The sequence below is a fragment of the Glycomyces lechevalierae genome (genome assembly GCF_027622945.1).
In the GTDB taxonomy this organism is placed as follows: Bacteria; Actinomycetota; Actinomycetes; order Mycobacteriales; family Micromonosporaceae; genus Glycomyces; species Glycomyces rutgersensis.
Map to the genome: position 1 here is coordinate 115,343 of NZ_JAPZVQ010000007.1, position 115,343 is coordinate 230,685.

Sequence of the window (115,343 nt, forward strand, 5' to 3'; positions counted from 1 at the left end):
TGGACGGCGAAGCCGCAGGCGCTGCTGGCGCTCCTGCTGCTGAAGCCGAACACGGTGGTGAACCGGGACTGGCTCGTCGACCAGATGTGGGGGGACGCCCCGCCCGCGACGGCCGTCTCCACCCTCCGCACCTACGCCTACCGGCTCCGGCAGCGGCTCCGAGCCGACGAACGGATCACGCTGCGCAGCAAAGGCGGCGGGTACCTGCTCGAGATCCCTCCCGACGCGGTCGACGCGGCCCGGTTCGAAGCCCTCGTCGCAGTCGGGCGCGCCGCCGTCGCCGCGGGCGACCACGCGGGCGGCGCGGCCGCGCTGCGCGAGGGCCTGCGGATGTGGCGCGGCCCGGCGTTCGAGGGCGTCGACGTCCCTGCCGTCCGCGCCCGCGCCCAGGCGCTCGACGACCTGCGACTCGAGGCGTTCGAGCAGTGCGTGCGCGCCGAACTCGAAGCGGGCCAAGGCATCGGCGAAGTGTCCGAACTGGAGGCCGAGATCGCCGGGCAGCCGCTGCGCGAGAGCCTCTGGCACACGCTCATGCTCGCCCTCTACCGCGCAGGGCGCCAAGGAGAAGCGCTCGAGGCCTACCGGCGCCTCCACCGCGTCCTCGACGATGAGCTGGGCATCCGGCCCTCCGCGCAGGTCGAGGAGTTGCACCGGCAGATCCTCGCGGGCCGGTCCTCCGAGCCCGGCGCGGCCGAGGTCCGCGAGCGGTGGACGGTCCCGCGGCAACTGCCCGCCGCCACGACGCACTTCACCGGCAGGACAAGCGAACTCGCCGAACTCGACACCCTGCTCGCCGACGGCGGGCCCGCAGTCGCGGCCCTCTCCGGGACCGGCGGCATCGGCAAGTCCACGCTCGCCTTCGCCTGGGCGCACCGGGCCGCCGACCACTTCCCGGACGGCCAGCTCTACTGCGACCTGCGCGGCTTCGACCCCGCCGCGGCGCCGGTCGACCCGGGCGAGGCCATCCGCGGCCTCCTCGAATCCCTCGGCACCGCATCCGAATCGATCCCCATCGGCCTCGACGCCCAAGCCGCCCTCTACCGCAGCCGCCTCGCGGGCAAGCGCGTCCTCCTCGTCCTCGACAACGCCCGCGACGCCGCCCAGGTCCGCCCCCTCCTCCCCGGCTCCGCGACCTGCCGGGTCCTCGTCACCAGCCGCGACCGCCTGTCGGGGCTCGTCGTCGACGGCGCCCGGGCCCTCCCGCTCGCCGAACTCAGCGCCGACGACGCCCGCGCGTTCCTGAGGGACCGCCTCCGCGCCGACCGCACCGAGGCCGAACCCGAAGCCGTGCAACACATCATCGACGCCTGCGCGGGCCTTCCCCTCGCGCTGGCCGTCACCGCCGCCCGCGCCGCGCTCAACCCCCGCTTCCCCCTCGCCGAACTCGCCGCCGCCCTCCGCGAGGACGCCCACCGGCTCGACGCCCTCGCCGACCCCGACCCCGCCGTGGACCTCCGCACCGTCCTCCACGGCTCCTACCGGGCCCTCGACGGACCGACCGCCCGCCTGTTCCGCCTTCTCAGCGCCCACCCCGGACCCGCGTTCACGCCCGTCTCGGCCGCGGCCGCCGCCGCGATCCCGCTCCCCCAGGCCGAACGCCTCCTCACGGCGCTGACCCGGCTCAACCTCCTCGCCGAGGCCGCACCGCGCCAGTACGCCTTCCACGACCTCGTCCGCGTCTACGCCGCCGAACTCGCCGCGGACGAGCGCCCCGACGCCGCCCGCCGCGTCCTGGACCACTACCTCCAGACCGCTTACGCCGCAGCCCGACTCGTCAATCCCCTCCGCGACCCGATCGCGGTCGAGCCCCCCGTGCCCGGCATTCCCGTCGCGGACCTCCCCGACGCCGACGCCGCGATGGCCTGGTTCACCGCCGAGCACCCGGCCCTGCTCGCAGCCGTCGAGCTCGCGGCCGCGCAGCGCCTCGACGTCCAATGCTGGCAGCTCGCCTGGTGCCTCCACGACTACCTGCACCGCCGGGGCCGCCGCCACGACCAGGCCGCGGTCTGGCGGACCGCCCTCGACGCGACCCGGCGGCTCGGCGACCGCGCCGCGCAGACCCGCGCGCTGCGCCAGCTCGCCCAAGCGCACGTCCACCTCAAGGAGTTCGATACGGCGCGAACGCATCTCGATGAGGCGCTGGCCCTCGCTGACGACCTCGGCAACGACCGGGCCCACACGCACCAGGTCTACGGCGCCCTCGCGAGCGTCCAAGGCCGGCACGCCGAGTCGATCGAGCACAACCGGCGCGCCATCGACCACTACCGCGCGACCGGCCACCGGGCGGGCGAGGCCGGCGCGCTCAATTCGATCGCCTGGGTCCAGTCACAGGCCGGAGACCACCAGGCGGCCTTGGGCAGCGGCGCTGCCGCACTGTCCATCATGGATGAGATCGGCCACCGCGCGGGGCAGGCCGCCACCCTCGACAGCCTCGGCCTCGCGCACCACCGCCTCGGCGAGCACGGCCGCGCGGTCGAACGCTACGAACAGGCCGTCGCGCTCTACCGCGAACTCGACGCCCGCGCGGGTGAGGCCGCGACGCTGACCCGACTCGGCGACGTCCAGCGCGCCCGGGGCGAGACCGCCGCCGCCCGCGACGCCTTCAAGCGGGCCGCGGACCTCCTCGACGAACTCGGCCACGACGCGTCCAGGGTCCGCGCCCTCCTCAGGGACGCCGGCTGACCCGGATCCACCTTCGCACCGTCTCTTCTCCCCGCGTGTGGGGAACCATGCGCGGAGTCCGCCCCGCCGACGTCCACTGCTCCTGAACGGACGCACACCCCGGGCCGCCGTCTGCATCGACGGCGGCCCGGGTCCGATCTACTTGCGCCGCAAGACGACTAGTACTTCGTCCCGCAGTGGTGGGCTTCGCTGTTCGTGTTCGTCAGACAGGCGCGCACGTACAGGTTCTTGATGTTGCTCCTGGTCCACTCGCCGTCGGCGGTGTCCCAGGCGCTCCAGGCGCGCTGGCTCGCGGGCGGGACGTCGTAGTGGGTGTCCCCGTCGGTGCCGGTCCACTCCATGCGGATCGTGGCGCCGGCGTCGTTGGCCTTGTTGTCCGTGACCGTCCAGGAGACGAACGTGTCGTAGTACCCGTTCCCCCTGGACTTCCAGCACAGGACGGCGCTGACGAACGCGCCTCCGCCGTTGTTCGCGTTGTCGATGTGCACCTCGCGGCCGCTCGGGTAGCCCGCCGCGTTGCACAGGCTCGGAGCGGCGGAGGCGGGCGAGGCGACGGCGGTGGCGCCGATGACCGCCAGCAGGGTGACGAGGGCGCCGATGAGGGCGCGGCGGAACTTCATGTCGAGATCTCCTTTGTGCAGACGATGCAGGTCGCGGGCTTTAGCCCTTGGCGCCGCAGTGGTGCGCTTCGCTGTCGGCATTGGTGAGGCAGGCGCGGACGTAGAGGTTCTTGATGCCGCCCTTGCCCCAGTCGCCCTCGACGGCGTCGAGGTAGTGCCAGGCGCGCTGGCTCGAGGGCGGGACGTCGTAGTGGGTCCTGCCGTCGGTGCCGGTCCACTCCATGCGGATCGTCGCCCCCGAGCCGTCGGCCTCGGTGTCGGAGACCGTCCAGAACACCGCGGTGCTGTAGTAGCCGTCGCCGGTGGGCTTCCAGCAGACGTCGGCGTACACGTATGCCCCGCTGCCGTTGAGGTCGTTGTGCACGATCGTGTTGCGCCCGTTGGTGTAGCCGGCGGCACCGCAGATCGAGGGCGCGGCGGCCGAGGCCGGTGCGGCGAAGGCGACCACGCCGATGGTCGCCGTCAGGGCGACGAGCGCCCCGACGAGCGCGCGGCGGAACTGCATCATTCGTTCTCCTTGTGGGCGTTGCGTTGAACGAGATGATCATTCACGCCCGATGTGGAGCGAACGTGGTGCCGAGATGGAACCGCCTCCAGGAGGCCCGACCGCCCGTCGCCCCGAAGGGCCCCACGGTGCTCCGGGGTGCCGGCAGTGCACCTGCTCCATCTTCGCTCCATCTTTCCGCCACCCCCGGCTGCGACAATGCTCTGCGGCGCATCGTCGTGCACACCTCGCATGCCTTCGGCCGCAAGGTGGCTCGGCGCACCGTCACCGACCGCAAACGACTTGGAGGACCCACCATGAACTCGAACGCCACCGCGCTCATCGACGCCGCGTTCGTCGCCCGCCTGCTCGACTCCGGAGAGGAGCGGGCCCCGTTCGCGGCCAGCGCGGCGAACCACGCGACGGTCCTGCCCGACGGCACGTTCAACGAAGTGACGGCGTACGCGTTCGACGCGCACGACGCCACTGCCGAGACCGCCGCCGACTGCTGAGCCGGACGCCCCGTGTCGCAGTTGACGACCTATCCCGGGACCCGTCGGACCCGTGATCCGGAGGAGACTCTGGAACGCGTCGCGGTGCGGCTCGGGGACTACGGCATCACCCGCCTCGCCGACGTCACCGGCCTGGATGTCATCGGCATCCCGGTCGTGATGTCGGTGCGGCCCCTCGCCACCACGCTGTCGGTCTCGCAGGGGAAGGGCGCCACGCTCACCCTGGCGAAGGTCTCGGCCGCGATGGAGGCGATCGAGTTGTGGCACGCCGAGGAGGCCGTCCCCGCCGCCGTGCTCGAGGGCGTCGGCGCGGCCGAACTCGACCTGCCGTACCGGGTCGCCGACCTCGAGCAGGTCCCCGGGAGCCTGCTCACCGACCGCACCCGCCTCGATTGGCTCGAGGCCGAGGTCCTCACCGGCGGCCGCACCCTGGTCCCCCGTGCGGCGGTGCAGCTCGGCACGACCGCCGCCGACTGGCGCGGGCACCACCTCATGGCCTCGTCGAACGGTCTCGCCTCGGGGAACACGTTGGCCGAAGCCACGGTCCACGCCCTCTACGAGCAGATCGAGCGCGACTGCACGAGCGCCATCGCCGAGGTCCCGGTCCGCGAGCGGACCGTCATCGATCCGGCCTCGGTCACCGACCCGCACTGCGCCGACCTCATCGCGCGCATCCGCGCCGCGGGCGCCTGGCTCGAGATCACCGATGCGAGCGCCGACCGGTGGCGGCCGGTCTCGTGCTTCACGGCCGAGCTGTGGATGCCCGACATGGGGGCGCTGATCGGGGGCGCCGGGGCCCACATCGACCCCGCCATCGCGCTCTCCCGGGCACTGACCGAGGCCGTCCAGTCGCGACTCACCTTCATCACCGGCACGCGCGACGACATCGACCCGCGCGTGTACCGCGACCGCACCGCGCATCCGCCGCGCCCGGCCGAGCGGACCGCGCCGTGGACGTCTCAGGGCCACGTCCCAAGCAGCACAGACGAAGAGGAGCTCCAGCGGCTCACGGCTCTGGTCACCGCCGCCACCGGCACCCCGCCGATGCGCGTCGACCTCACCGCCCCGAGCGCGGCCGGAGACTTCGCGGTCGTCAAGACCCTCGCCCCGGGCCTGGCGTTCCTCGCCCGACACGCACTTCCCCGCCCGGAGTAGCCGATGACCCAGCACGTCTTCTGCGGACCGACGCTCAGCGGCGACGAGGTCCGCGCCGTCGTCCCTGACGCGATCGTCCACCCGCCGATCCGCCACGGCGACGCCTTGCGCCTCGACACCGGACCGGGCGATATCGTCCTCATCGTCGACGGCGTGTTCCACCAGTCGGCCGCCGTGCGCCACAAGGAGATCCTTGCTTTGATCGCCGCCCGGACCGCGGTCGCCGGCTGCTCCAGCATGGGGGCGCTCCGCGCCGCGGAGCTCGACGCGTTCGGCATGATCGGCATCGGCGAGGTCTACCGGCGGTACCGCTCGGGCGAGACCGACGCCGACGCCGACGTGGCGGTCACCCATACGCAAGGGGGACGGATCGAGCAGCTCTCACTGGCGATGGTCGACCTCGAAGCGCACCTTGACGACGCGTGCCGCGACGGTGCCGTCGACCGGGGCGAGCACGCCGCCCTCGCCGCGGCCCTCCGCGGCGTCCACTACACCGAACGCAGCCCGCAGCGCTTCGCCGCACTCCGGGCCCCGGGCATCGACGCATTCCGCGCCTGGCTCGACGCCCGCCCCGACCTGCGCGGCGCCAAGCACCGCGACGCCCTGACCGCGCTGCGCCTCCTCGCCGAGGACGGCATCACCACGGCCGCACCGGGTCCCTGGACGAAGCGGGCATGGCGGACCGAGTACCTGCGGGACTGGACCGCGCGCCATCGAGGCATCATCTACAAGGGACGTCACATCACCCGCACGGCCCACGCCCAGTACCGGCAGATCTTCGACCCTGAGCACCCGCGGCGCCGGCGCCGTCTCGTCCTCTCCTGGATCGGCGGCGCCACCGGACCCGACGACCGGTCCCCGCAGGAGGTTCTCGACGCAGCCCTCGACGCCGCCGCCGCATCGGGACTGCGCCTCGCGGACCTGACGCCCGAGCAGCGCCGCCACTGGCTCACCGCCGACGAGGACGACCTCGAACCGGCCGAGGCCCTGGCCCGGATCCTGGTGCGCAGCACCGCAGCAGGACCGGTCACCCCCGGATCGGACTGGCCGCAGGCGGCACCCGACAGCGCCATCACCGCAGCGATCGCCCACGCCTTCGCCGTCAACGACCGGGCCGCCGCGCACGGCGTCACCATCGACGGCCTCGAGACCGAATCGGTCCGGACGTTCCTGCGCGGCCTCTGGGGACTGGACGGCGCCGACCCCGAAACCCTCACCGCGGCGGCCCGCGACCGCGGGTTCCGCAACTTCGAGGGCGCCGCCGAGATCTGCCGCCAGTTCATCCTCGCCGAACTCGGCGACGCACTGTGGCATCACCTCGACCCTCGCATGTAGATGACGGGTCGTCCGCCGCGCGGCGGGCACGGCGCGGCCTTCAGCGCGGCGGGCCCCATGCGGACGACACGAAGGTCGCGGGGACGCCACGAGTCCCGACTGCGACCCGTCGGCCCGCGGAAGTCGTAGGGTGGCGCTGTGGCGAACGAAACGATGCGGCAGAACTGGGCCGAGGGCGCGCAGGCGTGGGTGGAGAACCAGGCGACGTTCGACGCCGTGTTCGCGCCGGTGACCGCGGCGATCCTGGAGGCGGCGGCGATCGCGGCCGGGCAGCGGGTGCTCGACGTCGGCTGCGGGACCGGGACGCTGCTGGCGGCGGGGGCGGCGGCCGGGGCCGACGTCGTGGGCGTCGACATCGCCGAGGCGATGGCAGCCGCCGCACGCAGGCGCGTGCCCGAGGCCACGGTGATCGTGGCGGACGCGCAGACGACCGACCTGCGGACCGCGGTGCCGGGGGCGCCGTTCGACCGGGTCGTCTCGCGGTTCGGCGTCATGTTCTTCGAGGACCCGGAGGCCGCGTTCGCGAACCTGCGCCGCGCCGCCGCGCCGGGCGCGCGGCTGGCGTTCGCGTGCTGGCGCGACCTCGACGAGAACCCGATGTTCAGCCTCGGCTCCGCGGTCCTGGCCGACCGGCTCGACCCGCAGCCCGAGGCGCCCGCCCCCGGCGAGCCCGGGCCCGCCGCGTTCGCCGACCGCGACCGGGTCCGCTCGCTGCTGGAGGGCGCCGGGTGGGGACGGATCAGGGTCGAGCCGTTCGACTTCACCTGCGACTACGGGTTCAACGGCACCGACGGCGTCGAGGAGCGGATGGCGACGATCAGCGGCGGCGGGGTGGGCCGCCTGGCCCGGGAGCAGCTGCTGCCGCGCCTGGGCGAGGACGGCTGGGCGTCCCTGCTCGACGACGTCCGAGCGGAACTGCGGCGCCACCTGGTGGACGGCGTCCTGCGCTTCCCCGCCGCGATCTGGCTCGTCGAAGCGGTCAACTGACCCCGCACCGCAGTTCGCAGATCCCGGCGCCCGTCGAGCAACCGCCGCGACGCCTCGCGGCGTACATGGTTCGTCGGCTCAAGCCGGGTTGCCCGGCTTGTTCAACTGCGGCACAAGGAGCATCAATGTTCAAGAAGTGGGTCACGAGGTTCGCGCTCACCTGCGCCATCGGCGTCAGCCTCATCGCCGGAACCGGGAGCGCCGCCTTCGCGGCCGATACCTGGCTGATCCTGTCCGACATCGACGGCCACCAGGTCGGCGCCATGCAGCACGTCGACGACGGCGATTCCTTCCGCGTCTACGACTCCCTCAGGGACGGCCACAGCGTCGAGGGCTGCCTCCAGACGTACACCCCGAGGACCGGCTGGGTCACCCTCCGCTGCAAGAACAACGACTCCGGCGCGGGCACGTACGAGAGCTTCAGCTACGACGTGATCACCGGCCTCATCTACCGAATGCGACTGTGCAACGCGCTCGTGCCCTGCGCCACCCAGGGATTCAACGAGTAGCGGTACCTGCAGTCCCGCCAGACCATGCCGGGAGGACAGCGCGCCGCCCTCAACCGGCGCGCTGCCAGCGCTGCCACGCCCTCCGGCTTCGGGACTCAGTTCCATGTCGTGCGGCAGATCGGGCAGCGGAACCGAGGCGATCTGCCCGCCCCGATCGACGTCCCACAGGTCGAGGCGGTAGATAATCACCCGCTTCACTGTCCTATTGCGACAGACCGATCAGCGGCTCCGGCCGATCCGGGTGGAAGCTCAGACCGCCGACGAACCATCCGACCGGAAACCTCACTCGCGCAGGCATGCTCCGGCAAGGAAGGTCACGGGTTCCCCTCTGCGACGATGGGCGCCACATCGATGCGGGCAGGAATGCGGAGATTCTCCAAGGCCTCGTATGCGATCGGCGTGTTCGGAGGCTGGACGCGGAGGAGCGCTTCGCATACGCCGATCGCGATGGCGATGGCCTGTTCGCGGCCCGGGCAGGCGTGCGGGCCCGCGCCGAACGGGTGGGAGCCGTCGAGCCCGATCCGGGCGCGGTCGCCCGGTCGCAGACCGGTGCCCGCGATCCCGGTTGCGGCGATGCGGATCGTGGCCTTGACCGGAGGGTCGTCACGGAGCTGCGCGGCGACATCGGCACAGGCTGAACCGGAAGCGCCGTCGGCCAGAGCGTTGCCGATGAGAGCCGCCGTCGCCTCGCAGGCCTGGACCAGAAGCCCGATGCCGGCTGCAGTGGGCTCGTCGGGGACGCCACCGAAGGCCGCGACGAGCGCCGCGACGGCCGCGTCGGTCTCGGCGGTGGCCTCGCCGGCGAGATAGGCGGCGGCGATCGTGCGCACGGCGGCGACGTCCGGTTCGGGGAGTCCGGCGGATTCGGCGAGGACGCGGACCGGCACGTCGCGGGCGACACGGGTCATGACGTCAAGCGGCCCCTCGTCGAGGACGATGCACGTGAGGATCTCGGCGCGCAGCCGCAGCACGTCAAGATCCATGGCGTCCAACAAGTCCGCGACCTGGGCGCGGCGACGCGCGTGCGCCCCGCCGGTGGCGAAGCGGGCGACGCCGGCGCGCAGCCAGTCGAGACCGCCGGGCGGGCCGGGCGCGACCGGAGGCGGAACGAGGCCCGGGTGGCCGAGCAGTTCGGCGGCGCGCTCGGCACCGAATGAAACGGTCGTCATGCAGCGACCGTAGAGCCGGGACGGTTCGGCGACCGCCGAAATGTCGCAGGGGCACAATCGGCGGATGACCGATCGTGCGCAAGGAACTCGGCTGGCAGCGGTCGCGGCAGTGCTCGCAGACCCGACGCGGGCGACGTTCTGCGTCGCGCTCCTCGACGGACGCGCCTGGACCGCGAACGAACTGGCGACACTCGCGGGAGTGTCGGCGCCGACGGCGACCGGACATCTCCACCGGCTCGTGGACTCCGGCCTGTGCACCGAACGCAGGCAGGGCCGCCACCGGTACGTGCAGCTCGCCGACCCCGAGACCGCGGCGCTCATCGAATCACTCGCCGGTCACTCCCAGGCGCCCGCGGTGGCCCCGTCGGGACTGCGCGCGTCTACCGCGTCGGCCGCGCTGGCCCGCGGCCGGACTTGCTACGACCATCTCGCCGGGAGACTCGGCGTCGCGGTCACCGACGCGATGACCGACCGCGGGATCCTCGACCGGACGGCGGGTTTCGCGTTGAGCGACAAGGGACGCGACTGGATGACGACCGCGCTCGGCGTCGACACGGCGGCATGGTCGCGCGGCCGCCGCCCGGCGGTCAGGGAATGCCTCGACTGGACGGAGCGCCGCAGCCACCTCGCAGGCCTCGCCGGAGCGGCCGTCTGCGCCCGCTTCCTCGAATCGGACTGGGTCCGCCGGATCGGATCCACACGGGCGGTGCGCCTCACCGATACGGGCGCAGAAGCACTCGGCGAACTCCTGGCCCTCGACACGGCGACATTGCGTTAGCGGTAGCTACGTCGCGTCCGGAGGTCACCGTCACGAAGTCCCTGGGCCGAATCTGGGACTGGCAAAACCCCCGCCTCCCCTTCCAAACGGTCCGGTGAAGATCGGAACGGGCACCGTCAGCGCCGGCTGACCGGCCGCGCGAAGCGAACGCAACGCGCGGCCGGCACCCGTGCCCGCACCGTGCGGTATCCGCCGCATCACAGGTGATGCTGTATCGTTCGCACCGGTGTGCCGGGAAGTCTGGTCGGCGAGCAATGTCCGTACCCTGGAGCGGAGCCCGTTCGCATGCCGTCACCGTTGCACTCGCCGCCGAAAGAGCCCTGGAACTCGTCGATCTGGCGCGACCGCCCGACCTTCCTCTACTCCCGCAGGCCGCTCGCCCGCTACGTCGGCCGCCCCGCCGCCGAGTTCCTCAAGATCGAACCGGCCGCCGGGATCGTGCTCCTCGTCTGCGCCGTCGCCGCGATGCTCTGGGGCAACTCCCCCTGGGCCGCCTCGTACGAATCCGTGTGGGGCATGGAGATCACGCTGCACTTCGGCGACTTCGACCTCCACCACTCGGTGCGAGACTGGATCAACGACGGCCTCATGGCCGTCTTCTTCTTCGTCGTGGGCATGGAGATCAAGAGCGAGATCGTCTCCGGCCACCTGCGCAGTGCGCGCAACGCCGTCGCCCCGATCGCGGGCGCCGTCGGCGGCATGGCCGTCCCCGCGCTCATCTACACCGCGTTCAACGCCGGAGGCGACGGCGCGGGCGGCTGGGGCATCCCGATGGCCACCGACATCGCGTTCGCCGTCGGCGTCCTCGCCCTCTTCGGCTCCCGCATCCCTTCGCCCGCAAGGATCTTCCTGCTCACCCTCGCGATCGTCGACGACCTCGGCGCGATCGCCGTCATCGCGGTCTTCTACACCGACCGCCTGTCCATGACCTGGCTCGCCGCCGCCGGCGCCCTCATCGCGCTCGCGATCGTCCTGCGCCTCCTCAACGTCTGGTCCGGACCCGTCTACCTGGTCATCGGCGTGCTCCTGTGGGTCGCCATGCTCGAATCGGGCATCCACGCCACCATCGCGGGCGTCGTCATGGGCCTCATCATCTCCGCCAAGCCACTGCTCGACCCCGAAATCGCGCACGCCGAAGTCCAGGAGATGACCAAGGAAGGGCTCACCGCCGAGGAGACCGAGAAGGTGGTGCGGCTCAGCCGCGACGCCGTGCCGCCGACCGACCGGCTGCAAGAGCGCATCCACCCGTTCTCCTCGTTCGTGGTCCTACCGCTGTTCGCCCTCGCCAACGCCGGCGTCGCCCTCAGCGGCGACCTCGTCGCCACCGCCGCGACCTCCGCGGTCACCCTCGGGATCGTCCTGGGCCTGGTGGTCGGCAAGACGCTCGGCATCACCCTCACCACCTGGATCGTCGTGAAACTCGGCATCGGCAGCCTGCCCAACGGCACCGGATGGCCCCTGCTCACCGGCATCGCCGCCGTGGCCGGGATCGGCTTCACCGTCGCCCTGTTCATCACCGAGCTGGCCTTCCGCGGCAACGGCACCGAACTGCTCACCGCCGAAGCCAAGATCGGCGTCCTCGCCGGATCCCTCCTCGCCGCGCTCCTCGGCGTCGGCATCGTCGCCCTCACCGCCCCTAAAACGAGCAAGTCAGTCGATAATGGATGACTGCTCCCCATTTGAGACGCCCAGAGTGTTGTCGCCTGCGCAACCACCCGCTGATCCGTTCATCAACGGGCGCTTGGACATCGTGAGCCGGTGAGCCACCGCCACCGGGCTGCGTCGCCATGAGGCCGGGATCAGAGGGTGGGACCTCGCTCGCCTCCCGTGCGCCTCGCGCTCAGGCGGGATGAGCTGCCGGCGGTGCTACTGCTTCGCAGGTTCCTGCTGCGCTGCCGCTTCTCGGTGCGGGTGGCGGCGTTCGAGGGCGGCGCCCTCCACGTCGACGTCCGGCAGGATGCGGTCGAGCCACTTCGGGAGCCACCAGGCTCTGTCGCCGACGAGGTGCATGAGCGCCGGGATGATGAGCATCCGCACCAGGAACGCGTCCACGAGCACGCCGAACGCGAGCGCGAACCCGATGGGCCGGATCATCGCCGAGTGCGAGAACACGAACCCGCCGAAGACGGCGATCATGATGATCGCCGCGGCGGTGACGACCGAGCGGCCGGCGCGCAGGCCGTGGACGACCGCGAGGCGCGCGGGGACGCCGTGGGCGTACGCCTCGCGCATGCCGGAGCCGAGGAACAGCATGTAGTCCATGGCGAGTCCGAACAGGATGCCGACCAGGAGCGTCGGCAGGAAGTTCAGGATCGGGCCGGGGCTGTCGACGCCGAAGACGCCTCCGAGCCAGCCCCACTGGTAGATCGCGACGACCCCGCCGAGCGCGGCGAAGTAGCTGAGGATGAACCCGAGCGTGGCGATCACGGGCACGAACAGCGATCGGAACACGACGATCAGGATGATCAGCGAGAGGCCGACGACGACCATCAGGTACGTCGGGAGGGCGTCCGCGAGCTTGTCGGAGATGTCGATGTTGCCCGAGGCGCTGCCGGCGACTCCGAGGTCGTCCACACCGTCGATCGACAGGCCCCGCAGCGCATGCACGAGCGCCTCGGTGGACGCCGTGGTCGGGCCGGCTTCGGGCATGACCTGGAACGCCGCGACGGTTCGGTCCTTTGAGGATCCGATGGGGGCCACGGCGGCCACGTCGTCCTGGCCCGCCAGGGTCTGCGCGATCGTGACCTGCATCGTCTGCAGTTCGGCCTCGTCGGGGCTGCCGGGCAGGTCCGCCACCACGAGCAGCGGCCCGTTCTGGCCCTCGCCGAACTTGTCGGCGATGGTGGCGTAGGCCTGGTACTGGGTGGAGTCGTGCGCCTCTGAAGAGCCGTCGGGCAGGTTGAGTCGCAGGTCCATGGCCGGGATGGCGACCGCCACCAGAACGCCGACGCCGATGAGGACCCGGGCCACGGCCCGTCCGGTCCCCATCGTCTTCGCGGCGGACTGCTTCTCGTCGTGGACCGCCGCGTCGCGGGAAGCGCGCTCGGGCTTGCGGAGAATGCGCAGGCCGACCAGTGCCAGCAGCGCCGGGACGAGCGTGACGGCGATGAGCACCGCGGTCGCGATGCTGAACGCGCCGGCGGAACCCATCAGCCCGAGGAACGGGATCCCGGTGAGATTGAGCGCCACCAGCGCGATGACGACGGTGAAGCCGGCGAACACCACGGCGTTGCCGGAGGTGCCGGTCGCCAAGGCGATCGACTCGTCGAGCTGCTGGCCCTCTTTGAGCTGCCGGCGGTGGCGGTTGACGATGAAGAGCGAGTAGTCGATGCCGACGGCGAGTCCGAGCATCAGGCCGAGGACCGGTGTCACCGAGGTCATGTCGATCACGCCTGACAGCGACAGCACGGCCATGGCGCCCACGCCGACGCCGACGAGCGCGGTGACCAGCGGCAGGGCCGCGCCGATGAGGGTGCCGAGCAGGACGACCAGGACGATCGCGGCCACGACCAGGCCCACGATCTCGCCGGCGCCGAACAGGGCCGGGGTGGATTCGAGCATGTCGGAGGAGTAGTCGGCCTCGACGCCGTCCACAGGGGCGTCGTCGAACACGTCGGTCACGGCTTCCTTGGTCGCGGTGGCGACCGAGAGCTGCGGTTCGGTGAACGCGACGTTGACGACCGCGGCGCTGCCGTCCGCGGAGACGGTGGTGATGCCTTCGGCGAGTTCGAGCAGGGTCGCGCCCTGTTCGAGCGTCATCGCCTGGGCTTCGAGGTCGGCCTCCTGGGTTTCGAGGGCTTGGAGTCCGGCGTCGATTTCGGCCTGCTGGGCGTCGAGTTCGCCGGAGTTCCCGGCCTGCTCACGGGCGGCGTCCAATTGCGCCTGGGAGGCCTCCAGGTCCGCGCGGGCCTGGGCGATCTGGGCCCGGCCGGCTTCGATCTGCGTCCGCCCCTCCTCGATCGACTGCGCCTGGTCGGCGCGGTCGGCCTCGGTGGCGAACGGGTCGATGACCCGTTCGACGCCGTCCGCTTCGGCGGCGTCGGCGACGAGGGCGCTGATCGCGGCTTTCTGGTCGTCGGTGAACGGCTCGCCGTCGGTGGTGCTGAGCACGATGCGCCCGCTGCCGCCGGCCGCTTCGGGGAGCGCCTGCTGCAGCTGCTCGGTGACCCGCTCCGTCTCGGTACCGGGGATCGAGACCGTACTGGTCAGCGTCCCTCCGAAGACGACGAATGCGGCGGCTGCGGCCGCGAGCACCAATACCCAGGCGGCGATGACTGTTCGTGCGCGTCGGGCGCTCCAGCGCCCGAGGCGGTACAGGAATTCAGCCATGACGGCCTCCGGTTCTCATTGGTTGGCGACGCGGAACGGGCGCCGGGTGCGGGCCCGGCGGCGTTTCAGGAGCCGGGCTCGCGCAGCACGTCGATGAGCTTGGCGACGTAGTGGTCCCAGGCGCGGCGGGACTCGGGGGTGTCGTCGGCGCCGGTCTCGGTGCGCCAGCGTTCGACGAAGCCGAGCATGCCGCCCAGGAACGCCGCGACGACCAGATCCAGGCTGAGCGGGTCGAGATCGGGATGGCGCCCGGTCATCGCGGCGGAGATCCGCACAGTGAAGAGCGCCATGGCCCGCTGCATGAGCACGGCGTCCCGGTTGGAAGGCGGGCCGTCGACGCCGCCGAAGATCCGGACCAGGGAGGCGACGGCGGGCACCATGCGATCGGCGTCGGCGATGGCCGCGAGGTCGGCCAGGACGGTCTCGGGCTCACTCGAAGGGCTTGCGGTCTGGGCCTCGATGTCGCCCATGAGGTCGCCGAACATCTCTTCGGCGACCGCGATGACCACGTCTTCCAGGGAGTCGAAGTGGTTGAAGACGGTGCGGCGGGAGACGTCGGCAGCAGCGGCGAGCTCATCTACCGAGAAACTCGTGCCGCCGCTCCGGTGCATCAGGTTCGCGGCGGCGTCCAGGATCGACCTGCGACTGCGGGCCTTCAGCGCCGCGCGGCGGTCGATCGGTGCGGGAGTCGCGGACATGATGATTACACTAGATGCTACGTTGCACTAAGTGCAACGTGACTTCGCTCATGAGATGTCGGCACGGGGCCAGGACCTCACCCGGTCCGTTCCAACTTCCAGGCGGCGGTGGTCAACTTCTACGACTCGACCGACCCGAAGGACCCCGAGGCTGCCGGCGTCTTGGAGGTCGATCCTCGACAGGGGAGCGCTCGCGTGCGCGAGAAAGCGCGTGCGCGCGGATGATCGAGGTTTCGCGGGTCAAGCACGTACTCGTCTATAGCCGGAAACGGGCATGACGTCGATCGAGGCGATCTTCACGATGTCGCCCGGTTTCGTGGCGTGGATCACCTGGTTCCCGCCGATGTAGAGGGAGCTGTGCCCTGACCCGTAGAAGAAGACCAAGTCGCCTGGGGACAGTTCGCTGCGACTGATCGGCACGGTATCGCTCCACTGCCCCTGGGACGTGCGGCTGAGAGACACGCCTGACTGGGAGTAGGCGGCCATCACCAGGCCGGAGCAATCGTAGGCCTCCGGTCCGGATTTGCCGAAGCCGTAGGGCTTCCCCAACTGGTCGTAGGCGAAACGAACCACCGCGTTCGCAGACCCCGGGCGATCGGCGGACCCTGTCGAATCAGGAGCCGTCTCGCTCCGTGCGGCGGCCTCGGCCTGTGCTTGAGCCGCCGCTTGTTCAGCCTCTTCCAGCGCGCGCCTGCTTCTTCCGATCTCGACGCCCAGCCCCTCGATCCTCTCGGTCCCCCGGGAGATCTCCGGCGCAACCGATTCAAGGCGCTCCGACGCTTGTTCGGAGGCCTCGTAGCGGTCGGCTTGCTCGACCCTGAACGCCGCCAGCGCCTCGAACTTGCCCGAAAGGTCGCCGTTCGCCTCGTTGAGGGCCTGAGTGGCCCGCGCGAGCTGGGCCTCAACCGTGCCGAAGTCGCCCTCGGCACCTTCGATCAGGGCCTCCAGGTCCGAGCGCTCGGTCTCGAGCACGTCGATCTTCTCCACTTCGGAACTGCGACGCTGCCTGAGGTCATTCAGATACGAGCTGATCTCAACGGTGTCGGAGTTTTCGAGGTCGATCCCGTTGGCGTGCGCCGGTACCGCCGCGAGGCCGATTCCCGCGGACAGGTTGACCAGCGCCAGCGAGACGAACCCGAGGCTCCTCGCCGAGGGGGCGAGGCCGTGGATCCGGTGCGGGACATGACCGAGCCCGGTCCGGTTCGACACGTTCATCGGTCCAATCGCTGCTGCGGCAAGCGGCCGGCGTGTTCGGTCTCGACGGTTCTTCACGAAATCCCCTTTGCTGTCGGTCTGGCGATTGCCGCACCGCCGCAGGGGCGGAGCGACACTTCCGCCTTCACGATGGCGCGAGTTGCGCACAGCGGGAAGAGTTCTGGGAATGCCGCTACATTGGGCTTCGATGGACGTATTGTGGCCCAGGGCCAGTGCGCCAGATGGCGACTCGATCGCAGTCGGGCGGCCGCAACGCCGTCGAGACCGCCGGCATCGCCGAGGCGGATGTCCTTGCGGCCATGTAGAAGTCCTCCGCTGTGCCGGTACCGGGGGCGGGGAAGACACCGACCGAGTCATCGCGGCCGGGGAACTCCCCTAACGGAGAGGCGACGACGCGCGAAAGTTCGTATTCCCGGATCGGGTTCGTGCCAGAATCGGGCGATATGGAACCGGAATCTGATGCTCAGGCGCAGCGCGATCTCATGTACGGCCAATTCGACCTCGGATCGCTGTCCATCTTCTCGGGATCGTTCATCAATTTCGGGTACTGGGGCGACCTCGAACCCGATCGTGAGATCACCGCGGAGGAGCGCGTCGAGAGCCATGCCGAGCTGTACCGGCAGGTCGCGACGAGTCTCGAACCCGAGCCCGGCGACCGCCTCTTGGAGCTCGGCTGCGGTCTCGGCGTCGGTACCGCACTGGTCGCCTCCGAATACGACGTACTCGTGTCCGGCATGGACCGTTCCGCAACTCAGCTCGAACGGGCCCTGACGATCAACGCCGAGGCGATCGAGGCCTTGGGCGGCGCGCTCTCGTTCGTCCAGGGCTCGGTCACCGACCTCTCCTGGGGCGACGCCTCCGTTGACGGTGTCTACGCCGTCGAGGTGCTTCAGCACGTCGACGACCTCGCCGCCGTGGCACGCGAGGTCTACCGGGTCCTCAGGCCCGGCGGGCGCTTCGCGACCGCGACGTTCTTCGCGCCCGACGGCGCGGAGGCGGCTCCGGTCGCCGAGCTCCTCGAGACCGTCGCCTCCGGTGCCGACGTGATCCGGCCCGTGGGGGAGTTCGCCGCCGACCTGACCGCCGCCGGATTCGCTGACGTCGCCGTCGAGTCGATCGGCGAGCACGTGTGGCGCCAGCTCGACCGGTGGATCGCTCAGACCGAGTTCCGCGTCTCCTGGGCTCGGAACTGGCTGCGCTGCTATGAGAACGGCCTGATCGACTACTACCTCGTCACCGCCCGCCGGTAGGGCGCGCCGATGCCGCGGGGCACGTTTCCGCCCTGAGCTGCGCGCGCCGCCGACACACTGCGCGGAGGTCGACCAGAGGGCCACGTCGCCGCAGACCTCTACTGAGCCGTCGCACGTATCGGCCGGCAACTCGGCGGCTTCTCTGAAGACGTTGTGACGCTTACCCGTCCGTCACCAGAGTTGCGGGTGGGGATGGCTTTGGTGCAGTCGCCGTGCCACGCCCAGCTTCTCGGCGGGCGTGATTTTTCAACTTTTTATCGTAACAATCATGATGCAAATGCCACATAAGGAGTATTCCTCGCTTGTATCAAGTGATACATGTCGCTATGTTGCTGTAAACGTTCACAGTCGCCGCGTACCGGCGGCGGCATCCCTCACTGAGACAAGGACACGCACATGCGACGCAGAGGAGCTCTCGCGCTCGCCGCGGCAGCGGCGCTCGGACTGACCGCCTGCGGCGGCCCCACTGAGGAGGAGCAGTCCTCCGAACTGGAGTGGGACGCCGAATCCCAGCAGTACGTCATCGAGGACGACATCGCCTCCGGCGAAGTGCCGCTCAAGGTCTGGTTCGAGGAGGAGTACCTCGCCGAGGCCGCCATAGCGGCCTTCAAGGAGGAGTTCAAGGACGAGTACCCGGACATCGAGATCGAGTACGAGCTCGTCACCAAGAACGATGCGGTCGAGAAGATGTCCCTCGCCGGCGAGGCCGGGAACGGCGCCGATGTCTACATGAGCCTCTACGACCAGGTGGCCCGCGCCATCGACGACGGCACCGCCGCGCCCCTCGGCGAGTACACCGGCGTCCTCCGAGAGCGGATGAGCGACGCCGCCACCAGCGTCGTCTCCGTCGAGGACCAGATGTACGCCGTGCCGGTCACGACCGAGTCGCTCGCGCTCATCTACAACACGACCCTCCTCGAGGAGCTGACCGGTTCCGCCGAGCCGGCGCGCACGTGGGAGGAGATCAAGGCCCTCGCCGCGACCTACAACGACCCCGCCGCCAACCGCTGGACGCTGCGCATGTCCACCGCCGAGATCTACCGCGCCTACCCGATCCTCTCCTCCATGGGCTGGAAGGTCTACCCCGACGGCAATGTGGACGATCCCGGCTTCGACGACCCGGCGCTGACCGCCGCGCTCGACTACTACGGCGGTCTGCGCGACATCTACGACGTGCCCAGCGCCGACAGCACCTGGGAGACCATCGAGGAGGGCTTCGCCAAAGGCGAGACCCCGTACGTCATCACCGGCCCCTGGAGCTTCTCGCTCTTCGACACCGGCGCTGCCGAGAACGGCTTCGAGTACGGCGTGACCACGCTGCCGGGGGTCGAGGGCGGCGGGACCGCCGGCTCCTTCGCGGGGATGCACGTCGCCGTCGTCTCCGGCTACTCCGAGTACCCTGCGGCCGCCCGTGTCTTCGCGAACTTCCTCGCCTCCGACGCCGGCGCCGCCGCCGTCTACGCCGCCACGGGTCAGATCCCGGCCGTCAACGCCGACCTCCTCGCCGGCATCGAAGGGATCGAGGACGACCCCCACGTGGCCGGCATCGTGGCGCAGTCGGCCAATGCCGAACTGATTCCGCAAGTGCCCCAGTACTTCTGGGAGACCGGCAACACCATGGTCATCGACGTGTGGGACGACCTCTCGGACGCCGCCGCAGCTCAGGAGAAGGCCGTGACCACCTACAACGAACTGCACGGGCTCTAGGGACCGAGCGCCGTGACCACCATCGAGACCACCGAACACCCCGTCCCGGCCCCGCGCCGCGCCCCGCGCGGCCCGGGCCGGACAGGCCCCGGACTTCCCGCACTGGCGCCCGGCCTCGCCTCGGCGCTGGTGTGGGGTGCGGGCCAGCTGCTCAACCGCCAGGCCGGCAAGGCCGCGTTCTTCTTCACGTTCTTCGCCGGCATGGTCGTCGGGGAGATCGCCACCGGCAACTACTACGCGGGCATGGAGTTCACCGCGCGATTGAACGGCGGGTTCTTCATCCGGGGACTATGGGGGCTCATCACACTCGGCACGCAGCCGCGCGAGATGACCATGACCGGCCTCACCGAGGGCGACAACTCGATCGTCCTCATGGCCAACGGCCTCATCGCCCTCCTGACGCTGGCGCTGCTCGCCGTCATCTGGATCTGGAGCATCCGCGACGCGGCCCGCTACCGGGCCGAGCGCAACGCCGGCCGCCGCGCCGAGACCTCGAGCGCCTACTTCAAGCGCCTGTGGGAAAGCGCCTTCGCCTACATCGCACTCTCACCCGGCCTGGTCCTCCTGGTCTTCATGTCGGTGTTGCCCGTGCTCTTCGGCATCCTCGTGGCCTTCACGAACTACAACCGCGACAACCTGCCTCCCAAGAACCTCGTCAGCTGGGTCGGCACCGACAACTTCGCGACGCTCTTCGCCGTCCCCTCCTGGACCGAGACGTTCGCGGGCATCCTCGTCTGGACCGTGGTCTGGGCCGTGGTCGCCACGGTCACCACCTACGCCGCCGGAATGCTCCTGGCCGTGATGCTGGCGAGCAGGAGGGTCAGGTTCCCGCGCGTGTGGCGGTCGGTGTTCCTGCTGCCCTGGGCGGTCCCCGCGATCGTCTCAGCCCTGGTGTTCCGCTCCATGTTCAACGGCCAGTTCGGGCCCGTCAGCCAATGGCTGGTCGACATCGGGCTCACCGACGAGCGCGTCTACTGGTTCACCGACCCGACCAGCCCGAACCTCGCGCGGGCGGTCGCGCTCCTGGTCAACCTGTGGCTCGGCTTCCCGTTCTTCATGGCCCTCGTCGGCGGCGTCCTCGCGAACATCCCCGACAGCTACTACGAGGCCGCCCGCATCGACGGCGCCGGCCCGTTGCAGCAGTTCCGCTACATCACGCTGCCGATCGTCCAGCGGACGGTCACGCCGCTCATCATCCTGTCGTTCGTGCACAACTTCAACAACTTCGGGGTGATCTACTTCCTCACCGAAGGCGGTCCCGACAATGTGGACTACCGGTTCGCGGGGAGCACCGACCTGCTCGTCACCTGGCTGTTCAAGCTCACCCTCGACAACCGCCTCTACAACATCGGCGCGGTGATGAGCCTGGTCATCTTCGTCATCGTCGGCGCCATCTCGGTGCTGAACCTCAACCGCACCAAAGCGATCCGGGAGCTCTGACCCATGTCCGCCACTACAGGGAGCGCCCGGACCCGCCGCAGCGGGAGCGTCGAGGGCCGCCAGCGCGTGCGCGACGGCGCCACCAGCGCCATCATGCACCTCGTCCTCGCCGTCGTCGCGATCATCGTGATCTACCCGCTCGTCTGGGTCGTCGGCTCCTCCTTCGGCCCCGGCGGCGGGCTGGCCAACGCCACTCCCATCCCCGAGAACGCGACGTTCGACAACTACGTGCACCTCTTCACGCAGACGAATTACGGGCGCTGGTACCTCAACTCGCTCTACGTCGCCACGATCAACATGGCCGGATCCGTCGCCCTCTCCGCCCTGTGCGGCTGGGTGTTCGCCCGCATCAGGTTCCGGGGCCGGAAAGCCAGCATGCTCGGGATCCTCATCCTGCAGATGTTCCCCAGCTTCCTGACCGCGATCGCCGTCTACATGCTGTTCCTCAACTTCGGCCTGCTCGACTCCCTCACCGGCCTCGCGCTGGTGAGCATCGCCGCGGCCCTGCCCTACAACACGTGGCTCATGAAGGGCTTCACCGACAACCTGCCCGCGAGCCTCGACGAGGCCGCCGCTCTCGACGGGGCAGGGAGGCTCACGATCTTCCGGAAGATCGTGCTCCCCCTCATGCGCCCCATGCTCACCTTCGTGGCGATCACGTCGTTCACGGCGCCGTGGATGGACTTCATCCTCCCCCGGCTCCTGCTGCAGAGCAGCGGCAAGCAGACCGTGGCCCTGGGCCTGTTCCAGATGATCACCGACCAGTACAGCAACGACTTCACCACCTTCGCCGCCGGCGCGGTGGCCCTCGCCCTGCCCATCACGATCCTCTACATCGTCCTGCAGCGCCACCTGGTCACCGGGGCCATGGCGGGCGCGGAGAAGGGATGAGCGTCCAAGGGCCGCAGCGGCCCGTACAAGCTCGGCGGCGCCTCTGCGCCGCCGCGACGGGCGCCCCGGCGCCCGACCCACGATCGCAAAGGAGCGACACATGAGACGGATGATCGCGGTGGCCCTCACGGCCGCCATGGGCTTCGTCGCGTTCGCCACGGCAGCCTCCCCGGCACAGGCCGTCAGAGACGACTTCTACATGGGCGTCGACGTCGGCACCCTCGCCGAGGTCGAAGCCAGCGGTGAACGCTTCTACGACGGCGGCGTCCAAGGCGACGCCCTCGAGATCATGGCCGAGAGCGGTGCCAACCTGGTGCGGCTGCGGCTGTGGAACAACCCGTACAGCGCTTCGGGCCAGCCCTACGGCGGCGGCACCAACGACCTGGCGAAGACCATCGCACTCGCGCAGCGCGCCAAAGCCCTCGGCATGGACGTGCTCCTGGACCTCCACTACTCCGACTTCTGGGCCGACCCGGGCAAACAGATCAAGCCCAAGGCCTGGCAGAACATGTCCTACAGCCAGCTGACCACCGCGGTGCGCACCTACTCCCGCGACGTCGTCTCCCAGATGGCCGCCGCGGGCGCCAAGCCCGACATCGTCCAGGTGGGCAACGAGATCACCAACGGGATGCTGCAGCCCACCGGCAGCACGTCGAACTGGTCGCAGCTCGGCGGCCTCCTCAAAGCCGGGATCGCGGGGGTCCACGAGGGCGGCTCCGACATCGAGATCGCGCTGCACCTCGACCGCGGCGGCAACAACGCCGCCTACCGCACCTGGTTCGACAACGCCCGCAACCAGGGCGTGCCGTACGACATCATCGCCATGTCGTACTACCCGTACTGGCACGGCACGATGAGCCAGTTGCGCACCAACATGAACGACGTGGCCGCGCGCTACGGCAAGGACGTCATGGTCGTCGAGACCGCCTACGCCTGGACCCTCGCGGACGGCGACGGCCGGGGCAACATCTTCACCAGCAGCCATGCCAGTGAATCGGGCTACCCGGCCACGGTGGCGGGGCAGACGCAGTTCCTGCGCGACCTGCAGGACGCCATCGCGGACGTCCCGAACGACCGCGGCCGCGGCCTGGTCTGGTGGGAGCCGGCCTGGACCGGCGACACCTCCTGGGCCAAGCCGGCGGGCATGTCGTACATCAACGACCAGGCCGGCGAGAGCAACTCCTGGGACAACCAGACCCTGTTCGACCACAACGGGAACAAGCTCTCGACGCTCGACTTCTTCGGCGAGGTCACCGGCGGCGGCGATCCCGGCACCGGCGAGAACGTGCTGACCAACGGCAGCTTCGAGTCCGGCAGCGGCAGGACCGCGACCGGGTGGAGCGTGTGGGCGTCGAGCGACACGAACCTCGACGCGGCCTTCCGTGAGACGCGCGGGACCTTCCACCAGGGCACCGCCAAGTTCACGCACTGGAAGGCCTCGGCCTACACCGTCTCGACCTACCAGTCGCGCAGCGTCCCGAACGGCACGTACACGCTCACCGCCTGGATCATGAACGGCGGCGGCCAGAACGCCGCGCGCATGTACGCCAAGAACCACGGCGGGACCGAGCGTCAGGCCAACCTGCCGGTCGCCTCGCAGTGGACGCAGGTGTCGATCACCGGCATCCAGGTCACCAGCGGCCAGATCGAGGTCGGGTTCTACTCGAACGCGAACGCGGGCAACTGGATCAACTTCGACTCGGTGAGCCTCACTCGCACCGCGTGAGGCGGGAGGGAGGCCGCCCGGGCAGGGCGGCCTCCCTCGACGGCGTCGATCAGACACTCGAATCCACGCGGGGACTGAGGAACTTGGCACGGAAAAGACCCACGATCAACGATGTCGCTGCGGCCTCCGGCGTCTCGCGCGGCACGGTCTCGCGTGTCCTCAACGGCAAGACGAACGTCTCGCTGGCCGCTGAACTGGCAGTGAGGCGGGCGGTCGCCGAGACCGGATTCGTCGTCAACCGTGCCGCCAGGAGTCTCAAGACGAGCCGGACCGGCTCGGTCGTCATGGTGCTCTCGGAGCCGCAGGAGCGCTTGTTCGAGGACCCGAACTTCAGCGTGCTCATGCGTGCGGCGACCAATCAGCTGGCCGCACACGACATGTCGCTGGTGCTCATGATCGCCGGTGACGACGGGGGCCGCGACCGGGTGGCGCGCTACCTGCGCGGCGGCCACGCCGACGGGGCGCTGCTGATCTCGACGCATGCCGACGATCCGCTCTTGGAGGCCATCGAGCGCTCGCACGTCCCCTCTGTGGCGTGCGGAGCGGTGCTCGGGCGCGAGGGCGTGGTCCCCTACGCCGCGGCCGACGACCGGGGCGGGGCCAGGCAGGCCACGACGTACCTGATCGGACAGGGCCGCAGGAAGATCGGCATGATCGCCGGCCCCGTCGACACCCCGGGCGGGTCGCTGCGGATCGAAGGCTTCACGAGCGTGCCGGGCCGCAGGGTCACCAAGCGGATGGTGGTCCACGGCGACTACACCCAGGCCGGCGGCGAGAAGGCGATGCACGAGCTCCTGCGGCAGTTCCCGGCCCTCGACGCGGTCTTCGTCGCCTCCGACCTCATGGCCGCCGGCGCGCTCCAGGCGCTGCATGCAGCCGGGCGCAGCGTGCCCGGGGAGGTAGCGGTCGCCGGATTCGACGACTCGGCGGTCGCCACCGCGACCAACCCGATGCTCACCACGATCCGGCAGCCGCTGGCAGAGGTCGCGAGTGAGGCGGTGCGCCTGCTGCTCGCTCTGCTCGACGAGCAGGAGGTCGAGTCCGTCATCCTGCCGACCGAGCTGATCGTCCGCGACAGTGCCTGAACGGCACCGTCGCGGACGGCGACCGTGTTCGACCGATGCCGATGCGGGGACACCGACCCGAACCATATATCGAAGTTCTTGACTATAGAGAAATGTAACGATATATTGATCCTCGCTGTGCACGTTCACAGTGATTTGCTCCGCATCAGCAACCCTCACGACTCTCCTTGAAGGAGCACTCATGTCAATGCAACGACGGACCTTTCTCGGCCTGGGCATGGCCGGGGCCGTGGGAGTGGGCGCGTCCCTCTTCGGCGCAGGCTCCGCGCTCGCCGATCCGGCTCCGGCCAACCCGTTCGCCGTAGGCGTGCGCCGGTACGACTGGACCCGCGGCAGCCGCCCGTGCACGACGTACGTCTACTACCCCGCCACCGGCACCGCCGGAGGCAACCCGGTCACCGACGCCCCGGTCGCCAACGGGGTCTTCCCCGTCTACAACTTCACCCACGGCTTCGGCAGCAGCCCCCAGAACTCCCTCTTCATCATCCGGCGGCTCGCCGAGGCGGGCTTCATCGTCCCGGCGCCGCACTTCAACCACAGTTTCGACGACGTCAACACCGGCAGGACCTCCCAAGACGTCTCGCAGATCCTCACCAACACCCTCGCCCTCAACGCGAGCGGGCCGCTCGCCGGCCGCATCCGCACCGACATCGGCGTCGGCGTCTCCGGCCACTCCCTGGGCGGCATGATCACCCACGGGCTCCTGACCTCCTGGCCCGACAGCCGCATCATCTCCGCCAACCCCCAGTCGTGCATCGACATGGGCAACCCCGCCGCATCGGTCTCCGCCAAGGTCCTGTTCGTCCACGGCGACAGGGACTCGACCACGTCCTACTCCTCGGCGCGGCAGGCGTACACCGAGATGACCTGGCCCAAGGCGTTCCTCACCTTCGTCGGCGGCAGCCACACCAGCTTCTGGAGCGACCAGCGCTTCCCCACCACCGTCACCGACTGGGCCCGCTGGACCATGTACGGCGACACCGCCGCCCGCGACCGGCTCCCGGCCGACGCGTCCGGATCGGGCACCCGCTGGGAGTCCGCGCTCGGCGACACGCCCACCGAGCCGGGCACGTACCGCCTGGTCGCGCAGCACAGCGGCAAGTACGCCGACATCGACGGGATCTCCACCAGCGCCGGAGCGCTGCTCCACCAGTGGACCCCCACCGGGCGCACCAACCAGCAGTTCCAGTTCATCGACGCGGGTGAAGGCCACTTCAAGATCAAGGCCCGCCATTCCGGACTGGTCCTCCAGGTCGCGAGCAACAGCAACGGAGCGGACATCACCCAGCAGGCCGACACCAACGCTCCCAGCCAGCACTGGCGCCTGACCGACCACGGCGGCGGCGTCGTCAGCATCATCAACCGCCAGTCGGGCCTGGCAATGGACGTGTACGAGCGGTCCACAGCCGACGGCGCCCGCATCTCGCAGTACACCTACAACGGCGGCACCAACCAGCGCTTCGCCCGCCAAGCGGTCTGAACCGCCGAGCGTTGAGAACGATTCAGTCCCACCCGCAGCGACGGCGTCGGCGGCCTTCCCCGGCACGCAGCGCCGACGCCGTCCCGGTCGGGTGCTCCCCCAACGACTTCGGAGTGAACATGCACAAGTCAACCTCTCGACGGGCGAGACGCCTGCGAGCGCCCATGGCGGCGGTGACGGGCCTGGTGGCCGCGGCCGCGGCCACGATGATGGCGATGAACGCCGCCGACGCGGCGACCACCCGGTACGAGGCCGAGACCGCCCCGGCCGTCTGCGACGGCGCGATCGAGTCGAACCACGCCGGCTACTCCGGCAGCGGGTTCTGCAATTCCAGCAACGCGGTCGGGGCGTCGAGCCAGTTCACCGTCAACGCCGCGAGCGCGGGCACCGCCACCCTGGCGATCCGGTACGCCCACGGCGGCACGGACACCCGCTCGGCCGACATCCTCGTGAACGGCACGGCGGTGGAGGCGGCGAGCGCCTTCAGTGCGACCGGCGCCTGGACCACCTGGTCGACCAAGACCCTCACGGTCCCGGTCAACGCCGGAAGCAACACGATCCGGCTCAACGCTTCCACTGCCGCCGGCCTGGCGAACATCGACTACGTCGAGCTCAGCGACGGCACCCCGCCGCAGCAGGGCGACGGCAAGTACGAGGTGGAAGCGCTCACCCGCGGGGTCACCGTGGTGCCCTCGGGCAGCGGCCGCCTCGTGTCCTGGCGGCTGCTCGGCACGGACCCGTCCAATGTGGCCTTCAACGTCTACCGGGACGGCACCAAGCTCAACTCGTCGCCGATCACCGGCGCGTCGAACTACCTCGACACCGGCGGCTCCTCGAGCTCGCAGTACACCGTCCGCAGCGTCGTCGGCGGCACTGAAGGATCGGCGTCCGGCACCGAGGTGACCTTCAACTCCAGCGGCTACTTCGACGTCGCGATCCAGCCCCCGGCCGGAGGCTCGAACCCCTCAGGCTCCTACACCTACGTCGCCAACGACATGAGCACCGCGGACCTCGACGGGGACGGAAAGTACGAGCTGATCGTCAAGTGGGATCCGACCAACGCCAAGGACAACTCGCAGTCCGGATACACCGGCAACGTCTACCTCGACGCGTACAAGCTCGACGGGCAGCGGCTGTGGCGGATCGATCTGGGCCGCAACATCAGGGCCGGGGCGCACTACACCCAGTTCCAGGCGTTCGACTACGACGGGGACGGCAAGGCCGAACTCGCCGTCAAGACCGCCGACGGCACCCGCGACGGCCAGGGGACGGTCATCGGCAACGCGAGCGCCGACCACCGCAACTCCAGCGGTTACATCCTCACCGGACCCGAGTACCTGACGGTCTTCAACGGCCAGACCGGCGCCGCGATGGACACCGTGAACTACCAGCCCGCCCGCGGCAACGTCGGCAGCTGGGGCGACACGTACGGGAACCGGGTCGACCGGTTCCTCGCCGGAACGGCCTATCTGGACGGTGCCACGCCGTCGATGATCTTCTCGCGCGGCTACTACACGCGCTCGGTGATCTGGGCCGTGGACTGGAACGGCACCGACCTGACCACCCGCTGGATCTTCGACTCGAACACGGCCGGGAGCCAGTACGCGGGGCAAGGGGCGCACAGCCTCTCGATCGCGGACTTGAACGGCGACGGCCGCCAGGACGTGGTCTTCGGCGCGATGGCGGTCGGCTCGGACGGCAACGCGCTGTGGAACACCCGGTTCGGCCACGGCGACGCGCTCCATGTGAGCGACTTCGTGCCGAGCCGTGCGGGCCAGGAGGTCTTCATGGTCCACGAAGCGGGCAACCAGCCGTCCTCGCACCTGAACGGCTCGAACGGGCAGGTCATGTTCCAGACCGGCGCGAGCGGCGACAACGGCCGCGGCGTAGCCGCGAACGTGCTCGCGTCGAACCCCGGCGCCGAGTACTGGTCGGCGAACGTCGGCGGCCTGCTCAACGCGAGCGGGTCCAACATCGGGTCGAAGCCCGGCTCGATGAACTTCCTGTCCTGGTGGGACGGCGACGGCGAGCGCGAACTGCTCGACGGCACCCAGATCACCAACTACCCCTCCGGCACGCTCTTGAGCGGGTCGGGCGTGTCCTCCAACAACAGCACCAAATCGACCCCCGGGCTGTCCGCCGACCTGTTCGGCGACTGGCGCGAGGAAGTCGTGTGGCGCACGAGCGACAACCGGGCCCTGCGGATCTATGCGACACCGCACCAGACGAACCTGCGCATCGCCACCCTGATGCACGACGTCCAGTACCGGGTCGCCATCGCCTGGCAGAACACCGGGTACAACCAGCCGCCGCACCCGAGCTTCTACATCGGCTCAGACGTCACCGCCTATCCCTGGCCCGACATCCACACCCCGTAGAAGCCCCGCGGGGCCCGGACGCCGTGCCGGAACGCCCGGGTCCCGCGGTCCACCCACGGTCCCCTTCCCTGTCCACGGGCCCCGGCGGCGACGCCGGGGCCGATGCTTCCTGGAGCACCCATGCGCACTCCCGACACACCACGCCTGCTCGAATCCAAGTTCAGCCGCCGCACCCTGGCGGGCCTCGTCGCCGGCACGGCCGCCGGCAGCCTCTTCGGCGCCGCTCCCGCCCGCGCGGCCTTCGCGACCGACACCTGGTACGTCCTCCAGAGCCGCCACTCCGGCCTCGTTTTCGACGTCGAAGCGCGATCGACCGCCAACGGCGCGATGCTGGTGCAGTGGAACCGCACCGACGCGACGAACCAGCAGTTCCGGTTCGTCGACGTCGGCGGCGGCTACTTCAAGATCCAGGCCCGCCATTCGAACCTCCTGCTCAGCGTCCGCGACAGCAGCCGCGCCGACGGTGCGGACATCGTCCAGTGGAGCGACACGGGCGGCGCGAACCAGCAGTGGCAGATCCTCGACGACGGCACGTACCTGCGGTTCGTGAACCGCAACTCGGGCAAGGCACTCGACGTCTGGGAGAAGTCGACCACCGCAGGGGGCCGCATCTCCCAGTACACCTCGAACGGCGGCACGAACCAGCAGTTCCGGGCACTCGCGGTCGGGGCGCCGCCCGGCGACGGGACGCCGACGATCTACATCGCCTCCGACTCCACCGCACAGACCTACAACTCCGGCTACTACCCCCAGATGGGCTGGGGCCAGAAGCTCGCAGGCTACTTCGACGCGAACACGACGGTGGCGAACCATGCCATCGGCGGACGCTCTTCGCGCTCGTTCATCGAGCAGGGCCGCCTCACCACGATCCTCAACGCCATCCAGCCCGGCGACTACCTGTTCGTCCAATTCGGACACAATGACGCCAGCGTCGGCAACCCCGAGCGCTACACCTCCCCCACGGACTACAAGCGCTATCTGCGTGACAACTACATGGCGGGGGCGACCGCGCGCGGTGCCATTCCGGTGCTGCTCACGCCGGTCTCACGGCGCGACTACGACTCCAGCGGCCAGTTCCGGGTCTCGTTCCCCGACTACGTGAACAAGGTGTACGAGCTCGTCAACGAGACCGGCGTGGCGATGATCGACCTGTCGAAACGCTCGCGCGAGTACCTCAACAGCATCGGGCCCGAAGCCTCGAAGCGGGTGTTCCTGCACCTCGCCTCCGGCCAGTACCCGGCCTTCCCCAACGGCGTCGCCGACAACACCCACTTCCAGGAGTACGGCGCGAACCAGATGGCGCGCATCGTCTCCGAGGGCGCGAAGGCACTGCCGCTCCCGATCGCAGCACACGTCAAGTAGACCGCCGGGAGCGCCGCGCACCGGCCCGGCGCTCCCTCCGGACGCACTGCCCGAACCCATTCGACTCCCAAGAGATCGGAGCGCCCATGCGCTTCTCCCCCGCACGATGGCTGCGGCGGTCGGCGGCCTTCCTGGCCGCCGCTGCAGCAGTCCTCGCCTTCCTCGTCATCTCCCCCGCCGGGGCCTCGGCCGCGCCGGACACCTCCGCCTGGTACGTCGTCAAGTCCCGGTCCTCCGGCCTCGTCTTCGAGATCGAGGGCGGTTCCACCGCGACCGGCGCCGGCCTGGTGCAGAACACCCGCACCGACGCGCAGAGCCAGCAGTTCCGCTTCATCGACGCCGGCGGCGGCTACTACCGGATCCAGGCCCGCCACTCGGGTCAGGTCCTCGACGTCTGGGGGAAGAGCCTCGCGGACGGCGCGACCATCGCCCAGTACACCGACCAGAACTCCACCAACCAGCAGTGGCAGGTCCAGGAGAGCGGCGGCTATGCCACGTTCATCAGTCGGCTCTCGGGCAAGGCCCTCGACGTCTGGGAGCGCTCGACGACCCCGGGTACCCGCATCAGCCAGTACACCGCCAACGGCGGCACCAACCAGCAGTTCCAGCTCATCCCCGTCGACGACGACGGCGGATCGGGCGGCGGCCTCGAAGGCTGCACCGGCACCTCGCCCGTCTCCTGCAGGTACGACGTGGCCCCTGGCACCTACGACGTCACCGTCGTCCTCGGCGGCGCCACCGCAGGTTCCACAACGGTCACCGCCGAGACCCGCCGCACCATGCTCGGCACCACCGTGACCGCCGCCGGGCAGCAGGTCACCAAGAGCTTCACCGTCAACGTGCGCACCCCCGAAGGACAACCGACCGGATCCACCGGCAACCCCGGACTGAACCTGTACTTCGGCGGCTCCGCGCCGCGGGTGAGCAGTGTGACCGTCACGCCCGCAAGGCAGCCGCAGCTGTTCCTCGCCGGGGACTCGACGGTCTGCGACCAGTCCACCCGCCCGTACACAGGCTGGGGCCAGCAGCTCCCGCAGTACTTCGACCAGGGCCTGTCCGTCGCCAACTACGCCGACTCCGGCGACAGCTCCGGGTCGTTCCTGTCCGACTCGCGCCTGTTCCCGACGATGAAGCCGCTCATCCGCCCCGGCGATGTCGTCCTCATCCAGTTCGGGCACAACGACAAGCAGACCAGCGCCTCGACCTTCCGCTCGAACCTGACCCGGCTCATCGACGGCGTGAAGGCACAGGGCGGCGTCCCCGTCCTCGTCACACCGATCGTGCGCCGCTCGTTCAACTCGGACGGCACACTCAACAACGGCACCGCCCTGCACGTCAACGGCGTCGGCGTCGACCTTCCCCGCGAGATGCGGAATCTCGCCGCAGCGCAGGGCGTGGACCTCATCGACCTGACCGCGCTCACCAAGCAGTTGGTCGAACGGCTCGGCCCGGAAGGCTCCAAGGCCCTCTACCTGACCAACGAGGCGAGCGACAACACCCACACCTCCGAGTACGGCGCCGACCAGTTCGCGCAGCTCGTCCGCAACGACATGCGGAACCAGGGGATCGTCCCCGCCGGCCTGTTCCGCTGACCCCCGAGAGGAACCTTCATGAGACCTCCGCAACGCAGTGCCGCCGGTGCATCGGCGGCACTGGTACTCGCCGGGGCGCTGGTAGGCGCCCTCGGACCGGCCGCCCCGGCCGCGGCCCTCTACGGAGAGGCGGACCTCCAGCCCATCGAGAGCAATCTCGCCGCGAAGCCGTGGGTGGAGGCGACCGCCGCCAGCGGCGCCGAGACCGCCGGGATGGCGGTCGACCAGGACGCTGACACCGCTTGGCTGGCAACCGAATCCGGCCCGGGACAGTGGCTGCGGCTCGACCTGGGCGGCGCCTACGACAACCTCCGCAAAGTCCACGTGACCTTTCCCGATCCCGGCGCCGTCTACCAGTACGTCGTCGAGGCCTCCCCGGACGGCGAGTCCTGGACGGTCGTCGCGGACCGGTCGGCCAGCGCCGCACCGGGCTCGGGCGGCGTCGACCTGTTCACGCAGCCCGGAACCCGGTTCGTGCGCGTCGCCCTCACCGCGGCCTCTCCCGGCGCGACCGTGGGCGTCAGCGAGTTGGAGGTCTTCAACTACCTGCGGGACGACGTCGTGCTGGGCGCCGACCTGTCTTGGATGGATGATCCGAGCGGCCGCCAGTACTGGATGCACCCGCAGGCCGAGGACCGCGGCGCGGGTCCGCACCTTCTCGACGTCATGCAGGACCGCGGCCTGGAGTACACGCGCCTCCGCGTGTTCAACGAGCCCCGGAACGAGTCCACCGGCAATCCGAACACCGTGCCCTACCAAGGGCCCCAACGGACCCTGACCTCGGCGCAATGGGTCAAGGAGCGCGGCCTCGGCCTAGGGATCGACCTCCACTACGCCGACTCGTGGGCCGACCCGGGCAAGCAGCCCAAGCCGCGGGCCTGGGCCGAACTGGAGTTCGAGGAACTCACGGAAGCGGTCTACGACTACACGTACGACTACGTGGAGCAGCTCGTCGCGCAAGGGACCGTGCCGGACAAGGTCGCGGTCGGCAACGAGATCGCCAACGGGTTCATGTGGGGCAGCGAAGCGATCGGAGCGCCGAACACCGAGGCGGTCCACGCGGGCGCGAACCCGCCGTACTTCCGCGACCAGGCGTCGGTCTACCAGTCGCAGCCCGGCGGCGGCATCCTGTGGCAGTACCGGTATGCCGAGGACCCGGCCGAACGCCAGCTGTACCTCGACTCCTGGGACCGGTTCACGACACTGCTGGCGGCCGGCATCGCGGCGGTCCGCGACGCCTCGCCGGAGTCCGAAGTAGAGCTGCACTCGGTGGTCGGGCGGATCAGCGGCATGGGCAAAGCCGGCGAGTACTGGAAGCAGCTGACGACCCGGCTCAACGCCAAGGGCCAGGACTTCGACGTACTCGGGCTCTCCTACTATCCCGAGCACCACGGCAGCCTCGAGCAGATGGAATCGAACCTCCACACGCTCGCGACCACCTACCCGCAGTACCGACTGGAGATCGCCGAGACCTCGTACCCGGCCACCGGCGGCGGCACCCAGCCCAACTCGACCTTCCCGCGCACCGTCCAGGGCCAGGCCGACGCGATCCAGCACGTGTTCCAGATGGTCAACGACGTCGTCGACAACCAAGGCGCCGGAGCGCTCCTGTGGGAACCCGCGAGCTGGCAGTCGATGTTCCGGTCGGTGCCCGGCATGGCGAACACCTCCGAGCCGAATGCCTCGATCGACGTCTACAACCGAAGCCGCGCAACGCATGTCGTTGAGGACACGGTCTACACGGCGGTCGAGACCGGCGGCGATCCCGCGCTGCCTGAGACGGTGCAGGTGCTGACCACCGCAGACGGCACCGAGGCGGCGGTCCCGGTGGCCTGGGCCGACCTGCCCTCGAACGCGACCGGCAGCGCCGGTCGGGTCGAGGTCACCGGCACGACCGAGTACGGCGAAGTGACGGCCGTGGTCGACGTCGTGGACGAGTTCGCAGCCGTCGCTTGCGACACGGAGGTGAGCGGCACGCATTACGGGCCGCTCGCGGTCACCTCGGGAACGACCTGCCTAGGCGAAGGGTCGCGCGTGTACGGGCCGGTGAACGTCGCCGGCGGGGCCGCACTGGTCACGGACGGCGCGCGCATCACCGGCCCGCTCTCCGCGAACGATGCGGCGCTGATCGTGCTGTGCGGCACGCAGGTCAGCGGACCGGTGAGCCTCACCGGAAGTGCCTCGGTCACCCTGGGCGATCCCGTCCTGGGCTGCGAGCCGAACCAGGTCTCCGGTCCGGTGAGCGCGGTCGGCACGAACGGGTGGAACGTGATCGCGGGCAACGAGATCGACGGTCCGCTGTCGTGCAGCGAAAGTGAACCGGCCCCCGTGAACAACGGAACGGCCAACGAAGTGAAGGGCCCCAGGAGCGGGCAGTGCGCCGGCCTCTGACCTGACGGACGCTGCGGCCGCCGATCTACGGCGGCCGCAGCACCATGTGGAAGCTCAGGCGGTGGATTCCCGCCGGACGACGGTGAACGGGGCGGTGAACTCGCGAGGAGGCAACTCGGGATCGGCGATCCGCGCGACGACGAGCTCGACGGCCTTGGCCGCCTTCCACCGGTGATCGGGGCTGACCGTGGACAACGAGGGTATGTAGACCGCGGACTCGGGGACGTCGTCGAACCCGATGACGCGCATGTCGTCGGGGACGCCGACACCCCGGTCCCGCAAGCCGCGCATGACCCCCATCGCGATGGTGTCGCTGAAGACCACCACACCGTCGATGCCCAGATCCGCGTCGGCGATCCGGCGGCCGGTGGCCCGGGCGCCTTCCCACGAGAGCGAATCCACCGCGAACCGCAGCCGCGGGTCCGGCTTGATCCCGCGGTCCTCCAGCGCGGCTCGGTAGCCGTTGTAGCGACGCGTGAACATGGTGAGGCGGTTCAGATCGCCCCCGGTGACGACCGCGATGCGCTCGCACCCCTGATCGATCAGATGCTCGGTGGCCGCGGCGGTGCCGCCCTCGTTCGGCACCGTGACGCGGTCGAAGCGGCCCGCCAGATCCTGCTCGCCGAGCAGCACGATCGGGTTGCCGCGGTCGGGCGTCAGCGACTCGATCTCCACTGCGGACAGGATCAGTCCGTCGAACTGAAGCCTCCGGGACTGCGCGATCGCCGCGACCTCGCCGGTGGCGAGGGCACCGGTCTGCTCGATCGCGACGTGGTAGCCGTGCCGCTGCGCCTCCTCGATGACCAATGTGGCGAGCATCCCGAAGTAGGCGTTGCCGATCTGGGGGACGGCGAGCCCGATGACCCCGCTGCGTCCCGACCTGAGATGCCGCGCCGCGGCGTTGACCTGGTAGCCGGATTCACGGATCGCGGCGAGCACCCGCTCGCGAACGCTGTCGCTGACGGGGACTCGATCATTGATGACGTTGGAGACGGTCATCGGCGACACGCCGGCGAGCCGCGCAACGTCGCTCATGGTGACCTTGCCGCGATTCACCGAACCTCCACCGCCCGTTTCCTGCCCGAATGCACCTGGTGCGCGCCACCGCAGCGCACATGGGGTCCCATACCGCGGCGGGCGCCACCCCATCGAATCCTATCGAACACCGCTGAGCGCACCGGAAGCCATCGATTGCCACCGACCGCAAACCGGGCAGCGCGGCGAGAGCAGGAACCAATGCCCGCGAACGCACTTTCCCCGGGATCCGAACGGACGCAGTGCGGTGGCGCCGCTCCCGTGCCGGCGGGATCGCCACCAGCCGGTTGGCAGGGTTGGTACACGCCCGGACGCGGGCTGGCCTATGCGGCGGCTTGGACACTGCCCTTCGGCTCAATGTGCGGCGGCACGATCAGCCGCTTCTGCACCGGGCCGTCGGGAGAAGCGATCCGCTTGGCGAGCATCTCGACCGCGGTCTGGCAGACGGCCGCCGGCTCGGACTCGACCGAGGTGAACGACAGGACGTAGAGCCGCGCGAGCTCGGCCGCGTGCAGTGAGACGACGCTCCGGTCGGCGGGCACTTCGAGTCCGAGGTCATGGAGCGCGAACGGGAGCATCGCGACGGCGGCGTCGTTGTGGATCAGCAGCGCGCGCGGGTTCTCGGGGTCCTGGAGCACCGCGCGCAGGGTCGCGCGCACCTGCTCCGGCCCCACCGGCACGGCGATCGGGACGAGCCGCAGGCCGCGCTGTTCGGCCCGCTCACGGGCCGAGCTGGCGAACCGGTTCGCATAGGTGCTGCCCGCGGCGTACAGCTCTTCGGGCCATTTGACGAACACCGCTTCGCGGTGGCCCGCGTCGGCGAGGTGGTCGACCAGCATCGCGGCCCCGGCGGCGAAATCGAGGTCGACCGCGTCGACGCCGCGGGTGTCCTGGGGCATCCCGAGCAGGACCGCCGGATAGCGCGCCTTGTTGATCGGTTCCAGTCGCGGGTCGTCGTCGACCACGTTGAGCAGGATGAACCCGTCGACCTGACGGCCGGAGATCGCCCGCCGCACCGCCTCGACGCCGTCGGGCTCGGTCAGCAGCACGACCGAGTAGCCCTGCTCGCGCGCCGCGTCGGAGAGAGCGATGAGGTACGCCGCCAGCGCCGGGCTGAACTCGGCCTCGTGGAAGCCGACGACGACTCCCAACGCCATGGTCCGAGAGGTCGCCAGTGCCCTGGCCCCGGCGTTGACGGAGAACTGGAGCTTGGCGACCGCCGCGTCGACCTTGGCCTGCGTCTCGGGGCTGACGTACTTGCGGCCGGTCAGGACCGAGGAGACGGTGCTGCGCGAGACCCCGGCCTCGCGCGCTACATCGCCGATCGTGGCCACGCCGCTCCCTCCGTTCCTCGCTCGAACCCGGTCCAGTGTACCGGTTCGCTGTGGAGCGTCGATCGACTGAGCGGCGGCCGCCGGCTCAGCCGGCGGCCGCCACAAGGGAGGATCAGACGGTGATGCAGAACGTGGCGTCGGCGCGGTCGCCCGCGTCCTCGATGGGATCGAGCTGCAGCTCGAAGCCCGAGTGCCGCAGGTGCTGGGCCGGGAAGTTGTACGACTGGAACGACGTGCACCACTCGTCGGCCAGTCCTTCGGTCATCTTGAACGTGGCGTCCTTGTCGAACAGGGCCGTGCCGTCGTCGGGCGCCAGCACGAGTTCGAAGTACGAGTGCCGCAGGTACTGGCCCGGGTGGTTCACCGACTCGAACGACACGTACTCGGCCGAGCCGTTGGCCAGGCCCGGCACCATCCGAAAACGCGCGTCGTCTTCGGGGGTGGGGTTCTGTTCCAGGCGGACATTCGAGTTCGCGTGCCGCACCAGACGATCCGGGTAGTTGAGCGATTGCAGTTCGCGCCAGGCGACGTCGCCGAACAGCGGCGTGACCGCGATCCGGTCGAGGTTGGGCGCGAACTGCGAGCGCAGCGGCACGCCCGGCCAGGTGTCGGAGGCGTAGCTTGTGCCGTCGAACTGCGGTTTCTCCTCGCCGCGCACGACGATCGAGTTGGCTCCGGCTCGGAGGTCGACCGGCACCGTGAGCTCCCAGAAGTTGTTCTCGTGGAACGAGTGCGGGAAGATCACGCGGACCGGCTGGGCGCCGTTGATCGACACCAGGGCGTACCGTGCCACGGGGTCGGGGTTGTAGTGCGTGGAGGGCGACTGCTCCTCGTTGGAGTACCGGAAGGTCAGCGCGTACTTGCCGGCTTTCGACACCTCGACGTCGTTGAACGTCAGGGTGTTCCCGTTGCCGGGGTCCCCGCCGATGCCGGTGACCGCGGCCCCGCCGGAGGCGAGGGACAGGCTCGTGGCCTCGGCGCTCCCGGCGACCGTGCCGTCCTCCGCTTCGTAGACGGCCCCGGTGGCTTCACCGGAGGGCGTCACGACGAGTCGGTCGACCTCGAGTCCTTGGGCGCCTTTGACGGTGACCTGGTTGATGCCGCCGAGCAGGAAGGCGTCGACGATGCCGCCCTGTCCGGTGGTCACGGCCTGGCCGTTGACCTCGAGCTCGACCTTGCGGTCGCCGCGCGTGGCGACGTCGAGCAGCGCGGACGCGTCGTCCGGGGAGTAGACCCAGAACGTCGCCTCGCCGCCGGCGGGCACGGCCGCCGCGCCCGGACCGGAGCCGTGGTGCGTGCTCGCGTAGGTGGGGGCCGCGCCGCCGTCGAGTTCGGCGAACTCGGCCTCGTACACGTCGCCGGTGAAGCCCGGGTGGGGCAGCGACAGGTCGATCTTGTCGAGGATGACGTCGCCGGTGATGGCTCCGGTCCCGTCGAGGCTGCGGGTGGCCAGGGTGATGACGTGGTCCCCGGCGGTGAGTTCGACCTTGGTGTCGGTGTGGTCCCACACCACCCACTTGTAGCCCAGGCTCAAGAAGAGCTCCTGCTCGGTGGCGGCGTCGCCGTCGACCCGCAGGAACATGTTCGTCGGCCCCTGGGCCTGCACGTCGGGGTCGGTGTTGAGCGAGCTGGCGAAGACGCTCAGGTCGTAGACGCCGTCCTGGGGAACGCTGACGTTGAACTCGATCGCGTTGTTCGCGCCGGTCCGCATCCCGCCGACGTTGTACCCGCCTGAGGTGTAGAACTTCGCCAGGGCAGAGGGGGAGCCCTCAGGGCCGTTGCGCTGCAGGCCCGTGCCGGTCCAGGTGGCGTTCTCGGCCTCGTACGTCGACTCCCACGCCGTCTGCGGGACGGCCGCATCCCCGGGAGCGACGCTCGGGGTCACGATGACCTCGTAGGCGGATTCCGCATCGAGCGCCGGCAGTCCGCCGGAGCCGAAGGCGAGTTCGGCGGTGCCGCCCGTGACGGCCAGGTCGACCTCGGCCACCGTGGAGGGTTGGGCCGAGTCGCCGAGCTGGCCGCTCCAGCCGATCTCGCGCACGACCGCGTGCACGTTCTGGCCGAAGGTCCCGGACGGGACGTTGTCGAGTGCGAGCGTGTACGCCCCGCTCGCGCCGCCGAGCAGGACGCGGGCCTGCCGCTTGTCGGTGTCGAGGGCCGCCACACCCTGCAGCGTGTAGCTCACGCCCGGCCGCGGCGGCGTGACCTTGACGGTCTGTCCACCATGCATCTGGCTGTAGGCGTTGAGGAGCCACCACTGGCCGTTGGCCCGGTTGGCCTGCACGGCCGAGTCCGACAGGTTGCCGTCGATGTTCCAGTAGGCGATGTCGCCGTAGACCTTGGAGTCCTCCAGCGCGGAGATCCACTGGATCATCTGGCCGGGCACCGAGGTGTGGTAGTTGTACGCGTACTCGGTGATGTTGATCGGCAGCTCGGTGCCCTCGTGCTCGGTACCGGCGAAGTGCTCGGCCTCCCAGCCGCGGTACTTGTCGACGTTGCTGCGGATCGTGGCCGGGTTCGACAGCTCGTGCCACACCATCGCGTCCGGCACCGTTCCCGCCTGGACGGTGTGTTCCAAGAAGCCCTCGACCTGGTTGTAGAGGGTGCTGGTGTTCGGACCGCCGATGCGTGCGTCGGGCAGGACCGAGTGGATCACCTCGTAGGCGCGGTCCCAGGCCGCGAAGAAGTACTGCGGATCGGTGTGCCAGCTGATGCCGTTGTAGCTCCAGGGGCCGGTGCCGAACATGTTCCCTTCGGGCTCGTTGTACGGAAGGAAGACGATGTTGTCCTGCTGTTCCACCGGTAGGGTCGCGACCTGCTCGACCTGGACGCGGAGCTTGTCCATGTAGTCGTCGAGCTTCTCCTCGGGGGTGTCACCGGGCCACTGGTAGGGGAAGCCGCGGTAGATGTCCGTCGTGTAGATGTAGACGTCGCCGTTCGACGCCTCCACTACCGAGCCGAGGGCTTCGAGCGCGTCCGCGCCCGGGTGCTGCGGGCCGTCCTGCGCTTTGGTCGCGACCGTGGTCAGATCGATGCCGTCGATGAGGTTCTCAGAAGGGAGCCCCTCGTCGTACAGGCCGTACAGTGTGCCCGACGCTCCTCCGAGGAAGTCGCCGGTGGTCTGGCCGAGATCGGCCCTGATGACACCCGCCTCCTGGCCGGCGGCGGGCACCGCCGCCAAGGGGATGATCGCGGCAACCGCCACCACACTGCATATTCGCGCGGCACGCCGTGCTCGTACGTTCACTTTCGCCTCAATCTCATCTTTGAGAAGTCCGCCTCTCGTCGGCACTTTGGGCAGTGCCGCGTCAGCGAACCGGTTCGCTGATCAACGTACCGGCTCTGATCAGCGAAGGCAAGAGCGTGGCGGACCGGTTCGGATTCGTGGCCCCGGAGACGGACGAGGCGGTTGCGAAGCGTCCAGTCTGACTCGACCGCTTCGCGACACGGCCGCGTCAACCGCTCATGCGGATATCGTGGAGAGGCCGAAGGGAAGGGGCGGGCGATGGAGAACCTCGATGCCTCCGTGCTCTTGTTCGGCTGCGGGAAGGTCGGCATCCGACTCGGCGAAGTGCTCATCGAGGCGGGGCATCGGGTGTTCGCGGTGCGACGCGACGTCGAAGTGCTCCCTCGGTCGTTCACGGGCATCGAGCTGGATTACCGCCGACCCTTCACCGCCGAGCTCCCATCGGTCGGCTCGATGGTCGTCACCCTGACGCCCGGCGCGTCCGAGCGCGAATCGCCCGACCTCGTGAACCCGCTGCGCCGGCTCGCGGCGGCCCTGCCCGCTCGGCCGCGGCGCGTGATCTTGGTGTCCTCGACCCGCGTGTTCGACGGCGACCCGGGCCTGCGGACGCTCACGGAGGACGACATCCCCAGTCCGGCGAGTCCGCGCGCGCAGGCCCTCCTGGACAGTGAAACCGAGGCCCGCCGCCTGTTCGACGCGGTCGTCGTCCGCCCGGCGGGGATCTACGGGCCGGGCCGCGATCATCTGATCCGGCAGGTTGAGCGCGGTGTCCCGATGGACCGGAAGCGGCGCACCAACCGCATCCATGAGACCGACCTGGTGCGCGCGCTGCGCGAACTGCTGCGTGCACCGAAGCCGCCGCAGACACTGCATGCGGTCGACAACTACCCGGCCACCCGCGGCGAGGTGGCCGACTACATCGCGCGGCGACTGCAGATCCCGGCGCCGCCGGCGCTGCCCACCGAGCCGAGCGGGCACCTCATCTCGGGTGAGCGGCTCGCATCGCTCCTTGGAACGCTGCGATACCCCGACTACCGCTCAGGCTACGACGACATCATTGCGGCTCGAGGCCCCATGCGCTGGTGAGCGAGGGCAAGGATCGGTTCCCGAACAGGGCCGTGCCGTCGAGGCAGTCACCCGAGGGGTGCCGAAGCCCGCCTCGGCGAGGGACACGCCGAGGCGGGGTGACGCGGCTCCGATCACGAAGGCGAGCCGTTCGTGTCATGTTGGCAATGGTCAGAGGGTGCGAGCCGCCGGGTCCCATTGGTGCGGAAGGGAATCGGGCCGGGCCACCGTGCTCTGCGGTTCGACGGCGCTTCCTGACGCCGCGGCCTCCGCGATCGCGACCATGATGTCGAGGACGTGGAAGGCGACGGCGGCGGAGGCCCGCTCGCCGGTTCCCGAGCGGATGGCGCGGGCCAGGTCGAGCACGCCGGCGCCCCTGCCGTATTCGGGTCCGACGGCGTCGATCAGGTCCGGTTCGCCGCCGTCCCGCCACAGCCGCGAGGGGCCGTCGAAGCCGTTCGGGTCGGGCAGCGCGAGCGTGCCCGAGGTCCCGGTGATCTCGAGGAGGCCGGCCCGCGACAGGTGGGACTCGAAACTGAACATGGCCACCGCGCTCGCGCCGCCGGTGAACTCCAGCAGCGCGCTGTGCGCCGTCGGCACGTTCACCGGGAACTCGGTTCCGGCGCGCGGACCCGAACCGATGACGCGCGTGGCGCGCGACCGCGACGAGGTCGCGCTGACGCGGCGCACCGGGCCGAAGACGTGGACGAGGGCGGTCAGGTAGTACGGGCCGATGTCGAACAGCGGGCCGCCACCCGTGTCGAAGAGGAACTCCGGGCTCGGGTGCCACGACTCGGGGCCGGGGGACTGCATGATCGCCAGGGCGGTGAGCGGTTCCCCGATCCGGCCGTCCGCGATCGTTCGCAGGCCGGTCTGGATGCCGGAGCCGAGGACGGTGTCCGGGGCGCAAGCGACCCTGAGACCGCGTCGCTCCGCCTCCTCCAACAGCGGCCGGCCGCTCTCGCGGTCCATCGCGACAGGCTTCTCGCTCCACACGTGCTTGCCGGCGCGCAGGATCTCGAGGCCGACCTCCACGTGCACGGCGGGGATCGTCAGGTTCACCACGATCTCGATGTCCTCGCGCGCGAGGAGCTCGGCCACCGTTCCCGATCCCGGGACGGCGAACGCCTCCGCCTGCGCTGCGGCCCGTTCGGTGTCGAGGTCGGCCACGAATCGCACGGCGAGATCGGGGAACGTCGTGAGGTTGCGCAGGTACTCGCTGCTGATGACTCCCGCGCCGATGACGCCGACGCCGACCGGCCCGCCGTTCACGACGCCTGCCCGGAGACGAAGCGCAGACTCTGCGCGATCCCGTCGAAGATGTCCCCGGCATAGGCGTCGAACTCGATCACCCGCACCGCGTCCGGTGCGGCCGCCAGGATCTCCTTGACCGGCATGTCCCCCGCTCCCGCGGGCTGCTGCGCGGCCGCGTCGGTGCTGCGGGGTCCGTCCTTGACGTGGATCAGCCGCACCCGGTCGCCCAGACGGGCGAGAAGCGCGGGTGCGCTGGCGCCGCCGACCTCGGCCCAGTAGGTGTCGATCTCGAGGACCACCGCGGGGTCGAGTCGTTCCGCAAACACGTCGAAGGCGTTGCGTCCGTTGATGTCGGACTCGAATTCCCAGGTGTGGTTGTGGTAGCCGACCTCGAGGCCGAGGGGTTGTGCTTGGGCGGCGATCTGCCCGAGTCGTGCCGCGATGGCGGACACGCCGTGCTCGGTCTCCCATCCGTGGCGGATCATCGGCTCGATGAGCGTCCGCATGCCGAGGGCTGCCGCGGCGTCGAGTGCGCGCTCGGCATCGCCCTCGGCGATCGACGCGTGGCCCGAGAGCGCGGTGAGGCCCGCGTTCGCGAGCGCGGTGCGGTACTCGTCGACTCGGTCGACGAAGCCGAAGAGTTCGACGTTCGAAAAGCCGAGCTCCGCTATACGGTCGAGCGTTCCCGGCAGATCGGCGGCGAGCGCGTCCCTCACGCTGTAGAGCTGCACCGAAAGCTCGGCGGACATGTTGGTCTCCTTCTGGTCGGGGGATCGGTATCGGTCGGAGGCGGATCGTGATAAGACGATCCGCTGGAGTTCGCAGCTTCGGCGCGGCTCGGCCCCAGGCGGGGACCTCGGTGAAGCCTTTCGGGGTGTCACGTCGGCGAGGAGCCGCCCCGCGTCGCGCGGGGCGGCTCTTCGCATCAGGCGGCGATGTCGCCGTAGATGATGCCGCGGCCGTTCGTGGTGAGGTAGACGCGGCCGTAGATCTGCGGGTCGCCGGTGATGGACGATCCCGACCAGGCCCACTGGTGGTCGTCGTCATTGATGCGGGACCAGCGGTTGCCGCCGTCGGTCGAGCGGTAGATCGCGGCCTTGCCGTCCTTCACGGCCGAGGTGAAGATCGCGGGATAGCCGGATCGCTTGGCGGCCTTGCCGAAGCCCACCGACTCGGCCGTCTCGAACACCGTGATCTTCTTCCAGGTGGTGCCGCCGTCCTTGGAGCGCCACATGCCCCCGCCGATGCCCTCCTTCTCGTCGCCGCGCCCGGCGAGCCAGACGTGGTTCTTGTGGCCCGGAACGGCACGGAAGTTCTCCACCGCCCCGGTCGGCAGGCCGGTCGCACCCGTGTCGGCGAAGGTCTTGCCGCCGTCGGTGCTGCGGTAGAACACGCCACCGGAGAAGGCGTACAGGACCGAGGCCTTGCCGCGGTCGGAGCGGACCTTCGCCCCCGCCGGGAGTCCTTCGACCGGGTTCCAGGTCTCGCCCAGGTCGGTGCTGTAGACCGGAGTGACCTCCGTGTCGCTCGGCGACCAGACGATCTTGGACCCGTCGGCGGTGACCGCGACGGTGCCGCCGTGGCCGTCGCCGGGGACGCCTTCAACGGGTGCGGCGTTCTTCCAGGTCTTGCCCCGGTCGGTGGAGACGCCGACGTGGCCCTTCTCGTTGCCGTGCACGTTGCCCGTGCCGACGACGACGTCAGGCTTCGATTGGGCGAAGTCGACGCTGGTGCCCGTGGACCAGTCGGTGTCGATCATCGGCTCGGCGCGGCCGAGGTCGGTATGGACGAAGCCGCCGACGTCGCCGACAGCGGAGACGAGCGTGCCACCGATCGCGGCGAGGTCCAGGACCGCGCACTCCTCGACGCCTTCGGCGCGCACGCCGACAGTGAACTGCTCGATCGGCAGGGCGACGCGTCCGCCGTTCCCGTCCTCACCGATCAACTCGCCTTGGGCGTCCCACTGCGTCAGTTCCTCAGTGCCCCAGATCGTGGCCCCAGTGCCCCACATGAGGCGGTCGGAATTGTGCGGGTCGATCGCGAAGGCCTCGATCATCCACCCGTGCTTGACCGCGTACGCGGGCCCCTGGTCCTCGCCGTTCCACGACAGCCACGGGCTGCCCGAGCTGTCCATGACGAAGCGGTCGTGGCGATCCTGCCCCTCGGCGTAGTCCCAGCTCAGCGACCAGGTAGCGCCGGAATCCGTTGAGCGGTAGAGGATCTCGTCGGGGTACCAGTTGTTGCACGTGGAGGCCATCAGAGTGCCGGGGTTCTGGAGGTCGATGGTGATCCCGCCGAAGCCCGGAATCACGCCGCGCGGGTTGTAGGTCGGGGTGACGTCGGTCCACTCGCCGGTCTGCGTGGACAGGCGCTGGATCTTGCCGCCGTTGCCCGAGGCGGGCGCGCCGTTATAAGGGCCGGGGTCGTAGCCGGTGATGACGTACAGGAACCCGTTCGTATTGTCCACTGCGGACTGCTTGGGAATGGTGCGGTTGCCGTCGACCGAACCCAGCGCCGCGGCTGCGCCGGGGACGGCCTGCCAGGTCGCGCCGCCGTCTTCGGAGACGTACAGCGGATCGGCCGGGTCGGCCACGCCCACATAGATCTTCCCGCCGATCTGGTCGAAGTCGATCCAGATCACGCCCTGGTTGTCCGCGTTGTAAGGATTCGCGGGGTCGATGACGAAGTTGCCGGGGTTCGGGAACTCCTCGACCTTCGCCCAGGTGCGGCCGTAGTCCTTCGAGCGCCACAACCCGTTGCCGCTGGGAGTGCCCAGGTACAGCTCGGCGTTGTCGGCCGGGTTGACGACCAGACGTTCGCCCATGCCGCGCCCGGGCATGTTGCCGCCCTGCTTGAACGGCAGCTCGGCGACACCCCAGGTGTCGCCCTTGTCGTCGGAGTAGAGGATCGCGCCGTTGTTGGTGTCCCAGTCCGTGGTGTAAGTCCCGACGGCGGCGTAGACGCGGTTCGTCTCGACCGGGTCGGTGGCCATCGAGACCACGCCCGAGTAGCCCCACTTGTCGCGGCCGACCCAGTCGAGCAGAGGCTTCCAGGTCCGCGAGTCCTCCTGCCAGCGGTAGCATCCGCCGATGTCGGTGCGGGCGTAAATGAGATTGGCCTCAGTCTCGTTGAAGACGATGCCCGGCACGAACCCGCCGCCGTTGATCGCAGCGTTCTTCCAGGTGTAGGCGTCGCCGCCCTGCCTGTTGCGTTCCTCGGCTCCTGCGAGGAGCGGAACGGACAGGGCACCGGCCCCGACCACGGCCGCTCCTGCGGTCGCGGCGAATGTGCGTCGTCGCACGTGGATCTCCTTTGAATCGGTTGTCGGAACTTGCGTCCCCGCGGTGTGACGGCGTGGGGGAAGCGGGCGTCCGGGCCCGGCACAGATCCGGACGCCCTCCCCCTGCGGAACTTTCAGAGACCGCGGGTCAACCTTTCACAGCGCCGGTGATGCCGGCCTTCGTGAAGTGCTTCTGGGCCAACGGAAAGGGCGCGTTCATGGAGGGAACGGGCATTGGAGGGGTCCTTTCCAGGATGCCGCCGGAAGGGCTGAAGTAGCGAAGGATCTTTAAATTTGGATATGCCTACAAACTAACAATATGCCGAGAGCCCTTCCTCGCACAAGCCTTGTGCGTGAAAAAGATCAGATGAATAACTGCAAACCTTCCCGGCCCTCAGCGTCCGCCACTGGAGTTCTCGTAGGCCTTTGACAGCTGGACTCCGGATCACCGCTGCACTGTGAATATCCTGGCGGCGGGCCCCGCCGGCAACTCGACCACCGGCGTCTCGCCGTCGGTGCGGATCGTCCACTCCGGCAAGGCGACCGGGTACGCCTGCTTCAGGTCCCGCCCGCGCAGCCCGGGCAGCGCGACCTCCGCGGCCTCACCGCGCGACCACAGCGCCAGCAGCGACTCGGACTCGGTGTCGAGCTGCAGCGCGATCACCTCGTCCCCCCAACCCGGCAGCCCCAGCGGCCACACCGGATGCGACCTGGCGATACGGTGCCGCCAGTCCTTATGCAGCGCAATGGCTTCGCGTACCAGCGCGGACTGCTCCGCGCTCAACTCGTCAAGGAACCCGGAGAGGTACAACCGACCCATGGCGCCCGCCGTCATCGCGAACGCCGTCTCCTCCAGGGTCATCGACGCGGCCGGATACGCCCAGTTCCCCGCCTGTTCGGGAAGGACGCTCGCGGGCGCGGCCGCCGCGATCGGCGCGTACTTCCGGAAGTCCTCCTGGTCTGAGGTCGACTGCAGATGCGCCACCGAAAGGAGGTTGTAGTCCATGCGCAGCGCACCCGAACCGCAGTTCTCGAACAGCACTCCCGGATGCCGGGCGTGCACGCCGCGCAGCCAGTCGCGGAAGGCACGGGTGTGACCGAGCAGCCCTGCCGCTGGCGTGTCGGCGTCCACTTCAGTCCCGCCGCCGATGTTCCTGTTGTAGTCGAGCTTGATGAACTCGAGCCCGAACTCGCCCACCAGCCGGTCCACCGTCTCGTCCAAGTGCGCGCGCGCCGCCGGATGCCGCAGGTCGAGCTGGAAGTTCCCCGCCACGATCACCCGCTCGCCGAACCGCTGGAAGAACGCCTCTTCCGGCAACCGCTCCGCTAGCGCCGACTCGACCCCGACCGATTCCGGCTCCAACCACAGCCCGGGCCGCATGCCGTTGGCGCGGATGGCGTCGGTGACCGACGACAAGCCGCCGGTGAACCGCTCGGGAGCCTCGAGCCACTCCCCCGCGCCGACCCACCAGGCGCTGCCGGGCGTGGCGTACCACCCGGCGTCGATGCAGAAGTACTCCGCGCCCGCCTCGGCCGCGGACTCGATGAGCGGCAGTAGCTTCTCCGTCGACGGCTCGCCCATGAGCGTGTTCATGTAGTCGTTGTAGACCACCGGAAGCCGCGCGTCGACCGGGCGCACCTCACGGATCGCGCGCCGGTAACCGGTGAGCGCCGCGAAGGCCGCGTCCCGGCCGCCATCGGCGACGCAGAGTCCTGCCGGCACCGAGGTGAACTCCTCGCCCGGCGCCAGCCGCGCGGCGAACTGGTGGTGCCTGTCGGTCGCGCCGTACACGCCCACGGTCACCGTGGCCCCGGTCTGCGCCACCTCCCAGTGCCAGCTGGCGCTGGTCTCGACCTGCCACGCGATCGAATGGACGGTCTCGCCGGCGAGGACCCCGGTCGGCAGGAACGAACCGGTCGACCAACTCCCATGGCTGGTCAGTGAGAAGAGCCCGCGCGGGTGCTGGCCGCCGTGCATCGGGGGATCGATGTCGGGCAGCAGCTCGCTCAATGGGCGCTGCCGCCAGCGCCCCTCGGCCCGCCATTCGCTCTCGGCCCAGAGGAGGTCGTGCGCACCGTCGGCGGACACGGCCACGAGCGCCGAGCTCACTGAGAGCAGTACGAGACTCCGGTCGGCGTTATTGCGAACGGTGTGACGGATCTGGAGGCCCGGCCCAGCGGCGCGGAAGACGCTGAGCACCTCGACGCCGAACTCCGGTGCCCGCTGGCGGATCCGCAGCTCGGTCTCGTCCGATTCGTGGCCCGCGTAGCGGAGCCGCTGCCCGGCGCTCGAGTAGAGGAGGCCCTGGTCGTCGCTGTCGCGGTGCTCGACGCCGGCGGTGACGACGTCGACGACCGCACACGGCGCGACCGCCGAGGGCGCCTCGGGTGCCGTCGCGAGGCGCACGAGCTGCACGGGGCGGTCGTCGCGGTGGTCGAATCTCAGGTGGAGCCCAGGGAGGGCCCACTCGAATACTGGATCCTCGTCACCATGCGACGGGACTTGCGATGCCATCTACTACTCCGCTCTCGATAGGGGGGTTTCCTTGCCCTGGTTCCTCGTCATTGCTCGGCGAGGATGCGGATGGCCATGTGTTCGCGGCCGGGGAGAGGGACACGGACGGTGCCCTCGGCGTGGTCGGCGACGCGTTCGACGGTCATGTTCCAGGTGTCGATCACGTCGACCGCCCAGCGCCTGCCTTCGGGGAGTTTGAGTTCGCGGAAGCGTGGGCGGCTGAACCCGAGGTAGGTGACCTCGTATTCGCCGGCGACCCCGCCGACTGGTGCGTCCCAGTTGGAGGGGAGCGGATCGAGGACCCCGGTCGGCGACGCGGCGATGACCTCGCGCAGGAAGGCCATGCGGGCCGGGCTGGAACCGATGAGGTCGCCGCCCTTGGACCACCAGAGTTCCTCGGCGTCGTTGAGGTAGGTCTCGCCGTGCGCGACGTAGCCGCCCCGTACCGCGCCCTCCCAGCAGCGCCGGGTCAGCTCCTCACCGGAGATGTTCCCCCAGCCCTGGTCGATGTCGCCTTCGTAGGCGCATTCGTCGATCACGACCGGCTTGCCCCAGCGTTCGCGCCACTCGTCGGTGAACTCGGCGGTCCGGTAGGCGTCCTGGCGCTGGATGCTGGCGTGGGTGATCCACGGTTTGGCGTAGTCGTAGAACGGGCCGCAGTTGTGGATCGAGTTGAGGTGCCCGTGCGGGTCCTCCTCGGTCACGACGGCGGCCAGGCGCTCCCAGTCGTCCTCGGTCTTGGCGCCCATCATGTCGTACTCGTTGGCCATGGACCACCACACGTTCGCGTAGGCCGCGAGGCGCCGGACGGTGTAGCGGATCAGCCGGTCGTCGGCTTCGGGGCCGAGGTCGGCGAATCCCCACCGGTCGTAGGGGTGGAGGAGGATGACGTCCGCTTCGATCCCCATGCCCTGCAAGGCGGCTACTTCCTGCTCGAACCGGCGGAAGAACGCCGGGTCGAACCGGGTCGTGTCCCAGCCGTCCTCGGCCGAGCCGGGGAAGGGGTAAAACTCGGGCTCGACGTGGTTGTACTGGTACCACTTGGGCAGCAGGCACATCCGCACCTTGTTGAACGGCCCCGCGGCCAGCGTCCGGCGGGTCTGGTCCCGCAGACGCCCGACCTGGTGGGTCCACGCGTAGGCCGTGGTGCCGACCGGGAGGTAGCGGGTGCCGTCGCTGTGCGCGAAGTGGAAGCCTTCGGCCCGGACCGGACCATGCGCGCCCGGAGCCGGTGCGGTGCAGGTGAACCCGCCGGTCACGCCGTCGAGAACGGGGACGTTCGAGTCCGTCGTGAAGGTCCACCGTCCCTCAGCGTCGGGCATGAAGCGGATCCGGTAGGTCCCGTCGCCGTCGTAGAACCCCCCGACGCGCATCTCCCGCTCACCGTCGTTGAAGACCGCTGCCAGGTCGACGTCGGTGAACGGGTTGCCGTCGGCGGGGCCGTGGAGCGCGACTTCGTACACGCCCCAGCGGGTGCAGCTCTCAGGTGCAGCGGGCTGGTTCATCGGTTCCTCTCGGAGGGGAATCGCAGCTTTAATTCTTACGGATGCCCCAACTTACTACGCGGAGCGCGGTTGTCCAAGGCCGGATTACGCCAGGGCGGCCGACTACGACTCGGCCGACGTGGTGAGAGCGTGCTGTGGTCGATGGCGGGAGCGCGGCGACCGGGCGGCCCGTGCTCGAAGGGCCGCCCGGATCGAAGGCGCTACTCGCCGTGAACGCTCTTGTACGCCTCCGTGTAGTACTCGCGGGCGGCTTCGCCGCCGTTGTCCAGGAAGGTCTGGACGATGTCCGGGATGGTGGAGAGGTCGGCGCGGCCGTAGGCGATGTCGTTCTGCTGGTCCCACAGCGTCGAGGCGGCGGCCTTGAAGTCGGCGGGGCCTTCGATCCGCATGCCCTCGAACATGTTCTTGCTGCCGTACTGCTGGATCGCGGCGTTGTAGTCGAACCGGGCCTGGACCGTCTCGGGGTCGCCGGTGAGGAAGTTCTGGACCTGGCCGCACAGCGCCTTGTAGTTGACCGGGGCCCCGACGATGGTGCTGCCCGACTCGGTGAGGACGGGGGTGCCGTCCTCGCCGAGGTCGAAGTGCTCGCCTTCGACGCCGTACTGCAAGAGCTCATACTCTTTGGTCCCATAGGGGGACGCGCACCAGTTCGCGACGTCGAGGATCTCCTCGACCTGCTCCTTCTTGAGATCCTTGTTCAAGAACGTCCAGCCTTCGACGGCGGGGTTCATCGAGACGATCGGCGTCCGGCCCTTCGCGGCCAGGGGCGGCAGCGGGGCGATCGCGCCCTCGACCTCACCGGTCTTGACCTGGCGCGCGAACTCGCCCCACCAGATCATGCTGTCCTGAGTGAACAGGACGCTCCCGGCCGCCTGCATCGCGTGGGTGTCGAGGGTCCCGCTCGGGGCGTCGGGGTGGATGAGCTGCTCGTCCCACAGCGTGCGGCGGAACTCCAGCAGCTCGGTGAACTCGGGCAGCTCGCTGGTGTGGTACATCTTCTTCTCGTTCTCGTCCCACTTCCAGCCCTCGGTGTCTCCCGTGGAGAACCATTCGCCGACGAACCAGTCGAGGGTGGCGAAGGCCCACTTGCCGTTCGCGTCGTCGGACCAGGCTCGGCAGACCTCCAGAAGCTCCTCGACCGTGGTCGGCATCGCCAGGTTCGCCGCTTCCAAGTAGTCCGTGCGGACGAACACGGCGTTGCCCTGACCGCCGCTGAGGGTGCCTGGGATGCCGTAGATGCGGGCGGTGGCGGGGTCGGCGACGTCGGTCGACCAGACCGACTGGCCCCACGACGCGGTCGGGAGGCCGGCCAGGAGCGGCCAGCGCCCGGCGATGTCGCCCTTCACGATGTCGGTCAGGTCGTAGAAGCCGTTGACGACCGTCTCCTGGAAGTTGACGTGGGAGCCGAGCATCCAGCTGGACATCATGATGGCGTCGCCGTACTCGTTGGCCTTGAGCCACTGCACCGAGGTGTCGGCGTAGGTGTTGCCGTCGGCGTGGCGGAGGTTGATGACGGTCCCGCCCCAGGCTTCGGAGACGGCCGCGAAGTACGGGTCGTCATTGGACGGGTTGGCGCCCCAGTTCGGCACGGTCATCTCGTAAGTGCCGCTGCCCGAGGGGAGTTCGGTGACGGCTTGGACCGGCTCCGGGTACGAGGTGAAGCCGGAGGGGTGGTTCGGCGGCTCGCCGACGAGGTCGGGCTGGACCGGGAGCGGCCACTCCTGGTACGTGGGCAGGAAGTCGAACCCCTCGGTGGACTGCACGGCGCCTTCGCCGGACTCGATGTCGCTGCAGGCGGCGAGGACGGGCAGCCCGGCGGCTCCGGCGGCGCCGAGGCCGGCGACCTTGAACAGTGAGCGGCGGTTGAAGGGCGCGTTGGAGGAGGGAACCGGCATGGAGAGGTCCTTTCGAGAGTGCTCCCGGGGAGGTATGGGAGCGATCGTCATTAAATTTGGATATGTAAATAAACGAACGAATGAACGGGCCTCCTTTGCGGGAGGCCCGTTCCCTTCGGGCTAAACGGCGAAGCGCCACCAGTCCACATTGAACAGGAAACCGCTGCCGCCGGTGAAATTCAGGTACAGGTCGCGGGTGCCGGTCGCACCGCCGACCGGGCAGGAGACGTCCGCCCAGGTCTGCCAGCCGCCGGTGCCCGAGACGGTGCACCTGCCCACGACCGGGCCGTTCGGGCCGTCGACCCGCAGCTCGATGGTGCCGCCGCTGGTCGCCGAGGCCACCCGTGCGCTGAATGTCCGTGCGCCGGTGCCGAAGGCCACGCCCTTGACCTTGATCGAGTCGCCGTTCTCGATCCAGCTGACGTTCATCCCACCGGCGGCGGTCCACTCGGTCTCGACCCCCGTGGCCCAGGCGATCGTCTCGGCCTCTTGGCGCACATAGGGATTGAGGGTCCCCACTTGCGGCGGCCCGGCTGTGGTCATGTTCATCTGGGGGATCGTGCCGTCGGCGTTGTAGGTGAACTTCTCGACGGCCACGGACCTGGTGAAGCCGCCGCCGCCCGGCAGGGCGCCGTTGTGGTAGAAGAAGTACGACGATCCCTTGAAGTCGATCACCCCTGGGTGGTTGGTGAAGGCGTTGCCCTGTGCCGGCATGACGGTGCCCCGGTAGGTCCACGGCCCGGTCGGGCTCGGGGCCGTGGAGTAGCCGATGAACTCCTGGCAGCACTGCGCCGCGAACACGTTGTAATACAGCGATCCGCGCTTGTAGACCCACGGCCCCTCCTCGTAGAGGGTCGGGCGGTCGGTGCTGCCGGGGCGGGTGCCGAAGCCCTCCGTGGTGAGGGGGATCTTCGTGGGCGAGCCCGAGTAGGAGATCATGTCGGCGTTGAGCTTCACGTACCACAGGTTCGGGTTGCCCCAGTAGAGATAGGCCTGCCCGTCCGTGTCGATGAAGACCGTGGGGTCGATCTCGCCGTTCATGACGAGCGGGTGCCCGAGGGCGTCCCAGAACGGACCGGTGGGACTGTTCGAGACGGCCACGCCGATCGCGAACTGGCCGGTGGTCCGCTCGGATGTGGGGACGTACCAGTAGAACAAGCCGTTTCGTTCGATGGCCTGGCCCGCCCAGGCGTTCGCGCCCGCCCAGCTGAACGTGTCGAGGCTGAGCGGCGAGCCGTGGTCGGTCCAGTTGGCCATGTCGTCGGAGGAGTAGACCCGCCAATCCTTCATATTGAAGGAGGAGGTCGAGCCGTCCTCGTCGTGCCCGGTGTAGAGGTAGACGCGGCCGTTGTGGACCAGCGGCGCGGGGTCGGCGGTGTAGATGGTCTGGACGATCGGGTTGTCGGCCTGCGCAGGGTCGGGAGACGGATCGGCGGCCGTGCTCAGCAGGGCCGCGACGAACGCCGCGACCAGCGCCGCCGCCAGGCGGCGTCTCAAATGGGGTGTCTTCATGGGGAACCTCTCCGGCGCTCGCGCGCCATGGGTGTCATTCAGGATGCATGGAACGGGTAGTGGATCGGGTGTCGCGACTCGTCACGCGGTGACCGAGAAGCGTTTGACGGTGACGGCGCCGCCGAGGGATCGGGTGGCGTGATTGAAGACCGCGAACCGGGGGCCCATGAAGAACGCGGGGCTGGTGCCCAGGGTGTGCGCGGTCCCGAGCGGGATGAAGTTCGATCCGTCTTCGCTGTAAGAGAAATGCGCCTGACGTTCGGCGCCTGGTCGGATGTCAGCGGTGACCCGCAGCCAGACGGTGGACGCGCACAGGTCGGCGCTCGCGCGTTCGATGCCCTTACCGACGGTGTTGAATCCCGAGTCCATGGTGTGGCCGTCGGTCATGGAGATGCGGGTGACGCCGTTCTCGCGGCGCAGGCCGATCCAGGCAGAGTCGTTGCGGAGCATCGCCAGGCCGGCGCGGTCGCCGTCCGCCATCTGGGCCGGGTCGAGTTCGATGGTGGCCGTGGAAGCAGGGCCTTGGACGCGGTGGGTGAGCGTATTGCGGGCCCGGTAGAGGTCGTCCGTGACCGTCGCGGTCTGGAGCCTGAGGCCGTTCCCGGTGGACCACTTGGTGTCGTCGGGGTTGTGGTTCCATTCCCACTTGGCGGCGAGCGTCGCGGTGGTGAACGTGTCGGTGCCGATCATGGACGGCACGGGATGCGGGGTGAGGTTCGGGAACGGGTACGTCTGCCCCCAGGCGCCGTTCACCGTCTGCACCTGCGGCCAGCCGTCCGCGGTCCAGCTGATCGGCGCGAGCGCCGGCACCCGCCCGCCGGGATAGGCGTCGACGAACCCCATGTAGTACCAGGCACCGTCGGGTGTGGAGACGAGACCGCCCTGGTGCGGGATGCCGCCGCCGGGGATCGGTCCGGGCATGTCGAGCAGCACCTCCCGGATTTCGTAAGGGCCCCAAGGCGACGAGGACTTGAGGATGTACTGGCCGTTCGGGGGCTTGGTGAGGAACATGTAGTAGCTGCCGTTGATCTTGTAGAACCTGGCGCCCTCCATGCCGCCGATCTCGGGCGGACTGGAGAAGACGTGCTCGTTGCGAACCTCGGTCTTGCCGTCGGCCGAGAGCTGCGCGACGTAGAGCTCGGTGTTGCCGTAGGCGACGTACATGGTGTCGTCGGTGTCGACGAGCATCCCGGCGTCGTAGTAGGAGCGGGGAAACTCGGTGTGGCGGGTCCAAGGTCCGGCCGGATTGGTGGCGGTGTACATGAACGAGCGGTGGAAGTCGATCTGGCCGAGCCAGTAGAAGCGGTTGTCGCCGGCGCGGTGGGTGAGCGAGGAGGCCCAGATGCCGACGATGTAGCGGTGGCCGCCGTTCAGGTCGTACCAGTCGCTGAAGTCGAGTCTCGGCACGGAGTGGCCGATGAACTCCCAGTTGACGAGGTCCCTGGAGTGCAGGACCGGGGCTCCTGGCGAGTAATGCATCGTGGACGCGGTCATGTAGAAGTCCGAGCCGACGCGGATGATCTCGACGTCGGCGAAGTCCTGCCAGATGACGGGGTTCGTGAAGCTCGTCTGCTGGGCTTCGGCTGCGGTGAACGGGTTGAGCGCGCTTGCGACGGCGGCGCCGGCGAGCACGCCGGCTCCGCCGATGAGGATGCGTCGGCGGCTCTTGGGGGTTTCCATCCAGGCCATGGTGGTCTCCTTGGTCGAGGTTCGCTTTCCCGACGTTGGCGATGCGTCGGGTCATGGAGATGCGGGCTCTTGCCAGGGGCGGGACCGGACCGGGCGGTCGCGGACCGGCGGGTGCGCCGCCTGGTCCGGTCCCGGTCGTCAGTCGACGGAGGCCGCCGCGATGTCGGCGAGGACGGTGTCCGCGCCGCAGGTGGCGCCCACGGGGACGAGCGAGAACTGCTGGTTCGCCGCGCCCGTCGGGGTCCACTGGCGGATCGGATCACCCGCTGTTGTCGACCAGCCGTAGACGTCGAGTGCCTTGCCCGAGTTGCGGTTGATGAAGGAGTAGTAGCCGGCCGAGTCCTTGTTGACCTGCCACTGCTGGTTGGTGCCGTTCAGGTTGGTGTACTGGGCGACGGTGGCGCCGTCGGCGGTGCTGAAGTCCCAGACGTCGAGCACCAGCCCGGAGTGGCGGGCCTGGATCCGGTAGTAGCCGTTGCCGCTGTCGATGAAGCGGAACTGCTGGTTCGGGTTCGCCCAGTTGGTGTACTGGGTGAGGGCCGCCCCGGTCGCGGTCGAGACGCCCTGGATGTCGAAGGCCAGGCCGGAGTGGCGGGAGACGATCGTGTACCAGTCGCTGGTGCTCGGCGGCTGCGCCTCGGCGCGGTCGGTGTGGAAGGCGACCAGTGCGGCGGTCGCGATCACGATCGCCACAGCGAGCGCTGCCATGCCTCGGGTCCAGCGGGACAGGATCGAGATATCGGGTGCGTCCGATGCCATCGGGTGCTCCTCAGCGGATGCGCGGACAGGGAATGAGGGTTTCGCGGGGGTCAGCACGGGGCGCTTCCTCCAAGTGCCGGAGGGAGGTTCAGGACGGTCAGCACGAGGCGCCGCTCTTGAGGGTCAGGAGCCCGAGGCGGTACGGGAGCTGTGAGTACTCCATGCCGTCGGTGCTCGGGTCGCGGCCCTGGTAGAGGAACTGGAGGTTGCCGGTGTCGATCTGCATGGTCTGGTCGTTGCCTTGCCGGATGAGTTCACCGTGGCTGATGTCCGCCGTCCACTTGCCGTCGGGGAACGTCACGTTCGCGATCCCGGCGAACGGAGCGCTCTGGTCTCCTGCCTGCAGCTGCCACTGCCCGGTGAGACCGTCGGCGAGGTACGAGCGGTAGTAGCGGCCGTTGGAGCCCATCGCCTCCCAGATCAGCAGGTACTGGTCGGTGTTGTCGACCTTGTAGACCGCGCCGCCCTCGAAGAGGAGGTCGCGCGTGTCCTGCAGGACGATCTGGGTGTTGCGGAAGCCGTTCGGGAACTCGCCGATCGTGGTCTCGGAGCGGTACACGCGCCCGTCGTCGTCGGCGGCGAACAGGTAGCACATGCTGTCGTCGCAGATGTTCCAGAAGTCCAGCCATCCGCCGCTGTTCTCTTCGACGATGGGAGGCGTTTCGTCGATGAAGTTCTTCGGCGCCGACCAGCTCATCGGGTCGGCGGGGTTCTTGCTGGTGGAGTACGAGGGCGGCCCGGTCTGGTAGACGAGGTACCACTCGTCGTCCGGCGCGAAGTGGAACAGCTGCGGAGCGGCGGCGTACCGGGAGCCGATGTTCGGGTTGGTGTCCAGATAGGTCACTGGCGCGTTCGCGGCCTGGGACCAGTCGGAGAAGTGGGTGAAGGCCAGGCTCCAGTGCCCTTCGGGAGTGTTCGCCACGGTGTTGTAGACGAGCCACTCGTCGTTGTAGCGGACCACGGTGGGGTCCTTGGCGGAGACGACGTCGTGCGTCGCGTCCGGCTTGGGGCCGATGAGCGGCCCAGTGGACTCCCACTGATAGGTGGTCGGCAGGGCCTGCGCCCCGACTTCGTCGGCGCCGCCGTCTCCGGTGGTCCCGCCGTCGGTGGTCTGGGCGTTGGCGATGAGCGCGCTCGAGGCCAGCGTGGTGGCCACGGCGAGCACTGTCGCCGCTCCCAGCACGCGATTTCGCAGTGTTCGTTGCATGAATTTCCCTTCCGTGAGCAGGCAGAGCCGCCTGTTATCGCTCACATGACATGGGTTGGATCCGAAACATCTGATGACTGTTCGGAGATTCGAACTATAGAGAAATCTCGATATACAGTCAACGGGTTGACGAAAAGTTTGTTGGTACACCCAGCGTTAAGCGCTTGCTTTCGAGTCTCGTCTTCACGTTCGCTTCCCCAAGGCCTGCAGGCAATCTCGGAACGCGCCTGCGCTGCGGCAGGCGGCCGACGAGGCCGTATCGAGGATCAACCTATTGACAAAGTTTGATCGTTCAACTTAATGTGGGGGCGCACAAGGAGATCGACCCCCCTCCAGCGGCCAACGCCGCGCCCTCACGGTACCCACCCTCACAAGGAGAACCGTGACAAGTTCAGTCACTGTCCATAGAAGACGACTGCGCCTCGGCGCGATCGCCGCAGCAATCACCGCCCTGACCGCGGGCCTGATCGGCGCCGCCAGCGCTCAAGCAGAAAAGCCGACCGCCCCGCCGGACCATGCGGTCACCGCCATGGAGCAGGTCGCGGCCATGCAGCCGGGCTGGAACGTCGGCAACAGCCTCGACGCCTTCGGCGGCGACACCGGCGGTGAGACCGCCTGGGGCAACCCGCTGATCACCGAGGAACTCCTCCAGACCATCAAGGCCGAGGGCTACAACTCGATCCGCCTCCCGGTGGCCTGGGACTACGAGCACACCGGCCCGGGACCGGACTACACGATCTCCTCCGAGCGCATGGAGCGTGTCGCGCAGGTCGTCGACTGGGCGATCGCGAACGACCTCCAGGTGCTGGTCAACATCCACGACCAGATGTTCACCAAGGCGCTGCCGGACGACCGCGAGAACGTGCTCGCGAAGTTCAACTCGATGTGGCGCCAGATCGCCGAGCGGTTCAAGGACTACCCGTCCGAGCTGTCGTTCGAGAGCATCAACGAACCGCAGTTCCCCACTGACACGGCCAACCAGGACGCCCACACCGCCACGCTCAACGTCAACTTCTACGAGACCGTCCGCGCCACCGGCGGGAAGAACGCGGACCGGCTCCTGGTGCTGCCGACGTGGGTCACCAACTCCGAGCAGCCGCACCTGGACGCGCTCAAGGCCACCATCGACGAGCTCGACGACGACATGATCGCCGCGACCGTCCACTTCTACGGGTTCTATCCCTTCAGCGTCAACGTCGCCGGGGTCACCACCTACGACGAGGCGACCCAGCAGGACCTCGAGAACACCTTCCAGCGCACCAATGACACCTTCGTCGACAACGGCGTGCCGGTCATCGTCGGGGAGTGGGGTGTCCTCGGCTACGACTACACCCGCGGCACCGTGCCCAACTCGCCGCAGTACGGCGAATTGCTGAAGTTCTTCCAGGCCACCGCGCACCAGGCCGTCGAACAGCAGCTGACCTTGATGCTGTGGGACGCCGGTTCGTACCTCAACCGCCACACCCTGGAATGGCGCGACCCGCTCCTGAAGGCGTACATGGACTCAGGTTTTACGACGCTTTCGGGCACCGCCTCGTTCGACTCGATCTACCTCGAGAAGGCCGGGACCATCGCCGACGAGTCGCTCACCCTCAACCGCAACGGCCTTGACTTCGAGGGCCTGTGGCAGGGGGACACCGCACTTACCGAGGGCGCTGACTACACCGTCTCCGGTGACACGCTCACCCTGACCGCCGCCGCGCTCACCCGTCTCGCGGGCGACCGCGCCTACGGCACCAACGCGACCATCGAAGCCCGCTTCTCGGACGGCCTGCCTTGGGCGATCCACATCATCTCCTACGACAAGGCGCAGCTCTCGGATGCGTCCGGGACCCTGGACGGCGAACCCTGGTCCGGGTGGGAGCCCTGCAACTCCTCGTGCTTCGCGATCCCGACCGAGTTCAACGGCGACCAGATCGCCACGATGGAGGCCAAGTACGCCGACGGCACCAACGCCGGGCCCCACACGTGGACCGCGTTCAAGGAGTTGTGGGCGACCTACCGGCCCGACTACGACGCCGGCACGATCAGCCTCACCCCTGACTTCTTCAACGAGGTCAGGGACGACGAGCCCGTCACCCTCACGTTCCACTTCTGGGGCGGCGGCACGATCGACTACACGATCACCAAGACCGGCTCGACCGTGACAGGTACCACCGCTTAAGCGGCGATCTGCAAGGCGGTGTGGGCATCCAAGTGCCCACGCCGCTTTGCTGCCGTGGACCTCCCGCTGACCCGAGGCATGGCCGCGCTCGCGCCGGCCTCCGTCGACTGACCGATCCGGGACCGGACCGTGGCGGCGCACCCCCAGTCCGCGACCGCCTGTCCGGTCCCCCCCTAGCAATGAACCCGCATCTCCATGATCCGACGCATCGGCGACTTCTGGGGAAGCGAACCTCGACTAAGGAGACCAGCATGGCCTGGATGGAAACCCCCAAGAGCCGCAGGCGGATGCTCATCGGCGGAGCCGGCGTGCTCGCCGGGGCCGCCGCCGCGACCGTACTCAACCCGTTCACCGCAGCCCAAGCACAGCAGTCGACCGACCCCACCGCCTGGTACGTGCTGCTGAACCGCAACAGCGGCAAGGCCCTGGACGTCAGCGGCGTGTCCACCGCCGACGGCGCCCAGCTCCACCAATGGACCCGCACGAACGCCCAGAACCAGCAGTTCCAGTTCATCGACGCCGGCAACGGCTACTACAAAATCAAGGCGCGACACTCAGGCAAGCTGCTCGACGTGTCCAGCTGGTCCACGGCCGACGGTGCCCCCATCCACCAGTGGACCGACACCGGCGGCGCCAACCAGCAGTTCCGGCTGGCCGACTCCGGCGGCGGCTATGTCCGGTTGATCAACCGCAACAGCAACAAGGCGGTCGAGGTCCAGAACGCGGCGACCAACGACGGCGCCACCGTCGTGCAGTACAGCGACTGGGGCGGCAGCAACCAGCAGTGGCAGCTCGTCCGCGTCGACAGCGGCAGCGGCGCCTGCGCGCTTCCGTCGACGTACCGCTGGACATCGACCGGCCCCCTGGCGCAACCCAAGGCGGGGTGGGCATCGCTCAAGGACTTCACCGCCGTCGTCCACAACGGCCAGAAGATCGTCTACGCCACGACGCACGGCGCGTTGCCCTATCCCGACGGCAACTGGGGACTGATGTCCTTCAGCCCCTTCACGAACTGGTCCGACATGGCCACCGCCCCCCAGAACACGATTCCCTTCGACGGCATCGCACCGACGCTGTTCTACTTCGCGCCGAAGGGCCTCTGGGTGCTCGCCTACAACGGGGCTTGGCCATATAGCTTCGGCTACCGCACCTCGACCGACCCCACCAACCCCAACGGCTGGTCCGCGCAGCAGGAGCTGTTCACGGGCACCCTCCCGAAGGGAGGCCCCCTCGACGTGACCCTCATCGGCGACGACACGAACATGTACATGTTCTTCGCCGACGATGAGGGCGGCATCTACCGCGCCAGCATGCCCATCGGCAACTTCCCGGGCACCTTCGGTTCGTTCACGGAGATCATGCGCGACACGCCGCTCAACCTGTTCGAGGCGGTCGAGGTCTACAAGGTCCAGGGGCAGAACCAGTACCTCATGATCGTCGAGGCCCAGAACTACACAGGGTTCGGTCGCTACTTCCGCTCGTTCACGGCCCCCACTCTCGACGGCACGTGGACACCCCAACCCGAGGCCGAGACCGCGAACAGCCCGTTCGCCGGGAGTGCCAACAGCGGCGCGACCTGGACCCGGGACATCAGCCACGGCGATCTGGTTCGCACCAACCCCGACCAGACCAAGACCATCGACCCGTGCAACCTGCAGTTCCTCTACCAGGGACGCGACCCCGGCACCGACGGCGGGGAGTACAGCACGCTGCCCTACCGGCCGGGTCTGCTGACCCTGCAGCGCTAACAGCACGACGCAGATCCGGCTCGGGCGTTCCCGAGACAGCGGGCGGGCTCGGCACGAGACCGAGCCCGCCCGAATCCCTGCGGCCATCTGGAACGGAAAAGATCCAATGGATTCAAGGAGTAAGAGATGCGAACAAGAGCAAGACGTATGACAGGCACGGCAAGAAGCTCACCGCCGAGGTCACCTCAGCGTGAAAGCCTTGCGCCTCCGGTGCGTTGCGACAGGTTCGACAGCTTCCTGTACCAGCAGCCCGGCTCGATCTGACTTCGTTGCAGGACAGGCTGATACGCCACGACTGGGGGCAGCTTTTGCTTCGAGCACGTCTCGCTCTTCGTCGCCGCGGTGCTGGAGCCGCTCGGGTTCCGCTTCGCCGCCGCCTCGGGGCGGGTGCAGCTGGGCGCCGACCCGCGGAAGCCTCGTCCGGCGACGCACGCATGCCGCTCGTGGAGCTGGACGGCATGCGCTGGTTGAGCGACGTCGGTTTCGGCGCCAGCCCTTGGAACTCATTGAGCTGGTCAACGGCGCGATAAGCGAGGCGGGTCCCCGTGGCGAGGCTGACTCAGCAGAACCCCATGAGATTGCAGGATGTGCCATAATCAGGTCCAGTCATCCCTCAGTAGGACAAGGACCCCCGGTGCCTCTGAATCTTCGCGCACGCATCGACCGAAGCGGCCGCCTGAATCTCTCGAACCTCTCACTCAAGGAGGTCCCTGAAGAGATCAAGGATCTCCCCGAGATCAATCAAGTGGACCTATCACAGAATAGCATCGAGGTCATCCCTGATTTCTTCAGTGAGTTGAATTTTTCGTACATCAATCTCACAATGAACAGCATTCGAAGAATTCCAAGCAAACTACTGAGCGCCCCCAACAGGAAGATGGTCAACCTGTCATGGAATCATCTTGAGGTTCTACCAAAAATAACCGAGGACGAATCCTCGATCGCCTGGATTGACTTGACGAACAACCATCTGAGATACATTCCAGATTCCATCTCTAAACTGCGCAATCTGCGCACGCTGAGTCTGAAAAAGAACCAGATATCCGACATCCCTCATTCTATCGGTGAACTCACTCGACTCAATGATCTCGATCTTTCATCGAACTGCCTCAAGTCACTGCCCGGATCGATCGGTGCCCTGACGGAACTCCTGTCACTGGATCTCTCAAGAAACAACCTGACTGGGATACCACATGAGGTTGGGAAGCTCGTCTCACTTCACAGCCTCAATCTTGAAGAGAACCCTCTGCCCCCCGAATTGCTGGCTGCCCACTACAACGGCCTACCCACGTTGCGGCAGCTCTTGAACCTGCTGGAAGTGGAAGGCACACCGCTCAGAGAAGCAAAGTTGGTCCTCGTCGGCGAGGGCGAGGTCGGGAAGAGCACTTTGCTGGCCGCCCTGCGAGGCGATCCCTTCAAGATCGGCCGCAACTCGACCCATGGAATCGAGGTCAAACAACTCGTAGTCGAGACGGGCACCAACCCTCGCGACTCCGTCTCGCTCAACGCATGGGACTTCGGCGGGCAGGATGTCTACCGCCCCACACACCAGCTCTTCTTCACCGCCCCGGCCATCTACCTGGTCGTGTGGAAACCCAGGCAAGGGCCGGAACTAGGGTTCGTCGAATACTGGACCAGCTTGATCAGGCGCCGAACCGGAACGGGCATCAAGATCCATATCGTCGCCACCCATGGGGACCGGCAGGGACGATACGCTCACTTCGACGATACGCGCCTCCGCCAGCAGTACCCCGGCATCATAGACGGCGTCCACCATGTCGGCAGTGAGACGGGCAGGGGTATCGATGACCTCAAAGTTGCGATTGCGACCACCGCCGCGCAGTTCCAGCACTTGCACCGCAAGCTTCCGGCGAGTTGGTTGAGATTCCAAGCGGCTCTGAAGGAAAGCGGAGAGCCCTATCTCGAATTCGGAGAGTACGTCGAGCGAGCGGCCGAGTTCTACCTCACTCAGGATTCGGCTGAGTCGCTGGCACGTGTGGCGACTGAACTTGGATACTGGTGCTACTACCCCGAAACCAGCGGTCTGGATGATCTTGTCGTGCTCCAACCCGACTGGCTCAGCACTGCGGTGAGCCTGGTGCTGGACGACGACGAAACCAATCGACGGAACGGGCTCATCGAACACCGTCGACTCCTGGACGTATGGCATAACCCTGAACGCCCACGACACCTGCGGTACAAGCCCAGAGTCCACCGCGTGCTACTGCGACTCATGGAGAAATACGAGATCTCATACCGCATCAGTTCCGAGGACACCAGCCACCAGCCGACCAGCCTCATCACACAGCTGGTCCAGGAACAGCCTGCTTCGCTGGAAGCCTGGACCGAGTACGGATGGAACCTCAAAGAGCAGGTCCGTATCTGCGAGTTCATCGACAGCAGCGGCCTGAAGGTCATTCCTGAGGACTTGATCAACCGGTTGATCGTCCGAATGCACCGGTTCTCCCTTGGGCGGGAACGCCACCACGAAAGCGTGCACTGGCGCACCGGACTGGTCATCGATCGTGGACTCCACGGAAGGGCATTGATCCAGGTCGAGCGCGACCAGCTCATCGTCAAGGTCAAAGCGGCCTACCCTCAGTTCTTCCTCGACCAGATCACGGAAGACATCAGGGATTACGCCAAGAATTATTGGCCGGGACTCGAATTCAAGAACCTCCTCCCTTGCCGCAGCACCTGTAAGGACCCGAACTGCTCGCGCGCGGGGCAATTTGAGATCAAACGACTGTTCGCAAGAGCGGCCCGCGGAAGACTGCACACTGAATGCGGCCATTGCGGCGAAGACGTCCCGATCGACCACCTGGTGACCGGCGTCAGCAATACTTCCGAGGTCGCGCAGGGTCTCGCGAGCGTTGTGGAGTCCGCGTTGCAGCCGAAGTTCCTTGAGCTGATCGAGATGATGAACAGCCAGCGAATCCAGACAGTGGCCGCGCTTTCGGTTTCGATGAAAGATGTGGCGAGCAGGACCGAGGAACGCCTTCAGGATATTCTTCGTGCTCTGGCCGACGAGTCCTCCTCGGGCCCTCGGCTGTTCACGGCGGAGCTCTCGGACGAGTATCCGTGGTACCGCAAGGCCACCCACCAGCGCGTTAAGATCTCGCTGTGGTGCGAGCACTCCCGGCTTCCGGTCCACATGCTCGGCGACAAGCGCCAAGGCGTATACGAGATCGAGATCCCCAAGGGATGGATCGTGAGCGCCGCGCCCTGGATCCGCGCCTGCACAACGCTCCTGCGGAGCGCGCTCCCGATTGGCATGGGTATCGCCAAGCTGGAGATCGCTCCCCAGCGGTGGGCGGAGCTGGAGAGCAGCCTGAAGCTGACCGAAGACACCATGAAATCCGTTGCCGAGCTCGGGGCCCAGTTCGTCGAGGAGATCGACGGCGACCCGCAGAACCTCGTCGTAGACAAGTTCGCTGAACCGAGCCCGGCCCAACTCAGGTTGCTGCAGCAGTTCCTCCGAATAGAAGATCCTACGTTCGGCGGGCTGCATCGCGTACTGGACCGCGGCCGATACCTCTGGGTCCACAGCCAGTTCGTAGGCGAGTACGATCCGGGACTCCCCGAGCTCTAGCCTTGCAGCTGAGCATGTATAGCGCCCTCGTCACGATCGGACCGGAGGCCGGCCGTAGCAGGTGAGAAGCCGGTTCCTATCCAGGAACCGCGTGATCGCGGCACTGACGGCCGGGACGATCGTCGTCGCACTGACCAGGCTGCTTGGCCAGGCGTCCCGCATGGCGACAATGAAGGACAATGCCGGTTTGAAGCGGTGACGATCGGCTGCGAGGACTCGGTGCGGTGACCGCCGCCTTGCCGGCGGCGGTCACCGCCACTGTCAGATCTGGCTGCGTCGCATGCGGGTCAGCCACTGTGCGGCCACCAGGGCTGAGCCCAAAGCTACTGCCAGAAGGCCGATTTGGACCATCGGTGCCGTCGTCGCGCCGGTGACCGCCAGGGACTGGTCCTGGGTCTGGGTCTGGGTCTGGGCCGCGCAGTCGCCGCCGGCCGGCACGCTGGTATCCGCAGCTGCGGTATTGTCCGACGCGGCCATGTCGATGCCGCCCTCGGTCGGCGCCACGAACACTGCGACGGTGCCCGCGTCCGAGTCCGCACGGCAGCCCGATGGCACCCGCACCGGAATAGAGACTGTCGCTGCTGCCACCAACGCCTCGGCCGCGCCCGCTTCTGCGACGACACCGGCTTCCGCCTCGGTGTTCGCGGATTCACTCCTGTCGATCTGGTCTTCGATACTGCAGATGAGCGTGGTGGTGCCGGTGCAGTCGGCGCCCTCGGCGGGCCCAGCGAGCTCCAGGATCCTCGGCAGGTTGAGCATGAACTCGGCCCCGGGAGCGACCATCGGGCCGCTGTTCGAGATCGTGACGGTCACGACGCCCCTGTCGGTGATGTGCAGCGGCAGAGCGATGTCGACGTCCAGGTCGGTGGCGAGCACCGAGACGGGCTCGCTGGTGTTCCCGACCGGGTCGGTCTCGGTCACCATGAGCGGACCGCTGCCCACGATCTCGCCGTGGCAGGACCAGGATCCGTCGGCCGCGACCTGCGCAGTGCAGACCAGAACGCCGGTGGGTCCGTCCACGGTGACCGTGTCACCGATTTCGCCGGAACCCATCACGGTGACGCCACTGCCGTCGAGGTCGCCGACGACCCTGATCAAGCTCGGCGGCGGCGGCGCCTGGGTGTCGACCGTGATCTCGACCGGCGTCCCCGCGATCGTCCCGCCGGTCCCGTCATCGGCGACCGGCGTGTAGGAGTCGGTGCCGTCGGCGAGCGGCGCCGTCGGCGTGCAGGTCCAGGTACCACCCGCTTGCACGGCGCCGGTGCACACCGGCTCGGCGTTCCCGATGACGACGGTCACCGAGTATCCGAGCACGCCGGTGCCTGTGAAGGTCGGCGTGTCGTCGCCGGTGGTGGTCCCGTCGGCCGGATCGGTGATGGTCGGTCGATCGGTGACGCCGCCGTTCGGCGTGACCCCGGGCGCCGGGTTGGCGTCGTTCCCGGGGTTCGGGTCGTCGGTGTCGGCATGGGCCGTGGCGATGTTGCCCAGGTCCGAACCGTCGCCGGTGTATGCCGGGTCGATCTGGACGGTGAACGTCCAGACCACACTGCCGTTGGGAGCGAGCGTGGCCTGCGGACCGCAGGTGACGGTCTGACCCGACGCCGAGCAGCCCGTGCCCTGGCTGAAGAGCAGACCGATCGGCAGGTCGTCCGTGGCGGTCACGTTCGCCGCGTTGGACGGGCCCGCGTTGGTGACGGTGACCCGGTAGTCGAAGAAGCTGCCCGCCGCCACCGGTGCGGTGTTGAGCGCGACCTTCGCCGTCGACAGGTCCGCGCTCGGGTCGCCGGCCGTACCACCGGGAAGGCCCCCGTCGGGGTGGCCGTCGTTGTCGTCATCGGCATTCGGGTCCGACGCGTTGTTGTCCGGATCGGGGTCGATGGTGTCGCTCGAGGCCGTCGCGACGTTGCGGATCTCGGAGCCGTCGCCGGTGTAGGAGGGGACGAGCTTGACCGTGATCGTCCATGAGGCGCTGGCTCCGGCCACCAGTGTGGCCCGCGGGCCGCAGGTGACGGTCTGGCCCGAAGCGGTGCAGCCGGCACCGGAGACGAATGCCAGCGTCGCCGGGAGGACATCGGTGGCCTTGATGTTCGCCGCGTCCGAAGGCCCGTTGTTCGTGACCGTGATCAGGTAGTTGAAATCGTTGCCCGGGACGACCGGCCCCGAGCCCTGCACCTGCTTGGTCGTGGACAGGTCCGACTCGGGATCGGCGACCGTGCCGCCGGGGAGGCCGCCGTCGGGGTGGCCGTCGTTGTCGTCATCCGCGTTGGGGTTGGACGAGTCGTTGTCCGGGTTCGGGTCGTGGACATCGCTGGAGGCGGTCGCGACGTTGCGGATGTCCGAACCGTCGCCGGGATAGGCCGAGCTGAGCTTGACCGTGATCGTCCACGAGTGGGAGTCGTTCGCATCGAGCGTGGCCTGCGGGCCGCAGGTCACGGTCTGGCCGTTCGCTGAACAGTCCTGACCGGACACGAACGTCAGCGCGGCGGGCAGGACGTCGGTGGCGGTCACGTTGGTCGCCTGCGACGGTCCCTCGTTCGCAATAGTGATCACGTAGTCGAATGTCCGCCCGGGCACGACCGGAGTAGAGCCCTGCACCTGCTTCGTTGTCGCCAGATCAGCCGCGGGCTCGATCGCGGTGTCCACCGAGTCGCTCGCGGTGCCGTTGTTGGTGAACCCGCTCGGCATGGAGACGCTCGCGGTGTTGGTGATCGTCGTGCCGGCGGCGGCGTCCGCGACGGTTCCGGTGATGGTGACCGTGATGACCCCGCTGGGCGCGACGCTGCCGGTGAGGCTGACGCCGTTGCCGCTGCCCGAGGCGGTGCCGCAGCTCGAACCCGAAGTGGCCGTGCAGGTCCAGGTGACGCCGGTCAGGCTGCTGGGCACCGTGTCGGTGATGGTCATGCCGTTCACCTTGGCCGTGCCGCTGTTCGTCGCCGTGACCTGGTAGGTGACCGTGTTGCGGATGGTGCCGGTGGTCGGTCCTTGCTTGGCCATCGCGACGTCGACAGTGGCCGACACGTTGACGGCCTCGGTGGTGCTGTTGTTGGCGGTGTTGCTGTCGGTCCATCGGGTGCCGGAGGTGCTCGCCGAAGCCGTGACATTGCCGAGCGTGGTGCCCGCGTCGGATCCGACGGCGATGGTGCCCGAGACGGTGAAGGCCGCAGTGGCTCCGGCGGCGAAGTTACTCGAGTAGGTGCACAGGAGCGCAGCGGTGTTGCACGCCCAGCCCGAAGGTCCGCTGATGCCGGTGATGGTGTAGCCGCTGGGCTCGGTGAAGGAGACGAGCGGGTTCTGGGCGTAGTCGAGGGCGTCGGTGGCGAGGTTGTCGAGGGTGAAGGTGGTGTCCACATTCGAACCGGCGTCGCCGGTCACGCTCGCCGACCCGGCAGTCATCTTCAAGTCCGGGGCGGCCGGGATCACCGTGACCGTCGCGCAGGCGCTGTCGTTCGTGCTCACGGTGTCGACCGTGACGGCGGCGACGCTGGTCCCGCAGACGTTGTAGACCGTGCCGGGCGTCGCGCTCGCGGGGATCGTCCCGGTGACGGCCACCAGACCGGAACCGTCGCCGTTGTGGGCCGAGGTACCGGTGTCGGTGAACCAGACATTGCTCGAAGTGGGGCAGGTGGCGGTGGTCGCCGAATTGATCGTGCAGGCGTTGTAGCCCACGCTGGCCGCATTCGTGCGCGCGGCGCTCGTCATGGCGAAGCCGCTGCTGCCGGTGATGTTGAGGCTCTGGCCGATCGAAGGCTGGGGCCCGAGGTTGCGCACTTTGACCTCGGGCGTCACCGACGCCCCGGGCTTGCCGGTCACATTGGTCTGCGCGGAGGCGGCGAAGTCGGCGGTGCCGACCGAGAAGGTCTGGGACGCTCCGGCGTTGCAGGTGAACGTCTGGAGCACCGCCCCTGCCGTGTACACACCGTTTCGCACGTCCGCACAGAGGTTCACGAACGTGTTGACGAAGGCGCCGGCCCGGTAGGTCCCCGTCGCCGTCTGGTACGGCCAGGTGGCGTTGGTCGCGCCCGAGGTGCAGGTGCTGCCCAATTGCAGCTGCTGGCTCAACGCCGTGCTGTTGCCGGCGTTCTCGACGCATCGAGCGTTGTTCGAGTTCAACAGGATCCGGTCGTCGGTGGTGACGTCCCACTTCTGCATCGACCTCGTCGCGGAGCAAGTCTGCAGTGTCAGCTTCGCGCCGATGCCGTTGCTGGCCGCCTCCCAGCACATGCCCGAGGCGGCTACCGGTCGGATCTGCACGCCGGTCAGCGTTCCGACCGCCGACTCCGGGTCGCTCTCCCGCGCCGCCGGCTCGGCTTCGCCTCGCGATGCGTCTTCATCGGCGTCCGGCTCGGAGGCGTCCGGTTGCGGATCTTCAGTCGACCCGGCGTCGTCCGCCGCGCCGCAGTCAGTGCTCGTCGCGGTGGTCACCACGTCGAATTCCGTGCTTGAGACGGGATCGGACTCGGGGTCGTCGGGCGTGTCTGCTTCGAGGTCGCTGAGGCGGTAGGTCACCTTGGCCTCGTCACCGGCGCTCAGGTCGCCGGACCAAGTGAAGGTCTCGCCGTCCAGGCGCACCCGTCCACCGCCCGGCCCCTGCACCCCTCCCCAGGCGGTGTCGTCGAGCACCCCCGACAAGTCCTGCTCCACAGTGATGCCCGAAAGGACCCGGTCGCCACGGTTGCCGATGGTGAACATCGCCGTTCGGGTTCCAGAATCGGCGTCGGGTTCACTGAAGGCGGTCTCGCCGACCTCGAGGCCGGGGACGCCTTCGGAGCAGTCGAGCACTTCGCCGGCCATCGCCATGCCGAGGCCGGGCCCGTGTGCACCGACGACAAGCCCTGCCACTGCCGCAGCGCACAGCTTCCGCCAATTCCGTATGAACACCGACAACTCCCGACGTCGACCGAATGTCCATTGAGAACAGGACGCTGTCCTGTGTAACACGGTGTGGCGGCGAGGTTGCGATCATTCCCGCAGTGTCGTCGCCGGATACCTGCAACCGCCACCGGGCACCCGCGGCCGCACGTCGGCGCAGCGACCATCCGAAGCCTTCCTCACATTCGAAGGAACCACTTCGATATCCACCAGGTGTAGTTGAATAAGGACTGTCTTTCCTGACAATAGGCCGTTCGGTCTCTACTGCAAAGGAAGTCCTGATGGAGCACAGCTCACACGGCGGGTGTCTCGTCCGGATCCTTCGACGGGTCGCCGCTGCAAGCGCGGGCGTCGTGTGCGCCGCCATCGCCGTCACCCCAGGCACGTCCTCGGCGCAGTCCCCCACCGACGAGGCCACCGGCACCGGCCCAGTGGAACTCGTGGCCGCCGGGAACTACGACTACAACGGCGACGACCTCGACGACGTCCTGGCCCGCCGGAACCCGGGCGGAACCCTGGAGCTCTGGTCGGGCGACGGCTCAGGCGGCTTCATTGACCATGTCACGATCGGTTCGGGCTGGGGCGTCATGAACCTCATCGAGACCGCAGGCGATCTCAACGGTGACGGCAAGGCGGACCTCATCGCCCGCGAAGCGTCCACCGGCGCGCTGTACTTCTATGCGGGGACCGGAAGCGGCTTCAGGCCGGCCGTGCGCATCGGCCGCGGATGGGAAGTCATGAGCGCCATCGTCTCCGGGCACGACTACAACGGCGACGGCAAGACCGACTTCCTCGCCGTCGACGCCACCACCGGATACCTCTGGCTCTACCCCGGCACCGGCACGGGCACGCACGGCGTCCGGGTCAAGATCGGCTCGAGCTTCAACGAGGTGCGGGAGCTGACCGCAGTCGGTGACCTCAATGAGGACGGCCTCGCCGACATCGTCGCCGTGGGCAAGAACGACGAGTGCATGTACTTCTACGCGGGACCGGGCAACCAGGGCTTCGAGCCCCGGGTCCTGTTCGACTGCGGCTGGAGCGTGATGGATTCGGCGGCCTCCGTCGGCGACTTCGACGGCGACGGCCACGCGGACTGGATCGGCCGCGAGACGGCCACCGGTGTGCTCTACCTGTTCAAAGGCAACGGCACGGGCAGCTACGGCGCCTCACCCGCCCTCGACAGCGGCTGGAACACGATGACGATCGCCTTAACAACGCCGCCGCGCTGACGCAGGACGTGGCCGACGAGGCAGGCAACGCCGCCTAGGCCGTGTTTGAGAATTGAGGAAGCCTCCGGTTGACTCTGTTGTGCTGCAACAAGGTTCACCCGGAGGCTTCAATTGTCGAGCGTGACAGCACGCAGGGACCTGACCGACCGCCAGTGGGAACGGCTGCGCCGGTGGCTGCCCGAGCCGAACCGGCTCGGCCGACCGATATCCAGAAGCCGCCGAGTCCTGGTCGACGGCATCGCCTGGCGGGTGCGGACCGGATCGCCCTGGCGCGACCTCCGAACCGCTACGGCCCCTGGACCACGGCCTACTGGCTGTTCTGCGCCTGGCAACGATCGGGAGCATAGACGCCGATCTGGCGCTCGCTGCAGGCCCTCGCCCGCGCCGAACAGCGCCTGAGCTGGACCTTCAGCATCGATTCGACCACCGCCCGGGCACACCTGGCCACAGTCGGCGGGACCGGCAGCACCCCGTCCACGTCATGGCCGACCGGGCCTACTCCAGCCGGGCCAACCGCGCCTGGCTCCGTGAACACCAGATCAGAGCGACCATTCCAGAGCCTGCCGACCAGATCGCCAACCGACGGCTGCGCGGCGCGACAGGCGGTAGGCCACCGGCATTCGACGCTGACCGATACAAGGAACGCTCGACCACCGAGCGCACTATCGCCCGCCTCAAGCAACACCGCGCCCTCGCGACCCGATACGACAAACTCGCCGTCCGCTACCTGGCCACCGTCCAGATCGCCGTCAACCACCAGACCCAAAGCCGTCCCGGCGCTCCGCCAACTGACCCTCGACTACCAACCCACCGGCAAACCCAAAGAACCCACCAGACCTGCATAGCAAAACGGGCCGAACCTTTGCAGGTTCGACCTGTTTCCGATCTCTCGAGAGATCACACGGTCGGCCCAACACTCGCTTATTCAAACCCAACCCCCAGCTAGACGGCCTGCTAGAACGTCTATCCGACCCGTTGCCCGCCCGGGGCCCCGAAACCGGCCTGTTGGCCCCCGACTCGGGTGGCAGCTCATGCACTATGTGGATCGGATGGAATGAGCCGCGCGCCACGCCGAGAGCCAGACGCCCAGTGTCCTTCGTGGTCTTGTCAACGCTGGGTACGGTCCAGGTCCAGCGTCCTCAGAAGGTCCTCATCGTGAACCTCGCTGGCACTGGCGCGCCCATCGCCGCGTAGATCTGCTCCACTTCGCGCCAGTGCCGGCGGGCCGTGACCTCGTCGCCCTCGTCCCGCGCGGCTGATCCCAAGATCCAGAGCGACCAGGACTCTCCCCCGCGATGACCGAAGGAGCGGTGACTGTCGAGGGCCTGCCCCGCGAGTTCGCGGGCGCCGTCAGCGGCGCCGCGGCGTAGACGCACCTCGGCCAGGAGGTTGAGCGCCATGGCCGCGCTGGTCCGGTACTCGCCTTCCCGAGCCAGACTGAAAATCAGATCCGCGTCCACCTCGGCGGCCTCGAGTTCACCGAGCCCGATCCTCCCGACGGCCCGCTCGATCAGGGCATCGATCCTGACTCTGGTCAATTCGCCGTTCACCACCAACAGCGACTGCGCCGCGGCGGCCACCGCTCCCTCGTGGCGCCCGAGTCCATTGAGTGCGACAGCGACCGCAATGAGCCCGATTGCCTTGCTCATTCTGTCGCCCCTCAGATCCGCCTGACGGACGACCACGTCCGCGTATGCCAGTGCGTCGTCGTACCTCCCCTGCGCGGAATAGAATTCCGACCTGAATTCGGCCGTAGACGCGTCGAGTTTCCGTTCTCCCGCATGCACCTCGATATCCATGACCTGACCCAGGTAGTCGGCCGCTCCCACCAAACCCAGGCGGGTCGAAACCGAGGCGAGCCTTCGCAGATGTGATGCCTGAAGGGAGATGTCTCCGATCTCCTCTGCCATTTCGAGCGCCTCTGCGAGCAGTCGCATTTCGACCTGCAATTCACCCATGTCGCCGTGGACGACCGCCAGCGCCCCGAGGTTCACGCTCGCCGCACGCACCTTGCCGAGAGCGCGATTCATCGCGAGCGCCATCTCGCCTTGCTCGAGTGAGGTCCGTAGCCTCCCTAGGTTCCAGCAGGCGAGCGCCAAGTCATGGTGCGCCGCTGCCTGGCCGTCCTCCCATCCGACCCGGCGCGACCGTTCGATCGCGCGTTCGGCGTGGCGGACCACGTCCGTGAAGTCGCGAGCCTTGATGTACGCCGTGGACATGCAGAGTTCGGAGACCGCCTCCCCAGGGAGATTGGCTTCCGCCAGCGCGCCGTTCAACGCCGATTGACCGAGTGCGAGGAAGTCCGAGGCGCTCATCTCCATCCAGGCGTGGCCGCGGAGCGTATCGGCGAGCCTCCAGGCCACCGAACCGAAACCGTGCTCGCCGGCGTACCGCGCGACGGCGACGAGGTTTTCCCGTTCGTCGTCGAGCCACTGCGCGGCCTGTACTTCGTCGAGTCTCGGGACACCGGTGGAGCCGTCGGGAGCCGACAGCCTCGCGTAACGCGGATACCGAGCGCTGCAAGCCGCATCGGCCGTGCCGAGATACCAGTCGAAGAGGCGATTGAGGGCCTCGACTCTCACGGGGCCCTCAGCTTCGACCAGATCGTTTGCGTAGTCCCTGATCAGATCGTGGAGATAGAGTCTGCCGCGCCCGTCACGATTGACCATGTGCGCGTGCACGAGCTGTTCGACCGCACGCTCAGTCGCAGCCGTGGACATGTCCGCCAGCACGGTTGCGGCTTCGACGGCAAGGGACCTGACCGGGACGATGCCGAGGAGCCGGAGCATGCGGCGCGCGTCGTCAGCCAGGGCCTTGTAGGAACCGTCGAATGTGGCCTTGAGCGCGGCATGCGGTCCATCGCCGTGGGGAGGGACCACATGACCGCCGGCCTGGTTCGCCGCCGCGATGCGCAGCGCCAGCGGCAGGTATCCGCTGCTGCGGGCCAGCTCGTCCAGTTCCGGATGATCCGACGAGCGGGGGATCCGCAGCAGGGCCTTCAGAAGCCGGGTCGCCTCGTCCGGTGTCAGCGGTGCCAGACCGAGACGGAAGGCTCCATGGCGCGCGTGGAGGTCGCCGAGTCGATTCCGGCTCGTCACGATCACCAGCGAATGCGGACCGCCCGGAACCAGCGGGACCACCTGCTCGGCTGACTCCGCATTGTCGAGGAGGATGAGCATCCGCTTTCCGGCCGTCTCCGTACGCAGTCGGGCGGCGGCCTGATCGGCCTCGGCGGGCACCTGGTCGCTGGCGAGACCGAGCGACCGCAGCATCGCCGTTAGGGCCTCGATCGGCTGCAGCGCGGGGAACGGCGAATAGCCGCGCAGGTTGAGAAACAGCTGCCCGTCGGGGTAGCCGTCCGCGATGCGGTGGGCCCAATGCACCGCCGACGCGGTCTTGCCGACCCCGGCCACGCCCGAGATGACGACGACGGGCGAAGGCGGAATGCTCTCGTCCCCATCGCCCAGCCGCGCCGACTCAAGGTCGCGCAGCTCCTCCGCGCGACCGGTGAATCCAATGACGTCCGCGGGCAGCTCGCGAGGCACTTCGCCGGTCCGGTCCGGTAGTTCGGTCAGCATCGCCCGGTCGGTCTTGTCCAGATCCAGCGCCTCGACGAGCAGTCGCAACGTCCTCGGTTGTGGTCGCACTCGTCCCAACTCGATGTCGCGAACGGTGCGAATCCCGACGCCCGCCTGGAACGCGAGTTCCTCCTGGGTCAGCATCGCCCGCAACCGAAGCGACCGAAGGTTGTTGCCGGAATCGGCCGAGTTGTCAGGCATGCCTCAATAGTAGGACGACGCAGTGAATGTGAAGGGACGTCGGCTCAGTGGCGCATACCAGCGCACGCCCTCCGCACCGGAGGTGGGACCGCGCCATGCGCTGGCTCCGCGGGCGGCCCGAGCGACCCGGCCGTGCGGCCACATTCCCGGTGGCGGGAGGCGTAGAGCACTTCATCGAGCGCTCAGTTGAGGACTCCGCGAGGTGCGCCGGCTCGTTAGCCTTCAAGACTTTTCCTTCGGCGGCCAGCCCAGTCTTTGCGACGATAACGCGTTGAAAAGCAGGCGCATCGTCCGTGGCTACGGTCGCACCTTGCCCGATTCGATGTCCCGGATCCTCCGGATCCCCACCCTCGCCTTGAACGCGAGCTCCTTCTGCGTCCTCATCGCCATTTTTCGGAATGGTCGGAGGCTATCGCCGACCTCGGATGCGCGATCAGGCATTCGCCAATGGTAGGTCGGCACGGACACGAGAGAGGTACATCGATACGGCCGCGAAAGTCGAAGCGGCGCAGCTGCTTGCCGAGATCGATGGTCGTGTCTCAGTGTTCTGCGGGAAGGCGGGGGCCAGCTTCTCGCTGTGCGGCGAGCCAGTTCTCAACCTCTATCGCCGTTCGGGGCAGGGCCTCGGAGAGGTTTCGACAGCCGTCGGCAGTGACGTGCAGGTCATCCTCGATGCGGATACCGATCCCTCGAAGTTCCTTGGGAACAAGTTCGTCATTGGCCTGGAAATACAGACCGGGCTCCACGGTGAGGACGTGACCTTCCTCGACTGCGCCACTTTGAAACAAGCTTGGCCAGGACGCATCGCAGTCGTGCACGTCGATGCCGAGCATGTGGCCGAAGCCGTGCAGCGTCCAGCGCCGGTATCGCAGTGAATCGGTCGCGGCTACCCCTCCGGTCGTGCGAGGCAGCAGGCCCAAGTCTTGAAGCCCTTCCGCCAGAACTTCCATGCATGCCCGTCGGATCGCGCGTACCTTCACCTCCGGCTTGATCGCTTCCATGCCGGCCTGTTGGGCGGCGAGGACGATGTCGTAGACCTCCCGCTGCACGGGCGTGAAGGACCCGCTGGTCGGCAGCGTGCGGGTGATGTCAGCGGTGTAGAGGTTGCGGCCTTCGACCCCCATGTCCATGAGGATGAGGTCGCCTTGTGCGGTACGCCCGGTATTCGCGGTCCAATGGAGGGTGGTCGCGTTGGCGCCGGCAGCGACGGTCGAGGAATAGCCGACCCCGTTGCCCTCAACACGCGCGCGCGTGCCGAAGACCCCCTCGATGAGCCGCTCGGGAACCGTTCCTGTCGCCGGAAGGATGCGGGCGACGTCCTCGAAGCCTCGGACGGTCGCATCCACCGCCTCTTGAAGCTGCTCGAGTTCCCACGGATCCTTTCTCAAGCGCAGGTGTGCAAGCGTCCAGGCCAGACGGCCGTCGCTGCTCTCCCGCTCGGAGGGCCCGTCGAGGGCGAAGCGGGCGTCGATGCGGGGCTCCCTGCCGCGCAGGACTCGGACCCGCTCGCGAGTGAGCCCGTCGAGAACACGGTCGAGCTCTTCCAGGTCACGGCATTCGACGCCAAGCGCGGTCGAGGTCTCCGCCAACGTCTCCTTGCGACCGATCCACAGTTCGCCGTATCGGGGCGACGCGAAGTACTCCTCGGACTCGACACCCTTACTCGGGCGCCGGTAGAGCACGGCGTCGTGTCCTGTGGCGTTCGGATGGAGCACGAGCACGCCTTCGGGAGCGAGATCACCAGTGAGCCAAGCGAAGTCGGACCCTGCGCGGAAGCGGTGATGCGTGTCGTTGGCACGGACCAGCTCCTGACCTGTCGGTACCACGAGCGTCTCGCCGGGGAAGGATTCCGACACTGCTCGGCGTCGTTCGGCGTGGAACGGCGCCTGTTGCAATCGCTCCGCGGGGCGTTCCACTGGACTCCAGCCTGTGCGCATGAAGTCCTGGAAGTCCTGTTCGGGGTCGGTTTCCTGCCGGCGCTCGCCGGAAAGACGCTCGGTCATTGGTATTCCTTGTCTACCAGCGCGATGGGAATCGCGTACTTCGACTTCAAGGTTCTGACTCGGCCGGGGTCTCAGCCGTTGGCGAGAGCATGCAGCAAATGGTGCCGGGCTCTCGCCTTGCGGAAGAAGTCCATTGATTCCTGGAACGCCAGGCGTTCAATCTCGGAGAGGTCCGGATGCCAGATGTCGAAGAGCAGCACGACGCGTTCGTCGTCCCCCTCGTTCACGGCCTCGTGTTCGAAGGTGTCGTCGAACACGAGCAGCTCATGGTCCTTCCACGCCCGCCACTCGTCGGCGACGCGGAACCGGGCACCTTCGTTGGGTTTGATCACCAGGTGGACTCGGAGATGCGCGTTGGTGTACCCCGTGTGGGGTTCGATCTTGCTCCCCGGTTCCAGGGTAGAGAAGAACACCATGCCGCAGGGCTGCTCGGCGACTCGCTGAAGCGACGCGGCGGCAATCGGGAATGAACTGGCGAGGGCCTGCCTCTGGCCGAGGTGGTAGAGCTGGACGGTGGTCCATCTGCCGGAGGCGCGGAGGCGGCCGCTCTCTTTCGGGCTGCGGAGCGCTTCGGATCGCGTCAGCTGGGACGAGACCGCGAAGTATTCCTCGCGGATCGCCTCGGCCTCGGCGAGCAACGCTGCGGCCCAGGGGAATGACTCGGGAGTCCACCAGGGCCGCGACGTCAGGCCGGGCAGGGGACAGGTCGGGTCTGGGGAGTCGGGCGGGAGTCCGGGGTGGTCGCCTCGTTCGAGCGCCTCCAGGCCGGCGAGCACCCGCTCGACGTCGGTCGACGCGATGTCCTTGCCCGCCGTCCACTCCCGCAGGTGCCGGGCAGCTCCGTCGTGTGCTTCTCGCATGGGGATCATCCTTCCGAAACCAGCGCCTGCAGCAGCCGGCGCGCGCGTCCCTGGTTCGACTGCTGTTTGTTCGTGACGAATCCGGTGAAGGTCAGCCGAGGCTCTGCTTTCCACTGGTCCTCCACCCGCTTGATCGTGTGGGCCGTGCCGGCCTTGAGGAACACGACCCGGTTCGGCAGTGGCGCGATGAGCGTCATCGTGCTGCGGCTCTCGCCGACGAACTCGGCGATCGACAGCCTCCGGTCGGGACCGGTCCGGTCGTCCTGGTCGGCGGCCTTGTCGAGGACCACCAGTTCGCCGCCCCAGTCGGCGCCCCACTCGGTGTGCAGGAAGCACACGAACTCGCCGATCCGTCCGCCGCCCGCGTCGTTGTGCCAACCGAGGGCGGAGCCTCGCGGATAACGCCAAACCGCGCCCGTGACCGTGCTGCTCGCTTCGGCCGCCCAAGGGACCTCCGGCATCGCGAACGCCTGGACCACAGTCCGGAGATGCGCCGGTATATCGGTGGCGTCGGTGGAGAAACCGACTGTGGAGCTACGCCAGGCCTTGCCGTCGGACGCGCCGATCACCGAGTCGCGCATTTCGACGGTAGTGGATGCCGCCCATTCCTGGGCGAGCCGGAATTCGTCGTCGTCGAAGAAGCCGTCGAAGACGACGAACCGGTCGCCGACCGATGTGATCTGCCTTCTCATCGTTGACCTTTCTCGATTCCCTGCGTGCTTCTCGAAACCTGGTCCCACCAGTGCCCCGGGATGTCGATCTGAGGCGAGGCGAGGAACTGGTCGCTGAATTCGTTGCTCCAGCGGGAGTTCACCTTGATCACCAGTTCAGTCAGGGCTAGGGAGTCGACGCCCGCGTCTTGGAGGGAGCAGCGTGCGAATTCGACGACGGACATGTCAGCGAGCTCGGGCTTCTCTGTTGCGAGGCTGTGCTGCATGAACGCTAGAAACTCTTCGTATTCGATACCGTTCAAGCGCTTACCGCCTTTCGAGTGTGCTGGGAAGGTGCGGGTCGTTGTTCGCGGAAAGGAGCTTCGCCAGCTCGACCTTTCCCACTTCGTTGCGCGGGAAGCGGAGCATCGAGCGGATCGCCGTGCCGCTGATGGCCGGGCCGCCTGTGTCCTGGATCCGATCCACATCGGTCTTAGACAGGGGCTCACCTTCGAGGAGCAGGCACGGAGCCCAGGTGTCATCGCCACTCGGTTCGAGAAGCCGCCAGTCGCGGTCCATCGATTTCAGCGTTTCAGCGAGATGCGCAAGCGCCTGCGTCCGGTCCCGGGTGCGCATCGTTCGGGTGATGCGTGCGACGTGTTCCAGCTGGCCGTCGTCACCGCGGCGCACCAGGTCGGGGAACTCCCAGAGATGCGTGCTGCCGGACTTCCCGACGTATCCGAGCACTTCGTGCGGAAACCGCACCTTCAATTGGAAGGGCTCAGCCCCGGTCGGCGGCACCTCTGACAATTCGGCGCCCAGTGCGGGAGCGCCGATGCCACGGGTTCCTGCGAGGGCGCCGCCGGTTTCGGTCGAGCCGAATCCGAGAACGATCTCGGTTCCCCAGCGCTGCTCGAGCATGCTTCGGAGCTTGGGGTCGAGGTTGCCGGCTCCGCAGAAGACGGTGTCCACTCGGAGTTCCCGGGCCGAGAGCGCCGCGTTGAGGATGCGCAGCGTGGCGGGCGTACCCGCGAGTACTCCGATGCGGTCATCGAAGCCCGACAGTCGGTCCGCTCGGATCGGGGGCTCGTGGAACACGTCCCGGCCTGCGAGCAGCGCACTGAGAGTGATGCCGATGCCGAGCGAGTGCTCGAGGCGGACGCAGTGCACGAGCGGGTGGGAACCGGGGCCCCAAGCCGCCGTGTAGGCGAACGACTCCCAATAGAAGGATTCATGTGAACGCATTGCCAGCTGTGGTGTGCCGCTCGATCCCGAGGTGGCCTGCACCAGTGCGCAGGCGGGTGGAAGATCCCATTCGGAGGAAACCGCATCGGGGACGAGCTGACTCCCCGGAGTGTTGCTGTGCCAAGGGGTCTCGTGTCCAGATGCGCCCGCCAGCAGCGGCACGGCGCCGCGCTCCCACACTGCCGACATCATGCCGATGATCGATGCGGCGTCCGGCTCTTCGATGGCGACGACCCGGCCTCGCAGGTCGCCGGGTTCGCACAGCGCCGGACTGCGACGGAAGTCGGCGGTCAGGTCGGGGACGTTGCGGCCGTTGACTCGAGCGTGTGAGCTCGAGAGTCCGGCGAGCAGATTCGGTGTCGTCAACGGTGCTCCTCGAGTGCGATCGCCGGGCCTCGTGGGGCCCGGGTGGGGCTGGCGGCGCGAGTCGGCAGGCGGGTCGGTGTTCAGATCCAGACCGAGCCGGCGCGCCTGGCCCCGTTGAGGGCGAGGACGCGGCTCACGTGCTCGGTCTTGACTACGAACCGCTGCTTGCCGTAGATCAGGTATTCGCCCTGGTGGTCGCCGGTGAAATTGATCGTCATCACGTTGCCTCCCGCGGCGATGCCGGCCCCTTGGCCTCCGCTGGAGTTCTTCTCCATGGCGCTCACCGACGGGATCAGCGCGCGAGGGTGTTCGAGTCTGGTGAGCGCCAGGAAGTTCAGCGCGTCGTCGACGTTCCCGGGCGGAACGTCGGCCATCGGGGTGTCCGGGGCCGGGACGAACGGGCTCACGCTGATCATGTCGGGGTCCATCGATCGCAGGAACACGAGTTCGTCGGCGAGGGATTCGTAATCCTGCCCTGGCAGCCCCGAGATGATGCCTGTGCCCATACGGAAGCCGGCGTCTCTGGCGACGTACCACTCCTGCATGCGTTGCGACAGCTTTTCGAACCTGGTCTCGGCATGCAGGAGGTCGGAGCTGGTCTCATGCTTGAGGATGTAGGTCATCGCGCCGGCGTCGCGGAGGCGCCGGTAGCGTTCGTTCCCAAGCGAGCCGAGATTGAGGATCACTTCGACGGAGCCGTGGAAGAGCGCGACGATCTGAGGGAGCGCGTCGAGTGCGATGGCAGCGGCTTTGGGGGTCTCCCCCGCCTGAAGCAGGATCACATCGATCCCGGCGTCCTTGATGTGCCCGGCGCGCTCGAGGATGTCGGAGACCGACATGAAGAAGCTCGAGTTGGCGCGGTTGTTGTCGCGGCGCATCGGGCAGTAGGTGCAGTTCACCCGGCACACGTTGCCGATCTCGATCACACCTCGGAGCACGACGTCGTCTCCGAACACCTGCTTCTTCATGTCCAGTGCGGCTGCGTGCAGCGCCCGCTGCTCCGGGCCGCGGGCGCGCAGCGCCGCCAGCAGGTCCTCACGGGACAGCCGCCGCGGTGCCGGGGTGCCGGTCCGCGCCGCGACCGCGGTGGTCTCGGGGTTCATGTGTGGTCCTCGATCCATTGACGTAGTCGGTAAGCGATCGGGCTGGGATCGGCTAGGCCGAGCTGCCCGAAGCTGTGCCCGGCGCCGGGCACAGTCCAGTAATCGACCGACGCGCCCGCCTGTTCGAGCGCTGTCGCGCATTCGTTCGAGAGCGCCGGGGGGATCTTCTTGTCGGCTGTCCCGTGGATGAAGAGCACGGCGCCTTTGAATGCACTCGGCGCGCTGTAGGGCTCTCCGAGCAGCTGCATCATGCTGTGGCATCCGGCGATGCAGACGACCGCCCGAGTGCTTGCCGGGGAGGCCTGGAGGACTCGCATCGCGGTGATCGCGCCCATGGAGAACCCGAGGACGACGCTGCCGCGGCCGGTCTGCGCCAGCGCGTCGATGTCCCAGCAGGGTAGGCGGTACGCGGCGGCGCCGAGCCCGGCGTAGTGGATCTTGTCCGACGGGTCGGGGCGCTTGTCGGCGGTCGGCACGCGCCACGAAGACTCGTCGGATGCGATGTGGCGCAGCCGGTCTCGGAAGCGCTCGGCGGAGCTGCCGGCGCCGTGGAGGGCGAGGACTCCGGTCATGGCGCGCCCGGTGCGACATCGCCGTGGAGGACCGCGTAGCGGCTCATGCGCCTCGCTCCGCGAGTGAGGAGATCGAGGGTGGCCGGGATGTCGCTGGCGGGCACGGGCAGCTCGATGAACGGCGTCGCGACGAGTTCGTCCCAGGGCAGATCGATCGCCTCGCCGAAGGGGACAGGGCCGGGGCGGCCGTCAGGACCGCTAGGTCCGAAGAGAATCGTCGTCGATCGGTCCGCGAGCCAGTCGAGCAGCGGCGCTCCGGGGAGGTCGAGCGTCCCGGAGATGCCCCGTGGTCCGCTCGCCGCCTTAGGCGAGGCGGGGACGCGGAAGCGGTGCAGGGGTGTCGGATCGGTCCTCGCGCCGAGCAGTTCGGCGATGCTGCGTTCGCGCCCCGCGGTCTCTACCCAGAGGTGCGATCGGTGGATCCCGCGCCGTCGCGCCTCACCGAGGAGGTACCGCGCGAGCGTGTACGCGGTCGCGAAACCAGTGTTCTGGAAGGTGAAGACGCCCCGGAGGTAGAGACGGCCGTGCCCGATCAGTGCGCGGTGCGCTGCGACGACCGACTCGCCGTCGGCGATGACGGCCCACAGGAAGTCGTCGGGGCGGCGCGTTTCCTCCAGGACGTCGTATCGGGGAGTGAGCCGGTCGTGGACGACCGCGGTGGCGCTGTCGTCGGCGCTCAGGATGCGAATTTCTACCATCAGGCCACCGTGACTCGGAGCTGCTGCTTCCGGGCGACGGAGAACTTCGGCTTGATCGTGCTCCGCTGTTTCAGGCCGTGTTTGGCCGCCGCCATGTTCAGCATCAGGTCGGTCGTGAGGAACCGCGAGTCGAGATGGTCGAAGATCCATTGGAATACTCGCGGATCCAACTCCATGAAGGTTGGCTCCAGCAGCTCCGCGGTGGTCGCTCCGGTCTGCCGGCTCATAGCGGTTTCCGGCAGGACCCGGTAACCGACATTCAGTGTCAGCTCGTTGTCGCGCAGGTGCTCGTTGACGAATGCCATCGTGCTCGCGACGGTCTGCTCCGACTCGAAGGGGCCCCCGATGACCACGCTGACGCGCGGTTTGAGCGAATGGGAACGGCATGAGTCGAGGAAACGACGCACGTGGCGCACATCGAAGGACTTCCCGATCTCGTTCATCATCTCCGGATCGAGGGAGTCTGGCGACACGATCACCGAGTCGTTCCCACTGCCCGACAGCAGCTCGGCGAACTCGTCATCGAACGGCTTGGGGGTGAAGTATGCGGACCACTCCAGCCCCGGGAGCGCCTCGGCCTTGACGGCTGCGACCACCTGCTTCGCGAACCGGAGCTCGGCGTTGAAGATTCCGTCGGTGAAGAAGATCCTTCGGAAGCCCGCGTCGTAGATGCCGCGGATCTCCTCGATCAGCGAGGGGATCGCCCTGCACGTCCCACCCTCGTCCTGGGTGATGTGGGCATATGGGCAGTAGGTGCAGCCTTGGTAGCAGCTCTTGCGGCGGGTCTCCACCCCGATCATCGCCGAAGGGTCCCTGAGGGTGTAGACCTTCATGAGCTCCGGCGAGTACCGCATGACACGCGTCTCGAAACTCGGGTCCGGAACGCCGGTCAACACGCGAGACGGCAATCCCGAGTACGCCTCGAAATCAGCGCAGATCTGGGACATGAGCGACTCCCCGGGGCCGACGACGCCTATCGACAGTCCCATGGCCTCAGTGAGCTCGGCGGCGAAGAGGCTGAACCCGGGCCCTCCGCCCACCCAGAGGATGTCGACGTCACCGGCCGCGGCCTGGAGGTCCGCGGTGTACTGGAGGTAATGGGGGACGTGGCTCTCACATGCGATGTCGATCGGGTCGATGTTCCGGATCGTCAAGCCGACTACGTCCCAGCCCTCCCGGATCCACCCGTGATCGGCTTGGAGATCGGGGCGTTGACAGAAGTCGATGATCTCGACGTCGTGCCCCTCCGACTGCAATACCTGCCGGATTCGCTCGATCCCCAAAGGAAAGATGGGCTGATTTCCCGGCATCTTGAGACTCGCCAGGTTCACCAGGGCAACGCGGGCCATGTTCACTCCTAAGGAAGGGATGTCTGGGGCGGGCCTGTTCGAACGCCGCCCCAGACACTTGACGTGAATGCCGTCTACGCCGAACGGCGCCGGGGTGCGATGGCCCCGGTCGTCGAACCTCGCAGCCGGCATGACCGTCCTACTTGGGGTCGTCGCAGGAAGGAGCCGAAAGACTCATCAGGAAGTCCGAGTCGACGCGCGAGAACAGCGCTTCCGACGCCTGCTCGAACCGCTCGGGCTGGCTGCGGATGTAGGCCTCCAGGGCCTCCTTCTGCAGCACGATCCCAGTTGCCTGGAGGGTCTCCTTCGGATTATTGGCGAGCGCCGCCTTGAACGACTCGTCGTAGCTGAGTCGGCCGATCAGCGCGTCCATCGCCGTCGCCACGGTGTTGACCAGCTCCGCCTGCTCGACAGGGTGGACCTTGTAGGCCAGATTGCTCATCTGCGCATCTCCTTTTCTTCCAGATGTGTGCTTCGAGGGCAGAGCGAGGACTTACAGCCCGACCCGACGCCCGCACTTCGCAATAGCGTGCAATTGCGAGCGTCGGTTGGATTCTGGCAACTGCGCCGAGTCACCGTCAAGGGTGTCGATCGGCGGCCTTGTACAGCGGTGATGAGCGTCGGCGCCAGTGACGCCGAAATGAAACCGCCTGCGACCGAAGCCGCCGGAAAGGACCCGATTCCGTTCCGAACAGCGGCTATGCGGTCGCTCAGCGCCTCCGCGAGTCTCGATTCAGATCGATCCTCAATGGATAAAATTGAAATATAGTCCTCAATCAACTGTCGTGAGTCGCCGATAAACTGCCGGTGTCCCGCCGGTGTCCCGCCGGTGTGCACTTCGATCCGGACAAGCGCTCGCTGTGCCGGCAAAAGCAGAGGTCAGCGGTGGTTCCATCAACCTGCGGAGCGTTGCCCGGGGCGCCGAGTGCTCGATAAGCTTCGGACCCATGCTCCCCGCATCTCCACGCGCCGCTTGGCGCTTCGTTGCCGGCCTCGCGCGGCCCCACGCCGGAAGCATGACGATCGGCATAGTGTCCTACCTCCTCGCGGGTGCGACCTCGATGTTGCAGTTGTGGATACTCGGCCGGATCATCGACGAGGGGATCGTCGCGGGCGATGCCAGGAACTTCATCTCCTGGATGGCGCTCATGCTCCTCGCCGTACTCGTCCAGCCGCTCTTCTGGTCAGCGGGATTCCGACGTTTCGTGGGTGCAGAGGCCGCAACCCAGCGGACGGTGCTCCGGCGACTCACCGACCACCTCAACACCGCCGGAACGGGAGTGCGCGGCCGCGTGTCGACCGGAGAGCTGGTGAACCTCGTCGGCGAGGACACCCGGAGAGCGGCCGGTGCGATCTCGGAGATCGGGTTGTTCTTCAACAGTTTCGCGATGTTCGCGGTCGGCTCGATCCTGGTGTGGTCGATCCACCCGCTGTTGGGCGCGGTGATTGTCACCGGAAGCGTCTTCACCTCCGCCGCCACCGGTCCAATCCTGAGGCGGCTCCAGCGGCGCCGGACCGACTACCGGGCGCAGGTCGGCGACCTCACCGCACAGGCTGCCGACATCGTCGGCGGCCTGCGGGTCCTGCGCGGCATCGGCGGCGACTTCTTGTTCGCGGCACGGTATCGGGAGCGGTCGGCGGCCCTGCAGCGCACCGGTTTCCTGGTGGCGAACTCGACCTCGTGGATTCACGCGCTCCAGTACTCGATGCCGATCCTGTTCGTCGCCGCGATCACCTGGACCGGCGCGCTCCTGGCCGCGAACGGCGCCATCACCATCGGCGGTCTGGCCTCGGCGTTCAGTTTCGCGACCTTTTTCATCGCCGTATCAGGGGGCCTCATCGGCGCCGCGAGCTTTCTCCTGACCTCTCTAGTGGCCGCCGAGCGCATCACTCGATTCCTGGCCATCGAGCCCGATATCGGGGATACCGGAACCGTTTGCGGCCCGGGAGGCGACCTATACGACCCCGACACTGATCTGACCGTGCCGGCCGGCGGCCTCACTGTGGTGGTCGCCGACGCGACCGCCCCGGCGCTGGCAGCGTGCGAGCGCCTGGCCCGCTACCGCGACTCCGAGGCGGTTTGGGGCACGACATTGTTGGACGCGTATGCGCTAGAAGAAGTGCGTGAGCGGATCATGTTGCTGACCGACGAGGACCGCCTGTTCGCTGCGACGCTCGGCGAGACACTGCGGGTGGAACCGAGCGCGGCCCTCGCGGCGATCGAGACCGCTTGCGCGGCTGACGTGTACACAGGGCTCGGCGGCACGCTCGAAGCCCGTATCACTGAAGGCGGGCGGAACCTCTCAGGCGGGCAGCGGCAGCGACTGCTCCTGGCAAGGGCGCTCGCGGCAGCGCCGGAGACGCTGCTGGCCGTCGAGCCGACCTCGGCGGTGGACTCGCACACCGAATCGCTCATCGCTGAGAGGGTGGCCATCACGCGCACGCTGGTGTCCACACTGGTCGTGACCAATTCACCGCTGTGGCTGGCACACGCCGACCACGTGGTGTGGATGGTCGAAGGCAAGGTCCACGCGACCGGGTCGCACGCCGAACTCCTCGACCTCCCCGCCTATCGGATTCTCGCTACCCACAGTGCCGATCGATGACCTGCGAACCTCGCCGACGAGGACCGGGTCGGGAAAGGGGTGCCATATGAGCGCCACCGACACAGCGACCGACGCACGACTCCCGGTCGCTGGCCCCACCGAGGTGCGACGGGCCTTCATACGGCTGTTCGCCGCCGACAAGGGCAGGGCCGTCCAGGTCCTCGTTCTGTACACGCTGGCGGCCGGGTGCGGCGTCGCAGTGCCCATTTTCCTCGGCCGGGTCGTCGACGGGATCGGTGCAGGCTGGGACGTCGAGCGCATCAACCTGGTGTGCGCCCTCATCGTGGTGTGCGTCGCGGTCCAGTTCGTCCTCAGCCGCCTAGGCCGGCGCGCGGGTTACCGGTTCGGAGAACGGGCCGCGGCCCGGCTGCGTGAGTCGGTCGTGAAGCGAGTTCTGTCACTGCCGCTCGACCGGGTAGAGCGGGCCGGGCACGGAGACCTCGGCACCCGCACCTCCACGGATGTCAACACTGTCGCCGACCTGCTTCGAGACAGTGGTCCGACGATCGCCACCGCGCTCATCGAAGTGCTCGTCCTCTACGCCGCCACGTTCGTGATCGACCCGCTGCTCGGCCTGTGCTCGCTGCTGACATTGCCACTGTTGCTGCTGGCGGCGCGTCGCTATCTGCGCCGGGCCGGGGCCACGTTTCGGGGTGAACGCGCGGCAATGAGCGAGGCGGCCGAGACGCTCACCGCCTCCGGTGCAGGAGCAAGGACCGTCGCCGCCCTCGCACTCCAGGAGGAGCGGCGCACGACCGGATACGCGCACGCCGAGACCATGTACGGGTGGTTCATGCGAGTGTTGCGACTTCAGAACGAGTTCTTCCTGCTCCTGCTGTGGCTCAATCGCATCCAGTTGGTCCTCGTGATCGCGGCCGCCGGATGGTGGTCCTTCGAAGGCGCAATGAGCCTCGGCGCGGCAGTCGCGGCCATCACCGTGACCGTGCGCATCGCCAACCCCACCAACGTTGTCATGGCGCAGCTGAACGGATTCCAGCAAGGCTCTGCCGCGCTCGCGCGCATCGAAGGAGTCAACATGATCCCAGTTGAGCCACGCCGAGATCGGCCGGAAGGATCGGGCCTGAGCCTGAACGCGGTCACCTTCGGCTACGGCGACGGTCCCGACGTCCTGCACGGGCTGAGCCTGCACCCCAAGGCCGGGGAGCGGCTCATGGTGGTCGGACCTTCAGGAGCCGGGAAGTCGACTATCGCGCGACTGCTCGCAGGCATCGACCGGCCGCGGACCGGGTCCGCGACACTCGGCGGCGTCCCGATGTGCGACATCGGGGTCGAGGAGCTCCGCCGCCACGTCGTACTGGTGACCCAGGAGCACCACGTATTCACCGCGACGCTGCGTGACAACCTGATCCTGGCCGCCCCCGACGCCGACGACGCGACGCTGCTGGACGCGCTCCGACGCGTGGACGCCGGCTGGGCCCTCGCCGAAGGACTCGACACGATGCTCGGCGACGAGCACCGGAAGCTCGGCACCGCCGAGGCACAGCAGATCGCGCTCGCCCGCGTGGTGGTCGCCGACCCCGACGTCGTGATCCTCGACGAGGCGACGGCCGGGATAGACCCGGCCAGCGCGAACAATGTGGAGGTCGCCCTCGCGGCGGCGCTCGCGGGCCGAACCGTGATCGCCATCGCACATAGGCTCCAAGCCGCGAGTTCGGCCGACCGGATCGCAGTTGTCAAGAACGGCCGGATCGCTGAGGAGGGTACGCACGCCGAGCTGCTGGAAGCTGGCGGGGCCTACGCCAGACTCTGGGCCGCGTGGCAAGGAGACTGAAAGAGAGTCGTCGCAGGTGTGCAGCGCCGCGCCCGCGGCAAAGACCAGCCTCGGCCTCCAAAGGGATGAGACACCGACGGGCAAGTCCCCGGCCGCTGGTTCCGAGACCAGATCATCAAGCCCGCATTGAAAATCGCCGGCCTCCGCATCGACATCCGGATGCACCTGCTCCGCCACGCCCATGCCTCCTGGCTGCTGAACGGCGGCGCGGACCTCATCGTCGTCAAGGAGCGCTTGAGCCACGCCAGCATCGTCACCACCGAGAAGTACCTCCACACCCTCGACAACGCCGATGAGACCGCCCTTGCTGCGCTCGACAACATCCGCGTCCAACGCGGCTGGCCATCGTTCTTGTGTGCCCGCCATGCCACGCCGAGAGGGGGAGGTGAGCGGTGGCCAGGATCGTGGATCGGCTGTTCGAATGGCACCGCCACGACGATTCTGATCCGGAGGCACCGGGCGGCGCCGGATGACATGGTGCGGTGTTTCCAGTTCCCAACGCGTGCCTCCGCACGCGGTTGGAGTATCGACTTGAGGACCTCGTTGACGTGGCCCCGACGCTGATGAGACGCAGGGCCACCTCTCATAACCGACTGATGGCATGAACGCCCATCATGATTCCGTCATCGCCACCTCTGCTTCCGACCTACACTCCTTTTCGGACGTGGCTTTCGAGTGTTCTCCCCGTTCCGGAGCTCTGGATGGCTAGAGTCGGCCCCATGCTGCATGTCAGCCGGGCCGCGCGGTGCGCGGCTTCCATGGCCCTCGGGATCTGCGCCGCGCCCGTGCTCCTTTTCGGACCACTCGCGGCTCCGAGCGTCGCGCAGGCTGCCGACGGCGGGACGCTCTTGGTCGCAGAACCGTTCACCGGCGCGGCCGCCGACCCGCGTTTCAACGGCTACGGCTCCGCGTGCCTCACCGGCGCGCCCGCGGTCACCAGTGTCAGCGACGGCCTGCACCAGCTGCGCGGCTGCGCCGACGACCGCACCGGTCCCGTTCCGCCCGCCGGAGGTGACCCGTACGGGTTCCTGGAGCTCACCGACGCCGCTACCGACCAGGCCGGTGCCGTCCTGTTCGACCAGGCCCTGCCCGCCGACGAGGGCCTTGAAGTGGTCTTCGACCAGTACCAGTACGGTTCGACCACGCCCGCGACGCCGGCCGACGGCATCTCGTTCTTCCTCGTCGACGGCTCGGGCGGCCTCTCGTCGCCCGGCGCGTTCGGCGGCAGCCTCGGCTACGCGCAGAAGGAGCCCGGGTTCACGCCGGACCCGCCATTCATTCCCGGCGTCGACGGCGGCTACCTCGGCATCGGCCTTGACGTCCTCGGGAACTTCTTCGGAGACTGGGAGCGCCGCGGCGACGGCTGCACCGACACGTCACCGTCCGGCACCGCGTTCTACGTGCCTGCGCCCGGCGAGAACATGGTGACCGTCCGCGGCCCCGGCGACGGCACCACCGGATACTGCTTCCTCACAGCGACCAGCGACAACTTTACGACCACCGGCCCGTGGAACACGACCCTGCCCGGCGACCTCCAAGGCTCCACAACATCGGTGCCACCCGGCGCGAGCCCCGAGGAGGCCGCGGCGCTCATCAATCCGTCGAAGCGCACTGTCACCGTCCGGATCAGCCCGGCGCCTTCGCCGCGGGTCACCGTCCTCATCGACTTCCTCACCGAGGCCGGTCCGGTCGAGGTCCTCGACTTCCCCGCGCCCGAACCGGTCCCCGACACCTACAAGTTCGGGTTCGCGGCCTCCACCGGGCAGTTCACCGACGTCCACCTCGTAGGCGGCCTCACCGTCTCCTCCGAGCGGCCCTTGCCGCTGCTGGAGCTGACCAAGACCGCCGACGACACCCGCACCTACCGGCCCGGCGACACCATCGATTACACGTACACCGTCACCAACACCACCGGCGTCCCCGTCACCGACCTCGTCATCGACGATGACCTGATCGACGACGTCTCGTGCGAATCCACAACCCTTGCCCGCGCGGGTGAACCCGGCGACGCCACCACCTGCACCGGCACCTACACGGTCACCGAGGCCGACGGTGAACGCGGCTCGGTCACCAACAACGCCACCGCCACTGGCAGCGATGGCACCATCGACTCCGCGACCGCCACGGTCACCGTCACCACCGAACCCGAACCCGAATGCGACGGCGGCAACGGGAACGGCAATGGCGACGGGAACGACAGCGGCGATGGGAACGGGAACGGCGACGGGAACGGCGATGGCGATGGCGATGGCGACGGCGATGGCGACGGCGACGGCGATGGGAACGGCGACGGCGATGGCGATGGCGATGGGAACGGCAACGGCAACGGCAACGGCGACGGCGACGGCGACGGCAGCGGGAACGAGCCGGGCCCGGACCCCGGTCCCGCACCCCGCTGCGAATCCAGTGCAATGCTCCCGTCTACGGGCACTGAACCGCTTGCCCTGGGAACAGGCGCCGCCCTCATTGCCGCGGGCCTGCTCGCCGCAGTCTGGGCGAGGCGCCTGCGCCGGACCTGACCGGAAAGCGAACAGGCCCCAGCGTCGAATGGCTCGCCCCCTCCGCTGCCGCTCCTCGCACCACCCCATCTGGAGCAGCCGGGACTGCGCGGTCTCGAAGCCGTCGCCACGGACGGGAGCCTTCTCGGCGTCGCCTATGGGTAGCTGAGTCGGCGCCCAAGCCTCCCGACCACCGCATGTACCGGGCCGTCACCGAAGTACTGGGGCCGACGAGCCAAGCGACTGAGGCTCAGATGAGTGCCGCTGCGTATGCGGCCGCGACTGCGGCCACGAGGAGCGGGATCACCACACGAAGCACGCCGTCCTGGTGGACCGCGTGGAAGCCGGCGGCGCCGAGCATGAGCAGGACGAGGCCGCAGGCGGCGGCAATACCGAGCACGGGAACCACGAAGCCGATCGCCACCCCAGCGACCGCGGCGATTTCGAGGGCGCCGAGGACGCGGTAATGCCCGACGGTCAGTCCCAGGTGCGCGGCGGCGTCGCGCATGGCGGGGACGGCGGCCAACTTCGCTGCTCCGAGGACGCCGAACATGGCGATCAGGACGATGGCGAGCGCGATGGTCACGATTGGTGCTCCTGGTACATGGATTGGATGAGGTCGGCGAAGTGCTCGGCGACCACCGCCCGTTTGACTTTGAGGCTCGGAGTGATCTCGCCGGCCTCGACACTGAGGTCTCGCGGCAGCAGGCGGAACTGCTTGATCGTCTCCCACCGGTTGAGCCCGGCGTTGACCTCGGCGACGGCTCGCGTCACTGCGGCCTCTACGGCATCGGGCGGCATGCCCGCGGTCGTGTCAGGTTCGGGCGAGACGAGCAGGCTCGCGAACTTGCGGCCCTCGGCGATGACGACCGCGGTGCCGATCTGCGGGCAGGCGGCTTTCAGTGCAGACTCGATCACGGTCGGGGCGATGTACTTGCCGCCGCTGGTCTTCGCGAGGTCCTTCTTGCGGTCGGTGATCCGCAGGTAGCCGTCGGCGTCGATCTCTCCGACATCGCCGGTGGCGAACCAGCCGTCACTGTCGATGACCTCGGCGGTGGCCTCGGGAAGCTGGTGGTAGCCGCGCATGACGCCGGGTCCGCGCAGCAGGATCTCGCCGTCGTCGGCGATGCGGACTTCGGTACCGGGGAGCGCTTGCCCGACGGTGCCGATGCGGTGTCGGTTCGGCCGATTCACAAAAGAGACGCAAGTGGCCTCGGTCAGGCCGTATCCCTCCAGGAGCGGTAGCCCCGCAGCGGCGAACCACTCGGCTATCGGCGTCGCGAGCGCTGCGCTGCCGCAGACGAGGACCTCGAGACGGCCGCCGAGTCGGCTGCGGATCGCGCGGAAGACGAGGCGGTCGGCGACTGCCAGCGCGGCTCGGCGCCCAATTGACACGCCTCGCCCGTCCTGGAGTCGGCGCATGGCGTCGATGCCGATGCGGAAAGCCCATCGGAAGACCCAGGCGCGAATCCCGCCTTGCGTGGTGGCCACGGATTGGACCTTGCCGTGGATCTTCTCGAAGATGCGCGGGGCGGCCGCCATCATGGTGGGCCTGACGGCGGCGAGGGTGTCGACGATCCGGTCGACCCGCCCGTCGATCACGGTGCTGAATCCGATCTCGTACTGGATCGCGAGCAGCATCTTGCCGAACACATGCGACAGCGGCAGCCACAGGAGTTGGAGGTGCTCGGGCCGAAGGACGTCCTGGGAGGCGACCGCCTCGACGAGGTACCGCCAATTGGCATTGGTGAGCTCGACGCCCTTGGGTCGGCCGGTCGTTCCGGAGGTGTAGATGATGGTCGCCAGGTCGTCAGCGCCGACGGAGGCCGCGGCTTCGCGGACGGATGAGGGATCGGTGCGCAGGCGCTCGCGGCCGATCGCGACGAGGTCGTCCCAACCGATGGCGCTCTGGTCCTCGACGTGGTCGAAGGTCACGACGGAGCGGATCGCGCCGATCCAGTGGCCGTCTGCGCGGAGTTTGGCGACTTGGTCGGCGTCCTCGGCGAAGACGGCGACGGCGCCGCAGTCGCCGAGGATGTAGGCGACGTCTTCAGCGTTGGTGTTCGGGTAGACCGTCGTTGTGGCCGCGCCCGCGAGGGTGACCGCGAGATCGGCCAGCACCCATTCGATTCGGGTCGAGGCGGCAATGGCGACACGGTCGCCGCGGCCGACGCCGAGCGCGAGGAGGCCGGCCGCCAGCACCTGGGCGCGGGAGGAGAGGTCGTTCCAGGACAGGGATGTCCATCCGCCGTCGGTTCCGGGATGGCGGAATGCCTCGGTCGTGCCGAACCGCGCGCAGGTGGCGAGGAATCGTGCACCGACTGAAACCGTCGTCGGTGCTGTCGAGAGCGTCGTCATGGTGACCGCCTTCCGGGTGGCGGCGGCGTTGCCGGCCACCCTTGAACTGATAATATCAGCGTTACTGATGATATTATCAGTTAATTGGCGCAAAGTGTCAAGGCATCTTTGATGCATGGGTGAAACCGCAGGTGAGGCAGCTGGAGATCAGCGAGGTTCGGGGAGCGGACGCTCTGCGATCGCCCGTGCCTCGTCGCCGCCGAGTCCCATCATTCGCAGGAGGTTGACGGCCAACTCATCGGCGGCGTTGTCGATCGCGGTCGGTTCGGAGTGGGACAGCCCGAGATGGACCACTCCGAGCACTGCACCGCCGATGCAGGCCAGGGCCACGTCCGGATCACCGAAGGTGAATCTCTGGGCGTCCCTTGCGAGCTGGAGGTCGCGGAGCGCCCTCGGCGCGAGCCCGATCGGGGCGGTGAGGAAGCTCTGGCCGACCCGTTCGATGATCTTGGCCATCTCCGGGTGCGTCTTCGGGAAGCGCGCAGTCATCCGCACCGAGGCCGCGAAGACTTCGGCCGGGTCGCTGAGCGCGGCGGTGATCTCGTCGAGCATCGCACCGTGCTCCTCGATGACCTCCGTGACAGCCGCTTCGAACAGCTCCTGCTTCGAGGCGAAGTGGTTGTAGAACGACCCGAAGCCGACGTCGGCGGCGTCGGTGATCTCCTGGATGCTGACGTCGGCGGGATCCCGCGAGGTGAGCAGCGCCCTGGCCGCCGCTACGAGGGCGGCGCGCGTGCGGGCCTTGCGTCGGTCGAGGCGGTTCGCGGTTCTGGGCTGGGTCATGGGGAGATCGTAGTCGACATCAGTACTGATGGATTTTCTACGATCTCCCCTGCCGCGTGCCATCAGTCGGGCAATTCGTCCAGGCTGGACGGCTCTTGCTCGTTGATCCCGTTGTATCCGTGCCGGAAGTCGCTCGATCGCGGATACGCCTTGCGGCGCGATCGCATGATCGAGCCGAGCGGCCGGTGCGCTTCCAGCGCGTGCCACGGATTGAACGAGAGCACGTCGTCGGCGTAGCGTCGGCGCTCGTCGCTGTACGGTTCCTGCGCAGGGAAGGAGAGCGCCGCGATCGGCTGGTGAGGCGAGAGCTCCTCGGGCCACAGCTTCGATGCGTCCTCGATCGGCATCTTCTCGACGTCGGTGCACAGCTGCGCCCGCAGCTCGTACTCGGCGTCCTGCTTGCCGAAGAAGTCGGCGACCAGGCGGCGCAGCGCCGACTCACCGTCGCGCTTTTCGATCTTCTTCCCGGTGAGCGCCTTGACGTTCGATGACTTCGGCGCTGCAGAGATCTTGGCGACGTAGTCGCCGTAGCGCACCGCGGCCATCGAGTGGAAGGTCTCGCCCAGGATGTGGTTGTTGGCTGCGGCGAGCGTCTCGACCGCGGGCGGCAGCGGCCGGTGCGCCGCTTCCAGCACTTTCGCCGCGGTGCGAGCCGCGAAGCCCGCGCGTTGGAGCGTCTGGTCGCTCTGCCCCGGCTGCTTCTCCAGCAGGCCCTGTAGTTTCGCGTATTCAGCGATGTTCCCGAACGGCAGCGTCGGATGGTTGACCAGCAGGAAGTCCTGAGTCGTGAAGCCGTCGTCGACCGCGCGGGGGCCGGGAGCCCCGATCACCTTGACCGCGAAGCCGCGCTGCACCGGCACCTGGTCGGATCGCAGGTCCCCTGGGGCCGTCGAGAGCCGCAGGATCACCGGGTAGGTGCGCTCCTCGGCGAACAAGCCCTGCGCGAGATGCTCGGGCAGATTCGGCAGCACGCGCAGCTCGCCTTTGAGGACGCCGTGGCTCTTGGCGTGCGCGTCGCGCAGGCCGTGCCGGTGCTTGGCGGCGACCGCCTGGTTCGCGTGCAGCATCGCCTGCACCACCTGGCGGGTCAGCTCCTCCTCGTTCGGGAAGGGCTGTTCGAGGTCCGGTCGGTACCGGACATAATTGATTGACATGTCGGTTCCCCTAGTGCTTCCCTGTCACCGACTGAGCCAGTCGATGGCGGAGCGGCTGGGCATGAAGAAGTACTCGCCGCCCAGCAGTGTGTTGAAGGACTGGATGCCGTGCACGCGGCGTGGCGGCGTCCCGGGCACGGTGAAGTACGCGCCCTTCTTCTCCTGCAACGAGATCATCGGGTCCTTCTCCTTGCCGAGTCCGACGAAGTTGCCGGAGTTGACCCATTCGCTCTGCAGGAACTCGACGTTGTCGATCGCGCGGGCCCCGAGGGCGATGAAGTCGAGGCCGCGGCCCTTCCCGTCATCGCGGAGCACGTCGGTCGGCAGCGGGCCGCCGTAGGAAGTGCTTCGCCGTATGACCCGGCGGATGTTCACGTCGGTGAGCACTTCCAGTTTGGTGTCGCGCGGGTTCATCCGGCGAATGTGCGATCCCAGCGGCGTGTGCAACCCTCGCGGGTCCTTCGAGTAATCGAAGTTGTTGATCCGCTTCGGGTCCGCCCCGATCGCCGGGTCGTCCCCGTCGGGTGCCAGCGCGAGCGGTGCCCCGCTTCGCCAGCGCCCGACAAGCTTGGCCGCCAGCAGCTCCCGCTCGTCCTCGGTTCGACCGTTGTCGTGCAGGTACCGGTTGAAGGCGTCGACATGCGAGTGGTATTTGCGGAAGACCACATAGGTGCCGTTGCGCCCGAGTACGTCGGGCGAGGGCATCGCCAGCGGGCTGCCGGTCTCACTGGGATACCCGAGCACGAACTCACCGGCCTTGATCGGGCGGCCGTCGCCGGGCAGCGGCTCAGCGCCGCTGCCCTCGACGACCGGCTGGCTGAAGCCGTCCCGATACCCGAACACGTTGAACCCGTCCGCCCCGAAGTCCTGGTGGGACAACAGGTCGACACCCGCGAGGCCCCTGAGCTCCTGCTCATAGGCGGCCACTTCTGACTGCCAGTCGGCCTCATTCTCGGCGAAGACGGTCACGGCCATGTGCACTCGCGGGGTCCCGAACGGGAACTCCCAGCGCTCGGGTGCGTTGGGTCCGGTGTCGCGCAGCCGCTCGGCTCTTGCGGCCATGCCGGCCCGGAAGTTCGCCGGAAACGAGGCCAGCGAGGATTCCGGGACACCCAGAGCCACGAGACCCTGGTAGCTGATGGCGAGCGCCAGCCATGACGGCTGGGGCTCGTCCCATCGGGCCGCCGAGGTCACCCGCGGCGCGAGCCGCCGCAGCAGCTCCTTGCCCGCGGCCGGGTCGGTGATCTCCAGGATCGCGTGGGTCCCGAAGTACGGCTCAGGCCGCGCCCGGAGCACCGTCGCCTGGATGTCGTCCAGGTCCAACGTCGGCTTGCGGCGCATCCGCCGGAAGAGGTCCATGTTCATGGCTGCCTCGTCAGTTCAGCTCGGAGAGGAACGAGTGCACTCTGTCGTCCTGGCGCGTGAGCCGGTTGGCCTCGGCGACGGTGACGTTCGGGTGCGAGACGAACCAGGCCTCGGCCGGGATCTGGTACTTCGCGATGAAGTCCTTCACGTCCGGCGAGGCGATGCCCGGCCAGCCCTCGACATTGCTGAACAGGTAGTTCATCATGTCGGGGATCTCGGTGGCGAAGTCGTCGATGTAGGGGTCCCACTCACCGTCGTAGGCCGTGGCGAACAGCAGCTTCGTGTCGTTGTCCAGGAACACGAAACGCATGTTGTGCAGCGTGCCGACCTGGCCTGCCCCGGCGAGGTTCCCGCCGACCAGCCGGAAGAACTTCCGCAGCCGCTCCGCGCCGTTCGGCTTCAACGGCATGATGACCGTCAACTCGGAGACCTCACCGCTCTTGGCGCCGACCCGGCCCGCGGTCGTGACCTCGTGCTCGGCCTTCTCCTTCGGATCGGCCAGCATCAGGCCGACGCGGACCTTCAGCTCGATCTTCGCGTCGGAGAGGGCCGTCTCGACCTTCTCGCGGATCGCCGCGGGCAGGCTCTGGAACTTCGCTTGCAGTTCGGTGTCGCTCATGATGTGTTCCCTCCTGGTGTGGTGCCGACCGGATGGCCGGCACCGGTTCATCGGCTCGCTGGGAGCCGGCCGGTCTGATCATGCATGGTCGCTGACCAGCTCGGACTGGCTTCTTGATACATGCATCGGTCTTGGTGAACTTCCGCGTTCGAGGCTCGGATGCCCGCGTTCTCGAGCATGCGGCGCCAGGCGCGGATGTCGGCTCGGCACGAGCTTGCGGCGATCACCCGATCCGGTCGCACGAGGACGGCATCGGCGCCCGCTCGGTCGAGCAGCGACGTGAGTGCGCCGTCGAGGTCCACGACACCTCCCATGTCGGGGTCGCCGAGGTGCAGGGTCGTAGTCCCGAGGGCGGCGAAGTAGTCGCGGACGGCGGGTTCGAAGGCGTCGAACACGCCGGAGCGGTCTCGGGTGACGATGGCGAATCCGTCGCCGAGCGCCTCGTCGAGCGGCATTTCGCCTCGGGCGGTGGCCACACGCGGTTGCGGGCAGGGTCTCCCGGCGAGCCTGTCGTCGGGCGCGGTGAGCGGACCGGCCCGGAAGATCGGCCAGGCGAGGTCCACGACGCGCTGCTCGCTTCCGGGCAGGCCGGAGCCCGCGCGGATCGCGGCCCGGCGTAGTCCGCTCGTCAGGGCGGTGCCGCCGGTCATCACCGATCCGATGAGGATGGCGAGCCGGATGAGACGCCGAGCGTAAGGGAGCCGCTCGGTCTCGTAGGTCGCCAACAGGCGGTCGTCCGCCCGTCCGGTCAGGACCAGGGCGAGCTTCCAAACCAGGTTCGCCGCGTCGCGAATGCCGGCGCACATGCCCTGCCCGATGAACGGCGGCGTCAGATGCGCGGCGTCCCCCAGCAGGAAGATCCGGCCGTCGCGCCACTGCTCGGCGACGGCGCCCCGGAAGGTGTACGAGGTACGGCGCACGATCTGGAGCCCCTGCGGGTCGACGGCGCCGAGCCAGGGACGGATCAGGTCCATGATCTGCGCGTCGGTCATCTCGTCGGGATGCTCGGCTCGGCGCAGCCGGAACTCCCACCGGTAGCGGCCGGGCGTGATCATCATGAACGTGGCCGCGCGACCCGAGTCGCAGACCTGCTGGACGCCGTCGTACACGTCGGGGAGCTCAGATCCCTGGACGTCGACCACGAGCCACCGCTGCTCGAAGCCGAGGTCCTGCATGGCGATGCCGAGGCGCTCGCGGGTGAGGCTGTTCGCGCCGTCGCAACCGAGGACCGCGTCGGCCCAGACCGTCGATTCGCGGCCGGAGTCGACCTCGCGGAAGCGCACTCGCGTCGGTGCCGGGCCCCCGGCGACCTGCTCGACGCCGGTCACTTCCACGCCCCCGCGGAACGTCGCCTCGGGAAGCTCGGCCAGCCGCTCGCGCAGCACCTGTTCAAGGTCGGGCTGGTCGAACATGTTCGCCTGCGGGTAGCCGATGCTGCGCCGGTCACGCGGGAACTCGGCGAGCCGCCGTAGTTTCGCGTCGACCAGTTGCATGCCGGGAGCCGGGCGGGAGATCTCCCGAACTCGGTCGCCGACGCCGAGGTCGGCGAGGGCGCGGAATACCTCATCGTCGAAGTGGACGGCCCGCGGCAGCGGGTAGACCTCGGGCCAGCGGTCCAGGACCAGGCATTCGATCCCGCGCTGGGCGAGCCCGATGGCGGCGCTGACGCCGGTCGGGCCGGCGCCGACGACCACGGCCGGGACGTATCGGAACTCGGTCATGTCCTCACCTGACCGTGTTCCGATGGACGCCGAGGTCCAGCTTGCCGTCGTCGGTGCGGATGGCGGCCTCGACGTGGTCGCCGGGCTTGAGGTAGGCGTCGCTCTTCGCCTGACCTTTGACGAACAGCTCCCACCGCTTCTCCTCGGGCAGGAGCGCGCTGATGCGCTGCACGAGCCGGCCGGGAGGCTGGAGGGCGACGCCGCCGGGCGTCCCGGTAAGCAGGAGGTCGCCGACGTCGAGCCGTTCGAGCCCGGACCACTCGGTCAGGGTCGCGGCCGGGCCGAAGGCCATGTCCCCGGCGAGCGCGTCCTGGCGGGTCTCGCCGTTCACCGACAGCGTCAGGCGCAGCTCGCGCCAGCGGCCGACCTCGTCGGGATCGGGGACGCACAGGTACGGCCCGACCGGGCAGAACCCGCGATAGCTCTTTCCCTTGTACCACTGTCCTTGCGGCAGTTGAATATCGCGGGCACTGACATCATTGGCGACGACGAACGCCCCGATGTAGTCGGACAGGTCCTCGTCGGTCACGGTGACGGGACCGGTGATCGCTTTGCCGAGGACGATGCCGAGCTCGACCTCGTAGTCGAGCAGCTGCACATGCGTGGGACGGACGATGTCGGCGTACGGTCCGGCCAGCGACGCCGTCGACTTGGTGAACAGCATGTTGAAGGCACGTTCGGGGTCCATGCCGGACTCGACCATGTGCGAGCGGTAGTTCGCGCCCTGGCACAGGATGCGAGCATCGGGAACCGGATGCAGCAGCCGCAATCCGCTCAGGGGCACCCGGTGTGCTGCAGGATTCACGAGCAGGCGGCGCGCGAGCTCGGTGCCTTCGCCGAGCACCTCGGCGGTGGTGGCGAATTCGTCGGGCAACGGCAGGACGTCCGCGTCGTTCACGACACCCCATGCTGCGCCTCGGCCTTCGACATATCGGACCAGATTCAGGCTCATCGTGTGGCCACCTTCAGCAGACCGACCAGTCGTCGGATATCGAATTCGTTGTCGTCGTCTCGCAGTGCGGCGACGAGGTCGCGGACCATGTGTGCGGAGGGCTTGGCCCCCAGAAAGTTCGCGGTGACCGAGGGTCCCCACTGTGCGAGGCCGCTGGCCGACATCTGCGTCCAGCCGACCTCGACGGTGTCGTCGAACATGTCGCCGTCGGCGAAGTGCTCGACCATCACCGAGTCCGGGTCCCGCCAGTAGTCGAAGATCTGGCTGCCCTGGATGTGTCGGCCGATGCCCCAAGCCCGGTTGTAGCCGCGGTCCTTGAGGTACTCGCCGCCGGTCGCCACGGCGTCGAGGTCGGCGACTTGGTACGCCGAGTGCACGTAGCGTCGGCTCGGCCCCAGGTGCATCGCGAGCGTGTGGTGGTCGGCCGGTGTCGCTCCGCGGTCGCAACGGATGAACGCCATGGTCGCGCCGCGGTCGCGCTGGCCGGGGAAGAAGAGGAAGTCCGAGACGATGAGGCCCAGGTGCTCCTGGTACCAGTCCAGCGTGCGGTTGAACTTCGGCGTCTCGAGGACGACGTGCCCGAGCCGCTCGACCCAGGCGGGCTCGCGCGTCGGCCGCTGGGGGGCGTTGACGCGCCTGACCTGCCCGAAGTTCAGTTCCAGCGGCGCGCGGTGCTGCAGCTCCGGGAGTTGCTCGACCTCGGCGACTACCTGGAGCCTCATGCCAGACGGGTCGTCGAGCCGCACCATCGTGCCGCCGCCGGGAGCCAGTCGCTCCTCGACGCTCGCTCCGGTCGCCCGCGCGAGCCGGTGCAGGTCGGCGGTCGACGCCGCGCGGAACGCGGGTCCGAGGAATCGCGAGGCGAGGCCTTTGCGGATGATCATGCACTGCGAGCCGCCGAGCGTGCCCCGCAGGTGCAGCTCGGCGTCGTCACGGTAGGCCGTGATGAGCCCGAAGTCGTGGGCGAAACGCTCCGCCGCGTCCAGGTCGGGCTTCTCGAACTCAAGCCATGCCAAGTCCTCGACCTTGATCGTCGGGTTCTTCGCCCGATCCGGGCGGTCTTCTCGTAGGGGGCCCTGCTCACTGTGCAGGTCCTCGTGCGCCGTCTTCGGCATCGAAGCCATTTCTGATCACCTCCGCATAACTGATGACATTATCAGTTTATGTGCCGACGAGGATTGCCGCAACCACCACTTCTGATCAACCGATCACTTCTTTGCGACGACGCTCGGCGCTCAGGCTGCTGGCGCGGCTCCGCTCAGTGCGAGTGCCCGTGCTGCGGCGTTGCAGGGGCAGGGCCTGAAGCGCCTGCGCCGTGGGCAGGTGTGCACCGGGGTCGTCGACATCGGCGGCTTCACCGCAATGATCAAGACCACGCGACGGTCTGCTCGCGGAGCTGTTGCAGTGCAGCCGGGTCGAATGCCGCCTCGGCCTTTTGACGGGCGTATTCGCGTACCAGGTCATGGAACCGGTAGCGGCCCGGCCGGTACTCGCCGATGCGGTGCGCGGCCACAAGGTTCGCCAGGAGCCGTTCGGCCGCTTCGGGTTCCCACGTGACGAGCGCGCAGGCGAGGCCCTTGGAGAAGTCCGTGCCCGGCAGGCACGCGAGCTTGAGGTACAGCAGCTCCTCTTCGGGTTCGAGCGCCTGATAGGACAGGTCGAACGCGGCGGCCACGGTCGTCGTGGGGTCGTCCTCGACGGTCGGATCGACTGGGACTTTTAGAGCGTGTCTCAGTTGGCGAGTTTCTTGAAGCAGGTGATGGCCCCCTCAAGAGCGAGGAACGCGGCGAACAGCGGCCTCAAGCCGGGAGACGACAAGCGGGCCAGAGGGAAACCTCCTGGCCCGCTTCGGTTGTGGCTGCTCGCTCTTCGGCGACTACTTCGGGTCGGCAGAGCGCGCGGTCTTCTCCCATTCGCGCCAGGTGGCGAGACGCTGCCCATGGGCGGCGATGACCATGTCGAAGCCCTGCGAGGCGAGGATCAGCCGCAGCGGCGGCTCCTCGGCGTCGACGATCGCGAACACGGCCTCGACGCTGTCCTCCGCGGTGGGGCTGGCGACGGCACCCCACTCGGCCATCGCATCACGCAGCGGCTGGTATAGCGGGTTCGGCTCGGAGCGACGCGCCGAGGAGCCGGCCCAGTCGGTGTCGAAACCGGACGGTTCGATCAGCGTGGCCTTGATGCCGAAGGGCGCGACCTCTGCGGCCAGCGCCTCGGTGAAGGCTTCGAGGCCCCATTTCGAGGCGTTGTACAGGCCCAGACCCGGGAAGGCGGTCACGCCGCCGATGCTGGAGACCTGCACGATGTGGCCGGCGCCCTGCTCGCGCAGCAGGGGGATCGCGGCCTGGGTGATCCAGAGGGCGCCGAAGAAGTTGGTCTCCATCTGGGCTCGGGCCTCTGCTTCGGTGGTCTCCTCGATGGTGCCGAAGAGGCCCCAGCCGGCGTTGTTGACCACCACGTCGAGTCGGCCGAAATGCCGGTGCGCGGCTTCGACGGCGGCGATGCCGGAGGCGCGGTCGTCGACGTCGAGCCGGATCGGGAGGACGGCTTCGCCGTAGCGGTCGACCAGGTCGTCGAGCGCACTGGCATCGCGTGCGGTGGCGGCGACCCGGTCACCGCGTTCCAGGGCGGCGGCGGTCCAGGTGCGGCCGAAACCGCGGGAAGCGCCGGTGATGAACCACGTCTTCAACGTTGGGGTCCTCTCGTTCGTCCGGCACGGGGCCGGATCGGGGCGGCGTCGCGGTCGTGCGGCGCCATCAATGAGTTCATCCTACGCCATACATGTCTCACTGTGCCAACTCAGGCTCGCTGTGCTTTAAACAACTCTTCGTGTCGAGCGGGTATCGTGGTGGCATGGACGAGGCGAAGGTCGATCTGCGCGAGCGCACACGCAACGCCGTACGCGCCCAATTGGCGGAGGCGGCACTGCGCCTGTTCGTGGAGCAGGGCTTCGAGGAGACGACGGTCGAGCAGATCGCGGTCGAGACCGGGCTGTCCCGCCGGAGTTTCCACCGCTACTTCTCAGGCAAGGAGGACGTGCTCGGGCAGTGGAACGAGGCGATGGGCCGGCAAATCGCCGCCGCGTTGTCCGCCCGTCCGGCCGACGAGCCCGCATGGCTCGCCCTGCGTCGCGGCTTCGACGACCTGGTGCAGCAGCTGGGCACCGGGCCGATGCCGCTGGACATCACCCGCATGACCCTCAACACCCCCGCACTGCATGCCACGCACCTGCACAAGCACGCGCTCTGGCGGGACGCGCTCGCCGACGTCCTCCAAGAACGCCTGGCCGAGAACGGCCGGGGACCCGCCCGCATCTCCGCCATCGCTCTCGCCGGAGCGGCTCTGGCCGGCCTCGACTCCGCCCTGACGCAATGGGTCGCCGAGGGCAACGAGCAGCCGCTCGGCGAACTGCTGGACCAGGCCATGAACGCCATCGCACCGCTGACTTGAGACCCCGTCGCGGCGGTCGCGGCCTACGCCGAGAGCACCGCCGCCGCTTGACGGCGCGGGTCCGCGGACACTCGGATCTCCTCAGACATGCTCAGCACGAAGCATGCCCCCCTGAGCAGTGCGACCAGCCCGCTTGGGTCGGCGGCGGCGCGTCGATCAGAATGGTGGGATGACGTCTGAGCCTGTCTTGGAGAAGCCGGCCACTGCCGCCGACGTGGCTCGCCTGGCCGGGGTCTCACGGTCGACGGTGAGCTTCATCCTCAACGGCAAGCTCGACCGCTTCCCCGATGAGACGCGTCGGCGAGTGCTCGAAGCCGCCGAGCGGCTGCGTTACCGGCCTTCGTCCGCAGGGCGGTCGCTCGTGAGCGGACGCAGTGACACCGTCATCGTGCTCCTCCCGAACACGACGTTCGGGAGCAACCTGCAAGACGCCGTGGACCGCGTCGTGGAGCACTCCGACACCTTCGGCGGCAACGTGGTCGTCCGCTTCGCCAGCACGACCATCGACGCGACACTGGACGCCGTACGGGCACTACGACCCTTGGCCGTCGTCGACTTCGGCGTACTCGGTGCCGAGGATCGGGAGAACGTCGAGAAGACCGGCGTGATCGTCGTGTCGTCACTGCGGCGCGGCGACGGGCAGCCCGATGGGGGCATCGGTGAGATCCAGGCCGATGCGCTGCTGCGCCGGGGTCCGCGCCGGCTCTGGTTCGCGTCCCTCTCTGACAACCGCATTGACGCCTACGGACCCCATCGGTTCAAGGCGCTGCAGCGCTTCTGCGAGCAACGCGGCCTGGAGCCGCCGCGCTCGGTCTCCGTGCCGCTCACGGTCGAGGGCGGTGCGGCGGCACTGCGAGAGGTCCTCGAGGTCGGCGGCCCGGCGGGGATCGCCTGCTACAACGACGATGTGGGAATGGCGCTGCTCGCCGGTGCACGGCGTGAAGGCGTGCATGTGCCCGAGATGGTCTCCCTGGTCGGTGTCGACAACACGCCGATGAGCGCACTGAGCGCGCCGACCCTGTCGACGATCGACACCGGCTTTCCGGCGATGGTCGACCTGCTGTCGATCCAGCTCGAACGCCGGCTCGGCCGTGACGTGGACGCCGCAGCCGAGCCGGTGCACCGCTTCACGCTCGTGGAACGGGAGAGCTCCTAAACCCTTGCTGCGGGCGTCATTCGACTGAGAGGTGCACCAAGCGGTCTGCAAGACCTTCGGCACTGACGGTGACCGCCACGGGGCCGATCCCGGTCGGCCGAATGATCGCCTGAACTCGTCCGCGATATGTCGAGTGCTTCCCTTGGTCGAACCGCTCGATGTTGTCGGGTCGACCGCTGCCGACCGCCGCGAGCGCCGCGCCCTCGACCGTCACGGAGACGGTCCGATCGGCGTCGGTCACGAGGGTTCCGGCGCCGTCGCGCAACTCGATGTCCAGGTAGGCGAGATCGCCGTCGTCGGCTCGGATGGTGTCGCGGTCGACGGTGACCGAAAGGTCGGCGTCACCCGCGCTCGATCGCAGCGCGAACCGCTCGGCGCGCTGCCCGCCCCGCACGGCGAACGCCTCGATGGTTCCGGGCTCGTACAGCAGGTCGAATACGGCCTGGAAGCGGTGGTCCCGCCCCGCCGGGAGCGTGCCGAGCGAGCGGCCGTTGATCACCAGCTCCACTTCCTCCGCGTCGCTGTAGACCTCGGCGCGCATGTCGGTCCCGGCTTCGACCGCCCAGTCCCAGCTGGCGATGCTCTCGCTCCAGGCCCACTGTCCGGGCCGGGTGGCGCGGCCCACGGCCGAGGGGTCGATGACCGCGATGTACGGCTCGGTGCGCAGGCCGAAGACGATCTCACGGTAGTAGGACGCCGGTCGGCGGTGGCCGGTCAGGTCGAGGTCGCCGCACCAGGCGGTGAGCCAGGGGAACGGCGCCTCGAACGCGGACGGCTCGTCGAGGAACTGGTTGCGCCCGATGCCGACTTCGCCGAGGTAGTCCCATCCAGTCCAGGTGAAGTCGCCGAGGACGTTGGCGTGCTTGCGGACCAGAGCCCAGTTGACGTCGATGTGCGGTGGGAAGGTCTCGGTGCCGATGATGACGCGGTTGGGGAAGAGCTCGCTGTCCATTTCGTACCGGGCGTCGCCGTAGTTCATGCCCGCTGCGTCGAGCAGTGCGTAGGACTCGGCGGTGCGCTCGGTGACGATGGTCGAGGTGTTGACACGGTTGAGCATGTCGCCGGCGCCCATGGCGTCGTTGACTCCGCCGTCGCCACCGGGCGCGCTGCGCTGCTGCATCATCGGCAGCAGGGTCTTGAGGGTGGAGACGAAACCGTTCACGCCGTTGGTGATGAACCGGGTGTCGTCGAGTTCGCGGATCTTCTCGGCGAGACGCCGGCCCCATTCAGAGCCGAGCGGGTGGCCGGATTCGGGGATCTCATTGCCGATCGAGTAGAAGATGACGCTGGGGTGGTTGCGGTTCTTGGTCACGAATGCCTCGATGTCGCGTTCCCACCATTCGGGAAAGGACAGCGAGTAGTCGAAGTTCGATTTGCTCTCGGTCCAGATGTCGAAGGCCTCGTCCATGACGAGCATGCCGACACGGTCGCACGCGTCAAGCAGGGCCGAGCTGGCCGGATTGTGCGAGCTGCGGATCGCATTGAAGCCCGCAGCCTTCAGCAGCTCGATCTTTCGCTCCTCCGCGCGGGCGAAGGCCGCCGCCCCGAGCAGCCCGTTGTCGTGGTGGATGCATGCCCCACGCAGCTTCGTCGGCACGCCGTTGATGCGCAGGCCGTGCACGGGGTCGAGCTGCAGGCGTCGGATGCCGACGCTGGTGCGACGCTCGTCGAGCACCGCCCCGTCCTGCTCGAGCCGGACGCTGGCGCTGTAGAGATGAGGCGTGTCGACGTTCCAGAGCTTCGGATCCGGGACGAGGAGCCGCTGCCTGGCGATCCCGGTGGTACCGGCGCGCACGGTGATCGGTGCACTCGTGCCAGCGATGACCGTGCCTGCAGGGTCCCGCAGTTCTGTCCGCACCGTGACCGTCTCGGCGGCGAGGCCGCGGTGGTCAACGGGCACCGCGATCTCGACGATCGCGCGTTCGGCGTCGATGTCCGGAGTGGCGACGCGGGGCCCGTCGAGGCCGATCCGGATCAGCTCGGTCACGATGAGGGTCGACTCGCGGTACAGGCCCGCCCCTGTGTACCAGCGGGAGTCGTCATGCGCCCGCACCTCCACCGTGATGGTGTTCTGCTCGCCGTAGCGGAGGTGGTCGTCGAGCGGCACGGTGAAGGCGGAATAGCCGAACGGGCATTGCCCGGCGAAGGCGTCGTTGAGGTAGACCATCGCGTCGCGGTGTGCCCCTTGGAATTCGATGGCCACCCGCTTGGTTCGGTACGACTCCGGCACGTCGAAGGTCTTCGAGTATTCGTAGGCGGCGCTCGGGAAGTAGGCGGTCTTGCCGGGGTTGGCCGCCGACCGCTCCTCTGCGAAGAGGGCGTCATGGGGCAGGGTGATCTCCTCTGCTGCCTCAGCGGGGCGGCCGAGCTGCGCGAAGAGACTCGTTTTGGGACGCACCGTCCAGTGACGGTTGAAGGAATGGCGAGTCATGCGGGTGCTTTCTGGTTGCGGGCGTGTTGGATCGGGTCGCAGTCAGGACGGCTCAGTCTTGGGCCGCCGGGGTGGCGCCGGCGCGGCGCGCGATGAGGTCCTCGGTCATCCCCGGCTGGAAGCGGTCGAGATTGAGGAAGACGACCACCACGAACTGCAGCACGTAGACGATGAGCGGCACCCCGAGGTAGAGGAAGACCTCCATATCGACCGCGGTTTGCGGCTGCACGGCGGCGGTGCCGTCGTACTGCGCGAACGCCAGGAGCCAGCCGATGAGTGCGGCGCCGACGCCGGCGCCGAGGTTCTGGCCCGCGGTCGCCGCGGAGTACGTCATCCCGTCGATGCGCACGCCGGTCTTCCACTCGCCGTAGTCGACGATGTCGGCGATGAGCGCGAAGAGCGCGGCGGAGACCGGGATCGTGCCGATCGCCCGGATCACGGCGCCCGCGATCACTACGTTGAAGTCGGTCGGGTCGATCAGTGCGATCAGCAGGCCAACCACCGCCACTGCCGAGCCGACGAGGAACGGCAGCCGCTTACCGAATCGCGCGGTTATGGCGGGCATGAACCACATGCCGATGAGCAGCGGTCCGATGCCGGCCAGGCTGAAGAAGCCGTAGAGGCCGGCGTCGCCGAGCACGTCGCGGGCGAAGTAGATCCCGGCACCACCGACACCGGCGGCCAGGTTCTGGGTGAGGAACAAGGCGAAACCGAGGTAGAAGTAGGGATTCTTCAACAGGATGAGGAGCAGCTCACGGACCGGGCGGGCGGCGCTGTGGTCGCTTGCCACCGTGGTGGTCACGCGCTCCTTCGTGCCGAGGAACACGACGATGAAGGTGATCGCGGCGACCGCGCCGTAGATCGTCACGACCGTCGTCCAGCCGTCCTGTCCGCCGCCGAACCGCGCGATCAGCGGGATCGTGAAGAAGTTGACGAGCAATGTCGCCGTGAGGGCGGCGAATGTGCGCATCACCGTCAGGCTGACCCGTGTCTTGCCGTCGGAGGTGATCACTGAGAGCAGCGTGTGATAGGCGAGGTTGGACCCGGTGTAGCCGATCGCCAGGCACAGGAAGTAGAAGACGAACGCGTAGATCTCCTTGCCGGTCGAGCTCAGCCCGGCCGGCACGTTGAAGAGGCCGATGAACGCCAGCACGACGACCGGGGTGCTCAAGAGCACCCAGGGGCGGGCCTTGCCCCAGCGGGTCCTCGTCTTGTCGATCATGGTGCCGATGACGAGGTCCATCGTGCCGTCGAGAACGCGTCCGAGCAGGATGATCGTGCCGGCGATCGCCGCACCGATGCCGACGGTGTCCGTGAAGTAGAACAGCACGAACGACGACACGGCCGCGAAGATCAGGTTGCCGCCGATGTCGCCGACACTGTAGGCGAGCCGCTCCCCCATGCGTACGGGCGTCTCGGCGACGTGGACGGGCGGGGACTCCAGCGGCTTGCCGTCCGCCGGGAGGGAAGTGCCGACCGCCGCGCGGGCTACGGCAACGGGGGCCTCGGATTCTTGGGGGGATGCCACATTGACTCCTTCGTCAAATTCGGCCAGGGCTCTCGGGTACTAAACCGTCAAGATCTTCATCCCTGGTCAACACGTGTGACTAATTCTAGTAACACGTGTGACTTACTTATACTCGGGGTCATCCCGTGTCGAGCGGGGCCCGCGGGCGCGGCCACCGAGTGTTCGCAGCACATTGAGCTCGGCCCGGCCTCGACGAGCACATCGGCAGCGAACACCTCGTCCCTTCGGACATGGACGATGCCGCGAAGCGGGCGGCGCCCGAGATCTGCGCGGCGTTCGCCGCCGCAGGCTTGAACATGGACGACTGGTCGAAACCAACTGCACTGAAACAAGGACGGGCGTTGAAAATCCAAAACAGACCTTCGATGACACTGGACGGCCTTCGGGAGCGGTCAGGCCTGCTCGTCGGCGCTTCGGTGTCCGCAGCGGCCGCGGTCCTCGCGGCATGCATCACGGGATCGGGCGCAGCCGAAGCAGATAGGCAGGTGCGAACTGCGTCGCCGTCCCACTGAAGACACGTCTGGACGGCCGGACCGTGGTCCGGCCGTCAAGGGGGCCGACCGCCTGACCGGCCTCAGGTAGCTTGGCGGGTGAAGCGCTGGTTGGCGCCACCGCTGTACGTGTACTGCGAGATCCGCGCGCCGTCTGCAGTGGACCATCCCCAGACGTCCATGGCGAGGCCGGACTGGCGGTTGATGATGCTGACGACGCCGCCGCCGTGGTCGGTCAGGCGCCAGTGCTGGCTTGTGGCGCCGGTGTCGGCCTGCTGGGTGATGTCGGCGCCGTTCGCGTTGCCAGCCGCTTGAAGGACCAGCCCGGAGTGGCGGGCCTTGATCTTGAAATGGCCCTCGCCCGCGTCGACGAACTCGAACTCCTGGTTGGTCCGGCCCGTGCCCGACCACTGGTGCAGCAGCGCCCCCGCACTGGTCGAGACTCCGTTGATGTCGGCGTACTTCCCGCTGTGCTGCGCGATGAGCCGGAAGGCACCCGACCCGCCTGACGTCTCGCCCAGCACGGCCTCCCACTTGGTGCCGGAGCCGGCAGCGTCGATCGGCAGGCGGTCCCTGGCCGCGGTGTCGCCGTACAACGTCCAGCGCGCCCAGTTGGCGACGGTCTTCCTGAAGCGCTGGTCGTCCCAGAAGCTCGTGTGGCTACCGCCGACGAAGGTGAGGAACGCCTTCGGCCAGGTGATCTCGTTGTAGGCCTGCCGGCCTGATGAGTACGCGGTCGTCGAGTCCTGGTCGCCGTGCACGAACAGGACCTTGGCGTTGACCGATCTGGACGGGGTGCCCATGTCGAGGCACGACTGCGGGTTGGCCGAGACGATGCGGCTGTCGGGCCAGGTGGTGAGCAGGCCGTGGGTGGTCATGCCGCCCATCGAGTGGCCGCAGGCGCCCACGCCGATGTCGGTGCGGATGTGTCCGGCGAGCGGCCCGCTGGTGTTGAGCGCGAGGGTGTTCGTGAGGGCCTGGGAGACGTCGCGGGACGTGTTGCCGCTGTTGACGTCGTCCAGGGTGTGCTGGAAGTGCGGGGACGGGACGATGAACCCCGCCGAGGCGAGTCCCGGGGCGAATGTGGAGTTCGCCGGGTTGCCGCCCAGGCCGTGGGTGTAGGCGTAGACGGGGAAGACGCCGTCGGCGACCGGCGCGTTCGCGACCGGGGTGCCACCGGCGGTGCCGGTGGCCGGGTAGTAGACGTAGGTCGTGACCGGGCGCGTGCCGCGGTACCAGTCGTACCGGCGCACGCCCACGGCGAACGGATTGGCAGGGGCGGGTTCGGCGCTCGCTTGGGCGGTGCCGAGCAGGGACGCGCCCGCGCCGAAGACACCGGCCGCGCCCAGGTTCAGGAACGTTCGTCGTTGCATTGCCATGAGGACTCCTTTTCGGAGGAATAGCGGCCGAGGGGGAGCGGTCTCATCCGATCGGCGGTGCCGCCGCTCCCCCGCCTTCGCTTACTCGCCGTTGACGATCTTGTAGGCGTCGGTGAACGGCGCTCGCGCGGCTTCGCCGCCGTTGGTCAGGAAGGTCTCGACCATGGCCGGGATGTCCGCGATCTCGGAGCGCCCGTAGACCACGTCGGCCTCCTGGTCCTTCAGCGTCTGCGACGCCGAGATGAAGTCAGCGGGAGCTTCGACGCGGATGCCTTCGAAGAGGTCCTTCTCGAGGTAGTCCAGCACCGAGGCGTCGTAGTCGAACCGCTGTTGGACGAGCACCGGGTCACCGGTGTGGAACAGCTGGACCTTGCCGGAGATGCCGTAGTAGCCGCCGATGGTCGCACTGCCGTGGTCGGTCGTCCGCGGGACGCCCTCGGCGTCGAACTCGAAGTGCTCGCCCTCGATGCCGTAGTCGAGCAGCTGGTTCTCGATCGTGCCGAACGGAGCGGCGCAGAAATTGGCGACGTCGAGGATCTCCTCGACCTGCGCCGCGGAGAGACTCTTGCTGAGGAAGAGCCAGCCCTCGACGTCGGCCGTGCCGAACACCACCGGGGTCCTTCCGCCCGCGGCCACGGGGCCGAGCGGGACGACGGCGCCCTCGATCTCGCCTCTGGTGACGGCGCCGCTGAAGTCACCCCAATAGGACATGCCGTCCTGGTGGAACAGGGTCGTTCCCGCCTTGTGCAGCTCCTTGGGATCCAGCGAGGCCGTGGGGGCGTCAGGGTGGATGAGCTTCTCATCCCAGACGGTGCGCCGGAATTCGAGCCATTCGGTGTACTCGGGGCGTTCGCAGTTGTGGACGAGCTTCCCGTCGATCCAGGCCCAGCCGTTGCCGGAGGCCAGGCCGAACCACTGGGGGGTGAGGTAGTCGAGTCCGTAGAAAGCCCATCTGCCGGCCGCGTCGTCGGACCAGGTGCGGGCGACCTCGAGCACTTCATCCACTGTGGTGGGAACGGCCAGGTCCGCCGCCTCGAGCAGGTCGGTGCGGACGTACATGCCGTTCTGCGGGCCGCCGGCCAGACTGCCGGGGATGCCGTAGAGGCGGGCGCTCTCGGGGTCCTCGGGGTCGCTCGACCAGACCGATTTGCCCCAGGCCTCTGTGGCCCGGCCGGCGAGCAGGGGCCAGCGCTCGGAGATGTCGCCGGTGAGGATGTCGGTCAGGTCGTAGAACCGGTTGACGACGGTCTCCCGAAAGTTGGGGTGGGCGCCGAGCATCCAGCTGAACATGTGGATGCCGTCGCCGAACTCGCCGGCCTGGAGCCACTGGTTCGAGGTCTCGGCGTAGGTGTTGCCGTCCGCGTGCGCCAGTTCGATGACCGTGCCGCCCCATGCTTCTTGAACCGCGGCGAAGTAGGAGTCGTCGCTGGGAGGGGGTGTGCCCCAGGTCGGAACGGTGATCCGGTAGGCGCCGGCGTTCGCGGGGGGCTCGGGGATGGCCTGGGCCGGCTCGGGGTAGGCGGTGAATCCGGATCGGTGGTTCGGGGGTTCGCCCACGAGGTCGGGTTCGACCGGGAGCGGCCATTCCTTGTACTGCGGCAGGAAGTCGAACCCTTCGGTGACCTGGGTGCTGCCTTCGCTGCTCTGGATGTCGCTGCACGCGGCGATGAGGGGGAGACCGGCGGCGCCGGCCGCGCCGAGGCCGGCGGCCTTGAGTAGTGATCGGCGTCGGAAGATCGACCCGTTTGAGGGAGTGGCCACGTCGCTGTCCTTTCGGTGGAACTGCGTTCGAGGGAATGCTCGAATGAGCGGGAGTTCGCGGTGAAGTGAGCGGCCATCGTGGCGATGGCCGCTCGTTCGTCGCATGGGTACATTTGGGCCGGCTCGCTGAGTGCTTGCGGCCCAAGGCGGCCGGCGCTATCGCACGTCGACCCAGTAGCTGCTGGTGTTGAGCTGGCCCTTGCCGGTGAAGACCTCGGTGCCGGCCTGGACGCTGGTGAGGTACTTGCTGTTGCTGAGCCATCCCCGGTTCACGAGGTTGCCCGTGAAGTCGCGCAGGTCGACGTTCACGGAGGTGGTGTTCGAGGTGCGGACGAAGGAGAACACGTTCCAGCCGACGCCGTTCCCCGCGTCGATCCAGCCGCGGTACAGGTCCCAGGTGCCGCCGGCGAGGGTGACGGTGGCCTGCCTGGTGCCGGCCGGACCGGCCCCGCCGATCTTGTAGGGCCAGATCATGATCTCGTCGGTCGGGTTGTTGGACCAGTCGGGATTCGACTGGGGGTGCAGCCACAGGTCGTAGGCGACGTTCATCGTGCCCGACGCGTTCACGCTGTAGTTCCAGCTCGTCGCGACACTGCGGTTGTCGCTGAGCCGCACCGGCAGTTCGGTGCCAGGACGCTGCCAGCCCCAGTGCCAGCCGAGGACCGAGCTGGAGAAGCTCTTGACCGAGTAGGACGACCCGCTCCACTCCCAGGAAGTGCCCCATCCGATGGTGTCGCCGGACTGCCAGTTGTTCCATGTGCACTGCCAGCCGGTGCCGGAGCCGTTGCCCCACAGGTTGTTGGTCACGTAGTACTTGCCCATGGCGATGGTCTCGCCCTTGTTGCAGGTGCTCGCGGCTTGGGCCGGCGTGGCCGTGACGAGCGTCGACGCCAGGGCGATGCAGAACGCGGCGACGATGCCGAGCAGCAGGCGTTTTGCAGGCGCCCTTCGGGTTTCGGGGGGCATCTCAGGTCCTTTCGTGGCGGTGCCGTCGGACCGGGAGCGGTCGCGGACGAGCAATTTGTTTGGTCAACTCCCAAAACTACGTTATATCGTAACACTCAACTCCGTCAATGTCCTTGATGGAAGAGTTTTACGAGTTCAAGGCTGAAATAGGGCAAGGTCGTGCCCAAGCCCGCAGGGCCACCGATCGACATGGAACCCGATCCGAAAAATCACCCCTACGGAATCAGGGCACGACAATGTACGCTCCTACCTGGGGATTCATACAGACCATCGAATCCGCTCAGGCGGCAGCGCACCTACTCGTCTGGAAGCAGAAAGTTTATCGATACAATCACAAGCCTCCTCACCTCATGGCGATTCGATCAAAGCGACTTGCGCACCGCCTCCGCCAGTTCCTGCGCCGCGTCGGCGTCCGCATCGGCGATGCCCACGCCATAGCGGAACCCGACCGACGCACCACTGGGAACGGTCAGCTCCTCGCTGAAGAACGGCGCGGGATTGAGGCACGCGAACTCCTCGCTGCGGGCGAACCACTGCGGCGGATGGTGCGGGTTCGCGGCGTAGTCGACCATGACCACCAGCGAGGTGGCGTCGATGTCGTCGTGGCGTCCGGCGAAGCCCATCCACTCGTGGCGCTGACCGCGCATGTCGTTGCCGGAACCGGAGCCTTCGGCCGTGACGAGCAGGCCGCCGGTGAACGCGCGCGGCCCACGCCAGAACAGGCCGCCGTAGCCGGCGTTCTCACGACCCTTCGTGGTCGGCGAGCCGATCGCGATATCCGCGCCTGAGACGTTGCGGAGCTCGGTTTCGAAGGTCAGCATCCAGGCCTCGGTCGAGAGCAGACGTGCGCTCAGCGCTCGGCGCTCGGTGAGCCACGGGGCCCCGCCCTGAGTGTTCCAGTCCAGTTCGTGGACCAGTTCGGCAGTCCCGTCGACCTGCTCCATGCGGGTGAACCGCCGATGCAGCTGCGTGCCGTTGTTCTCCAACTGCACGTAGAACCGGCCGTGGACGTAGGTCGGGCCGCCCCAGAAGTTCTCCTCCCCCACGTGCGGCAGCGACAGGGCGATGCCCTTGTGCCACACGTGGTCCCAGGGCCGGAACAGGCTCACCAGGCGCCCGGAGCGAGTGCGGATCGGGTGCAGGTACGGCTTGGGCGACTCCAGTTGCGGGGAGTCCGGCCGGTAGACGTAGCGGAACAGGTCCGTCTCGCCGTCGCTGACGGTCACCGCGCTCTCGATGTCGTGGCGGATGTGGAGGTGGCTCATCCGAAAGTCTCCTTGATCGGCGCCCACGGAACGGCGCCGCCGTCCATGCTGCGATTGAACGGATCCGAGCCGGTGATCTCGCCGGCCGAGACGGGGCGGCCCTGGAAGGCCGAGGCGTAGGTGGCCGCGGCGAACTCCAGCGTCCGGCGGGCCTCGGCGAGGGAGACACCCGGCGCGGTCCCGGCCGCGATCGCGTCGAGTACCGACTCGATCTGGAGGCGGTGGCCGCTCTCGGGGTCGTCGGCACCGGCCGCGCTCCAAAGGTCGGCGAGCTCCCCGTGTCCGGGCGCGGGCGTGAAGCGCCAGTCCGCCTCCCGGTAGCCGTAGAGGTGCTCGAGTTCGACGGTGGCGTGCTCGAAGTCGAACCGGAGCCGGGAGGTCTCCCGCGGCGACACGACCGAGTTCACCACTGTGGCCATGGCACCGTTGTCGAAGCGCGCCAGCGCCATCGAGACGTCCTCCGTGTTCGTGGGCCGGGACAGCCGGGCGGCCATCGCCGTGACCTCGGTCCACGGGCCGAGGATCGACAGGAGCAGGTCGAACTGGTGGATGCCGTGGCCCATCGTCGGCCCCCCGCCCTCGACCTCCCATCGCCCCCGCCAGGGGATGTCGAAGTAGGCGTCGTCCCGGTACCAGAGCGTCTCGCAGGTCGCTACCAGTGGCCGACCGAGCGCCCCGGAGGCGACCAGTCGCCGTAGCCGGATCGCGGCCGGACCGTACCGGTGCTGGAACACTGTCAGCACCGGCGTCCCGGTTTCGGCCTCGACCTCGACGAGCTCGTCCATCTCGGCCAGACTCAGCGCAGTCGGCTTCTCGACCAGCGCGGGCACCCCGGCGCGCATGGCCGCGATCGCCAGCGGCACATGGGTTCCCGGCGGCGTGCAGATGTGCACCAGGTCGATCCGCTCCTGCTTCAGCATGGTCTCGGCGTCGCCGTATACGGCGGGAACCGGGAATCGGCCGGTGAACGCCTCGGCGCTGGCCGGGTCGATCTCGGCCACGGCCGCCAGATCGGCGCCCAGTTCGGTCAGGGCGTGGGCGTGCGCGTGGGCGATCCCGCCGGTGCCGATGATGCCGCAGCGGAGCGGGGGTCTGGGGACAGGCATGATGCTCTTCTCTACTCGGACAGCGTCCTAGGCGGCGGCGTCGATTTCGGACTTGAGTTCGTCGATGAACGCTTCGGCCGCGTCCTGCGGAGTGCGCTCGCCGAACATGACCTCCTGCGTGTAGCGCTGGATCATCGGGTCGAAGCCGCTGCCGCCGGGCGGGGTGACCACCACGGCGGGCCCTGCGACAGCGGATTCGATGTAGTCCACGGCCAGTTTCCCGCCCTCGTCGAGGTCGGCCGCGACGTGCTCGCGCATGGCGGGGTTGGCCGGAATGCCGCGCTCGGTGCCGAGGATGTCGGCGGCGGCCTCGTGGTTCACGAGGAAGTCGATCAGGGTCGCAGCCTCGGCCGGGTGGTCACTCTGCGAGGAGATCGCCCAGTACATCGACGGCTTGATGAAGTTCGCGGCGGCCTCGACGTTGCCGGGCAGCTGGAGCAGCCTCAGGTCGGCGCCGCTGGCGGCGAGCAGCGGCGTGATCTGCGTGTTGTAGCCGAAGCCCATGGCGATCTTGCCGGTGGCCAGGCTGCCGCCTTCGATGCCGGCGCTCTGGCTCTCGACGGATTGGGCGGCGCTCTCGATCCCGCCGCTCGCGGCCAGGCCCAGGTTGTACTCCCATAGCGAGGCCAGCACCGCCGGGTCGAGAGTGACGTCGCCGTTCTCGCCGTAGAGCTCGTTGCCGTGCAGGCGCGCCCAGTAGCGGATGCTGCCCGCGTCGGTGCCGCCGGTGAGGCCGGAGCCGTTGATGGCCCCGCCGCTCTTCTCGGTGAGTTCGTTGGCGATCGCGGCGTAGTCGTCCCAGGTCCAGGTGGTGTCGTCGGGCAGGTCGACGCCGTACTGGGCGAAGAGGTCGGCGTTGACCACGCTCGCGAGCATGCCCGCGCCGATCGGGATCGCGTACTGCGCACCGTCGATCTGCCCGGTCTCGAGGGTCGCCGCCTCGAATGCCGAAGTGTCGAGGAAGTCGCTCGTGTCGGCCAGGTCGAGCAGGGTGCCCCTGTCGCCGTAGGAGGCGAGATAGAGCTCGTCCATCTGGATCACGTCGGGCGAGTCGTTCGCGGCGGTGGTGGTCGCGAGGGCGTCCCAGTAGCCGTTCCAGTCCTTGAACTCGCCCTTGACGGTGATGTTCGGGTGTTCTTTCTGGAACGCGGCGATGGCCTGTTCGGTCAGTTCGGCGCGGGTGTCCGCGCCCCACCACGTCATGCGGATGGTGACCGGTTCGTCGCTCAGTTCGACGTCGCCGCCGCCGCCGGTGCCGCACGCGGCCAGGCCGGGCAGGGCCACGGCGGAGGCGCCGAGACCTTTGAGGATGAGTCTGCGTTGCATGGCATTGCTCCTTTGTGAAGGGTTGTGATGAAGGGTTGCGGCGGTTCACTTGCCGCCGGTGGTGGCGATGCCCCTGAGCAGGAATCGCTGCCCGAACAGGAACACCAGGAAGATCGGGACGAGTGAGACCACGCTCATGGCGAGTGCGGCGCCCCAGTTCGTGCCGGACTGGGCGTCGACGAAGGCGCGCAGCGCCAGCGGGACGGTGTAGATGTCCGGGTCGGTCAGGTAGATCAGCTGGGAGAAGAAGTCGTTCCAGGTCCAGATGAAGGTGAAGATCGCGGTGGTGGCGAGCGCGGGCACCATGAGCGGCAGGATGATCTGGGCGAAGATCCGC

Annotated in this window: 83 protein-coding genes and 1 pseudogene (2 of these 84 running past the window's edge); 33 read left to right on the forward strand and 51 right to left on the reverse strand. The window is 68.2% G+C overall.

The genetic code is table 11. The features are described from left to right. A protein-coding gene (locus O2L01_RS13440) for an AfsR/SARP family transcriptional regulator (RefSeq protein ID WP_270122456.1) crosses the window boundary here: on the forward strand, nt 1-2,682 show its 3' portion. Its footprint begins 75 nt before the window's first position; only the last 2,682 of its 2,757 coding nucleotides appear in the window; its start codon lies off the left edge, out of view; it ends in the stop codon at nt 2,680-2,682. Between the two features lie 158 nt (nt 2,683-2,840). On the opposite strand, the gene O2L01_RS13445 is transcribed toward O2L01_RS13440, so the two are convergent. Together O2L01_RS13445 and O2L01_RS13450 are read right to left on the reverse strand one after the other, a co-directional pair. Then, nucleotides 2,841-3,302, reverse strand: a complete 462-nt coding sequence (locus tag O2L01_RS13445) for a hypothetical protein (protein ID WP_270122457.1) — start codon at nt 3,300-3,302, stop codon at nt 2,841-2,843. 40 nt (nt 3,303-3,342) lie between these two features. Further along, nucleotides 3,343-3,810 carry a hypothetical protein gene (locus O2L01_RS13450; RefSeq protein WP_270122458.1) on the reverse strand — a complete coding sequence of 156 codons (468 nt, stop codon included), beginning with the start codon at nt 3,808-3,810 and terminating at the stop codon, nt 3,343-3,345. 293 nt (nt 3,811-4,103) lie between these two features. Between O2L01_RS13450 and O2L01_RS13455 the strand changes: the two genes are divergently transcribed. The 5 genes from O2L01_RS13455 to O2L01_RS13475 all read left to right on the forward strand — a co-directional run bounded on the left by O2L01_RS13455 (nt 4,104) and on the right by O2L01_RS13475 (nt 8,284). Beyond that, complete coding sequence (locus tag O2L01_RS13455) at nt 4,104-4,298, forward strand: hypothetical protein (protein ID WP_270122459.1); 195 nt, start codon at nt 4,104-4,106, stop codon at nt 4,296-4,298. Nucleotides 4,299-4,310: 12 nt separating this feature from the next. Further along, nucleotides 4,311-5,453, forward strand: coding sequence for a YcaO-like family protein (locus tag O2L01_RS13460; RefSeq protein ID WP_270122460.1), 1,143 nt, complete (start codon nt 4,311-4,313; stop codon nt 5,451-5,453). Nucleotides 5,454-5,456: 3 nt separating this feature from the next. After that, nucleotides 5,457-6,788, forward strand: a complete 1,332-nt coding sequence (locus O2L01_RS13465; RefSeq protein ID WP_270122461.1) for a TfuA-like protein — start codon at nt 5,457-5,459, stop codon at nt 6,786-6,788. A 138-nt stretch (nt 6,789-6,926) separates the two neighbouring features. Next, nucleotides 6,927-7,775, forward strand: coding sequence for a class I SAM-dependent methyltransferase (locus tag O2L01_RS13470; RefSeq protein ID WP_270122462.1), 849 nt, complete (start codon nt 6,927-6,929; stop codon nt 7,773-7,775). 125 nt (nt 7,776-7,900) lie between these two features. After that, nucleotides 7,901-8,284 (forward strand): hypothetical protein, encoded by a 384-nt coding sequence (locus O2L01_RS13475; RefSeq protein ID WP_270122463.1) that lies wholly within the window; start codon nt 7,901-7,903, stop codon nt 8,282-8,284. Nucleotides 8,285-8,598: 314 nt separating this feature from the next. Here O2L01_RS13475 and O2L01_RS13480 read toward each other — a convergent pair whose 3' ends face one another. Then, nucleotides 8,599-9,453 carry a cytochrome P450 family protein gene (locus O2L01_RS13480; RefSeq protein WP_270122464.1) on the reverse strand — a complete coding sequence of 285 codons (855 nt, stop codon included), beginning with the start codon at nt 9,451-9,453 and terminating at the stop codon, nt 8,599-8,601. 64 nt (nt 9,454-9,517) lie between these two features. Between O2L01_RS13480 and O2L01_RS13485 the strand changes: the two genes are divergently transcribed. Both O2L01_RS13485 and nhaA read left to right on the forward strand, forming a co-directional pair. Further along, on the forward strand, nt 9,518-10,231 hold the full coding sequence (locus tag O2L01_RS13485; RefSeq protein WP_270122465.1) for an ArsR/SmtB family transcription factor: 714 nt from the start codon (nt 9,518-9,520) through the stop codon (nt 10,229-10,231). 285 nt (nt 10,232-10,516) lie between these two features. Continuing rightward, nucleotides 10,517-11,899: a Na+/H+ antiporter NhaA gene (nhaA, locus tag O2L01_RS13490; RefSeq protein WP_270122466.1), complete on the forward strand. Its 1,383-nt coding sequence runs from the start codon at nt 10,517-10,519 to the stop codon at nt 11,897-11,899. A 198-nt stretch (nt 11,900-12,097) separates the two neighbouring features. Here the strand turns inward: nhaA and O2L01_RS13495 are convergent, their stop codons facing one another. The 3 genes from O2L01_RS13495 to O2L01_RS13505 all read right to left on the reverse strand — a co-directional run bounded on the left by O2L01_RS13495 (nt 12,098) and on the right by O2L01_RS13505 (nt 16,530). Next, on the reverse strand, nt 12,098-14,560 hold the full coding sequence (locus tag O2L01_RS13495) for an MMPL family transporter (protein ID WP_270122467.1): 2,463 nt from the start codon (nt 14,558-14,560) through the stop codon (nt 12,098-12,100). A gap of 65 nt (nt 14,561-14,625) precedes the next feature. Continuing rightward, nucleotides 14,626-15,258 (reverse strand): TetR/AcrR family transcriptional regulator, encoded by a 633-nt coding sequence (locus tag O2L01_RS13500; protein WP_270122468.1) that lies wholly within the window; start codon nt 15,256-15,258, stop codon nt 14,626-14,628. A gap of 240 nt (nt 15,259-15,498) precedes the next feature. Further along, nucleotides 15,499-16,530 (reverse strand): C40 family peptidase, encoded by a 1,032-nt coding sequence (locus O2L01_RS13505; protein WP_270122469.1) that lies wholly within the window; start codon nt 16,528-16,530, stop codon nt 15,499-15,501. Nucleotides 16,531-16,916: 386 nt separating this feature from the next. On the opposite strand from O2L01_RS13505, the gene O2L01_RS13510 reads away from it, so the two are divergent. The 11 genes from O2L01_RS13510 to O2L01_RS13560 all read left to right on the forward strand — a co-directional run bounded on the left by O2L01_RS13510 (nt 16,917) and on the right by O2L01_RS13560 (nt 33,775). Next, the gene (locus O2L01_RS13510; RefSeq protein ID WP_270122470.1) at nt 16,917-17,723 is read left to right on the forward strand and encodes a class I SAM-dependent methyltransferase; all 807 of its coding nucleotides are present in this window, start codon (nt 16,917-16,919) and stop codon (nt 17,721-17,723) included. A 396-nt stretch (nt 17,724-18,119) separates the two neighbouring features. Continuing rightward, nucleotides 18,120-19,430 (forward strand): extracellular solute-binding protein, encoded by a 1,311-nt coding sequence (locus tag O2L01_RS13515; protein ID WP_270122471.1) that lies wholly within the window; start codon nt 18,120-18,122, stop codon nt 19,428-19,430. 12 nt (nt 19,431-19,442) lie between these two features. Next, a complete protein-coding gene (locus O2L01_RS13520; protein ID WP_270122472.1) occupies nt 19,443-20,870 on the forward strand; it encodes a carbohydrate ABC transporter permease in 1,428 nt (475 codons plus the stop codon). A 3-nt stretch (nt 20,871-20,873) separates the two neighbouring features. Further along, nucleotides 20,874-21,761: a sugar ABC transporter permease gene (locus O2L01_RS13525; protein ID WP_270122473.1), complete on the forward strand. Its 888-nt coding sequence runs from the start codon at nt 20,874-20,876 to the stop codon at nt 21,759-21,761. A gap of 100 nt (nt 21,762-21,861) precedes the next feature. Further along, nucleotides 21,862-23,487: a glycoside hydrolase family 53 protein gene (locus O2L01_RS13530; RefSeq protein WP_270122474.1), complete on the forward strand. Its 1,626-nt coding sequence runs from the start codon at nt 21,862-21,864 to the stop codon at nt 23,485-23,487. 83 nt (nt 23,488-23,570) lie between these two features. Further along, nucleotides 23,571-24,572 carry a LacI family DNA-binding transcriptional regulator gene (locus tag O2L01_RS13535; protein WP_270122475.1) on the forward strand — a complete coding sequence of 334 codons (1,002 nt, stop codon included), beginning with the start codon at nt 23,571-23,573 and terminating at the stop codon, nt 24,570-24,572. A gap of 181 nt (nt 24,573-24,753) precedes the next feature. After that, nucleotides 24,754-26,052 carry an RICIN domain-containing protein gene (locus O2L01_RS13540; RefSeq protein ID WP_270122476.1) on the forward strand — a complete coding sequence of 433 codons (1,299 nt, stop codon included), beginning with the start codon at nt 24,754-24,756 and terminating at the stop codon, nt 26,050-26,052. A gap of 164 nt (nt 26,053-26,216) precedes the next feature. Next, the gene (locus O2L01_RS13545; RefSeq protein ID WP_270122477.1) at nt 26,217-28,430 is read left to right on the forward strand and encodes a rhamnogalacturonan lyase family protein; all 2,214 of its coding nucleotides are present in this window, start codon (nt 26,217-26,219) and stop codon (nt 28,428-28,430) included. 120 nt (nt 28,431-28,550) lie between these two features. After that, nucleotides 28,551-29,792, forward strand: coding sequence for an RICIN domain-containing protein (locus tag O2L01_RS13550; RefSeq protein ID WP_270122478.1), 1,242 nt, complete (start codon nt 28,551-28,553; stop codon nt 29,790-29,792). A gap of 86 nt (nt 29,793-29,878) precedes the next feature. Further along, entirely contained in the window at nt 29,879-31,384 is a 1,506-nt protein-coding gene (locus O2L01_RS13555) for an RICIN domain-containing protein (protein ID WP_270122479.1), read from the forward strand. Between the two features lie 18 nt (nt 31,385-31,402). Then, a complete protein-coding gene (locus O2L01_RS13560) occupies nt 31,403-33,775 on the forward strand; it encodes a glycosyl hydrolase 53 family protein (RefSeq protein ID WP_270122480.1) in 2,373 nt (790 codons plus the stop codon). Between the two features lie 54 nt (nt 33,776-33,829). Here the strand turns inward: O2L01_RS13560 and O2L01_RS13565 are convergent, their stop codons facing one another. From O2L01_RS13565 to O2L01_RS25665, 3 genes are all read right to left on the reverse strand, one after another. Then, nucleotides 33,830-34,831 (reverse strand): LacI family DNA-binding transcriptional regulator, encoded by a 1,002-nt coding sequence (locus O2L01_RS13565; protein ID WP_270122481.1) that lies wholly within the window; start codon nt 34,829-34,831, stop codon nt 33,830-33,832. Between the two features lie 302 nt (nt 34,832-35,133). Beyond that, on the reverse strand, nt 35,134-36,144 hold the full coding sequence (locus tag O2L01_RS13570) for a LacI family DNA-binding transcriptional regulator (protein WP_270122482.1): 1,011 nt from the start codon (nt 36,142-36,144) through the stop codon (nt 35,134-35,136). A 112-nt stretch (nt 36,145-36,256) separates the two neighbouring features. Then, a complete protein-coding gene (locus O2L01_RS25665) occupies nt 36,257-37,726 on the reverse strand; it encodes an AbfB domain-containing protein (RefSeq protein WP_374727691.1) in 1,470 nt (489 codons plus the stop codon). Nucleotides 37,727-39,649: 1,923 nt separating this feature from the next. On the opposite strand from O2L01_RS25665, the gene O2L01_RS13580 reads away from it, so the two are divergent. Further along, nucleotides 39,650-40,477, forward strand: a complete 828-nt coding sequence (locus O2L01_RS13580) for a sugar nucleotide-binding protein (protein ID WP_270122484.1) — start codon at nt 39,650-39,652, stop codon at nt 40,475-40,477. Between the two features lie 150 nt (nt 40,478-40,627). On the opposite strand, the gene O2L01_RS13585 is transcribed toward O2L01_RS13580, so the two are convergent. The 10 genes from O2L01_RS13585 to O2L01_RS13630 all read right to left on the reverse strand — a co-directional run bounded on the left by O2L01_RS13585 (nt 40,628) and on the right by O2L01_RS13630 (nt 56,072). Further along, entirely contained in the window at nt 40,628-41,728 is a 1,101-nt protein-coding gene (locus O2L01_RS13585) for a Gfo/Idh/MocA family protein (RefSeq protein WP_270122485.1), read from the reverse strand. Next, nucleotides 41,725-42,459 (reverse strand): sugar phosphate isomerase/epimerase family protein, encoded by a 735-nt coding sequence (locus tag O2L01_RS13590; protein ID WP_270122486.1) that lies wholly within the window; start codon nt 42,457-42,459, stop codon nt 41,725-41,727. The genes O2L01_RS13585 and O2L01_RS13590 overlap by 4 nt, the downstream gene beginning before the upstream one ends. 176 nt (nt 42,460-42,635) lie before the next feature. Next, nucleotides 42,636-45,011, reverse strand: coding sequence for a VPS10 domain-containing protein (locus O2L01_RS13595; RefSeq protein ID WP_270122487.1), 2,376 nt, complete (start codon nt 45,009-45,011; stop codon nt 42,636-42,638). 424 nt (nt 45,012-45,435) lie between these two features. Then, nucleotides 45,436-47,505 (reverse strand): glycoside hydrolase family 36 protein, encoded by a 2,070-nt coding sequence (locus tag O2L01_RS13600; RefSeq protein WP_270122488.1) that lies wholly within the window; start codon nt 47,503-47,505, stop codon nt 45,436-45,438. A gap of 47 nt (nt 47,506-47,552) precedes the next feature. After that, nucleotides 47,553-49,010 carry a DUF5605 domain-containing protein gene (locus O2L01_RS13605; protein WP_270122489.1) on the reverse strand — a complete coding sequence of 486 codons (1,458 nt, stop codon included), beginning with the start codon at nt 49,008-49,010 and terminating at the stop codon, nt 47,553-47,555. Nucleotides 49,011-49,210: 200 nt separating this feature from the next. After that, the gene (locus tag O2L01_RS13610; protein WP_270122490.1) at nt 49,211-50,905 is read right to left on the reverse strand and encodes a type 2 periplasmic-binding domain-containing protein; all 1,695 of its coding nucleotides are present in this window, start codon (nt 50,903-50,905) and stop codon (nt 49,211-49,213) included. A gap of 120 nt (nt 50,906-51,025) precedes the next feature. Beyond that, the gene (locus O2L01_RS13615; protein WP_270122491.1) at nt 51,026-52,417 is read right to left on the reverse strand and encodes a glycoside hydrolase family 43 protein; all 1,392 of its coding nucleotides are present in this window, start codon (nt 52,415-52,417) and stop codon (nt 51,026-51,028) included. An 81-nt stretch (nt 52,418-52,498) separates the two neighbouring features. Next, a complete protein-coding gene (locus tag O2L01_RS13620) occupies nt 52,499-54,106 on the reverse strand; it encodes a glycoside hydrolase family 43 protein (RefSeq protein WP_270122492.1) in 1,608 nt (535 codons plus the stop codon). Nucleotides 54,107-54,244: 138 nt separating this feature from the next. Beyond that, nucleotides 54,245-54,865, reverse strand: coding sequence for an RICIN domain-containing protein (locus O2L01_RS13625; RefSeq protein ID WP_270122493.1), 621 nt, complete (start codon nt 54,863-54,865; stop codon nt 54,245-54,247). Between the two features lie 97 nt (nt 54,866-54,962). Continuing rightward, nucleotides 54,963-56,072, reverse strand: coding sequence for a glycoside hydrolase family 62 protein (locus O2L01_RS13630; RefSeq protein ID WP_270122494.1), 1,110 nt, complete (start codon nt 56,070-56,072; stop codon nt 54,963-54,965). Between the two features lie 382 nt (nt 56,073-56,454). Here O2L01_RS13630 and O2L01_RS13635 point away from each other — a divergent pair, with 382 nt between their 5' ends. The 4 genes from O2L01_RS13635 to O2L01_RS13645 all read left to right on the forward strand — a co-directional run bounded on the left by O2L01_RS13635 (nt 56,455) and on the right by O2L01_RS13645 (nt 63,576). Beyond that, nucleotides 56,455-58,236: a cellulase family glycosylhydrolase gene (locus tag O2L01_RS13635; RefSeq protein ID WP_270122495.1), complete on the forward strand. Its 1,782-nt coding sequence runs from the start codon at nt 56,455-56,457 to the stop codon at nt 58,234-58,236. 260 nt (nt 58,237-58,496) lie between these two features. Further along, nucleotides 58,497-59,984, forward strand: a complete 1,488-nt coding sequence (locus O2L01_RS13640) for a non-reducing end alpha-L-arabinofuranosidase family hydrolase (RefSeq protein ID WP_374727690.1) — start codon at nt 58,497-58,499, stop codon at nt 59,982-59,984. A gap of 342 nt (nt 59,985-60,326) precedes the next feature. After that, entirely contained in the window at nt 60,327-60,455 is a 129-nt protein-coding gene (locus O2L01_RS25670; RefSeq protein ID WP_344468929.1) for a hypothetical protein, read from the forward strand. Nucleotides 60,456-60,618: 163 nt separating this feature from the next. Continuing rightward, nucleotides 60,619-63,576, forward strand: a complete 2,958-nt coding sequence (locus O2L01_RS13645) for a COR domain-containing protein (RefSeq protein WP_270122497.1) — start codon at nt 60,619-60,621, stop codon at nt 63,574-63,576. 261 nt (nt 63,577-63,837) lie between these two features. Here the strand turns inward: O2L01_RS13645 and O2L01_RS13650 are convergent, their stop codons facing one another. Then, nucleotides 63,838-68,415, reverse strand: a complete 4,578-nt coding sequence (locus tag O2L01_RS13650) for a ricin-type beta-trefoil lectin domain protein (protein ID WP_270122498.1) — start codon at nt 68,413-68,415, stop codon at nt 63,838-63,840. Between the two features lie 311 nt (nt 68,416-68,726). On the opposite strand from O2L01_RS13650, the gene O2L01_RS13655 reads away from it, so the two are divergent. Together O2L01_RS13655 and O2L01_RS25675 are read left to right on the forward strand one after the other, a co-directional pair. Beyond that, a complete protein-coding gene (locus tag O2L01_RS13655) occupies nt 68,727-69,674 on the forward strand; it encodes an FG-GAP repeat domain-containing protein (protein ID WP_270122499.1) in 948 nt (315 codons plus the stop codon). A 111-nt stretch (nt 69,675-69,785) separates the two neighbouring features. Beyond that, nucleotides 69,786-70,425 (forward strand): annotated as a pseudogene (locus tag O2L01_RS25675) (transposase); the annotation flags it as partial. Nucleotides 70,426-70,813: 388 nt separating this feature from the next. Here the strand turns inward: O2L01_RS25675 and O2L01_RS13665 are convergent. From O2L01_RS13665 to O2L01_RS13715, 11 genes are all read right to left on the reverse strand, one after another. Continuing rightward, a complete protein-coding gene (locus O2L01_RS13665; protein WP_270122500.1) occupies nt 70,814-73,453 on the reverse strand; it encodes an ATP-binding protein in 2,640 nt (879 codons plus the stop codon). Between the two features lie 539 nt (nt 73,454-73,992). Continuing rightward, nucleotides 73,993-75,462 carry an aminopeptidase P family protein gene (locus tag O2L01_RS13670; RefSeq protein WP_374727689.1) on the reverse strand — a complete coding sequence of 490 codons (1,470 nt, stop codon included), beginning with the start codon at nt 75,460-75,462 and terminating at the stop codon, nt 73,993-73,995. A gap of 65 nt (nt 75,463-75,527) precedes the next feature. Beyond that, nucleotides 75,528-76,316, reverse strand: coding sequence for an aspartyl/asparaginyl beta-hydroxylase domain-containing protein (locus O2L01_RS13675; protein ID WP_270122502.1), 789 nt, complete (start codon nt 76,314-76,316; stop codon nt 75,528-75,530). A 5-nt stretch (nt 76,317-76,321) separates the two neighbouring features. Next, nucleotides 76,322-77,008: a 2OG-Fe(II) oxygenase gene (locus O2L01_RS13680; protein ID WP_270122503.1), complete on the reverse strand. Its 687-nt coding sequence runs from the start codon at nt 77,006-77,008 to the stop codon at nt 76,322-76,324. After that, the gene (locus tag O2L01_RS13685) at nt 77,005-77,289 is read right to left on the reverse strand and encodes a hypothetical protein (RefSeq protein WP_270122505.1); all 285 of its coding nucleotides are present in this window, start codon (nt 77,287-77,289) and stop codon (nt 77,005-77,007) included. The genes O2L01_RS13680 and O2L01_RS13685 overlap by 4 nt, the downstream gene beginning before the upstream one ends. Before the next feature lie 4 nt (nt 77,290-77,293). After that, entirely contained in the window at nt 77,294-78,577 is a 1,284-nt protein-coding gene (locus O2L01_RS13690) for an AMP-binding protein (protein WP_270122506.1), read from the reverse strand. An 80-nt stretch (nt 78,578-78,657) separates the two neighbouring features. Beyond that, on the reverse strand, nt 78,658-79,680 hold the full coding sequence (locus O2L01_RS13695; RefSeq protein WP_270122507.1) for a biotin synthase BioB: 1,023 nt from the start codon (nt 79,678-79,680) through the stop codon (nt 78,658-78,660). Beyond that, on the reverse strand, nt 79,677-80,252 hold the full coding sequence (locus tag O2L01_RS13700) for an alpha/beta hydrolase (protein ID WP_270122508.1): 576 nt from the start codon (nt 80,250-80,252) through the stop codon (nt 79,677-79,679). Before O2L01_RS13700 ends, O2L01_RS13695 begins: the two co-directional genes overlap by 4 nt. After that, a complete protein-coding gene (locus O2L01_RS13705; protein WP_270122509.1) occupies nt 80,249-80,950 on the reverse strand; it encodes a hypothetical protein in 702 nt (233 codons plus the stop codon). The genes O2L01_RS13700 and O2L01_RS13705 overlap by 4 nt, the downstream gene beginning before the upstream one ends. Further along, a complete protein-coding gene (locus O2L01_RS13710) occupies nt 80,950-82,431 on the reverse strand; it encodes a B12-binding domain-containing radical SAM protein (RefSeq protein ID WP_270122510.1) in 1,482 nt (493 codons plus the stop codon). Before O2L01_RS13710 ends, O2L01_RS13705 begins: the two co-directional genes overlap by 1 nt. Before the next feature lie 7 nt (nt 82,432-82,438). Beyond that, nucleotides 82,439-82,741 (reverse strand): Os1348 family NHLP clan protein, encoded by a 303-nt coding sequence (locus O2L01_RS13715; RefSeq protein WP_270122511.1) that lies wholly within the window; start codon nt 82,739-82,741, stop codon nt 82,439-82,441. A gap of 589 nt (nt 82,742-83,330) precedes the next feature. Between O2L01_RS13715 and O2L01_RS13720 the strand changes: the two genes are divergently transcribed. The 4 genes from O2L01_RS13720 (at nt 83,331) to O2L01_RS13735 (ending at nt 89,216) form a co-directional block, all read left to right on the forward strand. Then, complete coding sequence (locus O2L01_RS13720; RefSeq protein WP_333490290.1) at nt 83,331-84,905, forward strand: ABC transporter ATP-binding protein; 1,575 nt, start codon at nt 83,331-83,333, stop codon at nt 84,903-84,905. 46 nt (nt 84,906-84,951) lie between these two features. Next, the gene (locus tag O2L01_RS13725; protein ID WP_270122512.1) at nt 84,952-86,697 is read left to right on the forward strand and encodes an ABC transporter ATP-binding protein; all 1,746 of its coding nucleotides are present in this window, start codon (nt 84,952-84,954) and stop codon (nt 86,695-86,697) included. 114 nt (nt 86,698-86,811) lie between these two features. Then, on the forward strand, nt 86,812-87,261 hold the full coding sequence (locus O2L01_RS13730; protein ID WP_270122561.1) for a tyrosine-type recombinase/integrase: 450 nt from the start codon (nt 86,812-86,814) through the stop codon (nt 87,259-87,261). Nucleotides 87,262-87,416: 155 nt separating this feature from the next. After that, nucleotides 87,417-89,216, forward strand: a complete 1,800-nt coding sequence (locus tag O2L01_RS13735) for a DUF7507 domain-containing protein (RefSeq protein WP_270122513.1) — start codon at nt 87,417-87,419, stop codon at nt 89,214-89,216. 229 nt (nt 89,217-89,445) lie between these two features. Here the strand turns inward: O2L01_RS13735 and O2L01_RS13740 are convergent, their stop codons facing one another. From O2L01_RS13740 to O2L01_RS13790, 11 genes are all read right to left on the reverse strand, one after another. Then, nucleotides 89,446-89,781: a DoxX family protein gene (locus O2L01_RS13740; protein WP_270122514.1), complete on the reverse strand. Its 336-nt coding sequence runs from the start codon at nt 89,779-89,781 to the stop codon at nt 89,446-89,448. Further along, nucleotides 89,778-91,553, reverse strand: coding sequence for an AMP-dependent synthetase/ligase (locus O2L01_RS13745; RefSeq protein ID WP_270122515.1), 1,776 nt, complete (start codon nt 91,551-91,553; stop codon nt 89,778-89,780). The genes O2L01_RS13740 and O2L01_RS13745 overlap by 4 nt, the downstream gene beginning before the upstream one ends. 147 nt (nt 91,554-91,700) lie before the next feature. Further along, on the reverse strand, nt 91,701-92,336 hold the full coding sequence (locus O2L01_RS13750; RefSeq protein WP_270122516.1) for a TetR/AcrR family transcriptional regulator: 636 nt from the start codon (nt 92,334-92,336) through the stop codon (nt 91,701-91,703). Nucleotides 92,337-92,398: 62 nt separating this feature from the next. Continuing rightward, nucleotides 92,399-93,490, reverse strand: coding sequence for a catalase family protein (locus O2L01_RS13755; protein WP_270122517.1), 1,092 nt, complete (start codon nt 93,488-93,490; stop codon nt 92,399-92,401). Between the two features lie 24 nt (nt 93,491-93,514). Next, a complete protein-coding gene (locus O2L01_RS13760; protein ID WP_270122518.1) occupies nt 93,515-94,855 on the reverse strand; it encodes a Dyp-type peroxidase in 1,341 nt (446 codons plus the stop codon). Nucleotides 94,856-94,865: 10 nt separating this feature from the next. After that, nucleotides 94,866-95,474 (reverse strand): hypothetical protein, encoded by a 609-nt coding sequence (locus O2L01_RS13765; protein ID WP_270122519.1) that lies wholly within the window; start codon nt 95,472-95,474, stop codon nt 94,866-94,868. 47 nt (nt 95,475-95,521) lie between these two features. Then, nucleotides 95,522-97,195: a bifunctional 3-(3-hydroxy-phenyl)propionate/3-hydroxycinnamic acid hydroxylase MhpA gene (gene mhpA / locus O2L01_RS13770; RefSeq protein ID WP_270122520.1), complete on the reverse strand. Its 1,674-nt coding sequence runs from the start codon at nt 97,193-97,195 to the stop codon at nt 95,522-95,524. 4 nt (nt 97,196-97,199) lie between these two features. Next, the gene (locus O2L01_RS13775; protein WP_270122521.1) at nt 97,200-98,093 is read right to left on the reverse strand and encodes a fumarylacetoacetate hydrolase family protein; all 894 of its coding nucleotides are present in this window, start codon (nt 98,091-98,093) and stop codon (nt 97,200-97,202) included. Between the two features lie 50 nt (nt 98,094-98,143). Beyond that, on the reverse strand, nt 98,144-99,271 hold the full coding sequence (locus tag O2L01_RS13780; protein WP_270122522.1) for a VOC family protein: 1,128 nt from the start codon (nt 99,269-99,271) through the stop codon (nt 98,144-98,146). Nucleotides 99,272-99,513: 242 nt separating this feature from the next. Next, the gene (locus O2L01_RS13785; RefSeq protein ID WP_270122523.1) at nt 99,514-99,822 is read right to left on the reverse strand and encodes a hypothetical protein; all 309 of its coding nucleotides are present in this window, start codon (nt 99,820-99,822) and stop codon (nt 99,514-99,516) included. Nucleotides 99,823-100,023: 201 nt separating this feature from the next. Continuing rightward, the gene (locus O2L01_RS13790) at nt 100,024-100,836 is read right to left on the reverse strand and encodes an SDR family NAD(P)-dependent oxidoreductase (RefSeq protein ID WP_270122524.1); all 813 of its coding nucleotides are present in this window, start codon (nt 100,834-100,836) and stop codon (nt 100,024-100,026) included. A gap of 164 nt (nt 100,837-101,000) precedes the next feature. Here O2L01_RS13790 and O2L01_RS13795 point away from each other — a divergent pair, with 164 nt between their 5' ends. Together O2L01_RS13795 and O2L01_RS13800 are read left to right on the forward strand one after the other, a co-directional pair. Then, on the forward strand, nt 101,001-101,597 hold the full coding sequence (locus tag O2L01_RS13795; protein ID WP_270122525.1) for a TetR/AcrR family transcriptional regulator: 597 nt from the start codon (nt 101,001-101,003) through the stop codon (nt 101,595-101,597). Between the two features lie 169 nt (nt 101,598-101,766). Then, complete coding sequence (locus O2L01_RS13800) at nt 101,767-102,753, forward strand: LacI family DNA-binding transcriptional regulator (RefSeq protein WP_270122526.1); 987 nt, start codon at nt 101,767-101,769, stop codon at nt 102,751-102,753. 16 nt (nt 102,754-102,769) lie between these two features. Here O2L01_RS13800 and O2L01_RS13805 read toward each other — a convergent pair whose 3' ends face one another. Both O2L01_RS13805 and O2L01_RS13810 read right to left on the reverse strand, forming a co-directional pair. After that, complete coding sequence (locus O2L01_RS13805) at nt 102,770-105,184, reverse strand: glycoside hydrolase family 2 TIM barrel-domain containing protein (RefSeq protein ID WP_270122527.1); 2,415 nt, start codon at nt 105,182-105,184, stop codon at nt 102,770-102,772. A gap of 52 nt (nt 105,185-105,236) precedes the next feature. Then, the gene (locus O2L01_RS13810) at nt 105,237-106,712 is read right to left on the reverse strand and encodes an MFS transporter (protein WP_270122528.1); all 1,476 of its coding nucleotides are present in this window, start codon (nt 106,710-106,712) and stop codon (nt 105,237-105,239) included. 230 nt (nt 106,713-106,942) lie between these two features. On the opposite strand from O2L01_RS13810, the gene O2L01_RS13815 reads away from it, so the two are divergent. Beyond that, a complete protein-coding gene (locus O2L01_RS13815) occupies nt 106,943-107,224 on the forward strand; it encodes a hypothetical protein (protein WP_270122529.1) in 282 nt (93 codons plus the stop codon). A gap of 62 nt (nt 107,225-107,286) precedes the next feature. On the opposite strand, the gene O2L01_RS13820 is transcribed toward O2L01_RS13815, so the two are convergent. The 7 genes from O2L01_RS13820 to O2L01_RS13850 form a co-directional block, all read right to left on the reverse strand. Then, nucleotides 107,287-108,576 (reverse strand): RICIN domain-containing protein, encoded by a 1,290-nt coding sequence (locus O2L01_RS13820; protein WP_270122530.1) that lies wholly within the window; start codon nt 108,574-108,576, stop codon nt 107,287-107,289. A gap of 87 nt (nt 108,577-108,663) precedes the next feature. Continuing rightward, nucleotides 108,664-110,343: a type 2 periplasmic-binding domain-containing protein gene (locus O2L01_RS13825; protein WP_270122531.1), complete on the reverse strand. Its 1,680-nt coding sequence runs from the start codon at nt 110,341-110,343 to the stop codon at nt 108,664-108,666. Nucleotides 110,344-110,499: 156 nt separating this feature from the next. Then, a complete protein-coding gene (locus O2L01_RS13830; protein ID WP_270122532.1) occupies nt 110,500-111,309 on the reverse strand; it encodes a GH12 family glycosyl hydrolase domain-containing protein in 810 nt (269 codons plus the stop codon). Between the two features lie 362 nt (nt 111,310-111,671). Beyond that, nucleotides 111,672-112,574 (reverse strand): DUF6807 domain-containing protein, encoded by a 903-nt coding sequence (locus O2L01_RS13835; protein ID WP_270122533.1) that lies wholly within the window; start codon nt 112,572-112,574, stop codon nt 111,672-111,674. After that, a complete protein-coding gene (locus O2L01_RS13840; protein WP_270122534.1) occupies nt 112,571-113,680 on the reverse strand; it encodes a Gfo/Idh/MocA family protein in 1,110 nt (369 codons plus the stop codon). The genes O2L01_RS13835 and O2L01_RS13840 overlap by 4 nt, the downstream gene beginning before the upstream one ends. A gap of 27 nt (nt 113,681-113,707) precedes the next feature. Then, nucleotides 113,708-115,006: an ABC transporter substrate-binding protein gene (locus O2L01_RS13845; protein ID WP_270122535.1), complete on the reverse strand. Its 1,299-nt coding sequence runs from the start codon at nt 115,004-115,006 to the stop codon at nt 113,708-113,710. Between the two features lie 45 nt (nt 115,007-115,051). Next, nucleotides 115,052-115,343, reverse strand: the 3' portion of a protein-coding gene (locus tag O2L01_RS13850) for a carbohydrate ABC transporter permease (protein ID WP_270122536.1). Its footprint extends 620 nt past the window's final position; 292 of the gene's 912 nt are visible here — the last part of the coding sequence; its start codon lies beyond the right edge, outside the window; it ends in the stop codon at nt 115,052-115,054.

Bases quoted from the DNA above. Each gene is read 5' to 3' on its own strand.
- O2L01_RS13620 (WP_270122492.1), bottom strand. From the start codon at position 54,106: ATGGCCTGGATGGAAACCCCCAAGAGCCGCCGACGCATCCTCATCGGC.
- O2L01_RS13675 (WP_270122502.1), bottom strand. From the start codon at position 76,316: ATGCGAGAAGCACACGACGGAGCTGCCCGGCACCTGCGGGAGTGGACG.
- O2L01_RS13615 (WP_270122491.1), bottom strand. From the start codon at position 52,417: ATGAAGACACCCCATTTGAGACGCCGCCTGGCGGCGGCGCTGGTCGCG.
- O2L01_RS13525 (WP_270122473.1), top strand. From the start codon at position 20,874: ATGTCCGCCACTACAGGGAGCGCCCGGACCCGCCGCAGCGGGAGCGTC.
- O2L01_RS13765 (WP_270122519.1), bottom strand. From the start codon at position 95,474: ATGAGCGACACCGAACTGCAAGCGAAGTTCCAGAGCCTGCCCGCGGCG.
- O2L01_RS13550 (WP_270122478.1), top strand. From the start codon at position 28,551: ATGCGCACTCCCGACACACCACGCCTGCTCGAATCCAAGTTCAGCCGC.
- O2L01_RS13560 (WP_270122480.1), top strand. From the start codon at position 31,403: ATGAGACCTCCGCAACGCAGTGCCGCCGGTGCATCGGCGGCACTGGTA.
- O2L01_RS13845 (WP_270122535.1), bottom strand. From the start codon at position 115,006: ATGCAACGCAGACTCATCCTCAAAGGTCTCGGCGCCTCCGCCGTGGCC.
- O2L01_RS13755 (WP_270122517.1), bottom strand. From the start codon at position 93,490: ATGTCAATCAATTATGTCCGGTACCGACCGGACCTCGAACAGCCCTTC.
- O2L01_RS13680 (WP_270122503.1), bottom strand. From the start codon at position 77,008: ATGAGAAGGCAGATCACATCGGTCGGCGACCGGTTCGTCGTCTTCGAC.
- O2L01_RS13485 (WP_270122465.1), top strand. From the start codon at position 9,518: ATGACCGATCGTGCGCAAGGAACTCGGCTGGCAGCGGTCGCGGCAGTG.
- O2L01_RS13545 (WP_270122477.1), top strand. From the start codon at position 26,217: ATGGCGGCGGTGACGGGCCTGGTGGCCGCGGCCGCGGCCACGATGATG.
- O2L01_RS13590 (WP_270122486.1), bottom strand. From the start codon at position 42,459: ATGTCCGCCGAGCTTTCGGTGCAGCTCTACAGCGTGAGGGACGCGCTC.
- O2L01_RS13760 (WP_270122518.1), bottom strand. From the start codon at position 94,855: ATGAACATGGACCTCTTCCGGCGGATGCGCCGCAAGCCGACGTTGGAC.
- O2L01_RS13780 (WP_270122522.1), bottom strand. From the start codon at position 99,271: ATGGCTTCGATGCCGAAGACGGCGCACGAGGACCTGCACAGTGAGCAG.
- O2L01_RS13835 (WP_270122533.1), bottom strand. From the start codon at position 112,574: ATGAGCCACCTCCACATCCGCCACGACATCGAGAGCGCGGTGACCGTC.
- O2L01_RS13555 (WP_270122479.1), top strand. From the start codon at position 29,879: ATGCGCTTCTCCCCCGCACGATGGCTGCGGCGGTCGGCGGCCTTCCTG.
- O2L01_RS13450 (WP_270122458.1), bottom strand. From the start codon at position 3,810: ATGATGCAGTTCCGCCGCGCGCTCGTCGGGGCGCTCGTCGCCCTGACG.
- O2L01_RS13715 (WP_270122511.1), bottom strand. From the start codon at position 82,741: ATGAGCAATCTGGCCTACAAGGTCCACCCTGTCGAGCAGGCGGAGCTG.
- O2L01_RS13510 (WP_270122470.1), top strand. From the start codon at position 16,917: ATGGAACCGGAATCTGATGCTCAGGCGCAGCGCGATCTCATGTACGGC.
- O2L01_RS13750 (WP_270122516.1), bottom strand. From the start codon at position 92,336: ATGACCCAGCCCAGAACCGCGAACCGCCTCGACCGACGCAAGGCCCGC.
- O2L01_RS13640 (WP_374727690.1), top strand. From the start codon at position 58,497: ATGGAAACCCCCAAGAGCCGCAGGCGGATGCTCATCGGCGGAGCCGGC.
- O2L01_RS13840 (WP_270122534.1), bottom strand. From the start codon at position 113,680: ATGCCTGTCCCCAGACCCCCGCTCCGCTGCGGCATCATCGGCACCGGC.
- O2L01_RS13500 (WP_270122468.1), bottom strand. From the start codon at position 15,258: ATGTCCGCGACTCCCGCACCGATCGACCGCCGCGCGGCGCTGAAGGCC.
- O2L01_RS13700 (WP_270122508.1), bottom strand. From the start codon at position 80,252: ATGACCGGAGTCCTCGCCCTCCACGGCGCCGGCAGCTCCGCCGAGCGC.
- O2L01_RS13800 (WP_270122526.1), top strand. From the start codon at position 101,767: ATGACGTCTGAGCCTGTCTTGGAGAAGCCGGCCACTGCCGCCGACGTG.
- mhpA (WP_270122520.1), bottom strand. From the start codon at position 97,195: ATGACCGAGTTCCGATACGTCCCGGCCGTGGTCGTCGGCGCCGGCCCG.
- O2L01_RS13495 (WP_270122467.1), bottom strand. From the start codon at position 14,560: ATGGCTGAATTCCTGTACCGCCTCGGGCGCTGGAGCGCCCGACGCGCA.
- O2L01_RS13735 (WP_270122513.1), top strand. From the start codon at position 87,417: ATGCTGCATGTCAGCCGGGCCGCGCGGTGCGCGGCTTCCATGGCCCTC.
- O2L01_RS13695 (WP_270122507.1), bottom strand. From the start codon at position 79,680: ATGAACCCCGAGACCACCGCGGTCGCGGCGCGGACCGGCACCCCGGCA.
- O2L01_RS13830 (WP_270122532.1), bottom strand. From the start codon at position 111,309: ATGCCCCCCGAAACCCGAAGGGCGCCTGCAAAACGCCTGCTGCTCGGC.
- O2L01_RS13580 (WP_270122484.1), top strand. From the start codon at position 39,650: ATGGAGAACCTCGATGCCTCCGTGCTCTTGTTCGGCTGCGGGAAGGTC.
- O2L01_RS13625 (WP_270122493.1), bottom strand. From the start codon at position 54,865: ATGGCATCGGACGCACCCGATATCTCGATCCTGTCCCGCTGGACCCGA.
- O2L01_RS25665 (WP_374727691.1), bottom strand. From the start codon at position 37,726: ATGTTCCTGCGGGTCGACGGCGACGCCGCCACCGAGCAGGAGCTCTTC.
- O2L01_RS13445 (WP_270122457.1), bottom strand. From the start codon at position 3,302: ATGAAGTTCCGCCGCGCCCTCATCGGCGCCCTCGTCACCCTGCTGGCG.
- O2L01_RS13465 (WP_270122461.1), top strand. From the start codon at position 5,457: ATGACCCAGCACGTCTTCTGCGGACCGACGCTCAGCGGCGACGAGGTC.
- O2L01_RS13605 (WP_270122489.1), bottom strand. From the start codon at position 49,010: ATGAACCAGCCCGCTGCACCTGAGAGCTGCACCCGCTGGGGCGTGTAC.
- O2L01_RS13805 (WP_270122527.1), bottom strand. From the start codon at position 105,184: ATGACTCGCCATTCCTTCAACCGTCACTGGACGGTGCGTCCCAAAACG.
- O2L01_RS13725 (WP_270122512.1), top strand. From the start codon at position 84,952: ATGAGCGCCACCGACACAGCGACCGACGCACGACTCCCGGTCGCTGGC.
- O2L01_RS13475 (WP_270122463.1), top strand. From the start codon at position 7,901: ATGTTCAAGAAGTGGGTCACGAGGTTCGCGCTCACCTGCGCCATCGGC.
- O2L01_RS13610 (WP_270122490.1), bottom strand. From the start codon at position 50,905: ATGCCGGTTCCCTCCTCCAACGCGCCCTTCAACCGCCGCTCACTGTTC.
- O2L01_RS13815 (WP_270122529.1), top strand. From the start codon at position 106,943: ATGGACGATGCCGCGAAGCGGGCGGCGCCCGAGATCTGCGCGGCGTTC.
- O2L01_RS13515 (WP_270122471.1), top strand. From the start codon at position 18,120: ATGCGACGCAGAGGAGCTCTCGCGCTCGCCGCGGCAGCGGCGCTCGGA.
- O2L01_RS13480 (WP_270122464.1), bottom strand. From the start codon at position 9,453: ATGACGACCGTTTCATTCGGTGCCGAGCGCGCCGCCGAACTGCTCGGC.
- O2L01_RS13455 (WP_270122459.1), top strand. From the start codon at position 4,104: ATGAACTCGAACGCCACCGCGCTCATCGACGCCGCGTTCGTCGCCCGC.
- O2L01_RS13795 (WP_270122525.1), top strand. From the start codon at position 101,001: ATGGACGAGGCGAAGGTCGATCTGCGCGAGCGCACACGCAACGCCGTA.
- O2L01_RS13710 (WP_270122510.1), bottom strand. From the start codon at position 82,431: ATGCCGGCTGCGAGGTTCGACGACCGGGGCCATCGCACCCCGGCGCCG.
- O2L01_RS13630 (WP_270122494.1), bottom strand. From the start codon at position 56,072: ATGCAACGAACACTGCGAAATCGCGTGCTGGGAGCGGCGACAGTGCTC.
- nhaA (WP_270122466.1), top strand. From the start codon at position 10,517: ATGCCGTCACCGTTGCACTCGCCGCCGAAAGAGCCCTGGAACTCGTCG.
- O2L01_RS13540 (WP_270122476.1), top strand. From the start codon at position 24,754: ATGTCAATGCAACGACGGACCTTTCTCGGCCTGGGCATGGCCGGGGCC.
- O2L01_RS13820 (WP_270122530.1), bottom strand. From the start codon at position 108,576: ATGCAACGACGAACGTTCCTGAACCTGGGCGCGGCCGGTGTCTTCGGC.
- O2L01_RS13530 (WP_270122474.1), top strand. From the start codon at position 21,862: ATGAGACGGATGATCGCGGTGGCCCTCACGGCCGCCATGGGCTTCGTC.
- O2L01_RS13655 (WP_270122499.1), top strand. From the start codon at position 68,727: ATGGAGCACAGCTCACACGGCGGGTGTCTCGTCCGGATCCTTCGACGG.
- O2L01_RS13745 (WP_270122515.1), bottom strand. From the start codon at position 91,553: ATGACGACGCTCTCGACAGCACCGACGACGGTTTCAGTCGGTGCACGA.
- O2L01_RS13665 (WP_270122500.1), bottom strand. From the start codon at position 73,453: ATGCCTGACAACTCGGCCGATTCCGGCAACAACCTTCGGTCGCTTCGG.
- O2L01_RS13600 (WP_270122488.1), bottom strand. From the start codon at position 47,505: ATGGCATCGCAAGTCCCGTCGCATGGTGACGAGGATCCAGTATTCGAG.
- O2L01_RS13705 (WP_270122509.1), bottom strand. From the start codon at position 80,950: ATGGTAGAAATTCGCATCCTGAGCGCCGACGACAGCGCCACCGCGGTC.